96 protein-coding genes, 1 tRNA gene, 2 rRNA genes and 1 riboswitch (2 of these 100 only partly in view) are annotated in these 115,343 nt (G+C 73.4%); of the genes, 66 read left to right on the top strand and 33 right to left on the bottom strand.

The window, feature by feature from the left end; all coding sequences use genetic code 11:
• Nucleotides 1–1,378: the 5' portion of a serine/threonine-protein kinase gene (locus KSE_RS38250; protein WP_051055144.1), read on the bottom strand. 353 nt of this gene lie to the left of the window's left edge; only the first 1,378 of its 1,731 coding nucleotides appear in the window; it begins with the start codon at nucleotides 1,376–1,378; its stop codon lies beyond the left edge, outside the window.
• A 202-nt stretch (nucleotides 1,379–1,580) separates the two neighbouring features.
• Here KSE_RS38250 and KSE_RS08830 point away from each other — a divergent pair, with 202 nt between their 5' ends.
• Nucleotides 1,581–2,396 (top strand): UbiA family prenyltransferase, encoded by an 816-nt coding sequence (locus KSE_RS08830; RefSeq protein ID WP_033258006.1) that lies wholly within the window; start codon nucleotides 1,581–1,583, stop codon nucleotides 2,394–2,396.
• A 226-nt stretch (nucleotides 2,397–2,622) separates the two neighbouring features.
• A complete protein-coding gene (locus KSE_RS08825) occupies nucleotides 2,623–4,701 on the top strand; it encodes a PIG-L family deacetylase (RefSeq protein ID WP_014134939.1) in 2,079 nt (692 codons plus the stop codon).
• Nucleotides 4,702–4,856: 155 nt separating this feature from the next.
• Here the strand turns inward: KSE_RS08825 and hemC are convergent, their stop codons facing one another.
• On the bottom strand, nucleotides 4,857–5,771 hold the full coding sequence (gene hemC / locus KSE_RS08820; protein ID WP_014134938.1) for a hydroxymethylbilane synthase: 915 nt from the start codon (nucleotides 5,769–5,771) through the stop codon (nucleotides 4,857–4,859).
• A 38-nt stretch (nucleotides 5,772–5,809) separates the two neighbouring features.
• Nucleotides 5,810–7,114, bottom strand: a complete 1,305-nt coding sequence (locus KSE_RS08815; protein WP_014134937.1) for an MFS transporter — start codon at nucleotides 7,112–7,114, stop codon at nucleotides 5,810–5,812.
• A gap of 85 nt (nucleotides 7,115–7,199) precedes the next feature.
• Here KSE_RS08815 and KSE_RS08810 point away from each other — a divergent pair, with 85 nt between their 5' ends.
• Nucleotides 7,200–8,171 (top strand): ArsR/SmtB family transcription factor, encoded by a 972-nt coding sequence (locus KSE_RS08810; protein WP_014134936.1) that lies wholly within the window; start codon nucleotides 7,200–7,202, stop codon nucleotides 8,169–8,171.
• A 20-nt stretch (nucleotides 8,172–8,191) separates the two neighbouring features.
• Here KSE_RS08810 and KSE_RS08805 read toward each other — a convergent pair whose 3' ends face one another.
• Nucleotides 8,192–9,760, bottom strand: coding sequence for an alpha-amylase family glycosyl hydrolase (locus tag KSE_RS08805; protein WP_014134935.1), 1,569 nt, complete (start codon nucleotides 9,758–9,760; stop codon nucleotides 8,192–8,194).
• 260 nt (nucleotides 9,761–10,020) lie between these two features.
• Complete coding sequence (locus tag KSE_RS08800; protein ID WP_014134934.1) at nucleotides 10,021–10,377, bottom strand: hypothetical protein; 357 nt, start codon at nucleotides 10,375–10,377, stop codon at nucleotides 10,021–10,023.
• A gap of 422 nt (nucleotides 10,378–10,799) precedes the next feature.
• Between KSE_RS08800 and KSE_RS08795 the strand changes: the two genes are divergently transcribed.
• From KSE_RS08795 to ddaH, 15 genes are all read left to right on the top strand, one after another.
• Complete coding sequence (locus tag KSE_RS08795) at nucleotides 10,800–12,209, top strand: hypothetical protein (RefSeq protein WP_014134933.1); 1,410 nt, start codon at nucleotides 10,800–10,802, stop codon at nucleotides 12,207–12,209.
• 212 nt (nucleotides 12,210–12,421) lie between these two features.
• A complete protein-coding gene (locus tag KSE_RS08790; RefSeq protein WP_033258005.1) occupies nucleotides 12,422–13,702 on the top strand; it encodes a lysine N(6)-hydroxylase/L-ornithine N(5)-oxygenase family protein in 1,281 nt (426 codons plus the stop codon).
• On the top strand, nucleotides 13,702–15,249 hold the full coding sequence (locus tag KSE_RS08785; protein ID WP_014134931.1) for a class I tRNA ligase family protein: 1,548 nt from the start codon (nucleotides 13,702–13,704) through the stop codon (nucleotides 15,247–15,249). The genes KSE_RS08790 and KSE_RS08785 overlap by 1 nt, the downstream gene beginning before the upstream one ends.
• Nucleotides 15,246–16,313, top strand: a complete 1,068-nt coding sequence (locus KSE_RS08780; protein ID WP_014134930.1) for an NAD(P)/FAD-dependent oxidoreductase — start codon at nucleotides 15,246–15,248, stop codon at nucleotides 16,311–16,313. Before KSE_RS08785 ends, KSE_RS08780 begins: the two co-directional genes overlap by 4 nt.
• A complete protein-coding gene (locus tag KSE_RS08775; protein ID WP_014134929.1) occupies nucleotides 16,310–17,584 on the top strand; it encodes an MFS transporter in 1,275 nt (424 codons plus the stop codon). The genes KSE_RS08780 and KSE_RS08775 overlap by 4 nt, the downstream gene beginning before the upstream one ends.
• Entirely contained in the window at nucleotides 17,581–18,849 is a 1,269-nt protein-coding gene (locus KSE_RS08770; RefSeq protein ID WP_014134928.1) for an ATP-grasp domain-containing protein, read from the top strand. The genes KSE_RS08775 and KSE_RS08770 overlap by 4 nt, the downstream gene beginning before the upstream one ends.
• Nucleotides 18,846–20,162: an ATP-grasp domain-containing protein gene (locus KSE_RS45720; RefSeq protein WP_014134927.1), complete on the top strand. Its 1,317-nt coding sequence runs from the start codon at nucleotides 18,846–18,848 to the stop codon at nucleotides 20,160–20,162. The genes KSE_RS08770 and KSE_RS45720 overlap by 4 nt, the downstream gene beginning before the upstream one ends.
• The gene (locus KSE_RS08760; protein ID WP_014134926.1) at nucleotides 20,159–21,361 is read left to right on the top strand and encodes an acyl-CoA dehydrogenase family protein; all 1,203 of its coding nucleotides are present in this window, start codon (nucleotides 20,159–20,161) and stop codon (nucleotides 21,359–21,361) included. Before KSE_RS45720 ends, KSE_RS08760 begins: the two co-directional genes overlap by 4 nt.
• Before the next feature lie 74 nt (nucleotides 21,362–21,435).
• On the top strand, nucleotides 21,436–22,605 hold the full coding sequence (locus KSE_RS08755; RefSeq protein ID WP_033258004.1) for an acyl-CoA dehydrogenase family protein: 1,170 nt from the start codon (nucleotides 21,436–21,438) through the stop codon (nucleotides 22,603–22,605).
• A 36-nt stretch (nucleotides 22,606–22,641) separates the two neighbouring features.
• Entirely contained in the window at nucleotides 22,642–24,369 is a 1,728-nt protein-coding gene (gene tsrT / locus KSE_RS08750) for a tryptophan 2-C-methyltransferase (protein WP_014134924.1), read from the top strand.
• A 132-nt stretch (nucleotides 24,370–24,501) separates the two neighbouring features.
• The gene (locus KSE_RS08745; protein ID WP_014134923.1) at nucleotides 24,502–25,176 is read left to right on the top strand and encodes a response regulator; all 675 of its coding nucleotides are present in this window, start codon (nucleotides 24,502–24,504) and stop codon (nucleotides 25,174–25,176) included.
• A gap of 49 nt (nucleotides 25,177–25,225) precedes the next feature.
• Nucleotides 25,226–25,615, top strand: coding sequence for a cupin domain-containing protein (locus KSE_RS08740; RefSeq protein ID WP_014134922.1), 390 nt, complete (start codon nucleotides 25,226–25,228; stop codon nucleotides 25,613–25,615).
• Nucleotides 25,612–25,959 (top strand): hypothetical protein, encoded by a 348-nt coding sequence (locus KSE_RS08735; RefSeq protein WP_014134921.1) that lies wholly within the window; start codon nucleotides 25,612–25,614, stop codon nucleotides 25,957–25,959. The genes KSE_RS08740 and KSE_RS08735 overlap by 4 nt, the downstream gene beginning before the upstream one ends.
• Nucleotides 25,956–27,308, top strand: a complete 1,353-nt coding sequence (locus KSE_RS08730; RefSeq protein WP_014134920.1) for an FAD-binding oxidoreductase — start codon at nucleotides 25,956–25,958, stop codon at nucleotides 27,306–27,308. Before KSE_RS08735 ends, KSE_RS08730 begins: the two co-directional genes overlap by 4 nt.
• Before the next feature lie 77 nt (nucleotides 27,309–27,385).
• Nucleotides 27,386–28,195, top strand: a complete 810-nt coding sequence (gene ddaH / locus KSE_RS08725; protein WP_014134919.1) for a dimethylargininase — start codon at nucleotides 27,386–27,388, stop codon at nucleotides 28,193–28,195.
• Nucleotides 28,196–28,264: 69 nt separating this feature from the next.
• Here the strand turns inward: ddaH and katG are convergent, their stop codons facing one another.
• On the bottom strand, nucleotides 28,265–30,490 hold the full coding sequence (katG, locus tag KSE_RS08720) for a catalase/peroxidase HPI (RefSeq protein WP_014134918.1): 2,226 nt from the start codon (nucleotides 30,488–30,490) through the stop codon (nucleotides 28,265–28,267).
• Nucleotides 30,491–30,694: 204 nt separating this feature from the next.
• Between katG and KSE_RS08715 the strand changes: the two genes are divergently transcribed.
• Complete coding sequence (locus tag KSE_RS08715; RefSeq protein ID WP_014134917.1) at nucleotides 30,695–31,105, top strand: Fur family transcriptional regulator; 411 nt, start codon at nucleotides 30,695–30,697, stop codon at nucleotides 31,103–31,105.
• A gap of 78 nt (nucleotides 31,106–31,183) precedes the next feature.
• Here KSE_RS08715 and KSE_RS44425 read toward each other — a convergent pair whose 3' ends face one another.
• Together KSE_RS44425 and KSE_RS45715 are read right to left on the bottom strand one after the other, a co-directional pair.
• Entirely contained in the window at nucleotides 31,184–31,426 is a 243-nt protein-coding gene (locus KSE_RS44425; RefSeq protein WP_255519060.1) for a response regulator transcription factor, read from the bottom strand.
• Between the two features lie 131 nt (nucleotides 31,427–31,557).
• Complete coding sequence (locus KSE_RS45715; RefSeq protein WP_033258003.1) at nucleotides 31,558–32,304, bottom strand: tetratricopeptide repeat protein; 747 nt, start codon at nucleotides 32,302–32,304, stop codon at nucleotides 31,558–31,560.
• A gap of 1,462 nt (nucleotides 32,305–33,766) precedes the next feature.
• Here KSE_RS45715 and KSE_RS08700 point away from each other — a divergent pair.
• Nucleotides 33,767–34,726, top strand: coding sequence for an MFS transporter (locus KSE_RS08700; protein ID WP_014134914.1), 960 nt, complete (start codon nucleotides 33,767–33,769; stop codon nucleotides 34,724–34,726).
• Nucleotide 34,727: 1 nt separating this feature from the next.
• On the opposite strand, the gene KSE_RS08695 is transcribed toward KSE_RS08700, so the two are convergent.
• Nucleotides 34,728–34,815: transfer RNA gene (locus KSE_RS08695), tRNA-Leu, on the bottom strand.
• A gap of 464 nt (nucleotides 34,816–35,279) precedes the next feature.
• Here KSE_RS08695 and KSE_RS08690 point away from each other — a divergent pair.
• A complete protein-coding gene (locus tag KSE_RS08690; protein WP_014134913.1) occupies nucleotides 35,280–35,822 on the top strand; it encodes an ATP-binding protein in 543 nt (180 codons plus the stop codon).
• Nucleotides 35,823–36,133: 311 nt separating this feature from the next.
• Here the strand turns inward: KSE_RS08690 and idi are convergent, their stop codons facing one another.
• Nucleotides 36,134–36,757, bottom strand: a complete 624-nt coding sequence (idi, locus tag KSE_RS08685) for an isopentenyl-diphosphate Delta-isomerase (RefSeq protein ID WP_033258001.1) — start codon at nucleotides 36,755–36,757, stop codon at nucleotides 36,134–36,136.
• A gap of 541 nt (nucleotides 36,758–37,298) precedes the next feature.
• Between idi and KSE_RS08680 the strand changes: the two genes are divergently transcribed.
• From KSE_RS08680 to KSE_RS08610, 15 genes are all read left to right on the top strand, one after another.
• The gene (locus KSE_RS08680) at nucleotides 37,299–38,054 is read left to right on the top strand and encodes a phosphocholine cytidylyltransferase family protein (RefSeq protein ID WP_014134911.1); all 756 of its coding nucleotides are present in this window, start codon (nucleotides 37,299–37,301) and stop codon (nucleotides 38,052–38,054) included.
• Complete coding sequence (locus tag KSE_RS08675) at nucleotides 38,042–39,103, top strand: iron-containing alcohol dehydrogenase family protein (RefSeq protein WP_033258000.1); 1,062 nt, start codon at nucleotides 38,042–38,044, stop codon at nucleotides 39,101–39,103. Before KSE_RS08680 ends, KSE_RS08675 begins: the two co-directional genes overlap by 13 nt.
• On the top strand, nucleotides 39,081–39,911 hold the full coding sequence (locus KSE_RS08670; RefSeq protein WP_014134909.1) for a CDP-alcohol phosphatidyltransferase family protein: 831 nt from the start codon (nucleotides 39,081–39,083) through the stop codon (nucleotides 39,909–39,911). The genes KSE_RS08675 and KSE_RS08670 overlap by 23 nt, the downstream gene beginning before the upstream one ends.
• Before the next feature lie 35 nt (nucleotides 39,912–39,946).
• Entirely contained in the window at nucleotides 39,947–40,792 is an 846-nt protein-coding gene (locus KSE_RS08665; protein WP_033258021.1) for a glycosyltransferase family 2 protein, read from the top strand.
• 118 nt (nucleotides 40,793–40,910) lie between these two features.
• Entirely contained in the window at nucleotides 40,911–41,852 is a 942-nt protein-coding gene (locus KSE_RS08660) for an ABC transporter permease (protein WP_014134907.1), read from the top strand.
• Nucleotides 41,845–42,654 (top strand): ABC transporter ATP-binding protein, encoded by an 810-nt coding sequence (locus tag KSE_RS08655; RefSeq protein ID WP_014134906.1) that lies wholly within the window; start codon nucleotides 41,845–41,847, stop codon nucleotides 42,652–42,654. Before KSE_RS08660 ends, KSE_RS08655 begins: the two co-directional genes overlap by 8 nt.
• A 192-nt stretch (nucleotides 42,655–42,846) precedes the next feature.
• On the top strand, nucleotides 42,847–43,767 hold the full coding sequence (gene hpnC, locus KSE_RS08650; RefSeq protein ID WP_231873145.1) for a squalene synthase HpnC: 921 nt from the start codon (nucleotides 42,847–42,849) through the stop codon (nucleotides 43,765–43,767).
• Between the two features lie 41 nt (nucleotides 43,768–43,808).
• Nucleotides 43,809–44,666 (top strand): presqualene diphosphate synthase HpnD, encoded by an 858-nt coding sequence (gene hpnD, locus KSE_RS08645; protein WP_051055143.1) that lies wholly within the window; start codon nucleotides 43,809–43,811, stop codon nucleotides 44,664–44,666.
• A gap of 94 nt (nucleotides 44,667–44,760) precedes the next feature.
• Entirely contained in the window at nucleotides 44,761–46,158 is a 1,398-nt protein-coding gene (gene hpnE, locus KSE_RS08640; RefSeq protein WP_033257998.1) for a hydroxysqualene dehydroxylase HpnE, read from the top strand.
• A complete protein-coding gene (locus KSE_RS08635; protein ID WP_081539830.1) occupies nucleotides 46,155–47,318 on the top strand; it encodes a polyprenyl synthetase family protein in 1,164 nt (387 codons plus the stop codon). Before hpnE ends, KSE_RS08635 begins: the two co-directional genes overlap by 4 nt.
• A gap of 7 nt (nucleotides 47,319–47,325) precedes the next feature.
• Nucleotides 47,326–49,284 (top strand): squalene--hopene cyclase, encoded by a 1,959-nt coding sequence (shc, locus tag KSE_RS08630; protein WP_014134901.1) that lies wholly within the window; start codon nucleotides 47,326–47,328, stop codon nucleotides 49,282–49,284.
• The gene (locus KSE_RS08625) at nucleotides 49,281–49,949 is read left to right on the top strand and encodes a phosphorylase family protein (protein WP_014134900.1); all 669 of its coding nucleotides are present in this window, start codon (nucleotides 49,281–49,283) and stop codon (nucleotides 49,947–49,949) included. Before shc ends, KSE_RS08625 begins: the two co-directional genes overlap by 4 nt.
• Before the next feature lie 3 nt (nucleotides 49,950–49,952).
• Nucleotides 49,953–50,978 (top strand): adenosyl-hopene transferase HpnH, encoded by a 1,026-nt coding sequence (hpnH, locus tag KSE_RS08620; RefSeq protein ID WP_014134899.1) that lies wholly within the window; start codon nucleotides 49,953–49,955, stop codon nucleotides 50,976–50,978.
• Nucleotides 50,979–51,090: 112 nt separating this feature from the next.
• Complete coding sequence (gene dxs, locus KSE_RS08615; RefSeq protein WP_014134898.1) at nucleotides 51,091–53,016, top strand: 1-deoxy-D-xylulose-5-phosphate synthase; 1,926 nt, start codon at nucleotides 51,091–51,093, stop codon at nucleotides 53,014–53,016.
• 22 nt (nucleotides 53,017–53,038) lie between these two features.
• Nucleotides 53,039–54,430 carry an aspartate aminotransferase family protein gene (locus KSE_RS08610; RefSeq protein ID WP_014134897.1) on the top strand — a complete coding sequence of 464 codons (1,392 nt, stop codon included), beginning with the start codon at nucleotides 53,039–53,041 and terminating at the stop codon, nucleotides 54,428–54,430.
• A 10-nt stretch (nucleotides 54,431–54,440) separates the two neighbouring features.
• Here the strand turns inward: KSE_RS08610 and KSE_RS08605 are convergent, their stop codons facing one another.
• The 4 genes from KSE_RS08605 to fabG form a co-directional block, all read right to left on the bottom strand.
• The gene (locus KSE_RS08605; protein ID WP_407927469.1) at nucleotides 54,441–54,692 is read right to left on the bottom strand and encodes a DUF6343 family protein; all 252 of its coding nucleotides are present in this window, start codon (nucleotides 54,690–54,692) and stop codon (nucleotides 54,441–54,443) included.
• A 144-nt stretch (nucleotides 54,693–54,836) separates the two neighbouring features.
• Nucleotides 54,837–55,736 (bottom strand): phosphatase PAP2 family protein, encoded by a 900-nt coding sequence (locus KSE_RS08600; RefSeq protein ID WP_014134895.1) that lies wholly within the window; start codon nucleotides 55,734–55,736, stop codon nucleotides 54,837–54,839.
• 504 nt (nucleotides 55,737–56,240) lie between these two features.
• Nucleotides 56,241–56,432 carry a hypothetical protein gene (locus KSE_RS08595; RefSeq protein WP_014134894.1) on the bottom strand — a complete coding sequence of 64 codons (192 nt, stop codon included), beginning with the start codon at nucleotides 56,430–56,432 and terminating at the stop codon, nucleotides 56,241–56,243.
• Between the two features lie 179 nt (nucleotides 56,433–56,611).
• A complete protein-coding gene (gene fabG / locus KSE_RS08590; protein WP_051055141.1) occupies nucleotides 56,612–57,397 on the bottom strand; it encodes a 3-oxoacyl-ACP reductase FabG in 786 nt (261 codons plus the stop codon).
• Nucleotides 57,398–57,881: 484 nt separating this feature from the next.
• Between fabG and KSE_RS44415 the strand changes: the two genes are divergently transcribed.
• A complete protein-coding gene (locus KSE_RS44415) occupies nucleotides 57,882–58,706 on the top strand; it encodes a MarR family winged helix-turn-helix transcriptional regulator (protein WP_231873143.1) in 825 nt (274 codons plus the stop codon).
• A 245-nt stretch (nucleotides 58,707–58,951) separates the two neighbouring features.
• Here the strand turns inward: KSE_RS44415 and KSE_RS08580 are convergent, their stop codons facing one another.
• Nucleotides 58,952–59,827 carry an aldo/keto reductase gene (locus KSE_RS08580; protein ID WP_014134891.1) on the bottom strand — a complete coding sequence of 292 codons (876 nt, stop codon included), beginning with the start codon at nucleotides 59,825–59,827 and terminating at the stop codon, nucleotides 58,952–58,954.
• Between the two features lie 359 nt (nucleotides 59,828–60,186).
• Here KSE_RS08580 and KSE_RS08575 point away from each other — a divergent pair, with 359 nt between their 5' ends.
• Together KSE_RS08575 and KSE_RS08570 are read left to right on the top strand one after the other, a co-directional pair.
• The gene (locus KSE_RS08575) at nucleotides 60,187–62,148 is read left to right on the top strand and encodes an ABC transporter transmembrane domain-containing protein (RefSeq protein WP_014134890.1); all 1,962 of its coding nucleotides are present in this window, start codon (nucleotides 60,187–60,189) and stop codon (nucleotides 62,146–62,148) included.
• 115 nt (nucleotides 62,149–62,263) lie between these two features.
• Nucleotides 62,264–64,033, top strand: coding sequence for an ABC transporter ATP-binding protein (locus tag KSE_RS08570; protein WP_014134889.1), 1,770 nt, complete (start codon nucleotides 62,264–62,266; stop codon nucleotides 64,031–64,033).
• Nucleotides 64,034–64,130: 97 nt separating this feature from the next.
• On the opposite strand, the gene KSE_RS39795 is transcribed toward KSE_RS08570, so the two are convergent.
• Nucleotides 64,131–64,760: a YbhB/YbcL family Raf kinase inhibitor-like protein gene (locus tag KSE_RS39795; RefSeq protein ID WP_014134888.1), complete on the bottom strand. Its 630-nt coding sequence runs from the start codon at nucleotides 64,758–64,760 to the stop codon at nucleotides 64,131–64,133.
• A gap of 207 nt (nucleotides 64,761–64,967) precedes the next feature.
• Here KSE_RS39795 and KSE_RS43590 point away from each other — a divergent pair, with 207 nt between their 5' ends.
• The 6 genes from KSE_RS43590 (at nucleotide 64,968) to KSE_RS08535 (ending at nucleotide 69,280) form a co-directional block, all read left to right on the top strand.
• Entirely contained in the window at nucleotides 64,968–65,216 is a 249-nt protein-coding gene (locus tag KSE_RS43590) for a LapA family protein (RefSeq protein ID WP_014134887.1), read from the top strand.
• A gap of 80 nt (nucleotides 65,217–65,296) precedes the next feature.
• Entirely contained in the window at nucleotides 65,297–66,025 is a 729-nt protein-coding gene (locus tag KSE_RS08555; RefSeq protein ID WP_033260374.1) for an amino acid ABC transporter ATP-binding protein, read from the top strand.
• A gap of 11 nt (nucleotides 66,026–66,036) precedes the next feature.
• Nucleotides 66,037–66,948, top strand: a complete 912-nt coding sequence (locus tag KSE_RS08550; RefSeq protein ID WP_014134885.1) for a glutamate ABC transporter substrate-binding protein — start codon at nucleotides 66,037–66,039, stop codon at nucleotides 66,946–66,948.
• Nucleotides 66,949–66,962: 14 nt separating this feature from the next.
• On the top strand, nucleotides 66,963–67,607 hold the full coding sequence (locus KSE_RS08545; RefSeq protein WP_014134884.1) for an amino acid ABC transporter permease: 645 nt from the start codon (nucleotides 66,963–66,965) through the stop codon (nucleotides 67,605–67,607).
• Nucleotides 67,604–68,461 (top strand): amino acid ABC transporter permease, encoded by an 858-nt coding sequence (locus KSE_RS08540; protein ID WP_014134883.1) that lies wholly within the window; start codon nucleotides 67,604–67,606, stop codon nucleotides 68,459–68,461. The genes KSE_RS08545 and KSE_RS08540 overlap by 4 nt, the downstream gene beginning before the upstream one ends.
• Nucleotides 68,462–68,617: 156 nt before the next feature.
• Nucleotides 68,618–69,280 (top strand): spermidine synthase family protein, encoded by a 663-nt coding sequence (locus tag KSE_RS08535; RefSeq protein WP_014134882.1) that lies wholly within the window; start codon nucleotides 68,618–68,620, stop codon nucleotides 69,278–69,280.
• 9 nt (nucleotides 69,281–69,289) lie between these two features.
• Here KSE_RS08535 and KSE_RS08530 read toward each other — a convergent pair whose 3' ends face one another.
• A complete protein-coding gene (locus KSE_RS08530) occupies nucleotides 69,290–71,104 on the bottom strand; it encodes a glycosyl hydrolase family 18 protein (RefSeq protein ID WP_014134881.1) in 1,815 nt (604 codons plus the stop codon).
• A 395-nt stretch (nucleotides 71,105–71,499) separates the two neighbouring features.
• On the opposite strand from KSE_RS08530, the gene KSE_RS38240 reads away from it, so the two are divergent.
• A complete protein-coding gene (locus KSE_RS38240; protein WP_014134880.1) occupies nucleotides 71,500–71,826 on the top strand; it encodes a hypothetical protein in 327 nt (108 codons plus the stop codon).
• Nucleotides 71,827–71,898: 72 nt separating this feature from the next.
• Here the strand turns inward: KSE_RS38240 and KSE_RS08520 are convergent, their stop codons facing one another.
• The 5 genes from KSE_RS08520 to KSE_RS08500 form a co-directional block, all read right to left on the bottom strand.
• Entirely contained in the window at nucleotides 71,899–72,306 is a 408-nt protein-coding gene (locus KSE_RS08520) for a DUF4259 domain-containing protein (RefSeq protein WP_014134879.1), read from the bottom strand.
• 40 nt (nucleotides 72,307–72,346) lie between these two features.
• Complete coding sequence (locus KSE_RS08515; protein ID WP_014134878.1) at nucleotides 72,347–72,775, bottom strand: DUF4259 domain-containing protein; 429 nt, start codon at nucleotides 72,773–72,775, stop codon at nucleotides 72,347–72,349.
• Nucleotides 72,776–72,938: 163 nt separating this feature from the next.
• Nucleotides 72,939–75,254, bottom strand: coding sequence for a hypothetical protein (locus tag KSE_RS38235; RefSeq protein ID WP_014134877.1), 2,316 nt, complete (start codon nucleotides 75,252–75,254; stop codon nucleotides 72,939–72,941).
• Between the two features lie 153 nt (nucleotides 75,255–75,407).
• Entirely contained in the window at nucleotides 75,408–76,172 is a 765-nt protein-coding gene (locus KSE_RS08505; protein ID WP_014134876.1) for a TetR/AcrR family transcriptional regulator, read from the bottom strand.
• 119 nt (nucleotides 76,173–76,291) lie between these two features.
• On the bottom strand, nucleotides 76,292–76,852 hold the full coding sequence (locus KSE_RS08500) for an NUDIX hydrolase (RefSeq protein WP_014134875.1): 561 nt from the start codon (nucleotides 76,850–76,852) through the stop codon (nucleotides 76,292–76,294).
• A gap of 121 nt (nucleotides 76,853–76,973) precedes the next feature.
• On the opposite strand from KSE_RS08500, the gene KSE_RS08495 reads away from it, so the two are divergent.
• Both KSE_RS08495 and KSE_RS08490 read left to right on the top strand, forming a co-directional pair.
• Nucleotides 76,974–77,330 (top strand): hypothetical protein, encoded by a 357-nt coding sequence (locus KSE_RS08495; RefSeq protein ID WP_014134874.1) that lies wholly within the window; start codon nucleotides 76,974–76,976, stop codon nucleotides 77,328–77,330.
• Nucleotides 77,331–77,356: 26 nt separating this feature from the next.
• On the top strand, nucleotides 77,357–78,589 hold the full coding sequence (locus tag KSE_RS08490; RefSeq protein ID WP_014134873.1) for a serine hydrolase domain-containing protein: 1,233 nt from the start codon (nucleotides 77,357–77,359) through the stop codon (nucleotides 78,587–78,589).
• A 45-nt stretch (nucleotides 78,590–78,634) separates the two neighbouring features.
• Here the strand turns inward: KSE_RS08490 and KSE_RS08485 are convergent, their stop codons facing one another.
• A complete protein-coding gene (locus tag KSE_RS08485; RefSeq protein WP_014134872.1) occupies nucleotides 78,635–78,961 on the bottom strand; it encodes a hypothetical protein in 327 nt (108 codons plus the stop codon).
• A gap of 161 nt (nucleotides 78,962–79,122) precedes the next feature.
• Here KSE_RS08485 and KSE_RS08480 point away from each other — a divergent pair, with 161 nt between their 5' ends.
• A complete protein-coding gene (locus KSE_RS08480) occupies nucleotides 79,123–79,551 on the top strand; it encodes a DUF6325 family protein (RefSeq protein WP_033260104.1) in 429 nt (142 codons plus the stop codon).
• A gap of 85 nt (nucleotides 79,552–79,636) precedes the next feature.
• Nucleotides 79,637–79,936, top strand: coding sequence for an SHOCT domain-containing protein (locus KSE_RS08475; protein ID WP_051055137.1), 300 nt, complete (start codon nucleotides 79,637–79,639; stop codon nucleotides 79,934–79,936).
• 30 nt (nucleotides 79,937–79,966) lie between these two features.
• Here the strand turns inward: KSE_RS08475 and KSE_RS08470 are convergent, their stop codons facing one another.
• Nucleotides 79,967–80,947, bottom strand: a complete 981-nt coding sequence (locus tag KSE_RS08470) for a terpene synthase family protein (protein WP_014134869.1) — start codon at nucleotides 80,945–80,947, stop codon at nucleotides 79,967–79,969.
• A gap of 337 nt (nucleotides 80,948–81,284) precedes the next feature.
• Between KSE_RS08470 and KSE_RS45710 the strand changes: the two genes are divergently transcribed.
• The 7 genes from KSE_RS45710 to KSE_RS08435 all read left to right on the top strand — a co-directional run bounded on the left by KSE_RS45710 (nucleotide 81,285) and on the right by KSE_RS08435 (nucleotide 91,906).
• Nucleotides 81,285–84,242, top strand: a complete 2,958-nt coding sequence (locus tag KSE_RS45710; protein ID WP_014134868.1) for an ATP-binding protein — start codon at nucleotides 81,285–81,287, stop codon at nucleotides 84,240–84,242.
• Nucleotides 84,243–84,381: 139 nt separating this feature from the next.
• Nucleotides 84,382–85,452 carry an aldose epimerase family protein gene (locus tag KSE_RS08460; protein ID WP_014134867.1) on the top strand — a complete coding sequence of 357 codons (1,071 nt, stop codon included), beginning with the start codon at nucleotides 84,382–84,384 and terminating at the stop codon, nucleotides 85,450–85,452.
• A gap of 306 nt (nucleotides 85,453–85,758) precedes the next feature.
• Entirely contained in the window at nucleotides 85,759–87,042 is a 1,284-nt protein-coding gene (locus KSE_RS08455) for an extracellular solute-binding protein (RefSeq protein ID WP_033260102.1), read from the top strand.
• Between the two features lie 106 nt (nucleotides 87,043–87,148).
• Nucleotides 87,149–88,099 (top strand): carbohydrate ABC transporter permease, encoded by a 951-nt coding sequence (locus tag KSE_RS08450; RefSeq protein WP_014134865.1) that lies wholly within the window; start codon nucleotides 87,149–87,151, stop codon nucleotides 88,097–88,099.
• Between the two features lie 50 nt (nucleotides 88,100–88,149).
• Nucleotides 88,150–89,073 carry a sugar ABC transporter permease gene (locus KSE_RS08445; protein WP_014134864.1) on the top strand — a complete coding sequence of 308 codons (924 nt, stop codon included), beginning with the start codon at nucleotides 88,150–88,152 and terminating at the stop codon, nucleotides 89,071–89,073.
• 63 nt (nucleotides 89,074–89,136) lie between these two features.
• Complete coding sequence (locus KSE_RS08440) at nucleotides 89,137–90,855, top strand: glycoside hydrolase family 13 protein (protein ID WP_014134863.1); 1,719 nt, start codon at nucleotides 89,137–89,139, stop codon at nucleotides 90,853–90,855.
• Nucleotides 90,856–90,880: 25 nt separating this feature from the next.
• A complete protein-coding gene (locus KSE_RS08435; RefSeq protein WP_014134862.1) occupies nucleotides 90,881–91,906 on the top strand; it encodes a LacI family DNA-binding transcriptional regulator in 1,026 nt (341 codons plus the stop codon).
• Nucleotides 91,907–91,978: 72 nt separating this feature from the next.
• Here KSE_RS08435 and KSE_RS08430 read toward each other — a convergent pair whose 3' ends face one another.
• The 4 genes from KSE_RS08430 to KSE_RS08415 form a co-directional block, all read right to left on the bottom strand.
• Nucleotides 91,979–93,913 carry an AMP-dependent synthetase/ligase gene (locus tag KSE_RS08430; protein ID WP_014134861.1) on the bottom strand — a complete coding sequence of 645 codons (1,935 nt, stop codon included), beginning with the start codon at nucleotides 93,911–93,913 and terminating at the stop codon, nucleotides 91,979–91,981.
• A gap of 102 nt (nucleotides 93,914–94,015) precedes the next feature.
• Complete coding sequence (locus tag KSE_RS08425) at nucleotides 94,016–94,216, bottom strand: hypothetical protein (protein WP_033260100.1); 201 nt, start codon at nucleotides 94,214–94,216, stop codon at nucleotides 94,016–94,018.
• A 109-nt stretch (nucleotides 94,217–94,325) separates the two neighbouring features.
• Entirely contained in the window at nucleotides 94,326–95,660 is a 1,335-nt protein-coding gene (locus tag KSE_RS45705; protein ID WP_063747508.1) for a transglycosylase family protein, read from the bottom strand.
• A gap of 5 nt (nucleotides 95,661–95,665) precedes the next feature.
• A riboswitch (cyclic di-AMP (ydaO/yuaA leader) is annotated at nucleotides 95,666–95,835 on the bottom strand.
• 396 nt (nucleotides 95,836–96,231) lie between these two features.
• Nucleotides 96,232–97,008, bottom strand: a complete 777-nt coding sequence (locus KSE_RS08415) for a hypothetical protein (RefSeq protein WP_014134858.1) — start codon at nucleotides 97,006–97,008, stop codon at nucleotides 96,232–96,234.
• Between the two features lie 203 nt (nucleotides 97,009–97,211).
• Here KSE_RS08415 and KSE_RS08410 point away from each other — a divergent pair, with 203 nt between their 5' ends.
• Nucleotides 97,212–99,431 (top strand): G8 domain-containing protein, encoded by a 2,220-nt coding sequence (locus KSE_RS08410; RefSeq protein ID WP_014134857.1) that lies wholly within the window; start codon nucleotides 97,212–97,214, stop codon nucleotides 99,429–99,431.
• Between the two features lie 133 nt (nucleotides 99,432–99,564).
• Here KSE_RS08410 and KSE_RS08405 read toward each other — a convergent pair whose 3' ends face one another.
• Nucleotides 99,565–100,464, bottom strand: a complete 900-nt coding sequence (locus KSE_RS08405; protein ID WP_014134856.1) for a hypothetical protein — start codon at nucleotides 100,462–100,464, stop codon at nucleotides 99,565–99,567.
• A gap of 348 nt (nucleotides 100,465–100,812) precedes the next feature.
• Between KSE_RS08405 and KSE_RS08400 the strand changes: the two genes are divergently transcribed.
• Entirely contained in the window at nucleotides 100,813–101,055 is a 243-nt protein-coding gene (locus KSE_RS08400; protein WP_014134855.1) for a DUF397 domain-containing protein, read from the top strand.
• Between the two features lie 211 nt (nucleotides 101,056–101,266).
• On the opposite strand, the gene KSE_RS08395 is transcribed toward KSE_RS08400, so the two are convergent.
• Complete coding sequence (locus tag KSE_RS08395) at nucleotides 101,267–101,788, bottom strand: ATP-binding protein (RefSeq protein ID WP_051055136.1); 522 nt, start codon at nucleotides 101,786–101,788, stop codon at nucleotides 101,267–101,269.
• A 412-nt stretch (nucleotides 101,789–102,200) separates the two neighbouring features.
• Here KSE_RS08395 and KSE_RS08390 point away from each other — a divergent pair, with 412 nt between their 5' ends.
• Entirely contained in the window at nucleotides 102,201–103,067 is an 867-nt protein-coding gene (locus KSE_RS08390; protein WP_081539351.1) for a helix-turn-helix domain-containing protein, read from the top strand.
• Nucleotides 103,068–103,536: 469 nt separating this feature from the next.
• Here the strand turns inward: KSE_RS08390 and KSE_RS08385 are convergent, their stop codons facing one another.
• Complete coding sequence (locus KSE_RS08385) at nucleotides 103,537–105,105, bottom strand: MFS transporter (RefSeq protein WP_014134852.1); 1,569 nt, start codon at nucleotides 105,103–105,105, stop codon at nucleotides 103,537–103,539.
• An 88-nt stretch (nucleotides 105,106–105,193) separates the two neighbouring features.
• On the opposite strand from KSE_RS08385, the gene KSE_RS08380 reads away from it, so the two are divergent.
• A complete protein-coding gene (locus KSE_RS08380; RefSeq protein ID WP_014134851.1) occupies nucleotides 105,194–105,613 on the top strand; it encodes a MarR family winged helix-turn-helix transcriptional regulator in 420 nt (139 codons plus the stop codon).
• A 67-nt stretch (nucleotides 105,614–105,680) separates the two neighbouring features.
• On the opposite strand, the gene KSE_RS08375 is transcribed toward KSE_RS08380, so the two are convergent.
• Nucleotides 105,681–106,628, bottom strand: a complete 948-nt coding sequence (locus KSE_RS08375) for a M56 family metallopeptidase (RefSeq protein WP_014134850.1) — start codon at nucleotides 106,626–106,628, stop codon at nucleotides 105,681–105,683.
• Between the two features lie 192 nt (nucleotides 106,629–106,820).
• Entirely contained in the window at nucleotides 106,821–107,381 is a 561-nt protein-coding gene (locus tag KSE_RS08370) for a DUF5134 domain-containing protein (protein ID WP_014134849.1), read from the bottom strand.
• Between the two features lie 369 nt (nucleotides 107,382–107,750).
• On the opposite strand from KSE_RS08370, the gene KSE_RS08365 reads away from it, so the two are divergent.
• The 5 genes from KSE_RS08365 to KSE_RS08345 form a co-directional block, all read left to right on the top strand.
• Entirely contained in the window at nucleotides 107,751–109,175 is a 1,425-nt protein-coding gene (locus tag KSE_RS08365) for a DUF6421 family protein (protein WP_014134848.1), read from the top strand.
• A complete protein-coding gene (locus tag KSE_RS08360; protein ID WP_014134847.1) occupies nucleotides 109,172–109,942 on the top strand; it encodes an SDR family NAD(P)-dependent oxidoreductase in 771 nt (256 codons plus the stop codon). Before KSE_RS08365 ends, KSE_RS08360 begins: the two co-directional genes overlap by 4 nt.
• A complete protein-coding gene (locus tag KSE_RS08355) occupies nucleotides 109,939–111,033 on the top strand; it encodes a threonine aldolase family protein (protein WP_014134846.1) in 1,095 nt (364 codons plus the stop codon). Before KSE_RS08360 ends, KSE_RS08355 begins: the two co-directional genes overlap by 4 nt.
• Nucleotides 111,034–111,652: 619 nt before the next feature.
• Nucleotides 111,653–113,176: ribosomal RNA gene (locus KSE_RS08350) — 16S ribosomal RNA — on the top strand.
• 291 nt (nucleotides 113,177–113,467) lie between these two features.
• Nucleotides 113,468–115,343 (top strand): 23S ribosomal RNA (locus KSE_RS08345) (it continues 1,231 nt past the right edge of the window).
• Together the 16S and 23S rRNA genes form the textbook arrangement of a ribosomal RNA operon.

Raw genomic sequence — 115,343 nt, 5'->3', positions numbered from 1 at the left:
TGCCCGGGCCGGTGCCGGTCCGGGTCATCCGGGTGCCGTCGACCAGCGCGGCGATGCCGAAGTCCAGCAGCCGGGGCCCGGCCGAGGTCAGCATGATGTTGGCCGGCTTGAGGTCGCGGTGCACCAGCCCGATCCGGTGCACCCCCGCCAGCGCGACGGCCAGTGCCAGCGCGAGCGCCCGCAGCGCCTCCGGCGAGCGCAGCGGCCCGAGTTCGCGCAGGTGCGCGTGGAGCGGACGCCCGTCGAGCAGCTCCATCACCAGGAACGGCCGGTCCGCGTCCACGCCGGTGTCCAGCACCCGGGCGGTGTAGGCGCCCGGCACCATCGCCAGCACCTCCGCCTCCCGGCGGAAGCGGCGCAGCAGCTCCGGGTCGTCCAGCAGCTCCGGATTGATCGTCTTCAGCGCCACCTCGGTCGCCGCCCCCTCCCGGCGCGCCAGGTACACCGTGCCCATCCCGCCCGCGCCGATCCGGCCCAGCAGCAGGTAGCCGCCGATCCGGCGCGGCTCGTGCGGGTGCAGCGGCTGCTGCGGCGGCCGGGCGGCAGCGGGCTCGGGCGCCGGAGCGGGCGCCGGGGCGGGCGCGGGAGCCGGGTCGGGGGCGTACGCGGTGGCGGGTGCGGTGGGCGGCGCGGCGGCGGGCGCGGGGCCGCCGAGGAAGGGGGAGCGGACGGCGTCCGGCGCGACGGCGTACGGGTTGGCCCGGGCGGACCCGTCCCCCGCGGCGTGCTGCGGCCCGGTGGCGGTCGCCGCCGGGCCGGACGGCGCGGGCAGCCGGCGGACGGACAGCCGCGCGACCGCCTGGAACACCAGGCCCGCCACCAGCACGCCCATCGGCAGCACGGCCACCCCGAGGACGGCGAACAGCCAGATCCGGGCCAGGCCCCGCCCGCGCACCCCCGCGTCGGCGGCCGCCGACGCGGGCATCCCGGCGGAGAGCAGCGCGCGCCGCGCCAGGTGGGCGAGCAGCAGCCAGGCGGCCAGCAGCACCGCGCCCGCGCCCCACTGCCACAGCAGCGGATTGGAGTGCCGGACCCGGAAGGCCAGCGCGACGGTCCACTCGTCCGCGAACGCGACCGGATAGCGCAGGAGTTCGAAGCCGTCGTTGGGGACGGCGAGCATCACCGCTTCCAGCGCCACCGCGAACACCGCGCACAGCACCACCTCCGTCACCACCGGGAGACCGGCGGGGGCGCCGCCCACCGCCCGCTCCCGGACCGCCTGTTGGCAGTGGCGCAGCACCGGCAGCGCCAACAGCCGGGCCACCAGCGCGAGCAGCACGATCAGCGACAGGTCCACGGCGAGTTCGCCGTAGTCCGCCGACCAGCTCGAAGCCTCCGCCGCGAGCGGCTGGACAGCGCTGAGACCGAGGTGCGGCACCGTCGGCTCCTCCTTGCGTGGGCGGCCGGTGGACGGCCGGCGGACGGTCATGCGCGGCCGGTGGGCGGTGTGGCCGGGCCGGGGGAGTATACGGTCGGCCGGGGCACGCCGGACGGGTGAATTCCCGTTCCGGCTAAGGATCTTGACTATTCGTCCACGTGCCCGGCGGCGATCCGCCGCCCGTCCGCCTACCCTGACCGGCATGAGCAGCGCAACGGTGGTGCCCCGGGCCCGGATCGGCGTCCTGCTGCGGGCCTGCCACCCCGCGCCCGCCGCCGCCGTCACCGCGCTGACCGCCGCGATGGCCGCCACCGCCGGCCGGGGCCCGCTCGGCACCCTGCTCGGCACCGGGGCGGTCGCCGCCGGACAGCTCTCGATCGGCTGGAGCAACGACCTGCTCGACCGGCGGCGGGACGCGGCCGCCGGGCGGGCCGACAAGCCGCTGACCGAAAGCGAATTGACGACGCGTCAGGTCGCCGACGCGACCCGCTGGGCGGTGGCCTGCTGCGTCCTGCTGTCGGCGGCCTGCGGGGTCGCGGCGGCGACCGCGCACCTGGCGGCGGTCGGCGCGGGCTGGGCGTACAACCTGCGGCTGAAGGCCACCGCGTGGTCCTGGCTGCCGTACGCGGTGGCGTTCGCGCTGCTCCCCGCGTTCGTGACGCTGGCCCTGCCCGGCCGGCCCTGGCCCGCCCCGGACGTCCTCGCCGCGGGCGCGCTGCTCGGCGTCTCCGCGCACTTCGCGAACGTCCTGCCCGACCTGGCCGCGGACCGCGCCGCCGGCATCCGCGGCCTGCCCCAGCGCCTCGGCCGCCGCGCCTCGGCCGCCACCGCCGTCCTCGCCGCCGCGACCGCCGCCCTGCTGCTCGCCCCCGGCTGGCCCGTCCTCGCCGTCACCGCCCCGCCCGCCCTCGCCACCCTGCTCGCCCCGCCGCGCAGCCGCCTGCCCTTCCTCGCGGTCATCCTGGCCGCGGCGACCGCGCTGACCGTGCTGTTGGTGGGGGGCGGATTGCGGGGGTGAGGGTTCGCCTGCGGCGGGCTGTGGGGGTGGGGGTGAGGGTTCGGGCCCCACCGGGGCGGAGGGTCGCTAGGATCACCGTTCGGTCAGAGAGCATCGGCGCACAGCGCCGGTGTCCGCGGCCGGGCGGGGGGACGCGGGGGAGCCGCGACCATCCGGCCGTCGTCCGCCCGAACGCCCCTGACGGGTCGTCGGGCAGGGTGATCGAACATCGACAGGGGGAAGCCGGATGAAACGGCGGAGAGCCGCGGTCGCACTGCTGACCGCACTGATCACCACGGTCTCGGGCTGGTCGGCCCAGACCGCGCGGGCGGGCCAGAACGACGCCGCCAGCATCGTGCAGATCGTCGCCCACGAGGACGACGACCTGCTGTTCATGAACCCGGACGTCCGCAACAGCATCGCCACCGGCACCGCGCCGGTGTCGACGATCTACCTGACGGCCGGCGAGGCGAACGAGAGCGACCCGGTCGCGTACGCGGGGGAACGGCAGCTGGGCATCAGGCTCGCCTACGCGCAGATGGCCCAGGTGCCGTGCGGGGCCGACGGCGACTGCTGGGGCGCGGAGGAGCTCGCGATCAGCGGGCACGTGGTGGAGCACTTCTGGCTGCAGGGCTCCAGCGCCCCCGTCCACCTGTTCTTCCTCGACCTCCCCGACGGCGGCGACAACACGCCCCCCGTCCGGGCGCAGACGCTGCGTTCGCTCTGGAACGACCCGAACCTGGTCGCCGACACGCTGGACCTGGTGGGATCCGCCTCCTGGCCGCAGCGCTACGACAAGGGCGACGTGCAGGCGGTGCTGGGGGGCCTGCTGGCCGCCGTGGAGGCCACCCTCGTCCGGGTGCAGGACCCGGCGCCGGACCAGCGACTGCTGTCCGGCTACACGGGTGACATGCCGGAGCACGACAGTCCGGACCACATCACCGCCGCCTGGTTCGCGGACGCCGCGGTCGCGCAGTACGCCGCCTCCACCAGTCGGCGGGTCGTGCTGGAGCACTACCGCGACTACAACATCTCCGAGTCCCCGGCGAACCTGAGCTCCGCCGAGACCGCCGAGAAGACCGGGATCTTCGACACCTACAAGGCGCACGACGTATCCGTGCAGGGGGAATGGGCGCAGAGCCCGACCTGCAAGATCTCCGGACCCGCCATCTACCGCTGCTACCCCTCCCGGCAGTGGCTCCGCACCCCCCGCACCACGCAGTCCGTGATCGCTGACGGCACGGGGGCGCTGCACGCCTTCGTGGTGGAGAGCGGCAAGCTCTTCGAGTGGGCCGAGAACGGGAGCAAGGTCTGGCAGGGCCCGTACGCGCACGGGAACCCGGGCGGTCCGCTGGCGGCGGGAATCGCGGTCGGGCGCGACCAGGACGGCCGGATCGAGGTCTTCGGGCAGCGCGCCGACACCGGCGAGATCGTCTCCAGGTACCAGAGCGGTGGCGGCTGGAACTGGATCTCGCTCGGCAGCCCGTACCCGATCACCCCCAACACCAGCCCGCCGCAGAACAGTTCGCTGCAGCTCAGCGCCCCGGCGGTGGCGCCCAACGGGGACGGCCGGCTCCAGATCTTCGTCCGCAACGGCGGCGGCGGCATCAGCACCAAGTGGCAGGCCGCCCCGAACGGCGGCTGGAGCGGCTGGGCCGACATGGGCGGCAGCAACATCCAGGGCACGCCGGCGGCGATGACCAACCGCGACGGGCGGATCGAGCTCTTCGCCTGGTCCGCGTGGAACACCAGCGGTTCCGAGTGGAGCGCGGCCAACGGCCACAGCACCGTCCTGCACTGGTTCCAGACCGCGCCCAACCAGCCGTTCACGTCCAACCCGTACTTCCCGCAGGTCACGCCGAACAGCGACCTCGCCGTCGGCATGGACCTCGACGGCAGGCTTGAACTGCTCTACCGCCAGCTGGACAGCTGGGACCCGGCCGCGTCGACCGCGAAGTCGTACACGATGTCGCTCAACCAGACCTCCTCGAACGGCGTCTGGTCCGCGACCTCGGGCGCCCTGGGCGGCGGCCCGGACCAGGGCGGGACGGGCACGCCCGCGGTGGTCACCACCGGGGACGGGCGGATCCTCGCCGCGGTCCGCAACCGGGGCGGCGGAGTGAGCGTCAGCCGCCAGGGCGCGGCCAACAGCCCGTTCGGCGGCTGGACGGACCTCGGCGGGACGATCGTCGGCGTGCCCGCCGGCGGCGTCGACCGGGACGGACGTGCCGACCTGGTGGTGATCGGCACCAACGGCCGGCTGTACGACAACCGGCAGCGTGCGGACGGGTCGTTCGGCGGGTGGACGCCGATGGGCTCCTCCTGATCCCGACCCTGACCCGGGTCCGATTCCGACCCCGACCCTGGCCCTGGCCCTGACCCCGGCCCTGACCCGGGCCCACCCGGCGGCCCCGCCCTCCCGAGGGAGGTGCGGGGCCGCCGGGCCGTCGGGGGCGGTGGCCCGGCGGTGTTCCGGGCCGGTCAGTGTGCCTGGCCGCGCAGCAGGCACTCGGCGTCCTGGTCGAGGAGGAGTCCGGCGACGGCGCGGCCGAGCTTCTCGGGGGCGGCGGAGGTGCCGGAGAGGCGGGCCTCGATCTGCCGGGTGCCGCGCGGGGTGGTGACCTGGCCGTGCAGGGTGAGGATGCCGTCGGCGGTGGTGGCGTGGGCGCCGACCGGGACCGAGCAGCCGCCGTGCAGTTCGGCGAGCATCGCGCGTTCGGCGCGCACCTCGGCGTCGGTGACCGGGTCGCCGGTGCCGGCCAGCAGTTCGCGGGCCATGGCGTCGTCGGCGCGGACCTGGATGCCGAGCGCGCCCTGGCCGGGGCTGGGCGGGAACTGCGCCAGCGGCAGCAGTTCGGCGATCTCGCCGTCCCGGCCGAGCCGGTGCAGGCCGGCCGCGGCGAGGACCACCGCGTCCAGGGTGCGCAGCCGGGTCAGCCGGGTGGGCACGTTGCCGCGGATCCGCTCGGGGGCCAGGTCGGGCCGGACGTACAGGAGTTGGGCGATCCGGCGGGCGGCCGAGGTGCCGACCCGGGCGCCGGTGGGCAGTCCGGCGAGAGGTGCGCCGCAGAGCGCGTCGCGGACGTCGGCGCGCGGCGGGGAGGGGAGCAGCAGCAGGCCGTCGGGGTCGGCGGTGGGCAGGTCCTTCAGCGAGTGGACGACGACGTCGACCTCGCGGTCGAGCAGCGCGGCGGCCTGCCGCCCGGCGAACGCGGAGCCGCCGCCGCGCTCGGAGACCGCGCGCAGGTCGGACTTCCGGTCGAGGTCGCCGTCCTCCAGGATCACCCGGTGCCGGAAGGCGACCTCCGGGAAGCGGGCGCGCAGCGGGGCCAGGAACTCCTTCACCTGGGCGCGCGCCAGTTGGCTGGCACGCGACCCGACCACCAGTTCGATCACGGTCAACTCCCGTTCGGGCGACTCACTCTGACGGAATGTTAGCGCCGTGCGAGCGGGCCGGTTTCCGACGGAATGTCGGGAACGGCCGCGGACGGGCGTTCGAGCCGGAGCAGCCCGGGGACGGCGGCCAGCGAGGTGGTGAGCAGGAGCAGCCAGGGCCAGGCCGGGCCGTGCGCGAACAGCAGGGTGAGCAGGCCGGGGGCGAACGCCTGGCCGAGGTTCCAGGAGAGCTGGTTGACCGCCAGGTACCGGCCGCGCCGGGCCGGATGGGCCAGCGCCACGCTCAACTCCTCGCGGCCGGGCGTCGCGACGGTCTCCGCCAGGTTGTACACCAGCATCGCGACGACCAGCCCGGGCAGCAGCAGCCAGTCCGGACCGCCGGCCGGCAGCACCGCGAACAGCCCGAACGCCAGCGCGTTCAGCCCGGCCCCGGCCGCCGCCGTCCGGGTCGGACGGCGGCCCTCCAGCAGTCGGGAGACCGGGCCCTGGGTCAGCACCACCTGCACGCCGTTCAGCACCAGCAGCGCGCCGGCCAGCGCGGCGTCCAGGTGCAGCGCGGCCGTCACGTGCACGGCCAGCAGCACGCTCAGCACCATCGATGCCAGCACGAAGGACAGGTTCACCAGCACCATCAGCAGGTAGCGCCGGTCCGCCAGCACCGCCCGGTAGCCGTCGGCCGCGCCCGCCTCCCGCGCGGCGGGCGGCTCGGCCGCCGCCGCTGCCGCCGCTGCCGCCGCCGGGACGGGCCGCCAGCGGGCCAGCAGCACCGCCGCCGCCAGGTACGACGCCGCGTTCAGCGCCACCAGCACCCGCAGCCCGCCCGTCCCGCCGTCGCCGACCAGCAGCGCGCCGGCCGCGCCGCCCAGGCCGAGCCCGGCGTTGCGCAGGGTCTGCACCAGCGCGAACCAGCGGGTCCGCTCGCCGGGCGGGGAGGCCAGCACCACCAGCCCGGTGCTGGCGGTCCAGTACGCGGCCTGGCCGGCCTGGGCGAGCAGGCAGACCAGCACGACCGACCAGGCGCGGCCGGCGAACAGGAAACCCGCGTACGCCAGCGCCGAGAGCGCGTTGGCCCAGCCGGCGACCGCCCGGGCGCCGTACCGGTCGATCAGCGGGCCGACGGCGGGCGCGACCGGCAGCGCCAGCAGCCGGGCGGCGGAGACCGCCGCACCGACGGTGGTCAGCGGCAGCGCGGTGCCGCGGGCGAAGAACACCAGGGTGAAGGCGAGCACCAGGCCGGTGCCCAGGCTGTCGATCAGGTGCGCGCCGATCAGCGGGCGGTGGCGGCCGGCGGAGGCGGGCAGTCCGAGGCGGTCCCGGAGCGGGACGGGGGTGGCGGTGGTCATGGCACGAGGCTGCCTGCGATGATCGCCGGTGCCCACGGATTCGACACCGGTCGAATCCTTGCCGCTCCGACCGCCGGGGAGATCCGTGCTGACCTGGGAGTTCTCCGCGCAGGACCTGGCCCGCACCAGGTTCGCCCGCTCGCCGCTGTGCGAACTCACCACCAGCGTCGAGGTGCTGAAGGACCCGGGCCGGAGCGCCGTCCACCTGCCCTGGGCCCGCCGGGCCCGCCGCGAACTCGCGGGCGTGGAATGGCGGTTGCTCTCCCAGCTGGTGCGGCTGCCGACGCTCTACGTGCCGGACTTCCTCACCCCGGTGCCGGCCGTCGGCAGCCCCACCCTGGACGAACAGCTGGCCGAACTGACCGCGCTCGACCCGGCCGCCGTCCGCCGCGACCTGGACCGGATCGGCAGCGGACTCCCGCCGCTGGTCGCCGAGTTGCACGCCGACCCGGCCGCCGGGACGCGGCGGCTGGCGGCCGAGGCGCGGGCCTACTGGCAGGCCGCGATCGCCCCGCACTGGGGGCGGATCGAGCGGCTCGCCGAGGGCGAGATCCTCCGCCGGGCCCGGCAGTCGGCCGCCGACGGGCCGGCCGGACTCTTCACCGACCTGCACCCGTCGGTCGGCTGGGAGCACGACCTGCTGCGGATCGGCCACCGGCACGTCGAGGCGCACCGGCGGCTGGACGGCGCCCGCGGGCTCGTCCTGGTGCCCACCGTGTTCGCCTGGCCCGGCGTGTTCTCCCAGCTCAACCCGCCCTGGCAGCCCGGCCTGGTCTACCCGCCGCGCGGCGTCGCCACCCTCTGGGAGGCCGCCCCGCCCGCCCCCGCCGGCCTGGCCCGGGTGCTCGGCCGGGCCCGCGCCCGGCTGCTCGCCGAACTGGCCGCCCCCGCCACCACCACCGAACTCGCCGCCCGCACCGGCCTGTCCGCGCCCACCGTCTCGCACCACCTCGCCGCCCTGCACGACGCCGGCCTGGCCGCCCGCCACCGCACCGGCCGCAGCGTGCTCTACCTGCGCACGCCCGCCGCCGAACTGCTCTGCGCCGAAGGCGGATGAGCGCTCCTGGAACGAAGGGACTAGCGGACGAACACCGCCGCCGAGAACCCCTCCGCGCGCAGCACCGAGTGCGTCAGCGTCACGCCCCGCCCGTGCAACAGCCGCCCCGGCAGGTCGCGTTCGACCGGCAGCGAGGCGGGGGTGCGCCGCGGGTTGACGACCACCAGGTAGCGCTCGCCCCGCAGGTAGGCCAACGGGTAGCCGGTGTGCAGGAGTTCGACCGGCGCGTGCGGGCCCAGGCCGGGGTGCGCGCGGCGCAGCGCGATCAACTGCCGTACGTGGTGCAGCAGCGAGGACTCGTCGGCGCGCTGCGAGGCGACGTCCGGACGGTCGGGGTCGGGGTCGAGCGGCAGGTAGAAGTCGGCGGCCGGGGCGGTGGAGAAGCCGGCGTCCGCGGTCGCGTCCCACTGCATCGGGGTGCGGGAGCCGGCCCGGTTGTAGTGCGGGCCGAGCACGCTGCCCTCGGTGTCGGGCAGGCCGGGGACGAAGCGCATGCCGATCTCGTCGCCGTAGTAGATCGCCGGGACGGTCGGCCAGGTCAGCTGGAAGGTGAACGCGGCGGCCAGTTGCTCGCGGGTGCGCGGGCCGCAGGCCAGCCGGGAGAAGTCGTGGTTGGTGGTCGGCAGGGCGGCGAAGCCGTGGCCGGCGGCGGCCTTGGCGGTGCGCTCCCACTCGGCGAGGAAGGGCCGCATCGAGCCGCGCCCCTCGGCGTCGAAGTAGCAGGGCTCGGCGGGCCACTCCTCGTGCACGGTGCCCGCGCCGTTGTTCCACAGCGAGCGCAGCGCCGCGCCCTCGGTCGGGCCGCCGAACTGGAGGAAGAAGTCGCCGTGGAAGCCCATCGGCACCGAGCGGGCCGGGTCGCCCCACTCGGCGAGGATCACCCGGTCGGGGTGGTGCGCGTCCAGCCAGGCCCGGGTCTCGCGCCACAGCCGGCCGGTCTCGACGAAGCCGGGGTCGTCCTTGACCAGCGAGGACGCCATGTCGACCCGGAAGCCCGCGACGCCGAGGCCGAACCAGTGCGCCATGATCTCGCGCAGCGCCGCCCGGTTGGCCCGCGGGCCCTCGGCGTCGACCGGCTGCCGCCACGGCTCGGCCGGGTCGGTGCGGGCGTGGCCGAAGTTCAGCGCGGGCTGGAAGTCGAAGAAGTTCGGCTTGTACCAGCCGGGCCGGCTGCCCGGCGAGGCCACGTACCCGGGCGCCGGGCGGTCCGCCCACACGTACCGGTGGTCGTCCGGGTCGGCGGCGGAGCGGACGAACCACGGGTGCCGGTCCGAGGTGTGCCCGGCGACCAGGTCGAGCAGCACCCGGATGCCCTGGCGGCGGGCCGCGTCGGTGAACTTCGCCAGGTCCTCCGGCGTGCCGTAGCGGGGCGCGGTGGTCAGGAAGTCCGCCACGTCGTAGCCCGCGTCGCCGAACGGGGAGGCGAAGCACGGGTTCAGCCACACCGCGTCCACGCCCAGCCAGCGCAGGTACTCCAACCGCTCGGTCAGCCCGGCGAAGTCGCCGATCCCGTCGCCGTTCCCGTCCGCGAAGCTCTGCGGGTAGATCTGGTACAGCACCGCGTCGCTCGCCCACTCCGTACCCACCACGGCCCCTCTCGCCCTGCCCTGCCCGTCCCGCACACCGGTGTCCCCCAAGCCATGCCCCGTCCCGGCCCGGCGGAACCGACCGCCCGGGTGCACGGGGGCGTACGGGGGGTGGCATCATCGCCGGTTCGAGGCGCTTGGCGCGCGGGGAGCCGGCGGCGGTCGAGGGGACGCGGCTGGTGGCCGGGCTGTCCTACCGGCCGCCGGACGACGAACCGGACGCGATGCCGGCCGCCGCCGAGGCCGGGGCCCGGCCGCGGCGCTCAGAGCGACCGGCCGGGCCGCGACTGCTCCGGCCGGAACACGTGGTCCAGCGGGTACGGGCAGGGCCGCACGTCGTCCGTCCAGACGCAGGACACCTCGGTGCCGTCGGCCAGTTCGGCCAGCCGGTCGACCGACTCGACCCGGACCAGCGCGGTCCGGGCGGTGCCGCCCACCCCGTTCGGCTGGACCCGCTCCTCCGCGCGGGCGCGCAGCAGGGCCCGCCGCCAGGCGTCGTCGAAGTCGGCGGCGCGCAGCAGGTAGGTCGAGAGCATGTGCAGCAGCACGCCGTCCCCGCTCGCGTAGCACGCGAACCGGACGCGGCAGCTGAACCAGTCGAGTCGGGTCTCCGCGGTCACCCGCAGCAGGGTAGGGCGGCCCGGCCGGGGCGGCCAGGTTTTTTCGGCGACGGGTGCTTTTCGGCGGTCAGCGGTCCAAAACGTGACGTACCGTCATCGGCCGCCGTCCGAAAGGCGGGCAGGGGGCAGCGCGGGAGCGGCCGGGCCCGCTAGGGTACGTGGCATGACCCTGCTCGTGAGCCGCCGCCATGTCGACCATGGCCGTGCCACGACGACGGGTTGTCGCCGCGTCGGCTGACGCGGCCCCTCGCCCTCCCGTTCTCCCGACGAGGGCCGCTCACCTGCGTCTGTGCCGAGCGGCCCGGTGTCTTTCCCCACTTCTCCGGCTGCCGCTCGGCGTCCCTTCCTTCCGCTCCCGGCGGAAAGGACCCGCCCCGCCGCCGACCGCGGCGGGCCTCCGACTCCCGGAACAGGACCCCGCCTTGCCGCGCACCCGACTGCTCCTGCCCGCCCTCGCGCTGGCCGCCGCGCTCGCCGCCACCGCCTTCGGACCGCTGCCCCCGCAGAACCCGGCGACCGCCCCGAACGGCAACGCCGGCATGCACGGCGACTCCGCCTCCAGCGACACCACCCCGTACGCCGGGCCCGGCACCGGCGCCGTCAACTGGAGCCGCACCGCGCTCGCCTCGGCCTGCCCCACCGTCACCGTCGGCCGGGACGGCTACCCGGTCGCGCTGTGCACCACGATCTTCGGCCAGACCCCGACCGTGCACCTGCTCGACCCCGCCAACGGCAACGACCTGGCCTCGCTGGAGCTCCCCAAGGGCGCCCTGTTCGGCGGCGTCTACGCCTACCTCGACCAGGACGACCGGCTGGTCGGCGTCGACGGCAACGACAACCTGCTGCGGATCGGCCACCACCGCAACAGCGGCGGCTCCTGGCAGTTGACGATCGACCAGAGCACCCCGCTGGCCGCCGCGATACCGTCCGGCGACAACATCGTCGGCCTCAGCCCCGGCTGGGACGGCAAGGTCTGGTTCGCCACCGGCGGCGGCGTGATCGGCACCGCCGACACCGCCACCGGCACCGTCCGCACCCTGGCCACCGGCGAGGGCGTCGCCAACAGCATCTCCACCGTCCCCGGCCACACCGCCGTCGCCACCGACCACGCCCTCTACCTGCTCGGCCAGGCCGCCGACGGCACGCCCACCGTCCAGTGGCGCGCCCCGTACGACCGCGGCCCCGGCCGCAAGCCCGGCCAGCTCAGCTGGGGCACCGGCGCCACCCCCAGCTTCTTCGGCCCCGGCGACGGCACCGAGTACGTCACCATCACCGACAACGCCGCCCCGCACGAGAACCTGCTGGTCTACAAGGTCGACGCCGGGCCGACCCCGGTCTGCGCCACGCCCGTGCTCACCAAGTGGGCCGCCAGCGGCACCGAGGACGCGGTGATCGCCTCCGGCCGCAGCGTCTTCGTCACCAACACCTACGGCTACCCGTACCCGGCGCTGCCCGAGGGCGCGCCCGCCAGCGTCCCGTCCTCGGCGTCCTACCAGGGCGGCCTGGCCCGGATCGACCTGAACGCGACCGGCACCGGCTGCGCCACCGTCTGGGAGAGCGACGTCAAGTCCGCGGCGCTGCCCCGGCTCTCGCTCGGCGACAACCTGATCTACACCGTCACCGTCAGCGGCCCCACCGACTCGGTCGGCGCCCAGACCTTCGCCACCTACTCGCACGCCGTGATCGACCCGAACACCGGCGCCAAGGTCGGCGGCACCGCCTTCGGCATCGGGCTGCTCTACAACCCGCTGCAGATGACCGGCACCACCGCGCCCAACGGCACCCTCTACCAGGGCACCGAGACCGGCGTGCTGCGGATCACGAAGAAGTAGTACCGACCGGACCGGCCGCCCGCAGGGAGCGGGCCGGAACGGGCGGACGGCGGGAAGGGCCCCGGGGCGGAATCCCCGGGGCCCTTCGCGTTCCCGTCCGGAATTTCCCCCGCCACCGGGAAGGACGCCCTACCCGCCGGGAAACCCGGCTTCCTAGATTCCTCGTCGCGACAACCGGCCCTGGACGAAACCGAGTTCACGAGGGGGAAAGTGTGGCTGACCTAGAGGTGGGCGTACTGGCGATCGGCGCCGGCCCGGCGAACCTGGCCCTGGCCGCCGCGATCGAGGAGAGCGGCTCCGCCGAACTGGCGGACAGCACCCTGCTGTTGGAGCAGGCACCGGACATCAAGTGGCAGCGCGACCTGCTGATGCCCTGGGCCCGCAGCCAGGTGTCCTTCCTGAAGGACCTGGTGACGCTGCGCGACCCGCGCAGCCGCTTCTCGTTCCTCAACTTCCTGCACCAGCACGACCGGCTGGACCAGTTCATCAACCTGGGAACCTTCCACCCGCACCGCTGGGAGTTCTCCGACTACCTCCAGTGGGTCGCCCACTCGCTGGAGAAGGTGCGGATCCGCTACGACGCCAAGGTCGTCGCCACCGAGCCCCGGCACGACGCCGACGGCCGGCTGACCGGCTGGCAGGTCACCCTCGCCGACGGCGACACCATCCGCTGCCGCGACCTGGTGGTCGGCGCCGGCCGCGACATGCACATCCCGGCGGTCTTCGCCGACCTGCCCGCCGAGAAGGTGATCCACAGCGCCCGCTTCCGCGGCCGGATCAACGCCGTCGACAAGGACGCCCCGCTGCGCACCGTGGTGATCGGCGGCGCGCAGAGCGCCGCCGAGATGTTCATGGCGCTGTACGAGAACCTGCCGAACTCCACCGTCACCATGCTGGTCCGCTCGATCGGCCTGCAGAACTACCAGACCAGCAAGTTCGTCAACGAGCTGTTCTACCCGTCCTTCGTCGACGAGTTCTTCGACGCCCCCGCCGAGACCCGCGCCCAGCTCCTCGACGAGATGCGGTTCACCAACTACGCCGCGCTCGCCCCGCCGTTCCTCGACGAGCTGTACATGGTGCTCTACCGGGAGAAGATGATCGGCACCGGCCGGGCCGAGGTCCGCCCGATGACCGAGGTCGTCGCCGCCCGCGAGGAGGACGGCGAGGTCGTCCTCGACCTGCGCGACCGGCGCACCGGCAAGGTCACCGAGCACCGCTGCGACCTGGTCCTGCTCGGCACCGGCTACGACAGCCGGATGCCGTCGCTGGTCCGCGACCTGACCGGCAAGACCGGCCTGGACGAGGTCACCGTCAGCCGCGACTACCGGGTCGACCTCGGCGCCGGCACCGAGGCCGCGCTCTACCTCCAGGGCGTCAACGAGGCCACCCACGGCATCGCCGACTCGCTGATCAGCGTGCTCGCCCACCGCGCCCGCGACATCACCGGCGACCTGCTCGCCCGGCGCGGCCTCGCCCCGGCCGGTGCCCGCTGATGGGCGCGCTGCTGGTCGTCGCCCCCGGCCCCACCGCCAACGGTGACCTGCACCTGGGCCACCTGGCCGGCCCGTTCCTGTCCGCCGACGTGTGCGCCCGCTACGCCCGGGCCACCGGCCGCGACACCCTGTTCGGCACCGGCGTGCACTTCACCCAGAACTACATCGTCACCACCGCCCGCCGGCTCGGCGAACGCCCCGAGGAGCTGCGGCTGCGCGCCGCCGAACAGGTCGAGGCGACCCTCGCCGCGGCCGGCATCGTCCCCGACGGCTTCGTCCGGTTCGACGAGCGCTACCTCAAGACCGTCCGCACCTTCTTCGAACGGCTGCACGGCGAAGGGCACCTGAGGCTGCGCGAGGTCAGGTTCCCGTACCTGCCGGACACCGGCGAGTACCTCACCGACGCGTACGTCCGGGGCGGCTGCCCGGTCTGCCTGGCCGAGGGCTGCGCCGGGCTGTGCGAGAACTGCGGCCACTGGATCGCCTCCGGCGAGCTGCTCGACCCGCGCTCCACCCGGCACCCCGAACTCGCCGTCGAACTGCGCGAGAAGGAGGTCCTGGTCCTCCCGCTGGAGGAGCACCGGGCCGCGCTGGCCAGCTACTTCGCCCGGCTCGCCCCCACCATGCGGCCCCGGCTCGCCCAGCTCGTCGAGGAGCTGATGGCCCGCCGGCTGCCCGACTACCCGATCACGCTGCCGATCGACTGGGGCATCCCCGCCCCGTTCGCCGAGACCCCCGGCCAGGTCCTCTACTCCGACACCGAGACCGTCGCCTGGAGCCTGCACACCATCGCGCTGGCCGCCGAGTCCCGCGGCGAGGTCCCCGGCGACGAGGAACGGCACTGGGCGCTGGAGGCCGGACCGGAGATCGCCTACTTCTTCGGCTCCGACGCCAGCTTCGCCTTCGCGCTGGCCGGCACCGCCATGCTGCTCGCCCTCGGCGGACTCGCGCTGCCCGCGCACTTCGTCACCAACGAGTTCTACGAACTCGACAGCGACAAGTTCTCCACCAGCCGCGGCCACGTCGTCACCGGACGCCAGCTCACCGCCGAGGTCCCGCGCGACCTGGCCCGCTACTACCTGGCCGCCACCGGACCGGACTTCCAGCGCACCAACTTCACCCGCGCCGCCATGGACCGGGTCTGCGGACAGCGCCTGGTCGAACCCTGGAACCGGGTCGCCGCCAAGGCCGAGGCCCACCTCGACCGCGGCCCGCTCCCGGTCAGCGCCCGCTCCCGGCACGCCGCCGCCCTGCTCGCCGAACGCTTCGCGGCCGCCCTGAACCCGCGCCGCTTCAGCCTCAGCGCCGCCGCCTTCACCCTCACCGAACAGCTCGGCCGGCTCGACCGCTGGGAGGTCACCGACGCCGACGCCGGCGACTTCTGGCACGAACTCGACCTGTTCCTGCGCTGCGCCGCCCCGCTGCTCGTCGACCTCGCCGCCGAGGGCCTGCCCGACGCCGCGATCCCCGCCGAGCACACCGCCACCACCGTCCAGCCCCGCCCGCTGCCCAGGCTGGCCACCCGGGTCCGCGGCGGCGGGCGGTGAGCCGGAGCCCCACGGACAGCGCCGCCGCGCACGTGGTGGTGGTCGGCGCGGGCATCACCGGCCTGCTCACCGCCATCGCGTGCGCCCGGGCCGGCCACCGGGTCACCGTCCTCGAACGCGGCCCGCTGCCCAACCCCGACGCCACCTCGCACGACCAGCACCGCGCGATCCGCACCCTGCTGCCCGGCGACCCCGACGGCACCGCCCGCCGGATCGCCGCGCACCGGCACTGGGAAGAGCTGGAGACCCTGCTCGGCACCCCGCTCTACCGCCGGGTCGGCGTCCTCACCGCCCACCCCGCCGACCGCCTCGACGACCTGCTCGCCGAGGCCGACCAGGCCGGCGTCCCGGTCGACCTGCCGGACGGCCGCGACCTCCCGCCGCTGGGCCTGCCGCCCGGCACCGTCGGGGTCCGCGAACGCACCGGCGGCGTCCTGCTCGCCGACCGGGTGCTGCGCGCCGCCGTCCGCTGGCTCACCGCCCGGCCCGGCGTCGCGCTGCGCCCGCACAGCACCGTCCGCTCGGTGTTCACCGGCTCCGGCCGGATCGTGCTGGACGGCGGCGAGGTGCTCCGCGGCGACCTCGCGCTGCTGGCCGGCGGCCCCTGGACGCGGCGGCTCGCCGCCGCCCCCGTCACGCTGTACCGGCAGACCATGCTCTACCTCGGCCGCCCGCCCGGCGGCGACCGCTGGGACGGCGCGCCCACCGCGGGCGGCCTCGGCCGGGAGGGCCGCGGCTGGGTGCTGCCGCCCGGCGCCGGCACCCTGCTCAAACTCAGCTCCGACACGGTCTGCCGCCCCGTCGCGGACACCGACAGCACCGGCGAGGACCAGCGGCCCCACCTGGAGCGGCTGGCCGCCGAGGGCGTCCTGCCCGACCTGGAGCGCTACCCCGTGGCGGGCGTCCGGGTCTGCCACTACACCGCGGACGCCGCCACCGGCGGCCCGCTGCTCGCCCCGGTCACCCCGGGCCTGTGGACCCGCGCCGCCTGCGGCGGCAGCGGGTTCTCCACCGCTCCGCTGGTCGCGGAACGCATCACCGAAGCTGTGAAGGAGGCGGCATGACCGACGACGACGGACCCCCGATCGGCGTCCTCGACACGCTCAGGGCCACCCCGGCCACCGTCCGGTACCTGCTCGGCGGCGTACTGGTCAACCAGCTGGGCGCGTTCGTCCAGACCTTCCTGGTGCTCTACCTGACGCACCAGAACATGTCGGACGGCACCGCCGGCCTGGCGCTCGGCGCGTACAGCCTGGGCACCGCCGTCGGCACCGTGCTCGGCGGCGAGGCCACCCACCGGCTCGGCGCCCGCACCACCATCGTGGTCGCGATGGCCGGCTCCGCGCCGCTGGTCGCCATCCTGCCGCTGCTGGCCAGGCCCGGGCTGCTGGTGCCGCTGCTGCTCGCGGTGGCCGGCGCCGGGCTGTTCGCCCAGTCCTACCGGCCCGCCGCGTCGGTGCTGCTCAGCGACCTGATGCCGGACCGCCACCACGTGATGGCGTTCTCGATGATGCGGATCGCCCTCAACGTCGGCGCCGCGCTCGCCCCGCTGATCGCCGCCGCGGTCATCCTGCTCGACTGGGACCTGCTGTTCTGGATCGACGGCGCCACCACGCTGGTCTACGCCGCCCTCGCCTACCGGCTGCTGCCCCGGCACGCGGTGCCCGAACCGGCCGCCGTCACCACCACCGAGCGCCGGGCCACCGGCCGGGCCGTGTACGCGGCGATGCTGCGCGACCGGGCCTACCTGGCCTACCTGGTGGCGATCACCCTCGGCACCGTCACCTACGTGCAGTCCTCGGTGTCGCTGCCGCTGGAGATCGTCCACGACGGCTACCCGACCTGGCTGTACAGCGCGGTGCTGGCCACCTCCTCGGTCGTCCTGATCACCTGCGAACTGAAGATCACCTCGTACATCACCCGGATCCCCACCTACCTGGCGGTCGGCGTCGGCCACGGGCTGAACGCGCTCGGCCTGGCGCTGTACGGGCTGGCCGCGCACGCCGGGGTGTTCGTGATCCTCGGCATGCTGGTCTACGTCTCCGGGCTGATGACCGCCGCGCCCAGCATGTTCGCCCACCCGGCGACCTTCCCGGCCGCGCTGAAGGCCCGCTACCTGGCCGCCATGCACGCCGTCACCGGCCTGGCCGGGGCGGTCGCCCCGCTGTTCGGCGTCTACCTGTGGCAGCGCTTCGGCCAGGGCTTCTGGGCGCTGGCCGGGCTGACCGCCGCGCTGGCCGGCGCGTTCGCGGTGTACGGCATCAAGCGGGACGCCGACCGGCGGGCCGCCGAGGCCGCCACCGAGCTCGCCGAACCGGTCGGGGGTGCGGCATGAGCACCCGTCCCGTCCTGGTGGTCGGCTACGTCGCCTTCGCGGTGGCCGCGCTGGCCGCCTTCCAGGGCACCGACTCGGTGGTCTACGTCGAGGAGCCGGACGTCGCCCGCAAGCGGCACCTCGCCGAGGCGGTCGAACGGATCGACTACGCCCGCGAGTTGATCGAGTGGGAGTACCACCTGCCGGGCCGGGCGGACGCCTTCTTCGCCGCCCACCCCGGGCTCGACCCGGTCGCCGTGATCCCCGCCGTCGAGTACGCGGTGCCGTTCGCGGCCCGGCTCGCCGAGCGCTACGGACTGCCGGGCGCGAGCCTGGGCGCGGCCCAACTGCTGCGCGACAAGCACCAGTTGCGGGTGGTCGCGGCCGCCGCCGGAATCGCCAACCCGGCCTCCGAGCCGGTCGCGAACGCCGCCGAACTGGCCGGCTTCCTGGCCCGGCACCCCGGCCCGGCGGTGCTCAAGCCCGCCAACCGGCAGGCCTCGGTCGGCACCCTGGTGGTCCGCGACGCCGCCGAGGCCGAGGCCGCCTGGGCGTTCGGACAGGCCCAGGACGAGGGCGTGTTCGTCCCCGACCGGCCGATCACGCCCGTCATGCTGGCCGAACAGTACGTCGCCGGGCCGGAGTTCAGTGTCGAGATGCTGGTCGCCGACGGCCGCCCGGTGTTCGCCAACACCACCGGCAAACTGCTCTACCCCGGGCCGTACCCGATCGAGTCCGGGCACACCGTCCCGGCCGAACTCCCGGTCGAGACGCAGGAGTCGCTGGCCGCCGAGACCGAACGGCTGGCCGCCGCGGTCGGCTTCGGCACCGGCGTGCTGCACTGCGAGTGGATCCTCGCCGACGGCGTCCCGGTGCTGGTCGAGTGCGCCGGACGGCTGCCCGGCGACTCCATCACCGACCTGATCGAGGCCGCCTACCCGGTCGACCTCACCCGCGCCTACTACGCCCTGATGCGCGGCGAGGACCCGGGCCCGCTGCCCGTCAAGGCCGAACGCGCCACCGCCGCCGCCTTCCTGGCCCCCGACCGGCCCGGCACCGTCACCGCCGTGCACGGCCTGGAGGCCGCCGGCGCCGCCGAGGGCGTGCGGCTCGCCGTCGTCGGCATCGTCCCCGGCCACCGCGCCGCCGGACTGCGCAGCTCCTGGGACCGGGTCGGCATCGTCACCACCCTCGCCGACACCCCGGCCGAGGCCCGCCGGCTCGCCGACGCCGCCGCCGCGCTGGTCCGGTTCGACATCGACGCCCACGCAGAGGAGGAATCATGACCGAACAGCGGGAAGCAGCCCCGGGCACGCTGCTGGTGATCGGCAGCGGACTCAAGGAGTACCGCGAGTACCTGGTCGGCCCGATGAGCCGCCGGGCCCGCGCCGCCGGGCTGGAACTGCTGCTGGTCAACAACCTGCGGCCGACCTGGCAGCGCGAGTACTTCGACGAGATCGTGGTCGCCGACGTCTTCGACACCGCCACCATGAACGCCACCGTCCGGGAGATCGCCGCCCGCCGCAACGTCGTCGGCCTGCTCTGCTGGGACGAACCGCTGGTGCTCGACGCCGGCCTGCTGGCCGCCGAACTCGGCGTCCCCGGCCTGTCCGAGCGCGGCGTGCGCGGCGTCCGCGACAAGGAGCGCACCCGCACCGTGCTGACCGCCGCCGGCCTGCGCCAGCCCGGCTTCGCGCTCACCACCGACCTGGACGAGGCCCGCGCGGCCGCCGCCCGGATCGGCTACCCCGTGGTGCTCAAGCCGCGCGCCATGGGCGCCAGCATCGGCGTGGTCTTCGCCGCCGACGAGCACCAGCTCGACGCTGCCTTCGAGACCGCGCTGTCCGCCAGCCGGGTCGACCCCGGCCCCTACCGGGCCAGCGTGATCGTCGAGGAGTACGCCGGCGGCCCCGAGATCAGCGTCGACGGCGCCGTCCACAAGGGCGAGTACCTGCCGCTGTTCCTGGCCCGCAAGTACAGCAGCGACGAACCGTACTTCGAGGAGGTCGGCCACATCGTCGACGCCGCCGACCCGCTGCTCGCCGACCCCGCCCTGCTCGCCCACCTCGCCGACGCGCACCGGGCGCTCGGCGTCGAGGACGGCATCACCCACACCGAGCTGCGGCTCACCCCGCGCGGCCCGCTGATCGTCGAGGTCAACGGCCGGCTCGGCGGCGACCTGATCCCGCTGCTCGGCCGGATCGCCACCGGCATCGAGCCCGGCGAGGTGCTGTTCGACGTCGCCACCGGCCGCCGCCCGGAGATCGCCCCGACCCGCACCGCGGTGGCCGGGATCAGCTTCGGCTGCCCCGAACGGGACTGCCGGCTCGACGGGCTGACCCTCCCCGAGCCCGGCGACGCGCCCGGCCTGCTGCACGCCGCCCCGATGGCCCCGATCGGCACCGTGCTGCGGCTGCCGCCCGGCGGCTACCTGGCCCGGCACTCCTTCGTGGTCTGCGAGGCCGACACCGTCACCGCCTGCGAACAGCGCCTGGCCGCCGCCGCCGCGCTGGTCCGCACCACCACCTCCGAGGTCGGCCCCGCCGACCCGGACGCCCCCTTCGCCATGCCCGCCGGACTCCTGGATGTGGACCGATGAACACTGACACCCAGCACGACGCCCCGCTCGACGGCGCCGAGATCCTGCGCCGCGCCCGCGCGCTGGCGCCCGTCCTGCGCGAGCGGGGCGCCGAGATCGAGGCCAACCGCACGCTGCCCGCCGACGTCGTCGAGCTGCTGCGCGCCACCGGCGTGTTCCGGATCGGCCACGGCCCCGCGACCGGCGGCCCGGGCCTGACCTCGCCGGAGCAGCTGGAGGTGATCGAGGCCATCTCCTACGGCGACTCCTCGGCCGGCTGGTGCGCCGGGATCGGTGCGATGGGCGGCGCGATCACCAACTTCCTCACCCCGGAGGCGACCCGGGCGCTGTACACCGGCCCCGACCTGATCACCGCGGGCTCGCTGGTGCCGGCCGGCCGGGCCGAGCGCGTCCCCGGCGGCTACCTGCTCAGCGGGCACTGGCCGTTCGGCTCCGGCGTCCGGCACGCCGACCTGCTGACCTCCGGCGCGTTCGTCTACCAGGACGGCGAGCCCTGGGCCGCCCCCGACAGCCCGCACGACCACGACTCGATGCAGTTCGTGGTCCGGGGCTCCGCCGCCGAGCCGGTCGACAACTGGGACACCACCGGCCTGTGCGGCACCGGCAGCAGCGACTACGTCCTGAACGACGTGTTCGTCCCGGAGGGCCACACCTTCTCCTTCTTCGAACCGCGGGTCGCGCCCAACCCGATGGCCTGGTCCGACTCCTTCATGCGCGCCCTGCCCGGCGTCCCGCTCGGCATCACCCGGGCCGCGCTCGACCACGCCCGCGAGGTGGCGAGCACCCGCTACGACGGGATGGCCGGCCGCAGTTGGGCCGACAGCTGGCGGGTGCAGACCGAACTCGCGCGCTGCGAGGCCGAGTTCAACGCCGCCCGGAAGGGCGTGTACGCCGCGACCCGCCGCCAGTGGGAGGTGCTGTCGGCCGGCGGCGTGCTGGACGACCTCAGCCTGACCGAGCGCGGCGCCGTCCCGCTGTCCGGCCTGCACGCCGTGCACGTGGCCCGCTCGGTGGTGAACCGGCTCTACGACCTGCTGCAGACCTGGTCGATCAACCACGACTCCCCGATGGACCGCTGGCTGCGCGACACCGCCGTGCTGAGCCAGGGCCAGATCGGCCACGACGTCGTCCTGGAGTCGGTCGGCGCGTACCTGCTCGGCCAGCCGCCGAAGGTCCGGATCGGCCTCGGCATCCACTGAGCGCCGCCGACGCGCCGCCGACACGCCGCCGACCACCCGCCCAACCATCCGACGCAGAAGGAGAAGTGACCAGCATGACCACCGAGATCCTGCGCCGCGCCCGCGAGTTGGCGCCGGTGCTGCGGGAGAAGGCCGCCGAGATCGAGGCCAACCGCACCCTGCCCGCCGACGTCCTCGAACTGCTGCGCGCCACCGGCGTGTTCGGCATGTGCTACGGCCCCGAGTGGGGCGGGCCCGGCCTGACCTCGATGGAGCAGACCGAGGTGGTCGAGGCCCTCGCGTACGGCGACGCCTCGGCCGCCTGGTGCGCCGTGATCGGCGCCAACACCGGCATCTACGCCCAGTTCCTGGACCAGACCGTGGCCAAGGAGGTCTTCCCGCGCCTCGACCTGGTGGTGGCCGGCCTGCTCCAGCCCTCCGGCCGGGCCGAGAAGGTCCCCGGCGGCTTCCGGCTGAGCGGCCGCTGGGCGTTCGGCTCCGGGATCAAGCACGCCGACTGGGTGACCTCCGGCGCGTTCATCTACCAGGACGGCGAGCCCTGGGCCGCGCCCGGCAGCAAGCACCGGCACGACTCCCGGCAGTTCCTGGTGCGCCGCGAGCAGGTCGAGGTGATCGACGACTGGAACACCACCGGCCTGCGCGGCAGCGGCAGTTGCGACTACACGATGGACGGGGTGTTCGTCCCCGAGGAGCACACCTACACCTTCGCCACCCCGCAGGGCCGCCCCGGCCCGCTCACCCAGCCGGACTCCTTCACCCGGGCGATGTGCGGCGTCCCGCTCGGCGTGGCCCGGGCCGCGCTCGACCACGTCCGCGAGGTGGCGAGCACCCGCTACGACCGGATGGCCGGCCGGGGCTGGTCCGAGAGCTGGCGGGTGCAGACCGAGATCTCCCGGCTGGAGGGCCTGTTCAACGCCACCCGGGAGGGCGTCTACGGCGCGATGCGCCGCCAGTGGGAGGTGCTCGCGGCCGGCGGCACCCTGGACGACCTCGCCCCGGTCGAGCGCGCCGCCTCCCCGCTGTCCTGGCTGTACGCCTTCCGCAGCGCCCGGGAGATCGTCTCCCGCTGCTACGACCTGCTGCAGACCTGGTCGATCTACCGCAGCTCGCCGATGGACCGCTGGCTGCGCGACACCGCCGTGCTCGCCCAGCACCTGGTCGCCCAGGACCGCATCCTGCAGTCCGCCGGCGCCTACCTGCTGGGCTCCGAGCCCGAGTTCGGCATCAGCCTCGGCCTGGTCTGACCCGAGAAACCCGAAACCCCAAGGGAGGCAACCCCGATGAGCAGACTCGTCCTGCTGGTCAACCCGAACAAGGTGCATCCGCCGATCGCGCCGTACGCCCTCGACGTGCTCACCACCGCGCTGGAGGACGAGGGCTTCGAGGTGGAGGTGCTCGACCTGACCTTCCGCCGCGACGACTGGAAGACCTGCCTGCACGAGTACTTCGCCGAGCGCTCCCCGATGCTGGTCGGGGTGACCGTCCGCAACACCGACACCGTGTACGCCTTCGAGCAGCGCCCGTTCGTCGGCGAGCACCGGGAGATCATCACCGAGATCCGCCGGCTCACCGACGCGCCGGTGGTCGGCGGCGGGATCGGCTTCTCCACCATGCCGTTCGCGCTGGTCGAGTACTTCGGCATCGAGTACGGCGTGAAGGGCCCCGGCGAGAAGATCCTCTGCGAGCTGGCCACCGCGATCTCCGAGGGCCGCGACACCGCGGGCATCCCCGGGCTGATCCGCAACACCGAGCGCGGCGCCGTCCGGGTCCCGCCCGCGGTGCTGACCGTCCGCCACGGAAAGACCCAACCCGCCGAGCCCACCGGCCAGTTCGAGCCCCGGGTGTGGCAGGTCGACCAGCTCTCGGTGTACCGGCGGCGCTCCGGCGTGCCGCGCAAGGTGGACAACCTGGAGTACTACCGGCGCGGCGGCCTCGGCTCCATCCTGACCAAGAACGGCTGCGCCTACCGCTGCTCGCACTGCGTCGAGCCGGACGCCAAGGGCACCCGCTACGGCCAGCGCGAACTCGCCTCCGTGGTCGACGAGATGGAGTCGCTGGCGGCCCAGGGCATCCTGGACCAGCACACCACCGACAGCGAGTTCAACCTCTCCATCGCGCACGCCAAGAACCTGCTGCGCGAGATCGTCCGCCGCCGGCACGCCGACCCGGACAACCCGCTGAACCGACTGCGGCTCTGGGTCTACTGCCAACCCAGCCCGTTCGACGAGGAGTTCGCCGACCTGCTGGCCGCGGCCGGCTGCCGCGGCGTCAACGTCGGCAGCGACCACATCCGCCCGGAGCTGCTCAGCGGCTGGAAGGTCACCGAGAAGGGCGGCACCTACTACACCTTCGAGGACACCGAGCGGCTGGTCCGGCTCTGCCGCGAACGAGGCATCCTCACCATGGTCGAGGCGCTGTTCGGCATGCCGGGGGAGACCCCCGAGACGGTCCGCGCCTGCGTGGACGCCTTCATGGCGCTGGACGCCACCGTCACCGGCTTCTCGCTCGGCCTGCGGCTGTTCCCGTACACCCCGATGGGCATCGAGATCGCCGAGCAGTGCGCGGGCGTGCGCACCGCCCCCGGCCTGCAGTCCAACACCGCCGACGGCCCGATCGTCCTCAAGCCGCTGCGGATGTGCGCCTCGCCGGCCGAGTACGAGCGGCAGTTCATGTTCGACGAGCACGGCAACTTCCGGCTGGTCTGCTACTTCTCGCCCGGCCTGCTGCCCGACCCGGCCCGGGCCGCCGACCCCGAGGAGCGCTGGCACGGCGCGGTCGCCGACCTGTGGGCGCTGATCGACCCGGCCGACCACCACCGGGTGATGCTGCCGACCGTCGAGGGCATGAGCGAGCACGACAACAACTACGCCGACAACCCGTTCCTGACCAGCCTCGGCGGCCTCGGCTACACCGGCGCGTTCTGGTCGCACTGGCGCGGCCGCGAGGAGATCATGCGCAAGGCCCGGGAGGCGGCCGCCCAATCCTCACATCTGCCAACTCCTGTATGACATTCCGCACTTGAGGTGGACATTTGATCAGATCATCATAAGGTCACGGAACAGTCACTACCGATGATCACTCCGTAGCCGCACCGCACACCGCGTACCAACCGCCGCACCACCAGACGCCGCGAGGGGACGATGAACCAGCACGCGACCCACACGCCGCTGACCGTGCTGCTCGCCGACGTCCAGCCCGCCATCCGGCAGGGCGTCCGCTCCATGGTGGAGGACGCCGGCGGCGCGGTCGTGGTCGGCGAGGCCGGCACCAGCGGCGAAGCGCTCGCCGCCGCCTCCCGGCACCGGCCCGACGTGCTGGTCCTCGACCCGCAGATGGACGACGGCACCGGCCTGCGGACGATCAGCCAGGTCCTGCGCCTCACGCCCGAGACCGGCGTCCTGGTGTTCAGCACCCTCGACGACGACAAGGCCGTCGCCGCCGCCTTCCGCGCCGGAGCCCGCGGCTACCTGGTCAAACGCGCCACCGCCGACCAGATCGTCCGCGGCATCCACGCCGTCGGCGCCGGCGAGGCCATCCTCGACCGCACCATCGCCGCCCGCCTCGGCACCCTGATGGGCACCGGCAGCCGCCCGCGCAGCTACCCGTTCCCGCAGCTCAGCGACCGCGAACGGGAAGTCCTCGAACACCTCGCCGCCGGCCGCTCCAACACCGTCATCGCCCGGGAACTCGCCCTCGCCTCCAAGACCGTCAGCAACCGGGTCTCCGGCATCCTCGGCAAACTCGGCGTCGCCGACCGCGCCCAGGCCCTGGTCCTCGCCCGCGACGCCGGCCTCGGCCACGTCGCCGCCCGCTGACCCCGCCCCTCCTCTTCCTCCCCGTCCGTCCCACGAACGGAGCCCCGCCATGCCCGGAACCGACCTGCCGCCCGGCCTGCCGCCAGAGCCGTCGCCCGGCCCACCGCCCGGCCTGGTCATCCGCCGCCAGGAACCCGACCACCTCGAACGCGCCCACGGCCTCGACCTCCGCCTGCTGCACCCCTGGGGCGACCTCACCACCCCCTTCCACGGCGCCTGGTGCGTCCTGCGCCCCGGCGACCTCACCGACACCCACCAGCACACCGAACGCGAACTCTTCATCTGCCTCAGCGGCCGCGGCGAGGTCCGCACCCCCGACGGCCACCGCCACCCGATCGCCGCCGGCGACCTCGTGCTGCTTCCCGCCGACACCGACCACGCCGTCGCCAACCCGCACGACACCGACTTCGCCTACTACGCCATCTGGTGGCAGGCATGACCCCGCCGAACCTGCGCCGGCTCGACTACGAGGGCCGCCGCTTCCACGCCCCCGACGGCGACCACCGCACCGTCGCCGTCTACCACCAGCAGGGCGACCTCGTCTGGGGCGAGGTCGCCGGCGGCACCATCCAGCGCGGCTGGACCGCCGGCACCCGCCAGCCCGACGGCACCCTCGCCATGGGCTACACCTTCGTCCTCACCGACGGCCAGGTCGTCTGCGGCCGCACCCACAACACCCCCACCCTCACCCCCGACGGCCGCATCCGCCTCCACGAGACCTGGGAACGCTACGGCCCCCACCCCACCACCGGCACCTCCACCATCGAAGAGGTCACCCCGTGACCCCCGACTGGGCGCTGCTCGACAAGCACACCGCCGGCCCGCTGCTGCGCCCCGGCGACGGCGCGTTCCACGAGTCCTCCGCCGCGTTCAACGAGCGCTGGGCCGACCGCGCCCCCGCCGCCGTGCTGCGGGCGGCCGGCCCGGACGACGTGCTGCGGGCGATCGACTGGGCCCGCGAGCAGGCGGTGCCGATCGTCCCGCGCGGCGGCGGCCACTCGTACGCCGGGCACTCGGTCAACTCCGGCCTGGTGGTGGACCTCCGGTCCCTGGACGCGATCGACGTCGACCCCGGGACGGGCCGGGTGACGGTCGGCGGCGGGGTGCTCTCCGGCGCGCTGTACGCCGCGCTGCGCCCGCACGGCCTCGCGCTGCCGCTCGGCAACGGCGCGGGCGTCGGCATCGCCGGCCTGGCGCTCGGCGGCGGCTCCGCCGCGACCTCGCGGCGCTTCGGGCTGACCGCCGACACGCTGCGCGCCACCACGCTGGCCACCGCCGCCGGCACCGTGCTGAGCTGCGACGCCGAGCGGAACGCAGACCTGTACTGGGCCTGCCGGGGCGGCGGCGGCGGCAACTTCGGCATCAACCTCGACCTGACCTTCCAGGCCGTCGAGGCCCCCGCCGCGGCCACCTGCCTGCTGCTCTGGGAGGCCGCCCACGCCCCCGAAGTCCTGTTCGCCGTCCAGGAGTTGATGCGCACCGCGCCCGAGGAGACCTCGCTGCGGCTGGGCGTCGCGACCTCCGGCGGCCGCACCCTGGTCTCCACCGTCGGCCTGCACCTGGGCAGCGCCGCCGAGCTGCGCGAGCTGCTCGCGCCCGCGTTCGCCGCCGCCCCGCCGCTGCGCGCCGAACTCGCCGACCGGGACTTCTGGGACGCGATGGACTACCTGCAGCACGAGACCAGCGGCGGCGCGTTCGCCGTCCGCACCCACTTCGCCAGCCGCCCGCTGCCGCCCGAGGCGCTCGCCGCCGCGCTGGCGCAGCTGGCCGCCGCGCCGCCCAGCGGCAACAGCGACGGCTGCGGCCTGGCCCTGTTCGGCTGGGGCGGCGCGATCAACCGGGTCGACCCGGCGGCCACCGCCTTCGTCCACCGGGACGCCCAGTACCTGGTCAGCCTGGACACCTCCTGGCTGCCCGGCGAGGACCCGGCGCCGCAACTCGACTGGCTGGCCGGACTCGATCACCTGATCGCCCCGCACGCGACCGGTGGCGCCTACCTGAACTTCACCGACCCGGACCTGCGGGAATGGCGCACGGCCTACTACGGTGCCAACTACCCGAGGCTGGTCGCCACCAAGCGCCGGCACGACCCGGACGGACTGTTCGCCTTCCCCCAGTCCATCGGCAGCTGAACACCCCACGCACCCGCGCGCGGAACGGAACTGACCGACCGTCAGTCGCTCCGCCCTGCCCGGAAGGAGACACCACCGTGTCGCCGCGAACCGCCACCCCGCGCCACTACCTGATGTGCCGGCCCGCCCACTTCACCGTCGACTACTCGATCAACCCGTGGATGGACCCGGCCAAGCCCACCGACACCGGCACCGCCCTCGCCCAGTGGGACCAGCTCCACGCCCTGTTCCAACGCCTCGGCCACACCGTCGAGTTGATCGAACCGCTGCCCGGCCTGCCGGACATGGTGTTCGCCGCCAACGGCGCCACCACGGTGGACGGCCGGGTGCTCGGCGCCCGCTTCCGCCACCCCGAGCGCGCCGCCGAGGGCCCCGCGTACGCCGACTGGTTCCGCGAGCGCGGCTGGCGGGTGCGGGACGCCGAGCGGGTCAACGAGGGCGAGGGCGACCTGCTGGTGGCCGGCGAGCGGATCCTGGCCGGCACCGGCTTCCGCACCGAGACCGCCGCGCACGCCGAGGCGGCGGAGTTCCTCGGCCGCGAGGTGGTCACCCTGCGGCTGGTCGACCCGCGCTACTACCACCTGGACACCGCGCTCGCCGTGCTGAGCGACACCGAGATCATGTACCACCCGCCGGCCTTCGACGACGCCTCCCGCGCGGTGCTGGAGCGGCTCTACCCGGACGCGCTGCTCGCCGACGCCGACGACGCCCGGGTGTTCGGCCTGAACGCGGTCTCCGACGGCGCCAACGTCGTCCTCCCGGAGGCCGCCGTCCACCTCGCCGAGCGGCTGCGCGAACGCGGCTTCACCCCGATCGGCGTCGACCTGACCGAACTGCTCCGGGCCGGCGGCGCCGTCAAGTGCTGCACCCTGGAACTGCGCCGCTGACCCGGCGCGGACGCACGGGGGCCCGGACCGCACCAGCGGCCCGGGCCCCCTCGCGTCACGCCCTCACGCTCACGCCAGGTCGAAGCGGTCCAGCTCCATCACCTTGGTCCAGGCGGCGGCGAAGTCCCTGACGAACTTCTCCTTGGCGTCGTCCGAGGCGTACACCTCGGCCAGCGCGCGCAGCTCCGAGTTGGAGCCGAACACCAGGTCGGCCCGGGTGCCGGTCCACTTGACCGCGCCGGAGGCGTCCCGGCCCTCGTACACCGTGTTGTCGGAGGCGACCGGGGCCCAGCTGACGCCCAGGTCCAGCAGGTTGACGAAGAAGTCGTTGGACAGCGTGCCCGGACGCTCGGTGAACACGCCGTGCTGCGAGCCGCCGGTGTTCGCGCCCAGCACCCGCAGGCCGCCGACCAGCACGGTCAGCTCGGGGGCGGACAGGTTCAGCAGGTTCGCCCGGTCCACCAGCAGGTACTCGGCCGGGAGCCGGGTGCCCTTGCCCTGGTAGTTGCGGAACCCGTCGGCCTGCGGCTCCAGCGCGGCGAACGACTCGACGTCGGTCTTCTCCTGGGTGGCGTCCACCCGGCCCGGACGGAAGCCGACCTCGACCTCCACGCCGGCCTCCTGCGCCGCCCGCTCGACCGCGGCGGTGCCGCCCAGCACGATCAGGTCGGCCAGCGAGACCTGCTTGCCGCCCCGCGCGTTGAACTCGTCCCGGACGCCCTCCAGCACCCGCAGCGACTGCGCCAGCTGCTCCGGGTCGTTGACCTCCCAGCCGCGCTGCGGCTCCAGCCGGACCCGGGCGCCGTTCGCGCCGCCGCGCAGGTCGCTGCCGCGGAAGGACGCCGCCGAGGCCCACGCGGTGGACACCAGCTGGGCGGTGGTCAGGCCGGAGTCGAGCAGCTTCGCCTTGAGCGCCGCGACGTCCGCCGCGTCGACCGGCTCGCCCTCGGCGGCCGGCAGCGGGTCCTGCCAGATCAGCTCCTCGGACGGCACCTCGGGGCCGAGGTAGCGGACGACCGGGCCCATGTCGCGGTGGGTCAGCTTGAACCAGGCGCGGGCGAACGCGTCGGCGAACGCCGCCGGGTCGTTCAGGAAGCGGCGCGAGATCTGCTCGTACACCGGGTCGAAGCGCAGCGACAGGTCGGTGGTGAGCATCTGCGGGGCGTGCTTCTTCGCCGGGTCGAAGGCGTCCGGCACGGTGCCCTCGCCGGCGCCGTCCTTCGGCTTCCACTGGTGCGCGCCGGCCGGGGACTTGGTCAGCTCCCACTCGTGGCCGAACAGGATCTCGAAGAAGGAGTTGTCCCAGGCGGTCGGCGTGCTCGTCCAGGTGACCTCCAGGCCGGAGGTGATCGTGTCGGCGCCCTTGCCGGTGCCGTACGCGTTCTTCCAGCCCAGGCCCTGCGCCTCCAGCGGCGCGCCCTCGGGGTCGTCGCCGACGTTGTCCGCCGGGCCCGCGCCGTGCGCCTTGCCGAAGGTGTGGCCGCCGGCGATCAGCGCGACGGTCTCCTCGTCGTCCATCGCCATCCGGCGGAAGGTCTCGCGGATGTCGCGGGCCGCCGCGATCGGGTCCGGGTTGCCGTTGGGGCCCTCCGGGTTGACGTAGATCAGGCCCATCTGGACGGCGCCGAGCGGCTCCTCCAGGTTCCGGTCGCCGCTGTAGCGCTCGTCGCCCAGCCAGGTGGTCTCCGGGCCCCAGTACACGTCCTCGTCGGCCTCCCAGACGTCCGCCCGGCCGCCGCCGAAGCCGAAGGTCTGGAAGCCCATCGACTCCAGCGCCACGTTGCCCGACAGGATCAGCAGGTCGGCCCAGGACAGCGCCTGGCCGTACTTCTGCTTCACCGGCCACAGCAGGCGGCGGGCCTTGTCCAGGTTGGCGTTGTCCGGCCAGGAGTTGAGCGGGGCGAAGCGCTGCTGGCCGGCGCCCGCGCCGCCGCGGCCGTCCGAGATCCGGTAGGTGCCGGCGCTGTGCCAGGCCATCCGGATGATCAGCGGGCCGTAGTGCCCGAAGTCGGCCGGCCACCAGTCCTGCGAGGTGGTCAACACGGTCTCGATGTCGCGCTTGACGGCCGGGAGGTCGAGCGTGGCGAACGCCGCCGGGTAGTCGAAGTCCGCGCCCAGCGGGTTCGCCACGGCCGGGTTCTTCGCCAGGATCTTCAGGTTCAGCCGCTCCGGCCACCACTGCCGGTTGCCGCTGCCGCCCTGGGTCGGGTGGGTCGCCCGGCCGTGCGCGACCGGGCAGCCGCCCGCACCCTCGGTCTTGGGGTCGGTCACGATGGCGTCGTCGTTCTCAGGCATGGCTGGAGTCCCTCCGGGGTCGGGCGGAAGCGGGCGGATGGGGTGTTGCGACGTACCTCTTGGCTCTTCTTCGGAGCCGATCCTAAGATAGACCCAGTCTAAGTCAAGAAGAGGGTCAAACGGGTGATGATCCCGCTCGAATCGGGAGCGGCAGCGACGCCGCTGTACAGTTCGGGCGAATATTGAGCTGAATGGGTGAACAAGATGAGTGACCTGTTGGAACGACTGCGGGCCCGCGGCTGGCGACTCACCTCGCAGCGCCGGGTGGTCGCCGAGGTGCTCGACGGCGACCACGTCCACCTCACCGCGGACGAGGTCCACGCGCGCGCCGCCGACCGCCTCCCGGAGATCTCCCGCGCCACCGTCTACAACACCCTGGGCGAACTCGTCACCCTCGGCGAGGTCCTGGAGGTCGCCACCGACGGCCGCGCCAAGCGCTACGACCCCAACGCCCACCACCCGCACCAGCACCTGGTCTGCTCCGCCTGCGGCACCATCCGCGACGTCCACCCCGACCGCGACCCGCTCGCCGCCCTCCCCGCCGCCGAACGCTTCGGCTTCGCCGTCGCCACCGCCGAGGTCACCTACCGCGGCCTCTGCCCCGACTGCGCCTGACCCCGGCCGCGCGACCGTAAAAGACGTTCCGGCTTCGACCGCAGCCGGCGGCATGCCCGGTCCCACCGGCCGGAACGGCTACGCCCGGTCCACGGCGGAGCTCCCGACCCGGGGCCGGTCCGCGGCCACCGGGTCGCCCCCCAGCCGTTCGCGCGTGATCATCGCCGAGACCGCCGCCCGGTTGGCCACGCCCAGCTTCGCGAAGACGTTCGACAGGTGCGTCCCCACGGTCTTCTCGGAGATGTGCAGGCACTTGGCGATCCGGCGGTTGGTCAGCCCCTCGCCGAGCAGTGCGGCGATCCGCCGCTCCCGGCCGGTCAGCGCGGTGACCGGCCGCTCCGAGTCGCCCGGCCCGGTCCGGGGCGCTCCGGCGGCCAGCCGGCGGCGCTCCGAACGGGCGACCCGGGCCAGGGCCGGGGCGCCGAGCCCGGTCAGCGCGGACTCGGCCGACTTCAGCTCCCGCCCGGCCTCCTCGGGCCGGCCCTGCTGCCACAGCGCCGCCCCAGCACCACCCGGGCCCGCAGCGCGTCCAGCGACCGGCCGGCCGGCTCCAGGCCCTGCACGGCCTGCTGCGCGGTGGGCACCACGTCCTCCCGCCGACCGGCCGACAGCACCTGTGCGCGGGCGAGTTCGGCCAGCGCGTAGCGGCCGGGCCCGCCCAGCCGGGCCGCCGCCGCCTCGAACTGCCCCAGGGCCAGTGCGGCCCGGGTCAGCAGCTCGTACCAGGCGACCCGGCTGCCCGCGCCGGCCTGCGGCAGGTCGGGCCCGCCGGCCTCCGCGACCAGCGCCAGGCAGCCCTCGGCGTCGCCGTCGAGCAGCTTCGCCCCGGACAGCGCCCGCAGCGCCATCATCCGCTTCCACCCGCCCGCCGACCGGGGCGGCTCCACGACGGCCTTCCGGGCACTGGCCAGCGCCTCCGGCCGGCGGCCCCGCGCGATGTCCACGTACGCGAGGACGGCGTACGTGTGGACCAGCGCCTCCGGGCTGCCGGACAGCTCGGCCAGGTACACCGCGTGCTCCGCCGCGGAGCGGGCCTCGGCCAGCCGGGCCCGCTCGCACAGCACGTACGCCTGCCCGGCGAGCAGGTGCGGCAGGAACAGCCGCGAACCGGACCGGGCGGCGAACTCGGCGCCCTTGTGGAAGTGCCGCAGCGCGTCGTCCCAGCGTTCCAGCAGGACGCCGCTCCAGCCGATCCACACGGTGGCGTCCAGGCTCTGCGCCAGTGTTCGCCGTCCAGCATGCCGTCCGGCATCGCGGTGGCGCTCGCGTGGTGGTCCAGGGCCGGAGCGGGCCGCCCGCTCGCGCTGGCGGCCATCGCCGTCACCTCCAGCGCGGAGGCGTGCAGCGGCCGGTCGAGGAGCCGGGCGGCGACGCCCAGCACCTCTTCGGCGGCCCGGTAGGCGCCGTCCGGGTCGCCGCGGTGCGGCAGCCCGGTGGACACCTCGAACGTGAGCATCGCGCAGGCCGGGGTGACCTCCTCGCCGAGGGCCTCCGGCTCGCGGTGCAGGAGCGCGGCGGTCTCCTCCGGGCGGCCCAGCAGCCGCTGCACCTTGGCCAGCGAGGCGACCGCGACGGCGTGCTCGGCGCGGTCCTCGGCGGGGAGCAGCTCCAAGGTCCGGTGCATCAGGTGGCGGGAGTCCGGCAGCCGCCCGGACAGGGCCTGCGCCTCGGCCGGCCGCAGCATCAGCCGGCCCCGCCGCGGGTCGTGCGCGGCCCCCTGGGGCAGCGCGTGCAACGCCGTGCCGAGCCAGGAGCAGTCGGCGTTCGGGTCGTCCAGCGAGACGGCCCGCGCGGCGCTCTCCAACAGCCCGATCGCCTCCTGGTCGCCGTGGGCGGCGCACTGCTCGACGTGCGGGGCCCGCTCCGGCGCGGACGCCCCGCCGGCCCAGCTCGCCGCTGTGGTGGACCGCGCGGCGGACCACCGGGTGCCGGAAGGCGAAGTACCGGCCGGGCACGACCGGCCGGATCAGGTCGCGCCGGCTCAGCACGCCGATCGCCCCCAGCACCGTCGCCGGTGGCAGGCCGAGCAGTTCGGCGACCAGGCCCACCTCGGACTCGTCGCCCAGGACCGCGGCGGCCTCCGCCACGCCGCGGGTCTCCGGGGCCGGCGGGGCGAGCTCCTTGTCGAAGGCCGCGTAGCAGTCCGAGCGGGACGGCCGCGGGACGGGACCGCCGTTCAGCGGGGCCGTCGAGAGGCTCTGCTCCGCCGACAGCACCCGCAGGTACTCGGGGTTGCCGCCGCTCTCGCGGTGCAGCCGGCGGCGGGTGACCGCGGTGGCCGCTCCGGCCAGCAGCTCGTCGTAGTCCTGCTCCAGCAGCGGTTCCAGGTGGAGGTGCTCGACCGGCATCTCCACGGCCCGCCCGCCCAGGGCCCGCAGCAGCGCGCCGGTGTTCTGCCGGTCGCGGTACCCGAGCACGAACAGCGTCGACGGCCGGGGCGGGTGCCGTAACAGGTCCGCCAGGGTCTCGACGGACAGCGGGTCGGCCGTGTGCAGGTCGTCCACCACCAGGACCAGCGGCCCCGGCGGGTAGGAGTCCAGCGGCACCCCCGAACGCCTCTCGGCGGTACGGAAACCGAGCACCGCGGCCTCCGCGGTCCGAGCGGTCCGGGAGAACTCCGCCAGCACCGCGCTCCGCCCCACCCCGGCATCGCCGGTCACCTTGACCAGCGCCGTTCCCCCCGTCGGCGTCGGCCTGCTCACCCTGGGCGTCACCGAGGGCGCGACCTGGGGCTGGCTGACCGCCAAGACGCTGCTGGTGCCGGCCGCCGGCCTGGTCGGCCTCGCCCTGGCGCTGTTCCGCTCCACCACCCACCCGGTGCCGGCCATCGAGACCCGGCTGTTCCGCAACCGGGGCTTCGCGGCCACCAACGTGGTCTCGCTGCTCTACGGCATGGCCCAGTACCGGTGGCTGCTGGTCGGCGTCCTCTACATCACCGACCTGTGGCACTACTCCGAGACGGAGGCCGGCCTGGCGATGATCCCCGGCGCCGTCTTCGCCTCCGTCGCGGCCCTCGCCATGGGCAAGATCGCCCCGAGGATCGGCGGTCCGCGTGGCGTCACCCTGCTCGGCCTGGTGGCGATCCTGGCCTGCGGCTTCCTGATGGTCTTCGGCCTCACCAGCCACGCGGCCTTCCTCGCGCTCTGGCTGCCGGCCGGCTCCATCGTCGGCATCGGCATGGGCGCCACCACCATGGGCACCTCCAGCGCCGCCGCGTTCTCCGCCCCGCCGACCAAGTTCGCGGTCGGCAGCGGCGTCAACACCACCTCCCGGCAGTTCGGCGGCGCCCTCGGCATCGCTGCCCTCGCCGTCATCATGCAGAACAGCGGCACCGCTGACGGCGGCCACACCCTGGATTCCTACCGAAACGTCTACATCTTCTGCACCGTCGCGGTCGCCCTGGCCCTGGCAGTCGGCTTCATCCGGCTGAAACCGACCCCTCCGGCCGCCCCGGCCGCGGCGCCCCGCCGGGCCTTTCGCACCGAGGACGGCCCCCACTCCGGTGAACCACCGGCTGGGGCCCGAGCCGGAACGATCATTCCGGTGGGTCACGCGGTTGGTCACGCAACCCCGGCACCGAGCACGAAAAACAGAAAAACCCCAGATCAACTGGGGTCTTAGCTGGTGTCCGAGGGGGGACTTGAACCCCCACGCCCGATAAAGGGCACTAGCACCTCAAGCTAGCGCGTCTGCCATTCCGCCACCCGGACCGGGTGTTCACCTCAGGGCTTCCTTTCGGCTGCCCCCTGGCGACAGAGAGAACACTACCAGGCCCGGGGAGTGCTTCTCACCTGCGTTTTCGGCGGCCGGACCGCCGACCGCCGAAGAACCGGGCATAGCCGGACAACCTGCCCGTCCGGACGGCCCCGGGGTGGTGATTCCGCTGGTGGCGAGGGGTCGGCGGGGGGTGGGCGGGATTTCGGACGGGCGTTCTGGCGGCAACAGTGGGCCCACGGCGCTACGCGACCGGCCAGGACGGTTCACGACACGCACCGAATCGGTCGGGAACCTTCACGACACGCGTAGTTCCAGTCCCGGTGCGGGTCATCGGCGGGTGCTCTCCTAGCCTCTGTGCACCAGGGAGCCTTGAGCGGAACGCCCGATTCCCGACAGCCGCCGCCGGCCGGAACCCGGCGCGGGAGCCTCCCGTTCACCGCGTGAAGGGCGGCGTGCAGTGGAACAGCAGACGGACAAGGCGGACCCCGACGCCGCGAGCTGGTGGCCCCCCGGCCGCGAACCCGCCCCGGGCCCGGAGGCCGGCCTGTGGCGCTTCGCGGCGGTCTCCCAGGAGGCGTCGGTGCCGCGCACCAGGCACGCCGTGCGGGACCGGCTGCTGGCCCAGGGGATGGCGGGGGAGCGCTACCAGGAACTGGTCGACGACCTGTTGCTGATCGTCTCCGAGCTGGTCTCCAACGCCGTCACGCACGCGGCGGTGCTCTCCCCGGAGGTGGTCTGCGAACTCGCCATCACCTCCGACCGGGTCCGCGTCTCGGTCGTCGACGGCCACCCCTACCGCCCCAAGGCCCAGCAGAACGACCCCGCCCGCCCCGGCGGCCGCGGCCTGCTGCTCGTCAAGAGCATCACCCTGCAGGCCGGCGGCGAGTGCGACGTCGAGCGCACCGAGGAGGGCGGCAAGGTGATCTGGGCCAGCCTTCCGCTCCCCACCCGGGCCACCGCCGGCCCGGGGGCCGATCCCGACGACGACCCCGACTGCTGAGGCCGGCCGCCGGGGCTGGGGCTGGGGCTGGGCCCACGACGGAGGCCGACCGGACCGGCTGGCCCGTGTCGCGACACGGATGTCACGTCATCGATGTCGCGTCACCCGTGTCGGGTCATCCATGTCAGGTCATCCGTGTCGCGACATCATGTGTCGCATCATCGATGACGCGACATCCATGCCAGCTCATCGATGCCGCGACACAGATGCCGCGACACAGATGTCATGGCACCCATGTCACGACACCCATGTCGCGACACCCGATGTCACCACATCGACCCGCCGGGCCCGTCGACCTCATCGGCCACACGTCACCAGTCGCGCCCGGCGATCTCCCGGATCCCCGGCAGCGCCGCCTCGAAGACGGTCTCGAACCACACCGAGAACGGCTTCTCGGCCCGCAGCTCGCGCAGTTCCGCCGCCGTCACGAAGCGGGTGTCCTCGACCTCCTCCGGGTCGGGGTCCGGCTCGGCGGTGATCAGGCCGACGAACAGGTGGTTCCACTCCCGCTCGATCAGGCCGGACGCCTCGTCCGGCAGGTCGTAGCGGACGGTGCCGGCCTCGCAGAGCAGGGCGGGGGCGACGCCCAGCTCCTCCGCGGTGCGGCGGGCGGCGGCGGTGAAGGGCTGCTCGCCGGGGTAGGGGTGGCCGCAGCAGGTGTTCGACCAGACGCCGGGGGAGTGGTACTTGCCGAGGGCCCGGCGCTGCAGCAGCATCCGGCCCTGGCGGTCGAAGAGGAAGACCGAGAACGCCCGGTGCAGCCGTCCCGGCTGCTGGTGGGCCCAGTGCTTCTCGCCGGTCCCGATGGTCACGCCGTCGTCGTCGACCAGTTCCAGCAGGATCTCGCCGGGTGCGGGCGCGCTCCCGGCGGTGGAGGCGGAGGCCAGCTCGGGCGAGAGGGCTTCGGTCGGGCTGACAGCAGGGCTCATGGGCACAATGCCCCTTTCGGCACGCGGACCAGGTGCCGCCTCACCCGGTCGTGGTCTCCGGGCCGCCGGCCCCGGTCCTTGGGGTGGCTGTGCGCGCGTCGGCCCGGACCGGCCGGTCCGCCGACGGCGTCGGGGCCCAAGTCTGCCGTATGGCCCACCCGCCGTGGGCCCGCGACGCACAGCCCGGGGGTCGGGGAGGACGCCATCGGCAGGAACGTTCGATTGGCGGTCGAGCTTGATCATCAAATGTTCATCACCCCGCAGCAAATGATCACAAGAACGATCAAGGGGGCGATCACCGGAACGACCGCCCGGCCACCGCCCCGCGCGACCCCGCCCCGCCCGCCGACACGACCGCCGCGACGACCGCGAACCGCTCGGGGCCGCGTTCTGGCAGGTCGCCGGGGTCGCCTACCATCAGTGGCACCGGGCGGCCCGCAGCGGCCGCCCACTCGGCGCGCCGCAGCCGCGGCCGCACCAGGCCGTGCTGCGGTACGACCGACCCGGGTCGGCGCCGCGCGGCACCCGAGAGACCCTGGAGTCCCGAATGATCGGCCTCGTCCTGGCCGCCGGCGCCGGCCGCCGGCTCCGTCCGTACACCGACACCCTGCCCAAGGCGCTGGTGCCGGTCGACGGGGAGCGGACGGTGCTCGACCTGACCCTCGGGAACTTCGCCGAGGTCGGCCTGCGGGAGGCCGCGATCGTGGTCGGCTACCGCAAGGAGGCCGTGTACGAGCGCCGGGAGGCGCTGGAGCGGCAGTACGGCGTGAAGCTCACCCTGGTCGAGAACGACAAGGCCGAGGAGTGGAACAACGCCTACTCGCTGTGGTGCGCCCGCGAGCTGTTCGCCGAGGGCCTGCTGCTCGCCAACGGCGACACCGTGCACCCGGCCTCGGTGCAGCGCACCATGCTGGACGGCAACGACCGCCGGATCAAGGAGGGCCGCGCCCCCGGCATCCTGCTGGCGCTGGACACCGTGAAGAAGCTCGCCGACGAGGAGATGAAGGTCGTCGTCGACCCCGAGCTGGGCGTCCGCCGGATCACCAAGCTGATGGACCCGGCGGAGGCCACCGGCGAGTACATCGGCGTCACCGTGATCAACCCGTCCGCCGCCGACGCCCTCACCGACGCGCTGAAGGCCGTGTACGAGCGGGACCCGCAGCTGTACTACGAGGACGGCTATCAGGAGATGGTCGACCGCGGTCTGACCATCGACGTGCAGCCGATCGGCGAGGTCTCCTGGGTCGAGGTCGACAACCACGAGGACCTCGCCAAGGCCCGGGGGATCGCGTGCCAGTACTGACCCGCCTGGTGCCCTCGCCGGTCTTCGTGGAGATCCGCGCGGGCGCCCTGGACTCGCTGGGCGGCATCCTCGCCGACCGGCGGCTGTCGGCCGGCGGCCGGATCGCGGTGGCGATCAGCGGCGGCTCCGGCGCGCTGCTGCGCGAGCGCCTGGAGCCCGCGCTGCCCCGCGCGGACTGGTACCGGGTGGCCGACGGCACCCTGGACGGCGCGGTCCGGCTGGCGGACGAGATGCGGCGCGGCCACTACGACGCCCTGGTGGCGCTCGGCGGCGGCAAGATCATCGACGCGGCGAAGTACGCCGCGGCGCGGGTCGGCCTGCCGGTGGTCGCGGTGGCCACCAACCTCGCGCACGACGGCCTGTGCTCCCCGGTCTCGATCCTCGACAACGACGCCGGCCGCGGCTCGTACGGGGTGCCCAGCCCGATCGGCATCATCGTCGACCTGGACGTGATCGCGAAGGCCCCGAAGCGGTTCGTGGCCTCCGGGATCGGCGACGCGATCTCCAACATCTCGGCCTGCGCGGACTGGGAGCTCTCGCACGCGGTGACCGGCGAGCCGGTCGACGGCCTGGCCGTCGCGATGGCCCGCTCGGCGGGCGAGAACATGCTCCGGCACCCGGGCACCCTGGATGACCCGGACCTCCTGACCACGCTGACGGAAGCCCTGGTACTCTCCGGCATCGCGATGAACATCGCGGGCAGCACCCGGCCCAGCTCGGGCGCCTGCCACGAGATCTCGCACGCCCTGGTCGAGCTGCACCCCAAGCGGCCCGGCCAGCACGGTGAGCAGGTCGGCCTCGGCGCCGCCTTCGCCTGCCACCTGCGGGGCGAGCGGGAACTGTCCGGGCTGATCGTGGAGCGCCTGCGCTTCCACGGGCTGCCGGTGACCGCCGATCAGCTCGGCTTCACCGACGCGGAGTTCACCGAAGCGGTGCACTACGCTCCGAACACCAGACCGGGGCGCTTCACCATCCTCGAACACCTCGACCTCTCCGCCACAGACATCAGGGACGCGTACGCCGACTATGTCCAAGCCCTCAACAGCTGAACGCCCGCCGGTCGACCTCACCCGGCGCCCGTCGATCGAGGAACTGCGGGCGGTGATCCACCCGGAGGGCATGCTCCAGCGCCGCAGCGCCGAGCACTGGGCCGGCCGCCTCTACATGCGGCGGATCTCGCTGCGGATCACCCGGGTGCTGTCGACCGTCACGGTGATCACGCCCAACGGCCTGACCTACCTGATGATGCTCACCGGCGTGCTGGCCGGCGTCGCCCTGGTGGTGCCCGGCCTGACCGGCGCGGTGCTCGGCGCCCTGCTGATCCAGGTCTACCTGCTGCTGGACTGCGTGGACGGCGAGGTGGCCCGCTGGCGCCGGCAGACCTCGCTGACCGGCGTCTACCTGGACCGGGTCGGCCACTACGTGTCCGAGGCCGCGCTGCTGACCGGCCTGGGCCTGCGGGCCGCCGACCTGTTCCACCGGGAGGGCACGCACGCCGCCTGGCAGTGGGCCTTCCTGGGCACGCTGGCCGCGCTCGGCGCGATCCTGATCAAGTCCGAGACCGACCTGGTCGACGTCGCCCGGGCCCGCTCCGGCCTGACCGCCGTCGAGGACAGCGCCTCGGTGCCGCGCTCGACCGCGGTGGCCAAGGCCCGCCGGGCCGCCTCGCTGCTGAAGTTCCACCGGCTGGTCGGCGCGGTGGAGGCGTCGCTGTTCATCCTGGCCGCCGGCATCGCCGACGCGGTCCGCGGCGACCTGTTCTTCACCCGGCTCGCGGTCGTGGTGCTGGCCGCCATCGCGGTGCTGCAGACCGTCCTGCACCTGCTGTCCATCGTGCTGTCCAGCAGGCTGCGGTGAGCGACGGCTTCCGGCTCGGCGCGGTCATCATCACGATGGGCAACCGCCCGGCCGAACTGAACGCGCTGATCGAGTCGGTCCGGGCCCAGCAGGGCCCGCCGGTCGAGCTCGCGGTGGTCGGCAACGGCGCCCCGCTGCCGGCCCTGCCGGAGGGCGTGCGCAGCGTCGAGCTGCCGGAGAACCTGGGCATCCCGGGCGGCCGCAACGTCGGCATCGAGCTGTTCGGCCCGGACGGCCGGGACGTCGACGCGGTGCTGTTCCTGGACGACGACGGCCTGCTGCCGCGGACCGACTCGGCCGAGCTGCTGCGCGCGGCGTTCACCGCCGACCCGGAGCTGGGCATCGTCTCGTTCCGGATCGCCGACCCGGAGACCGGCACCACCCAGCGGCGGCACGTGCCCCGGCTGCGCGCCAGCGACCCGCTGCACGGCTCCCGGGTCACCACCTTCCTGGGCGGTGCCAGCGCGGTGCGCAGCGCGGTGTTCCCGCGGGCGGGGCAGCTGCCCGCGGAGTTCTTCTACGCGCACGAGGAGACCGACCTGGCCTGGCGCGCGCTGGACGCCGGCTGGTCGATCGACTACCGCCCGGACGTGGTGCTGCACCACCCGGCGACCTCGCCCGCCCGGCACGCCGCGTACTTCCACAACGTGGCCCGCAACCGGGTCTGGCTGGCCAGGCGGAACCTTCCGGTCCCGTTGGTGCCTCTCTATCTGGGAACCTGGTTCCTGCTGACCGTGCTCAGGCGCCCCTCCGGGGCCGCGCTGAAGGCGTGGCTCGGCGGGTTCCGGGCCGGCTGGAGCGAGCCCTGCGGTCCGCGTCGGCCGATGAAGTGGTCCACCGTCTGGCGCTTGACCAGGCTCGGCAGACCGCCAATCATCTGATCGCAACCGGTCGGCTCGCCCCCGAGCCGGCCGCGAGCAGACCAGAGCTCCCGTGGTACGCCCCGGTCCCCTGTCCCGTCCCCCCGGGCAGGGGATTCCGACCCCCTGAAGGACGAATGTGTCGACACTGAGTGACCCGGTCAACCTCTCCGCACCAAGGGGTTCCGACGCGGGCCTGACCCCGAAGCAGCTCGCGGACAAGTACGGGTTGTCCGTCAGCGGCAAGCGGCCGAGTCTGCCGCAGTACATCCGCCAGCTCTGGGCGCGGCGCAGCTTCATCACCGCCTTCGCGACCGCCCGCCTGGTCGCGCAGTACACCACGGCGAAGCTCGGCCAGCTCTGGCAGGTGCTCACCCCGCTGCTGAACTGCGCGGTGTTCTACCTGGTCTTCGGTGTGATCATGAAGAGCCGGGACTCGGTCCCGGTCTACATCGCCTGGCTGTGCGTCGGCGTCTTCGTCTTCCAGTTCTCGCAGAGCGCGATCCAGGCCGGCACCCGGTCGATCTCCGACAACCTCGGCCTGATCCGGGCGCTGCACTTCCCGCGCGCCTGCCTGCCGATCGCCTTCACCGTGATCCAGCTCCAGCAGCTGCTGATCTCGATGGTGGTGCTGGTCGCCATCGTGCTGGTCAACAACGTCACGCCGACGATGACCTGGCTGCTGATCATCCCGACGCTGCTGCTGCAGTCGATGTTCAACACCGGCCTGGCCATGGTGATGGCCCGGGTCGGCGCCAAGACCTCGGACATCTCGCAGCTGATGCCGTTCCTGCTGCGCACCTGGATGTACGTCTCCGGCGTGATGTACAGCGTCTCCGGCTACATCAAGACCTGGCCGGAGGTCTGGCAGACGGTCTACTCGTGGAACCCGGCGACGGTCTACATGGACCTGATGCGCTACGCGTTCATGCCGGAGAGCTTCGACAAGAAGATCTACGGGGACAAGGCGCTGATCCTGCCGCACCACATCTGGATCATGGCCGGTACCTGGGCGGTCGTCGCCTTCGTGATCGGCTTCGTGTTCTTCTGGAAGTCCGAGGAGGAGTACGGCCGTGGCTGACGCAGCTCTCGACACCGTCAAGGAGGCCACCGCGGTGGACAAGGCCCAGGTCCCCACCGTGGTGGTGGACGACGTGCACATCATCTACAAGGTGCACGGCGCCGGCTCCGGCAAGGGCAGCGCCACCTCGGCGCTGAGCCGGATCATCACCCGGAAGAAGGCGCCCGCGATCCGCGAGGTGCACGCGGTGCGCGGCATCAGCTTCACCGCGTACAAGGGCGAGGCGGTCGGCCTGATCGGCTCGAACGGCTCCGGCAAGTCGACGATGCTGGCGGCCATCGCGGGCCTGCTGCCGACCGCGAGGGGCGGCATCTACACCCAGGGCCAGCCCTCGCTGCTGGGCGTCAACGCGGCGCTGATGAACGACCTGACCGGCGAGCGCAACGTGGTGCTGGGCTGCCTGGCGATGGGCATGTCCCCGGCCCAGGTGCGCGAGCGCTACCAGAGCATCGTCGACTTCTCGGGCATCAACGAGAAGGGCGACTTCATCTCGCTGCCGATGCGCACCTACTCCTCCGGCATGGGCGCCCGCCTGCGGTTCTCCATCGCGGCGGCGAAGACCCACGACGTGCTGCTGATCGACGAGGCGCTCGCCACCGGCGACCAGGGCTTCCAGAAGCGCTCCAAGGCCCGGATCAACGAGCTGCGCAAGGAGGCCGGCACGGTCTTCCTGGTCAGCCACGACAACAACGCGATCCGCGAGACCTGCGAGCGGACGATCTGGATCGAGCACGGCGAGCTGATCATGGACGGGCACACCGACGAGGTGGTCCGCCGCTACGAGAAGGGCGACCGCCCCTGAGCGGGAGCGGGTCGCGGGTCGCAGGGCCGGTGCCCGGGGAGCGGATCCCCGGGCACCGGCCCTGCGCCGTGCGGCGGGTGAAGGCGCGGCGACGGAAGCGTGTCCGTGGCGCGGTGGTGGTACGGCCCGGTGTAGAACGGGGGAGTGACGGCAGTGTCGGATTCAATTAAGTCAGATAACCAGACAGCGGCGGTGACGCTGGACAAGGCCGACCTGGAGAACTTCCCGGTCGCCCCCGGCTTCCTCCCCGCGGCCTGGCGCGGCGACCTGATGGCGGTCTACGGCTTCGCCCGCCTGGTCGACGACGCCGGCGACGGCGACCTCGCCGACCCGGCCGCCGTCGCCCGGCTGCTGGACGTCCCCGGCGACGCGGCCGACGACGGCTTCCGGCTCGCCCTGCTGGACGGCCTGGAGCGCGACCTCGACCGCGCCTTCGCCACCGCCCTCGGCGACGACCCGGCCCCGCACGGCACCGTCCTGGGCGCCGACCCCGGCGAGCCCCGGCACCCGCTGCTGCGCGGCCTCGTCCCGCTGATCGAGCGGCACGCCGTCACCCCCGAGCCGTTCCGCCGCCTGATCCAGGCCAACCGGGTGGACCAGACCACCTCCCGCTACGCCACCTACGCCGACCTGCGCCACTACTGCACCCTCTCCGCCGACCCGGTCGGCCGGCTGGTGCTCGCGCTGGCCGGCCGGGCCACCCCGGAGCGGATCGAGCTGTCCGACGCGATCTGCACCGCGCTGCAGATCGTCGAGCACCTCCAGGACGTCGCCGAGGACCTCGCCCGCGGCCGGATCTACCTCCCGCAGGAGGACCTCGCCGCCTTCGGCGTCACCGAGCGCGACCTCGCCGCCGACACCGCCACCCGCGGCGTCCGCCAGCTGGTCGCCTGGGAGGCGAGCCGGGCCCGGACCCTGCTCGACCGCGGCGCACCGCTGGTGGGTACGGTTCACGGAAGGCTCCGACTGCTGCTGGCGGGATTCACCGCCGGCGGGTACGCGGCCCTGGACGCCATCGAGGCGGTCAGGTTCGACGTGCTCGCGCACCGGGCGAAGCCCGACAAGCGCCGCCTGGCCGGCCGGGCGGCGGCACTCTTCGTGAAGGGAAGGTGAGCGCCCGCGTGGGGGCATCACCACTGGCGTCCGCGCCGGTCATGGCGGCCTACCGGTACTGCGAGGCGGTCACCGCCCTCCAGGCCCGCAACTTCAGCTACGGCATCCGGCTGCTGCCCGAGGCCAAGCGGCTGGCGATGTCGGCGCTCTACGCGCTGGCCCGCCGGGTCGACGACATCGGCGACGGCGAGCTGCCCGCCGAGCAGAAGGCCGAGGCGCTGGCCCGCACCCGCGTCCTGCTGGACGAGGTCCGGGCCGGCGAGGTCGGCGAGGAGGACACCGACCCGATCAAGGTCGCGCTGGCCGACGCCGCCCGCCGCTTCCCGATCCCGCTCGGCGGCTTCGACGAACTGGTCGACGGCGTCGAGATGGACCTCAAGGGCGTCGAGTACACCAACTACGACGAGCTCAAGGTCTACTGCCGCTGTGTGGCCGGCTCGGTCGGCCGGCTCTCGCTCGGCGTCTACGGCTGCGAGGACTGGGAGCGCGGCGCCGAGTACGCCGACACCCTGGGCCTGGCCCTGCAGCTCACCAACATCCTGCGCGACCTGCGCGAGGACGCCCTGAACGGCCGCACCTACCTCCCCACCGAGGACCTGGTCAGGTTCGGCTGCCAGCAGGGCTTCGCCCTCCCCGCCCTCCCGGTCGGCGCCGACTTCACCGGCCTGGTCGCCTTCGAGGCCGAACGCGCCCAGGCCGCCTTCGAGGAGGGCCTGCGGCTGCTCCCGATGCTCGACCGCCGCAGCCGCGCCGCCACCGCCGCGATGGCCGGCATCTACCACCGCCTGCTCGGCCGGATCGCCGCCGACCCGCACGCGGTGCTCCGCGGCCGGGTCTCGCTGCCCGGCTGGGAGAAGGCGTACGTGGCACTGTCCGGGCTCGCCGGAGGGCGTTCTTGATTCTCGCGCCAGTTATGTCACGCTGTGTCAACGGGGAATCACGACGCACGCGCACGTTGTTGTGCCCAGAGTCCACCGCCGAACAGGAGGGCCGATGAGCACGCCGACAGCGCGGCGCGAACGCACGGCCGTGGTGGTCGGCGGCGGCCTGGCCGGCATCACCGCCGCCCTGCGGCTGGCCGACGCCGGAGTCCGCACCACCCTGCTGGAGGCCCGGCCCCGGCTCGGCGGCCTGGCCTTCTCCTTCAAGCGCGGCGACCTGACCGTCGACAACGGCCAGCACGTCTACCTGCGCTGCTGCACCGCCTACCGGGGCCTGGTCGACCGGCTCGGCGCCGACGGCCTGGTCGACCTCCAGCCCCGGCTGGACGTACCGGTCCTCGCCCTCGCGCCGGACGGCACCCGCAGCCTCGGCCGGCTCCGCCGCGCCGAGCTGCCCGTCCCGCTGCACCTGGCCGGCAGCCTCGCCACCTACCGCCACCTCGGCCCCGCCGACCGGCTGCGGGTGGTGCGCGGCGCGCTCGCCCTGAAGAAGCTCGACCCCGCCGACCCGGCGCTGGACGACCTCTCCTTCGGCGAGTGGCTGCGCCGGCACGGCCAGACCCCCGCCACCGTCGAGGCCGTCTGGGACCTCGTCGGCGTCGCCACCCTGAACGCCACCGCCGACCGCACCTCGCTGGCGCTGGCCGCCAAGGTCTTCAAGACCGGCCTGCTCTCCGACCCCGGCGCCGCCGACATCGGCACCGCCGCCGTCCCGCTCGGCGAGATCCACCACGACCGGGCGCTGGCCGAGCTGGAGCGGGCCGGCGTCCGGGTGCTGCTGCGCACCCGGGCCGCCGAACTGAAGGCCGCCGAGCAGAACACCGTCCGGCTGGAGGGCGGCGAACTGCTCACCGCCGACACCGTCGTGCTGGCCGGCGCCCAGGACACCGCGGCCGCGCTGCTGCCCGACGGCGCCGTCCCCGACCAGCACCGGCTGGCCGGCTTCGGCACCGCCCCGATCCTCAACGTGCACGCCGTCTACGACCGGCGGCTGATCCGCCGCCCGTTCTTCGCCGCGCTCGGCTCCCCGGTCCAGTTCGTCTTCGACCGCACCCGGCACTCCGGGCTGGACGTCCCCGGCGCCCAGTACCTGGCGGTCTCGCAGTCCGCCGCCGAGGACGAGATCGACCTGCCGGTCGCCGAGCTGCGCGCCCGCTACCTGCCGGAGCTGGAACGCCTGCTGCCCGCCGCCCGCGGCGCCCGGGTGCTCGACTTCTTCGTCACCCGCGAGCGCACCGCCACGTTCGACCCGGCGCCCGGCACCGCCCGACTGCGCCCCGGCGCGCGCACCGACGTCCCCGGCGTGCTGCTCGCCGGGTCCTGGACGGCCACCGGATGGCCAGCGACCATGGAAGGCGCGGTGCGCAGCGGCCACACGGCCGCCGACGCCGCGCTGGCCGGCCACGGCCGGCTCCCGGTCGACCGGGGGGACGGACGGTGGCCCCGATGACGCCGCCCGCCCACCCGCCGACCACCGACACCACACCCCGCCGACCGCGCACCGCGGCCGGGCGGACGCACCGAGAGGGAACCCACGTGGAGGCACGCACCGGCTCGACGGTCGAGGACACCCCGACCGTCCTCGACCTGCTGGCGCGCGGACGCACGCTCTGCACGCCGCCGATGCGCGCGGCCGTCGCCCGTTTGGCCGCACCGATGGACTCCGTCGCCGCCTACCACTTCGGCTGGATCGACCGGGACGGCAACCCCGCCGCCGGCGACGGCGGCAAGGCCGTGCGCCCGGCGCTGGCCCTGCTCTCCGCCGAGGCGGTGGGCGCGAACGCGCAGGTGGGCGTACCCGGCGGCGTGTCGGTCGAGCTGGTGCACAACTTCTCCCTCCTCCATGATGACCTGATGGACGGTGACGAGACGCGCAGGCACCGGGCCACCGCCTGGACGGTGTTCGGCCCGGCGCAGGCCGTGCTGGCCGGCGACGCGCTGGCCACCCTCGGCACCGAGGTCCTGCTGGACGCCGCGGTGACCGGCGGGGCCGACCCGGTCGACGCGGCCCGCGCCGTCCGGCTGATCACCACCGCCACCCGGCGGCTGATCGACGGGCAGGCGCTCGACGTCTCCTTCGAACAGCGCGACGCGGTGACGGTCGAGGAGTGCCTGGCCATGGAGGGCGGCAAGACCGGCGCCCTGCTGGCCGCCTCGGCGGCGATCGGCGCGGTGCTGGCCGGCGCCGACGACCGGGTGTCCGACGCGCTCCAGCGGTACGGCTACCACCTCGGGCTCGCGTTCCAGGCGGTGGACGACCTGCTGGGCATCTGGGGCGCCACCGAAGTGACCGGCAAGCCGCACTGGAGCGACCTCCAGTCGCGGAAGAAGTCGCTGCCGGTGTGCGCCGCGCTGGCCGAGGGGGGCACCGCCTCCCGCGAGCTGGCCGCACAGCTGGCCGACCCGACCGGTCGCGGCGAGGAGGACGAGCACGTGCTCGCCGCCCGCGCCGCGCTGATCGAGCGGGCCGGCGGCCGGGCCTGGACCCAGGAAGAGGCCCGCCGCCAGTACGACACCGCCCTCGCCGCCCTCGGCGAGGTGCCGATGGCCGACGAGGTGCGCGAGCACTTCGTCGCACTCGCCGAATTCGTGGTGGTCAGAGAGAGGTGACGTAAGAGTGACAGCAACCGCGGGTGGAAGGCTCGGACCCCAAACCTCAGTTGCCCCAGCACGATCTGACGATTCCTCACCAGCGGCGGCGCTCAGCCGCGCCACCGCGCACCTGCTGTCACTCCAGCACGCCGACGGCTGGTGGAAGGGCGACCTGGAGACCAACGTCACCATGGACGCCGAAGACCTGCTGCTCAGGGAGTTCCTGGGCATCCGCACCGAGGAGCAGACCCGGGCCACCGCGGCCTGGATCCGCTCCCGGCAGCGGGAGGACGGCACCTGGGCCACCTTCCACGGCGGCCCGCCCGAACTCTCCACCACCGTCGAGGCGTACGTGGCCCTCCGGCTCGCCGGGGACGCCCCGGACGCCCCGCACATGCGGGCCGCCGCCGCCTTCGTCCGCGAACGCGGCGGCCTCGCCGCAGCCCGGGTGTTCACCCGGATCTGGCTCGCCCTGTTCGGCTGGTGGCCCTGGGAGAAGCTCCCCGAACTGCCGCCCGAGATCCTGTTCCTGCCCAACTGGGCGCCGCTGAACATCTACTCCTTCGGCCAGTGGGCCCGGCAGACCATCGTCCCGCTCACCGTGGTCTCCGCGCACCGCCCGGTCCGCCCCGCCCCGTTCGGCCTCGCCGAACTGCACGCCGACCCCGCCGACCCGTACCCCGACCGGCCGCTCGCCCCCGCGCACAGCTGGGACGGCCTGTTCCAGCGGCTCGACCAGCTGATGCACCGCTACCACCGGCACGCCATCAAACCGGTCCGCCGCCTCGCGCTGCGGCAGGCCGCCGCCTGGATCATCGAACGGCAGGAGGCCGACGGCTGCTGGGGCGGCATCCAGCCGCCCGCCGTCTACTCGCTGATCGCCCTGCGGCTGATGGGCTACCGGCTCGACCACCCGGTGATGAAGGCCGGACTCGCCGCCTTCGACTCCTTCACCGTCCACACCGACGACGGCAAGCGCTGGATGGAAGCCTGCCAGTCCCCGGTCTGGGACACCTGCCTGGCCGCCATCGCGCTGCGCGACGCCGGACTGCCCGGCGACCACCCCGCGCTGGTCCGGGCCGGCGACTGGATGCTCGGCGAGGAGATCACCACCCGCGGCGACTGGGCCGTCAAACGGCCCCGGCTGGCCCCCGGCGGCTGGGCCTTCGAGTTCCAGAACGACACCTACCCGGACGTCGACGACACCGCCGAGGTCGTCCTCGCGCTGCGCCGGATCGACCACCCCGACACCGCCCGGCTGGCCGGCGCCGTCGAACGGGCCGTCGACTGGAACCTCGGCATGCAGTCCAAGGACGGCGCCTGGGGCGCCTTCGACGCCGACAACACCAGCACGCTCCCCAACAAGCTGCCGTTCTGCGACTTCGGCGAGGTCATCGACCCGCCCTCGGCCGACGTCACCGCGCACGTGGTCGAGATGCTCGCCGAGACCGGCCGCACCCGCGACCCGCGCACCCGGCGCGGCGTCGCCTGGCTGCTGCGCCACCAGGAGGCCGACGGCTCCTGGTTCGGCCGCTGGGGCACCAACTACATCTACGGCACCGGCTCGGTGCTGCCCGCCCTGATCGCCGCCGGGATCACCCCCGGCCACCCCGCCGTCCGGCGCGCCGTCGCCTGGCTGGCCGACCGGCAGAACCCGGACGGCGGCTGGGGCGAGGACATGCGCTCCTACGAGGACCCGGCCACCTGGGCCGGCCGCGGCGAGTCGACCGCCTCGCAGACCGCCTGGGCGCTGATGGCGCTGCTGGCCGCCGGCGAGCGCGAGTCGGAGCAGGTCGAGCGCGGCGTCGCCTGGCTGACCACCACCCAGCGCCCCGACGGGACGTGGGACGAACCCCAGTTCACCGGCACCGGGTTCCCCTGGGACTTCTCCATCAACTACCACCTGTACCGCCTGGTCTTCCCGGTCACCGCGCTCGGCCGCTACCTGCACGACGCCCCGCTCGGCCGGGGCGGTGGGAAGTGAGCGGGCCGCTGCTGGTGCTCTGCGCGCTCGGGCCGGAGGCCTGGGCGCTGCGCGGCGGGGACTGGTCCGGCGCGGCCGGCGGGCCGCCGGTGCTGGCCAGGACCGGGATGGGCCGCCGGGCCGCCGGGCGGAAGGCCGCCGCGCTGCTCGACGCGGGCGGCTACGGGGCGCTGGTGGTCGCCGGGTTCGGCGCCGCGCTCGGCCCCGGGACGCGGCCCGGCGAGGTGATCGTCGCCGACCGGGTCACCGACGCCGAGGGCGCCGCCCACCCGCTGGCCTCCGCGCCCGCGCTGGCCACCGCGCTGGAGGAGGCCGGCCTGCGGGTCCACCTCGGCACCCACCGCACCGCCGACCGCGTGGTGCGCGGCGCCGAACGGGCCCGGCTGCACCGCGAGGGCGCGCTCGCCGTCGACATGGAGGCCGCCGCCGTCCTCGCCGCCCGCGCCGCCCACGCCCCCGAACTGCCCGCGGCCGTGCTGCGGGTGGTGGTCGACACCCCCGAGCGGGAACTCGTCCGCCCCGGCACCCTGCCGGCCGGGGTGCGCGCCTGGCGGTCCCTGCGGGCCGCCGTACCCGCCCTCACCGCGTGGCACCGGCAGGAGGTCGCCACGCCCGCACAGCTGACGAACCCACAGCCCTCGACGCTCCCCCAGGAGGCGAGCTAAGCCATGGCCATGCCGCTGCGTCAGACCATCCGCGTGTCCACCTACCTCATGCAGCAGAAGATCAGGCGCCGGGACAAGTTCCCGCTCATCGTCGAGTTGGAGCCGCTGTTCGCCTGCAACCTCAAGTGCGAGGGCTGCGGCAAGATCCAGCACCCGGCGGGCGTCCTCAAGCAGCGGATGCCGGTCGCCCAGGCGGTCGGCGCGGTCCTGGAGTGCGGGGCGCCGATGGTCTCCATCGCCGGCGGCGAGCCGCTGATGCACCCGCAGATCGACGAGATCGTCCGCCAGCTGGTCGAGCGCCGCAAGTACGTCTTCCTGTGCACCAACGCCCTGCTGCTGCGCAAGAAGCTCGACAAGTTCACCCCTTCGCCGTACTTCACCTTCGCCGTCCACATCGACGGCCTGGAGGAGCGGCACGACGCCTCGGTGGCCAAGGAGGGCACCTTCGCGGAGGCCGTCGAGGCGATCAAGGAGGCCAAGCGGCGGGGCTTCCGGGTCACCACCAACTCGACCTTCTTCAACACCGACACCGCGCAGACCGTCGTCGAGGTGCTGGACTTCCTCAACGACGACCTCAAGGTCGACGAGATGATGATCTCCCCGGCCTACGCGTACGAGAAGGCCCCCGACCAGGAGCACTTCCTCGGCGTCGAGCAGACCCGCGAACTCTTCCGGAAAGCCTTCTCCGGCGGGAACCGGCGGCGCTGGCGGCTCAACCACAGCCCGCTCTTCCTGGACTTCCTGGAGGGCAAGGTCGACTTCGAGTGCACCGCCTGGGGCATCCCCAACTACTCGCTGTTCGGCTGGCAGCGCCCCTGCTACCTGATGTCCGACGGGTACGTCCCCACCTACCGGGAGCTGATCGAGAAGACCGACTGGGACAAGTACGGCCGCGGCCGCGACCCGCGCTGCGACAACTGCATGGCCCACTGCGGGTACGAACCGACCGCCGTGCTCGCCACCATGGGCTCGCTCAAGGAGTCGATCCGCGCCGCCCGCGAGACCCTCGCCTCGCCCAAGGCGGTCTGACCGGCCGTCACGGCCCGGCGCGGGCGGACCACGCCGACAGGCGACCGCGCCCGCCGGGCCGCAGGCTGGACCAGACAGCCACGTACGACGAACCGGCCGTGAGGGGTACGACATGCCACTGCTGAGCCAGATCACCGGGCCCGCCGACCTCAGACGACTGCACCCCGAGCAGCTGCCGCTGCTCGCCGACGAGATCCGCGACTTCCTGATCGACGCCGTCACCCGCACCGGCGGCCACCTCGGCCCCAACCTCGGCGTGGTCGAGCTCAGCATCGCCCTACACCGGGTCTTCGACTCCCCGCGCGACCGCGTCCTGTGGGACACCGGCCACCAGGCCTACGTGCACAAGCTGCTCACCGGCCGGCAGGACTTCAGCCGGCTGCGCGCCAAGGACGGCCTCTCCGGCTACCCCTCGCGCGCCGAGTCCGAACACGACCTGATCGAGAACTCGCACGCCTCCACCGCGCTCGGCTACGCCGACGGCATCGCCAAGGCCAACCAACTGCTCGGCGCCGACCGGCACACCGTCGCCGTGATCGGCGACGGCGCGCTCACCGGCGGCATGGCCTGGGAGGCGCTCAACAACATCGCCGAGGCCGAGGACCGCCCGCTGGTCATCGTCGTCAACGACAACGAGCGCTCCTACGCGCCCACCATCGGCGGCCTCGCCCACCACCTCGCCACCCTGCGCACCACCCGCGGCTACGAGCGCTTCCTCGCCTGGGGCAAGGACGCCCTGCAGCGCACCCCCGTGGTCGGGCCGCCGCTGTTCGACGCGCTGCACGGCGCCAAGAAGGGCTTCAAGGACGCCTTCGCCCCGCAGGGCATGTTCGAGGACCTCGGTCTGAAGTACCTCGGCCCGATCGACGGCCACGACATCGCCGCCGTCGAACAGGCGCTGCGCCAGGCCCGGAACTTCGGCGGGCCCGTCATCGTGCACTGCCTGACCGTCAAGGGCCGCGGCTACCGGCCCGCCGAGCAGGACGAGGCCGACCGCTTCCACGCCGTCGGCCCGATCGACCCGTACACCTGCCTGCCGATCTCGCCGTCCGCCGGGGCCTCCTGGACTTCGGTGTTCAGCCAGGAGATGCTCGCCCTCGGCGCCGAGCGGCCCGACCTGGTCGCCGTCACCGCCGCGATGCTGCACCCCGTCGGGCTCGGCCCGTTCGCCGCCGCGCACCCCGGGCGGACCTACGACGTCGGGATCGCCGAGCAGCACGCCGTCGCCTCCGCCGCCGGCCTGGCCACCGGGGGGCTGCACCCCGTCGTCGCGGTGTACGCGACCTTCCTGAACCGGGCCTTCGACCAGGTGCTGATGGACGTCGCGCTGCACAAGCTGGGCGTCACCTTCGTGCTCGACCGGGCCGGGGTCACCGGCAACGACGGGGCCTCGCACAACGGCATGTGGGACATGTCGATCCTGCAGGTCGTGCCCGGGCTGCGGCTGGCCGCGCCGCGCGACGCCGACCGGCTGCGCGAACAGCTCCGGGAGGCCGTCGCGGTCGAGGACGCGCCCACCGTGGTGCGCTTCCCCAAGGGCGACCTCGGCCCCGAGATCCCGGCGGTCGAGCGGATCGGCGGCGTCGACGTGCTGGCCCGCACCGGCCCCAGCCCCGACGTGCTGCTGGTCGCCGTCGGCTCGATGGCCCCCGCCTGCCTGGACGCCGCCGCGCTGCTCGCCGCCGAGGGCATCACCGCCACCGTCGTCGACCCGCGCTGGGTCAAGCCCGTCGACCCCGCCCTCGTCGCGCTGGCCGCCGCGCACCGGATGGTGGTCACCGTCGAGGACAACGGGCGGGCCGGCGGCGTCGGCGCCGCCGTCGCCCAGGCGATGCGGGACGCCGAGGTCGACACCCCGCTGCGCGACCTCGGCGTCCCGCAGGAGTTCCTGGCGCACGCCTCGCGCGGTGAGATCCTGGAGGAGATCGGACTCACCGGCACCGGCGTCGCCGCCCAGACCGCCGCCTACGCCCGCCGCCTGCTGCCCGGCACCCGGAGCGGCGCCCAGGAGTACCGGCCCCGGGTGCCGCGCAAGTAGCCACCGATCGGAGAGAACCAGCGTGACCCAGGCCGAACCGTTCGACCTCGCCGCCCTGCTCGACGCCCGGGGCGGCGAGCGCTACGAGCTGCACGCCCGCTACCTCAACCCGCAGCTGCCCCGGATGCTGCACACCATCGGCTTCGACCGGTACTACGAACGCGCCAAGGGCCCGTACTTCTACGACGCCGAGGGCAACGAGTACCTCGACATGCTCGCCGGGTTCGGCATCTTCGCGCTCGGCCGGCACCACCCCGCCGTCCGGGCCGCGATCGAGCAGGCGATGGAGCTGGAGACGGCCGACCTGACCCGCTTCGACTGCTCCCCGCTGCCCGGCCTGCTCGCCGAGCAGCTGATCGCCCACGCCCCCGGCCTGGACCGGGTGTTCTTCGGCAACAGCGGCACCGAGGCGGTCGAGACCGCGCTCAAGTTCGCCCGCTACGCCACCGGCAGGCGCCGCGTCCTGTACGCCGACCACGCCTTCCACGGCCTCACCGCCGGCTCGCTCTCGGTCAACGGCGAGGCCGGCTTCCGCAAGGGCTTCGACCCGCTGCTGCCCGACACCCCGATCCCGCTCGGCGACCTGGACGCGCTGCGCAAGGAGCTGAAGAAGGGCGACGTCGCGGCGCTGATCGTCGAACCGATCCAGGGCAAGGGCGTGCTCGCCCCGCCGCCCGGCTGGCTGGCCGCCGCCCAGGAACTGCTGCACGCCCACAAGGCGCTGCTGATCTGCGACGAGGTGCAGACCGGCGTCGGCCGCACCGGCACCTTCTTCGCCTACCAGGCCGAGGAGGGCGTCCGCCCCGACCTGGTGTGCGCCGCCAAGGCGCTCTCCGGCGGCTACGTGCCGATCGGCGCCACCCTCGGCAAGTCGTGGATCTTCGAGAAGGTGTACTCCTCGATGGACCGGGTGCTGGTCCACTCCGCCAGCTTCGGCTCCAACGCCCAGGCGATGGCCGCCGGCCTGGCCACCCTGCACGTGATGCGGCAGGAGGGCGTGGTGGAGAACGCCGCCCGGGTCGGCGAACTGCTCCGGAGCCGGCTGGCCGCGCTCACCGAGCGGTACGAGCTGCTCGCCGAGGTGCGCGGGCGCGGACTGATGATCGGCATCGAGTTCGGCCGGCCCAAGTCGCTCAAGCTGCGCACCGGCTGGACGGCGCTGCAGGCCGCCCGCAAGGGGCTGTTCGCGCAGATGGTGGTGGTGCCGCTGCTGCAGCGGCACCGGATCCTCACCCAGGTCTCCGGCGACCACCTGGAGGTGATCAAGCTGATCCCGCCGCTGATCGTCACCGAGAAGGAGGTCGACCGCTTCGTCGACGCCTTCACCGAGGTGATGGACGACGCGCACCGCGGCAGCGGCCTGATGTGGGACTTCGGGCGGACCCTGGTCAAGCAGGCGGTCGGCTCGCGCTGAACCGCCCCGCTCACAGCTCGGTGCGGCGGCGGCGGACCACCACCCAGAGGTCCGCCGCCGCGACCAGGGTCAGCACCCCGCAGACCACCGCGAACACGGTCAGCGTGCCGCTGCCCGGCACGCCGTGCGGGGAGGCCAGCGACGCCCACACCGCGAAGCCCGCCGTGCACAGCGCGAAGAACGGCAGGAACAGCACCGACAGCAGGAACCGCAGCTTCAGGTCACTGCGCGCGGTGGCCGGCTCCGTCCCGCTCAACCACACCTTCGGCGTCCTGGCGCGCCGCATACGCAACCGCCTCCCTCGTACCCTTTCCAGCCTAGGGCTGTCAGGGCCGGTTCGGATGCGGGGAGGCGGAGCGATGGACGGGGCGACGACGGACGGGACGACGACGGACGGGACGGGCGACTACCCGGGGCTGCCGGTGGAGCGGGCCCGGGAGCTGGCCGCCGAGCGGGGCTGGCGCACGGTGCGGGCGGTGGCGCCGGACGGGCCGCTGACCATGGAGTACCGCTCGGACCGGCTCAACCTGGCGGTGCGGGACGGCGTGGTGGAGCGGGCCTGGACCGGCTGAGGCCGGGGCGGCCAGGCCGGGCGGGGGGCCGCCGCCGGGTACGGGCGGGTGGCCGGGGCGGCCGGGCGGGCGAACCGGCCGTCCCGGTGCCAGGCCGCCAGCACCCACCGGTCCAGCGCGGCCAGCGCGGGCTCGGCCGGCGGCAGCGCCAGCAGCACCAGGGCGCCGGCCGCCCAGCCGGCGAAGACGTCCGAGATCCAGTGGGTGCCCAGGTAGACGGTGGTCAGCCCGATCGAGGCGGCGGTGAGTGCGGCCAGCGCGGCGCCGGTCCGCCGCCAGCGGACGGCCAGGTAGGCCAGCACGCCCCAGGTGACCACGGCGTTCGCGGTGTGCCCGGAGGGGAAGATGCTGCCGCCGGAGAACAGCTCGGGCGAGCCCACGTAGTGCGCGTAGTGCGGGCCCAGCCGGCCGGTGAGGATCTTCACGCCGCCGACCGTGAGGTTCAGCAGCAGCAGCGCCGTGCCCATCACCAGCAGCGGCCGGGCCGAGTGCGAGCGGTAGCAGCGCCAGCCCAGCCAGAGGCAGGCCGCGATCGCGGTCGGGCCGCGCTGCCCGGCGACCACCCAGATGTCCAGGTAGGGCAGCGCCCCGGGCCACTGCTTGTACGGGCGCAGCTGCTGCAGGTGCCAGTCCAGGTCGACCAGCGGCGAGTCGTACAGGATGGCCACCACCACCGCCAGGTAGAGCAGTCCGACCAGGCCGAAGAGCAGGCCGTGCCGCCGGCTGATCGACACGGGACCGGATTCGTTCGTTCCGGTGGCTGATTCGCGTCCGGATCGGACCGGAACCGGGCGTGGAGCGGTCGATATCTGATGCTCGGGGTATTCGGGTTCGGCTGGCACGGCTTCGACATTACCGGTCGGCCCCGGGCGGTCCGGTGGATTCGCCGGATCTGTCACCCGGTGGCGCCGTGTCGTCCGGACATCCGCCATAGCGGCAGTTCAGGGTCGGGGCGGCCGGGCGGAAAAGCGGCGGGGCGTGGGGGAAATCACGCTCTCCGGCGCTTCGTGTCTCCGTATTCCGCTGGTTTCAGCGGAATTTCACCGGGTAGTGCGAGAACGAATGAGGCGGCCGATTTCCGGTGACGCCGGTCACTTCCGGGTCGTGCGCGGAAATCGGCCGCCGTTGCGAACGGGCGACGCCAGGGGTGCCGCCCGGGTGCCGCCGGGCGGGTCGCCGGAGCGTCGCCGGGCGGGTCGCCGGGGTGCCGCCGGGCGGGTCGCCGGGGGCGGCGGACCTCAGGGGAGCAGGCGCTCGACGGCCGCCGGGCCGTTCTCCTCCAGGTCCTTCCTGGCCTTCTCGACCAGCTCCGGGGTGGGCGTCCGCCCCGAGGCCATCACCAGGTCCTCGGGGTCGACCGGGTTCTCCGCCCCGGTGTGCAGCAGGTAGTCCGGGGTCGGCTCGGACTCGCTGTCCGTGGAATCGGTCATCAAGATCCTCCGTCGGTGGAGCGCCGCGGGGCCCGCTCCGGCCCCCGCGGCGGGGCGCGCCCGCCGCCGGGGGCCGGCGGCGGGAGGTCTGCCATCGAGTCTGGACCCGCGCCCCGGGCCGCGCACCACGAGCGCCCGGCCGGTCGGACCGGCCGGGCGCTCGCGAGGGAGAGGGACGGTCAGTCGAGCGGGCCGCCCGCGACGTAGATGACCTGGCCGGAGACGAAGCCCGCGCCCTCGGAGGCCAGGAAGGAGATGGTGTGCGCGATGTCGTCCGGCGTGCCGACCCGCTGGACCGGGATGGCGGAGGCGGCCGCCTGCTTGAACGCCTCGAACTCCATGCCGACCCGGGCGGCGGTGGCCGCGGTCATGTCGGTGGCGATGAAGCCCGGGGCGACCGCGTTGGCGGTGATGCCGAACTTGCCGAGCTCGATCGCCAGGGTCTTGGTGAAGCCCTGCAGACCGGCCTTGGCGGCCGAGTAGTTGGCCTGGCCGCGGTTGCCCTGGGCGGAGGAGGAGGACAGGTTGACGATCCGTCCGAAACCGGCCGCCACCATGTGCTTCTGCACCGCGCGGGTCATCAGGAAGGCGCCCTTGAGGTGCACGTTCATCACGGTGTCCCAGTCGGACTCGGACATCTTGAACAGCAGGTTGTCGCGGAGCACGCCGGCGTTGTTCACCAGCACCACCGGGGTGCCGAGCTCGGCGGCGATCCGGTCCACCGCGGCCTGCACCTGCTCGGCGTCCGACACGTCCGCGCCGACCGCCAGCGCGCGGCCGCCCGCGGCCTCGATCGCCTCGGCGGTGCCCTTGGCGGTCGACTCCTCCAGGTCGACCACGGCGACGGCGTAACCGTCCGCCGCCAGCCGGAGCGCGGTGGCCGCGCCGATCCCACGGGCCGCACCCGTCACCACCGCCACCCGGGCCGGGGCGTCGGCGGTCACGGACGTGCTCTGCTCGGTCATCTTCGTACTCGTCTCTCTCGAAGTCGGACGACGGGAGCGGCACGGGCCGACGATCCGTCGATGAGAAATAAATGAGTTGCGCGAGGGCGCAGGCAGCCAACCCTACCGATGAGTAGGGTTTCCCGACAGGGGCAGCGCCGCAGGTGACAGAGGGTGAGGGCGAAAAGCGGCCAGGCGGGTGAACCGGGTTGGGCGTGGTCCCGACATACGGGGGAAATATGCCAACTTCGCCGATCCTGCGACTACTCTGCGCCCCTACCTGCCAGTCCAGGCCGACCGTTTGTATAGTGTGCGCCAGCAGCCACCGGCTGCACGGCCGACGCGTCCTCACTCACAGCGGGATGCTCACTCGCCGTTACTGCCCCGCTCGGGTGTCCCACACACACCCGAGCGTGACACCGGGACGGATTTCATGGTGCTGGGGGAGATCCCGACAACCCGCGTGCCCGGCCGACTGCAGCAGTCGCCCGGTCACCTCATCCGCGTGGCCCAGCAGGTGCACACCCGCTTGTGGTCCGAATACGTCGGTACCGAGCTGACGGCTCCGCAGTTCGCGGTGCTGCTGGTACTGGCACTCGAGCCCGGAGCCGACCAGCGCACGGTCGGCGAACGGGCCTCGCTCGACAAGGCGACGATGGCCGAGATGGTCGCCCGGCTGGTCCGGCGCGGCCTGGTGCTGCGCCGCCGCGACCCGGCCGACGGCCGGCGCAAGCTGCTGGCCCTCTCGCAGAGCGGCGCTCAGGCCGTGCGCGAGGCGACCGGCGGCGTGGTCCGGGTCCAGCGGACCCTGTTCGAGCCGCTGAGCCCGGACGAGCAGCTGGAAATCGTCCAGATCATGGCCCGGATAGCCCGGCTGGAGCCGGGTGCCGTCGCCGTGATGGCGGACGCCCGACCGACGCTGGACGCCCAGCGGGCCATCGGCTACCTGATCCGGGTCGCCCAGCAGGTGCACACCAAGCTCTGGTCGGAGAAGGTCGGCACCGAGCTGACCGCTCCGCAGTACGCGGTGCTGGACGCGCTGGAGACCGAGCCGGGCGCCGACCAGCGCACGGTCGGCGAGCTGGCGTCGCTCGACAAGGCGACGATGGCCGAGATGGTCAGCCGGCTGGTCCGGCGCGGCCTGGTGCTGCGCCGGCGCGACCCCTCGGACGGGCGCCGCAACCTGCTCTCGCTCTCCCCGACCGGCCAGGAGCTGCTGCACCGCTCCACCGCCGGGGTCCGCGAGGTCCAGGAGGCGCTGCTCGCCCCGCTGGAGCCGCACGAGCACGCGCAGGCGCTGGCGCTGCTCGGCAAGGCGGCTCGGCTGTAACGATTCTGCAAAGCGCTGCCCGGTGATCCCCCTGGTCCCGCGGGCGGCGATCACGCTCCGGCCGGTAACGCGGCACCGCCGGGGCGGGCCGGGAAGGGGCCGACACCAGCTGGTGTCGGCCCCTTCCGGGTTTCCGCTGGGCCCGCCTCGCTGACGGTATGTCAGCGACGTCCTGTTGGTGATGGTCCGTCAGTCGCGGTGCGTTGGTGACGGCCCGTCAGTGGGAGGTCGGCGGCGGTGGGCGGTCAGTTCCAGTCGAAACCGGCCGGGTCCGGGCCGATCCGCTGCTCGGTGGCCAGGCCGGCGATCGCCGCGAGGTCCTCGGCGTCCAGCTCGAAGCCCGTGACGTCCAGGTTCTCCCGGATCCGGGCCGGGGTGACCGACTTCGGGATGGCGATCACGCCGGACTGCAGGTGCCAGCGCAGCACCACCTGGGCCGCGGTGCGGCCGTGCTTGGCGGCGACGGCCAGCAGGGCGGGCTCGGCCAGCAGGTCCTTGCCCTGGCCCAGCGGGCTCCACGCCTCGGTGGCGATGCCGTGCTCGGCGTGCAGCGCGCGCAGCTCGGCCTGCGGGAAGTACGGGTGCAGCTCGATCTGGTTGAGGACCGGCTTCACCTCGGCCTCCTTGAGCAGGAGCTGGAGGTCCGGCACCCGGAAGTTGGAGACGCCGATCGCGCGGACCCGGCCCTCGGCGTGCAACTGCTCGAAGGCGCGCCAGATGTTCAGGAAGGTGTTGCCGTGCATCGGACGCGGCCAGTGGATCAGGTACAGGTCCAGCACGTCCAGCCGGAGGCGGTCGAGCGAGGCGTCGAAGGCGCGCAGCACCCGGTCGCGGCCCTGCTCGCCGGACCAGTCGACGGTGCCCGAGTTCCACAGCTTGGTGGTCACGAACAGCTCGTCCCGGGCGATGCCGGACTCCAGGACGGCCTGGCCGGTGCCCGTCTCGTTCTCGTAGATCTCGGCGGTGTCGATCGAGCGGTAGCCCGCTTCGAGCGCGGCGCGCACGGCCGGGACGGCCTCCGCGTCCGGCACCTGCCAGACGCCGAAGCCGAGCTGCGGGATCCGCACGCCGTTGTTCAGCGTGATCGCGGGGATCTGGGGTACTGCGGGAGTGCTGGTCACGAGAAGGGGTGCCCTTCGGTTGCGCTTCTGCTTCCGAGAGGGTGGCAACGACAACTAACAGCGGTCTATTCCCGGGACCGGGGAGTTCCCCGGAACGGATGAAAGCGGGCGGGGCCGGCGGCCGGATCAGGCCGATCCGCCGGAAAACCTGTTGCGTGCCTCACGCGGCGGCGGACAGGCTCACCGCATGTGACGAGCTGAACACGCCCTTCCGCCGCGCGCCTTCGACGTGCCGCGCCGTGCCGCATTGCTGCCGCTACCGCTGCTCCTGCCGCTGCCGCTGCCGCTGCCCGGCTCCGGCGGGCCGTCCCGTCCTGTTCCGTCCCGTGCTGTCCCACCCCCCTCGTAATGGAGCGACCATGCCGCTCGTCTCCCTGCCGCTGTCCGATCCGGGCCGCCCCGACCTGAGTTCACCACTCGCCTTGCTGCGCTGGCTCGGCCGCGCCCAGCGCCGCGGCCAGCTCCTCGCCACCCTGTGGAGCACGCTGGAGCTCGGCGCGATGGCCGCGCTGCCGGTCGCGGTCGGCCTCGGCGTCCAGGCCGTCATCGACCGGGACGCCCGGGCGCTGCTGACGGCGGGTCTGCTCGCCCTGCTGCTGTCCGGCGTCCAGACCGCGATGACGGTGCTGCTGCACCGCCAGGTGGTGTGGAACTGGATCCACGCGGCCGCCCAGGTCCGCCAACTGCTGGCCCGGCAGGCCTCCGCCCTGGGCGGCGGGCTGAACCGGCGGATCTCCACCGGCGAGATCGTCGCCGTCTCCAGCGGCGACGTCGAGAAGATCGGCTGGTACGTCGAACTCACCGCCCGGCTGTACGGCGCGGTGCTGGCCTGGCTCGGGGTCAGCGCGGTGGTGCTGTGGCGGCAGCCCGCCCTCGGGCTGGCCGTGCTGCTCGGGGTGCCGGTGCTGGCCGTCGTGGTCTGGCCGCTGCTCGCGCCGTTCGAACGGCGCTACACCGAGCAGCGGGCGCTCGGCGGCAGGGCCTCCGCGCTGGCCGCCGACACGGTGGCCGGGCTGCGGGTGCTGCGCGGCATCGGCGGCGAGGAGCTGTTCCTGCGCCGGTACCGCGCCGCTTCGCAGCGGGTCCGGGCCGCGGCCGTGCGGACCGCCCGCTCCTGGGCGGTGCTGCAGGCCCAGGAGGTGCTGCTGCCCGGCCTGTTCGTCATCGGCGTCACCTGGTACGGCGCCCGGCTGGTCCGTGACGGGTCGATCGGCGTCGGCGAGCTGATCGCCGTCTACGGCGCCACCGCCTTCCTCGCCGCCCCGCTACGGGTCATCGGCGAGGCCGCCCGGGCCTGGGGCGTCGCCCGGGTCTCCGCCGAGCGGGTGGTGAAGGTGCTCTCGCTGACCAGGGAGGGGGTGGGGGTGGCTGAAAGCGTTGGTAACGGAGCGTCAGATTCTTTGGAAGGCAAGGTAGTTGCTGGGGCTGAGGGGAGCGGTGGCTCGGCGGATTCGGCGGAGCTGGTGCGGCGGGCCGCCCGGTCGGACCTGCACGACCCGGTCAGCGGGCTGACCGCCCGGGCCGGCCGGCTGACCGCCGTGGTCTGCGGCGACCCGGACCTGGCGGGCGAGTTGGCGGCCCGGCTGGGCGGGCGGCCCGCGCTCGCCGAGGACGAGCGGCCCAAGCCCTCCGTCCGGCTCGGCGGCGTCGAGTTGGACGGGGTGCTGCTGGCCGACGCCCGGGCCGCGGTGCTGGTCCACGACAAGGAACCGGTGCTGCTCTCCGGCACGCTGGCCGACCTGCTCGACGTCCCCCGCTCCGGCCGGGTCGACCCCGCCGCCGCGCTGGCCGCCGCCCGTGCTCAGGACGCGCTGGACGCGCTGGTCGACGGCTCGCCCGAGTGCGCGGGCGACCCGATGGCGGCCCGGATCACCGAGCGCGGCCGCTCGCTCTCCGGCGGCCAGCGCCAGCGCCTCGCGCTGGCCCGCTCGCTGGTCGCCGACCCACCGGTGCTGGTGCTGGACGAACCGACCAGCGCGGTCGACGCCCACACCGAGTCGCGGATCGCCGCCGGCCTGCGCGAGCTGCGGGCCGGGCGGACCACGGTGGTCTTCGCCACCAGCCCGCTGCTGCTCGACCAGGCCGACACCGTCCTGCTGCTGCGGCAGGGCCGGGTCGCCGCCACCGGCACCCATCGCGAGCTGATGGCGGGCGACCCGCGCTACCGCACCGTCGTCACCCGGGACGAGAACGCCCCCGGCGAGCCGTCGGCCGCGGTCGGGGGCGTGCCGGCGGCTGCGACGGCTGCGGTTGTGGCGTCGGCTGCGGTTTCCGGTGGGGAGGCCGAGGGCGGTGCCGGGCCGGCGGGGGGTGGCGGGTGACCGGTCCCCGGCCGCACGTTCGGCCTCCGTACGTCCACCTGTACCTCCCCTACCTCTACCTCCACTACCTCCACGTCCACTGCCCGGAGGGGCGGCGAAGTCGAAGGAGCACGTCGTGAAGTCCCCGGAGATCCACGAGCAGGAGCTGACCGCCACGCTGCCGGTCGGGTCCACCAAGGCGGTGCGGGCGTACGGGCGGATGCTGCTGCGGCGCCACCGAGGCGGGTTGGCGGGGGTGGTGGCTCTGCACGGGACGGCGACGGTGGCGGGGCTGGTCGGGCCCGCGGTGCTCGGGGCGCTGGTGGAGTCGTTGTCGGTCCGGGGCGGTGGGCGGATCGCCGCCGCGATCGGCTGGTACCTGACGGCGCTGGTGGTGCAGTCGGTGTTCACCGGGCTGTCGCTGCTGCGCGGCAGCGTGCTCGGCGAGGAGGTGCTGGCCGACCTGCGGGAGGACTTCCTGGTCCGCTCGGTGGGGCTGCCGCTCGGCGTGCTGGAGCGGGCCGGTACCGGCGACCTGGTCTCCCGGGGCACCACCGACATCGACCGGCTGGCCCGCTCGGTCCGCGACGCGGTGCCCGAACTGGTGGTCGCCGTGGTCTCGGTGGCGCTGGTGCTCGGCGCGCTGCTGGTGACCTCGCCGCTGCTGGCCGCCACCGCGCTGCTCGGCCTGCCGCTGCTGGTCTGCACCTCCCGCTGGTACTTCAAGCGGGCCCCGCAGTCCTACCGCCACGAGTCCGCCGGGTACGCGGCGGTCAACACCGTGCTCGCCGAGACGGTCGACGCCGGGCGGACGGTCGAGGCGCTGCAGCTCGGCGAGCGCCGGGTCGAGCTGACCGACCGGAAGATCCGGGACTGGGTGGCCTGGGAACGGTACACGCTCTGGCTGCGCAGCGTCTGGTTCCCCACCGTGGACGGCACCTACGCGCTGGCCGTGCTCGGCACCCTGGTGCTGGGCGGGCTGTTCGCGCTGCACGGCTGGGTCAGCCCGGGCCGGCTGACCGCCGGCGTGCTGTACGCCCAGGCGCTGGTGCATCCGGTCTCCCGGATCCTGCGCTGGTACGACGAGCTGCAGATCGGGCAGACCTCGCTGGCCCGGCTGGTCGGCGTCCGCGAGGTCGCCGAGCCGGAGACCGACGAGGAGCTCCGCCCGGACGGCCGCCGGGTCGAGGCCGAGCGGGTCAGCTTCGGCTACCGCGAGGGGACGGACGTGCTGCGCGACATCACGCTGGACGTCGCGCCGGGCAGCCGGGTCGCGCTGGTCGGGCCGTCGGGGGCGGGCAAGTCGACGCTCGGCCGGCTGCTGGCGGGCATCTACGCGCCGGGCCGCGGCCGGGTCACGCTCGGCGGGGCGCCGCTGTCGCGGATGCCGGCCGAGCGGGTCCGCACCGAGGTCGCGCTGGTCAACCAGGAGCACCACGTCTTCGTCGGCACCCTGCGGGACAACCTGCACCTGGCCCGGGCCGGGGCCGACGACACCGAGCTGCGGGCGGCGCTCGCCGCCGTCGACGCGGAGGGCTGGGTGGACGCGCTGCCCGACGGGCTGGACACCGAGGTCGGTTCCGGCGGCACCGCGCTGACGCCCGCGCAGGCCCAGCAACTGGCGCTGGCCCGGCTGGTGCTCGCCGACCCGCACACCCTGGTGCTGGACGAGGCGACCTCGCTGCTCGATCCGCGGGCGGCCCGGCACCTGGAACGCTCGCTCTCCCGGGTGCTGGCCGGGCGCACCGTGGTGGCGATCGCCCACCGGCTGCACACCGCGCACGACGCCGACGTGATCGCGGTGGTCGAGCAGGGCCGGATCACCGAGTACGGCTCGCACCCCGAGCTGGTGGCCTCGGGCGGTCCGTACGCGGCGCTCTGGAAGTCCTGGCGGGACGAGAAGTAGGGGCAGGGGGTAGGGGGGAAGGGGAGGAGCGCGAGGGGCGGCCGACCGGCCGGGGGGAGGAGGCGGTGGGCGTGGCGGTCCCGGCCGGTCGGGTGGGTCAGGGCCGGCGGAAGGTGCCGATGATGCTGGTGGCTCCGAGCACGTAGGGCTGGATGTCGGCGGTGACCTCTTCGTAGGTCAGCCCCGCGCTGGGCAGGGACGGGGTGGCGAGGGCGTAGAGGGTGAAGACGTAGTGGTGCGGCTGGCCGGTGGCGGGCGGGCAGGGGCCGCCCCAGCCGACCACCTCCGGCATGCCGTTGGTGTCGAAGCTGTTGGCGCCCTGGGTGTACTGGAGGGTGCCGTGGCCGTCGATCCGGCGGGCGTCGCCGGGGATGTCGTAGAGCACCCAGTGGTGCCAGCCACCGGCCAGGGGGGCGTCCGGGTCGTTCACCAGCAGGGCGTAGCCGAGCGTTCCGGCCGGGGCGTTGCGCCAGTCCAGCTGCGGCGCGAGGTTCTTGCCCTGGCAGGGGGCGCCCTCGGAGCCGGGGCCGCCGAACTCCGTCCAGCTCGGGAGCTTGCCGCCGTCGCGGAAGTCCGGGCTGGTGAGAGTGAAGGGCTTGAGGCGGGCGGCCCCCGAGGAGGCGTCCGCGGTGGCCGCCGGAGCGGCGGCGGCCAGGAGCGTGCCGCTGACGGCCAGGGCGGCGGCGACGGCGGCCGCGCGGCGTCCGGGTCGGCGAGAGTTGATCAACGTGTCCCCCGTGCAGATGAGTTGATGCTCCGTCATGGTGACGGCGGCGCCAGCCAAGCGGTGTTGCGGCGGGAGGTCAAGGGGGCGGGCGGGGCGGCTTCGGCGGGGGCGGGGGTAGCCCGGACGGGCGCGGCGGACGGGTGAATGGGCGGGGGCGGCGGGGTGGCGCGCCGTCCCGGGGGCGGGGGGCGGGCGCAGACTGCGGGGGTGACCAAGACATCAGGTGGTTCTCCGTCGGGCACCCAGCGCAACGAGATCGCGGGCATCCCGACCCGGTACATCGGCATCGGCGTCATCGTGGTGCTGGCGGTCTGGTTCCTGTTCGCCAACCTGGACAAGGTGAAGATCCAGTTCTGGGTGTTCACCGTCACCTGCCCGCTGTGGATCGCGCTGCTGGCGACGCTGCTCGCCGGGACGGCGCTGGGCTGGCTACTGAAGGGGCGGCGCAGCAGGTGACGGATGCCGGGGCGGGAGCGTCCGGCCTGCCGGGCGGTCCGCCGGGCGGGGGGTCGGAGGGGCGTCCGGAGGGGGCGCCGCTGATCGAACTGCGCGGGGTGAACAAGCACTTCGGGCAGCTGCACGTGCTGCGGGACATCGACCTGGCGGTGGGCCGGGGCGAGGTCGTGGTGGTGATCGGCCCGTCCGGGTCGGGCAAGTCGACGCTGTGCCGGGCGATCAACCGGCTGGAGACGGTGGAGAGCGGCAGCATCCTGATCGAGGGGCGGCCGCTGCCCGCGGAGGGCAAGGGCCTGGCGCGGCTGCGGGCCGAGGTCGGGATGGTGTTCCAGTCCTTCAACCTGTTCGCGCACAAGACCGTGCTGCAGAACGTCACGCTCGCCCCGGTCAAGGTCCGCAAGCGCGGGAAGGCCGCGGCGGAGGCCACCGGCCGGCAGCTGCTGGAGCGGGTCGGGCTGGCGGCGCACGCGGACAAGTACCCGGCGCAGCTCTCCGGCGGGCAGCAGCAGCGGGTGGCGATCGCCCGGGCGCTGGCGATGGACCCGAAGGCGCTGCTGTTCGACGAGCCGACCTCCGCGCTCGACCCCGAGATGATCAACGAGGTGCTGGAGGTCATGCGCGCGCTGGCCGCCGAGGGCATGACCATGGTGGTGGTCACCCACGAGATGGGCTTCGCCCGGTCGGCCGCCAACCGCGTGGTGTTCATGGCGGACGGGCGGATCGTCGAGGACCGCGCCCCCGAGGAGTTCTTCGCGGACCCGCGCAGCGAGCGGGCCCGCGACTTCCTCTCCAAGATCCTGAAGCACTGAGGGGGCCGGGGATGAGGCGACGCGTCGGAGCGCTGCTGCTCGCGCTGCTGACCGGGGCCGGAGCCGGGGGAGTGGCGGGCTGCGGCAAGGAGGGCACGCCGCCGCCGAAGGGGCCGCAGGCCGGTGCGCTGCCGAGCTACCAGGTGCGCGGCGGCGACGCCGTGACCGGCTCGCCGACCCTGGACGCGGCCCGCGCGCGCGGCCACCTGGTGGTCGGCGCGAAGGAGGACCAGCCGTACCTGGGGCAGAAGAACCCGGCCACCGGCGAGTACTCCGGCTTCGACATCGAGATCGCCCGGATGGTCGGCGCCGACCTGGGCTTCGCCCCCGAGCGGATCGAGTTCCGCACCATCGCCTCCGCCAACCGCGAGACGGCGCTGCAGAACGGTCAGGTCGACTACTACGTGGGCACCTACACCATCAACGACAACCGCAAGAAGCTGGTCGGCTTCGCCGGCCCGTACTTCGTCGCCGGCCAGTCGCTGCTGGTCCGGAAGAACGAGACGAAGATCGACGGGCCGCAGGACCTGGCCGGGCGGAAGGTCTGCTCGGCGGCCGGGTCGACCCCGTACCAGCGGATCCAGAAGAACTACCCGCAGGCGAAGCTGATCGGCTACGACACCTACTCGGCCTGCGTGGACAACCTGATCACCGGCCAGGTCGACGCGGTGACCACCGACAACGCGATCCTGCAGGGCTACGCGGCGAAGGTCCCGGACGAGCTGCGGATCGCCGGGCAGCCGTTCTCCGAGGAGCCGTACGGCATCGGCGTGCCGAAGGGCGACACCGCGCTGCGGCTGGCGCTGGACGACGCGCTGGAGCGGCACGAGCGCGACGGGGACTGGAAGAAGGCGTACGACGCGACGCTCGGCCTGTCCGGGGTGCCCGCGCCCGAGCCGCCGGCCGTCGACCGCTACCGATAGGAGGGAGGAGGACGGTGCGCGTCCTGACCGACAACTGGTCGACGTACTGGCACGGGTTCCTCGGCACGCTGTGGCTGACCCTGGTGAGCGCGGTGCTGGCGCTGGTGCTCGGGGCGGTGGTCGCGGGCTTCCGGGTGTCGCCGGTGAAGCCGCTGCGGGTGTTCGGCACCGGGTGGGTGACGGTGCTGCGGAACACGCCGCTGACGCTGCTGTTCTTCATCGTGGTGCTGGGGCTGCCCCGGTTCGACATCACGCTGCCGTTCTTCACCTTCGCGGTGCTCGCGCTGGGCTGCTACACCTCGGCGTTCGTCTGCGAGACGCTGCGCTCCGGGGTGAACACGGTGCCGACCGGGCAGGGCGAGGCGGCGCGCAGCCTGGGGCTGACGTTCGGCCAGACGCTGCGCCTGGTGGTCCTGCCGCAGGCGTACCGCTCGGTGGTCGCCCCGCTGGGCAGCGTGATGATCGCGCTGGCGAAGAACACCGCGATCGCCGGCTCGTTCAGCGTGGTCGAACTGCTCGGCACCTACCGGACGATCAACGAGCTGGGCTACGACATCGTCTGGACCTTCGTCTGGATCGCGGCCGGCTACCTGGTCCTGACGCTGGCGATCAGCGCGCTGTTCAACCTGCTGGAGCGACGGGTGGCGGTGTCCCGATGACGGTGGAGTCCTCCGCGCTGTACGACGTGCCCGGTCCGAAGGCGCTGGCCCGGCACCGGCTGTACGGGTGGCTGGCGCTGCTGGCGATCGCCGCGGTGCTCGGCTGGGTGGTCTACATGCTGTTCCACACCGAGCAGTTCACCTACCAGAAGTGGATGCCCTTCGAGTACAAGGGCGTCCAGGAGCTGCTGCTGCGCGGCCTGGGCAACACCCTGCGGGCCTTCGGCTGGACGGTGCTGTTCGCGCTGCCGTTCGGCGCGCTGTTCGCCGCGGGCCGGCTCTCCGAGCACCGGGCGGTGCGCTGGGTGTCCACCGTGGTGGTGGAGTTCTTCCGGGCGATGCCGCTGCTGGTGATGATCTTCTTCATCTTCGTCGCCCTCAAGGCCCCGCCGATGTGGGCGCTGGTGGCCGGGCTGGCGCTGTACAACGGGTCGGTGCTGGCCGAGGTGTTCCGGGCCGGGGTGCTCGCGGTGCCCAGGGGGCAGAAGGAGGCGGCGTACGCGCTGGGGCTGCGCAAGACCCAGGTGATGGCGTACGTGCTGGTGCCGCAGGCGAACCGGGCGATGCTGCCGGCCATCGTCAGCCAGCTGGTGGTGGCGCTGAAGGACACCTCGCTCGGGTTCCTGATCACCTACGAGGAGTTCCTGCACGCGGGCAAGCTGATCGCCACCAACCTGGACTACGACCTGCCGTTCATCCCGGTGGTGATGGTGATCGCCCCGGTCTACATCGGCATGTGCCTGCTGCTCTCCTGGTTCGCCAAGTGGCTGGAGCGGCGCGGGCGGCGCGACCCGAAGGTGAGGGGCGGCGCGCCGGTCGCGCCGACCGGGCTCACGCCCGACCCGCAGGGGTAGCGGACGGTGACCGGGCGGGTCGGTTAGGGTCAGGAGGTCGACGATCGGTGCCGATCTCCGAGGAGCTGCCGCGTGTCCGTACTGTTCGAGGGGCCGGTGGGAACAGGGCCGGCGGAGGCGGGGCCGGCGGGGGCGGGGCTGCCCAGTCGGCGGGGGATGGACGAGGCCGAGGTGCTCGACCGGCGGCGGAGCGCGAGCGGCGAGGTGGTGCTGCGGCGGCGCGGCGGGCACTGCGAGGTCATCGTGAACGGCTGCTTCCTGATGGACACCGTCGACGGTCGCTCCGAACGGCTGCTGGTGGCGGCCGCGGCGGCGGAACTCGCGGGCGTGCGGCGGCCCAGCGTGCTGATCGGCGGGCTGGGCGTCGGCTTCTCGCTGGCGCACGCCGCCGCCGAGCCGCGCTGGGGGCGGATCGCCGTGGTCGAGCGGGAGGAGGCGGTCATCGACTGGCACCGCACCGGCCCGCTCGGCGCGTTCTCCGCCGGGGCGCTGGACGACCCCCGGGTGGAGGTGCTGCACACCGACCTGGTGGCCTACCTGGCGGCGGCGGGCGAGCGCTACGACGCGCTCTGCCTCGACATCGACAACGGGCCGGACTGGACGGTCGGGGCCGAGAACGACCGGCTGTACGGGCCGGTCGGGCTGGCCGCCGCCGCGGCCCGGCTCAACTCCGGCGGGGTGCTGGCGATCTGGAGCGCGCAGCCGTCCGCCGCGTTCGAACGGGCGCTGCGGGCAGCCGGGTTCACCGGTGTCCGGAGCGAGGAGATCGCGGTCGAGCGCGGCGTGCCGGATGTCGTCCACCTGGCACGCCGCGCCTGAACTGACCTTTCACTTCAGTCCGTTGGCGAGCGCCGTCATCAACTCGCCGTTGGCGGTGTCGCCGTCGAAGGACCAGATCATCGCCCCGGCGAGGCCCTGCTCCTTGATCCAGGCGGCCTTCCGGCTGATCTCGGTCGGGTCGTCGTAGGTGTAGAGCACGGTGCCGTCGTAGAGGTAGGCGTGCCCGGCCACCGGATCCCGGTAGAGGGTGTAACCGCCGCTCGCCAGCTTCTCCTTGAGCTTGTGGTAGTCCTCGAAGCCGTTCTCGTAGCTGCCCGGCGCGGGGCCGGTCGCGGGCTGGAACAGGCCGTTGGTGCTGCCGCGCGGCACGCCCGTCCAGCCGCGGCCGTAGAACGGGACGCCGAGGGTCAGCTTGGACTTCGGGGCGCCGCCGTCGAGGTACGCCTGGACGGCGATCTCCGAGCTGAACCGCCGGTCCGGGGCGGACGGGTCGTCGGCGGCGACCTTCAGCGCGGACTGCTGGTTGGTGGTCGTCTCCCAGGCGCCGTGGTAGTCGTAGCCCTGGACGGTGGCGAAGTCGAACGCGGCGAACAGGCCCGGGACGTCGATGCCCGCGATGATCTTCGCCGGGTCGGCGGGGAGGAACGCGCTCAGCGTGTAGTGCTTGCCGGTGGTGGCGCCGAGGGTGTCCAGCCGGCGGCGGAACTCCTGGGCCAGCAGGGTGTAGTTGGCCTTGTCGGCCGGGCGGATCACGTTGCCGAGGTGGCCCTCGGAGTTCGGCCACTCCCAGTCCAGGTCGATGCCGTCGAAGATGCCCGCCGCCGAGCCGGCACCGCCGCGGCCGTCGATCACCGGCAGGTTGCCCTTGATGTACAGGTCGACGCAGGAGGAGACCAGCGCCTTGCGGGAGGCGTCGGTGGCCGCCGCGTCGGAGAACCACTTGCTGTAGGACCAACCGCCCAGCGAGATCTGCACCTTGAGGTTCGGGTACTTGGCCTTCAGCTGCTTCAGCTGGTTGAAGTTGCCCGCCAGCTTCTGGTCCCAGGTGTCGGTCGTCCCCGCCACCGAGGTGCCGGAGTCCCAGCCGCGCCCGAAGTCCGCCCAGGCGTCGCCCGCGCCGTCGTCCGCGTTCGGGTCGGAGTCGTTGCCCGCCGCCTTGTCGGTGAGGAAGCACTGCTTGGTGGACGGGTGGATGTTGGCGAACGCGTAGTTCAGGTAGTCCAGCTTCGCGGCGCTGCCCGAGGTGTCCAGCCGCTTCACGCTGTAGCCGCGGGCGTACACCGACCACTGGGTGAAGTAGCCGATGGTCAGGCCGGTCCGGGGGTTGACCCGGCCGGTGCGCGCCGTCACCGGGCTGGAGGCCGGCGAGGTGTTGCCCGCCGCGTCCCGGGCCCGCACGGTGAAGGTGTACGGGGTGTCCGGGGACAGGCCGGAGACCGTCGCCGAGGTGGCGGGCGCCGCCACGGAGAGGGCCGGCGTCCCGCCGTTGTACACGTCGTACGCCGTCACGCCGACGTTGTCGGTCGCCGCGCCCCAGGCCAGGCCGATCGTGGTGGTGCCCGCCGAGGTGCCGATCGGGGTGCCCGGGGCGGACGGCGGCTCGAAGTCCGGCGGGGGCGGGACGATGTCCACCGTCACCGGGGCGGAGGCCGCCGAGCGGTTGGCCGAGGTGTCGAACGGGACCACGGTGAAGGTGTGCCGGCCTTCGGCCAGGCCGCCGATCGTCACCGCCGTGTCGTCGCCCGTCACGGTGGACACCTTGGCTGCGCCCGCGTACACGTCGTACCCGGCGACCCGGACGTTGTCGCTGGAAGCCGTCCAGGACACCGAGGCCCGGCCCGCGCCGGACTGCGACGCGACCACGTCGGCCGGTGGGGAGGCGGTACCGACGTCTGCGCATGAAGGGCTCCTGTGTCCGGGAGCGGCGCCCGCGCCGCCGCCAGGCGCACGCGGGGGGCTCCACTGCCTGTGGGGGAGGAGGTGTGCGGGTGCGGGCGGAGCGCAGGCCGCGGCCCGGCGGTGCCGGTGCGGGCATGCGGGCGGCGGGACTCCTGGGCCGTCGGGGAGCTGCGGAGGTCCTGTGCCACGGGATGGTAGGAATCAGGTAATGGAATGGCAATGGGTCTGGACCATTTCCGGGCTTTCGCAATGAGCCGGTAATGGACGGTTCGGGCGGTCCGTCCGGTGGGGGGAGCCGTGAGGGTGATGTGTGCGACACGCGTTCCCAACCGCCCCCGCGGTACGGCATGATCACTGGCATGCTCGAACGTGAGATCGAACTGCTGGGTCAGCTCCTGGAGGAGTTCGGCGACCTGCGGTTCCCCCCGGGCTGGTACGACCGGGAACCCGGAGGCATCAGCCTCGTCACCCTGGCCACCACGCTCGCCGGCTGCACCGCCGCCACCCTCGACGGCCCGCTCGACGACCGCCACCGCGAACACCTCCGGCAGCGCCGCGTCCTCCTCGCCGACCTGCTGCCCGAGGTCGCCGCCGACCCGTACGCCACCCGGTACTTCATCACGCTGTACCGGATGGCCGTCCTCGCCGAGGAGGTCGACGACGGGCGGGCCGGGGTGAGCGGCTAGCGGGGGCCCGGACCGGTCGGACGGGAGGGGCGGTCGGACGGGAGGGGGCGGTCGGACGGGGATCGGGGCTGGTCAGACGGGGAGCAGGGTGGTGCGCAGGGCCGTGACGGCGGCGCGCCAGTCGGCGGAGAGTTCGGTCTCGTCCCAGAGTTCGGCCAGTTCGGACTCCTCGGCCAGGACGCGCTCCACCGCGGCGAAGGCCAGCGGGCGGAGGTCGGCGAGCGGGGGAAGCGGCTGCTGGGGGCCGTAGGCCGTGGTGACGGGGGTGCCGCCGGGGCAGTGTGACGCGACCAGGGCGGCGGCCGCGAGGGCCGTGCAGGCCACGTCGGAGTCGAGGTAGTCGTCCGCCGCCACCGCCGCGGCCTCGGCGAGGGTTTCGCGGAGCAGCGCCGCGCGCTCCTCCGGGGCGGTGTCGTCGAGGGTGCCGCTGAAGTCGGCGGCGGTGTCGTTGTCGAAGTGGCCGGTGTCCCAGGCGCCCATGGCGGTTCTCCTGATGGTGGGTCGGGGAAGGGGGAACGGCTCAGAACAGGGTGGCTTGGGTGGGGGGCGGTGGGTCGCGGAGGACGGTCTGCAGGTGCTCCAGCTCGTTGCGCCAGGTCTGGTAGGCGGCGAACGCGTACCAGCCCTCGGTGAGTTCGGAATCCGGGCCGAGGGCGCGCGCGACCGCACGCGCGGCGAGCGGGCGGAGGTCGGCGAGCGGGGGGAGCGGTTGCCGGGGGCCGTGGGCGGTGGTGACGGGGGTGCCGCCGGGGCAGTGCGACGCGACCAGGGCGGCCGCCGCGACGGCGCGCAGGCCGTCGCCGTGCTCCAGGCAGTCGGACTTCCGCAGGGCGCGTGTCAGGGCGGCCCGGACCAGCGCCGCGCGGCGTTCGGGAGCGGCCTCGTCCAGCTCGTCGCCCAAGTCGGCCGCGTCGTCGTTGTCGAACGGGCCGGTGTCCCAGCTGCCCATGGCGACCTCCTGCGGTGGTGGTGAGTGGAGCTTCGCAGGGGGTGCTGACAAGCGGGGTGGCGGGTGGAACCGGCCGTCCCCCGGGACCCTGGACGGGGCCCGGGGGACGGGTGCTGGGAAACGGGTGCTGGGAAACGGGTGCTGGGGAACCGTCAGACAAGCCCTAGCCGAAGGGGTTGTGCTGGGGCGGGGCCTGGGGGGCGGCGGGGGCCGGTGCGGGGGTGGCCGGGGGCGGGGTGGTCTGGGCGAAGGGGTTGAAGTCGGGCGGGGGGACCTTGACCAGGCGGCCCTTGGTCGGGTCGGCCTCTTCGGGGGCCTCGGCGGGGGTGGTGGTGCTGGGGGCCGGGGGCGCGAAGGGGTTGAAGTCCGGCGGCGGGACCTTGACCAGGCGGCCCTTGGTCGGGTCGGCCTCCTCCGGCGCCTCGGCGGCAGCCGGGGGCGGGACCAGCGGCGGGGCGCTCGGGCGGGGCGGGATGGCGCTGGGGGCCGCGCCCGCGGACGGGGAGGTCACGGTGCCGAACGGGTCGGCGGGCTCGGAGGAGAGCGTCGTCCCGAACGGGTCGGCGGCCGCCGGGCTCGGCGCGGCCGCGAGGGTGGGCGCGGGGGCCTGGGGGGCGGCGGGGGCCGGTGCGGGGGTGGCCGGGGGCGGGGTGGTCTGGGCGAAGGGGTTGAAGTCGGGCGGGGGGACCTTGACCAGGCGGCCCTTGGTCGGGTCGGCCTCTTCGGGGGCCTCGGCGGGGGTGGTGGTGCTGGGGGCCGGGGGTGCGAAGGGGTTGAAGTCCGGCGGCGGGACCTTGACCAGGCGGCCCTTGGTCGGGTCGGCCTCTTCGCGGGCCTCGGCGACGGGTGCGGGCGCGGGCGTGACGGGCGCGGCCGGGGTCGGGGCGGCGAAGGGGTCGGGGGTGGCGAACGGGTCGCTGCCGCCGAACGGGTCCGCCGCGGCGGCGACCGGTGCGGGGGCCGGTGCGGGGGTGGCCGGGGGCGGGGTGGTCTGGGCGAAGGGGTTGAAGTCCGGCGGGGGGACCTTGACCAGGCGGCCCTTGGCCGGGTCGGCCTCCTCCGGCGCCTCGGCGACGGGCGCGGGCGCGACGGGTTCAGGCGCGGGGGCGGTAGGCGTCGGTGCGGGTTCCGGCGCGGGCGCGGGCGCGGCCGGGGCGGCGAACGCGTCCGCCGAGGCGAGCACCGGGGAGGCGGTCGCCTGCGCGGGCAGGTCGCCCGGGCCCGGCGTGCCGAACGGGTTGAAGTCGGACGGCGGCACCCGTACGGCCGTGCCCGACGGGCTGTCGGCCGGCTCGGGCGCGGCGGCCACCGGCAGTTGGGCCGGCGGGGCGGGCGGCGCGGTGGGGGCGGTCTGGGCGGGCACCGGGAGCGGTGCCGGTGCGGAGACCGGCGGCGCGGCCGGGAAGGCGCGGCCGACCGGGACCGGGGCCGGGGCGACCGAGACGCCGTCCCAGGCGAGTTGGACGGTGCAGAGCAGGTCCGCGAAGACCGAGGTGTACACCGTCCAGTCCTCGGAGTCCGAGGTGGAGAGCTGGACGGTCAGCACGGTGGCGCCGTCCGGCATCGGGACGAACGCCTCGACCACGGTGCTCCGCACGTGGCCGTTCGGGTTCTCGTCCCGCAGTTCCTTCAGGGTCGGGACCACCCGGGTCTCCACCAGCAGCGCCGCCGGGCCGGCCGGCAGCAGCACCGTCCACACCTCGGCGTACGGGCGCTCGGTCGACAGGTCGACCGCCAGGTCCTGGATCGGCTGGGAGCACTGGACGGTCGACACCAGCAGCGACACCCGGGAGCGCCGGCCGTCCATCAGCAGCGCGCCGATGCCCGCGTAGGCGACGTCCGCCGCCGCGAACTGCTCGGCGAGCAGCGCCGCCACCACCGCGAAGTCGTTGCGCTCGGCCGGCGAACCGCCCGAGAACACCTCCTCGGCGGTCTCCGCCAGGTGCGCGGACAGCGCGTTGCCCGAACCGCGGACGGTCAGGGTGTGGAACAGCGGCGGCACCACCAGCCGGGCCTCCACCCCCGAGCCGGTCGACAGCTCGTCGGGCGCCACGGTCACCCGCGGCTCGGCGAGCGCGGCCAGCGCCGGGGTGAACCCGGCCAGGCCGTCGCCCTCCAGCCCGGTCGGCTCGGCGTGCAGGCGCAGCGCGGCGGCCGACGGCAGATCGCCCAGGCCCAGCGCGGAGGCGCCGAAACGGTTGGTCAGCACCGGGACGGCCTCGCGGCCGGCGGCGGCGTTCGGGCGGCGGAGGCTGGACACCTCGACGACGGTGCCGAGCTTCGGCACGGCCAGCAGACCGGGGCCGATCTGGCTGATCCGCAGGCCGAACAGGGCCTTGGCGGCCGGGTGTTCGGACTGGCGGAACGCGGTCAGCGCGGCGGCCTGGTAGTGGGTGGCGCGGCTGCCGAGAAGTGCGGCGCACGCCGCGTCCAGCGTGGCCGTGATCCGGTCTGCGGCGGCGAAGCCGTCCTGCGTCATTCGCCGAGCCCCCCTCGTTCTCGGGTGTGGACAGTTCAGCCACTTTTTATCAGACCCGGGCGGTGGGGGCGGCGGGTTGACCGGGGGGACGGTCCGCGGGGGGAGCGCTTGTCCGGGGTTATCCGGGTTGGGGGTCTTCCCGGGCCGTCCGGGTCATCGGGTCAGGCGGAGCAGCGGGGCGGCGAGTTCGGGGGCGGTGAAGGTGGCGAGCAGGTCGCGGAGCAGCAGGGCGGTCGGCCCGTCCGGCTCCTCGGTGGCGAAGAAACCGCCGAGCAGGGCGGCGAGTTCGGGGTCGCGGGTGGCGGCGACGGCCAGCGCGGCGACCAGCTCCTGGACCAGCTGGAGCTGCAGGGTCTCCACCGGGACGGGCTTGTCGGCGAGCCAGTCCAGCGAACTGATCTCGGCGTTGGCGATCCAGGCGCGGACGGTCCGGCGCAGCGACGGACTCGGGTCGGGGACGCCCAGGTGCAGCAGGATCTGCTGCTGCGCGGCGCGCCGGACCTGGTCGATGACGGCGTCCGCGTCCGGGCTCGCGGTGACCGAACCGCCGCGCAGCAGGGCGGTGAAACCGGCCGCGTGCGACTCCACGAAGTCCAGGTAGCGGCCCATCACCCGGAGCAGCCGCTCGGAGAGCGGCCCCTCGCCCGGCTCCTCGAACCGCCCGGCCAGCTCGCGCCCGGCCCGGCGCAGCGCCTCCTCGTACAGCGCCTGCTTCCCCGGGAAGTAGTGGTACACCAGCGGACGGGACGCCCCCGCGGCGGCGGCGATGTCGTCGATCGAGACGTCCTCGGGGGCGCGGTCCGAGAAGAGCTGCAGCGCGACGGCGATCAGCTGTTCGCGGCGCTCGTCGACGCTCAGCCGGCGGCGGGGCGCGCGTTCCGCTGCGCGGGGGGTGGCGGACGGCGTACGGGAAGCCATGCGGGCCACCCTAGTTCTTCGGGCCGGTGGCCGGGGCGAGCCGGGTGGCCGGGGCGAGCCGGGTGGCCGGGGCGAGCCGGGTGGCCGGGGCGAGCCGGGTGGGTGAGGGCCCGGGGGTGTCAGTCGGCGGGGCGCAGGGCGAGGTAGCGGCGGTACGCCTCGCGGCCGTCGGGGACGAACTCCCAGGTGGCGAGGCGGTCGGCGAGTTCGTCCTCGGTGAGCCAGTCGTACCAGGCGACTTCGGAGCGCTGGGGGTCGACCGGGCCGTCCCAGACGGCCTCGTGGATGTCGGACCACCAGCTGTAGCGGTCGCCGTCGCTGTAGAGGAAGCGGAACAGCGGGCGGGTGCGGACGCCGCTGACGCCGAGCTCCTCCTCGGCCTCGCGGACGGCTGCCTCGGCGTAGCTCTCGCCGGCGCCGACCACGCCGCCGACGAAGCAGTCGTGGGCGCCCGGGGCGAAAGCCTTGGTGTCGGTGCGGCGGTGGGTGAAGATCCGGCCGCGCGGGTCGCGGACCAGCACGAAGACGCAGCGGTGGATCAGGCCGTCGCGGTAGACCTCGGAGCGCGGGGCGGTGCGCAGCACGCGGTCGTGCTCGTCGACCACGTCGAGGATCTCGTCGAGGTCGGTGGCGGGGGCGTCGGGGAGCGCGGGGTTCTCGGGGTTCTCCATGTCGGCCATTGTGGGGGCCGCGGTGCGGCGGGCGGCGTGGGGGCGGCGTCACCCGAAAGAGTTGGTATACGCAGGGATTGGTCCGGGAATGACCCGGACGGATCGTCAGTCCCCTTTCCGAGGAGCAGAGTTGAAGAACCGCGCCGCCGTCCTCTCCGTCGCCGCCGCCCTGGTCGCGCTCGCCACCGCGCTGCCCGCCTCGGCGGCCCCCGCGCCCGGGTCCGGGTCCGCGTCCGCCGGCAGGTCCGTCCGCTCGGGCCTGGACTGCACCACCTGGATCCACAACAACGACCCGCTGTACGGAGGTGTCGACTGTACGAACAACACCGGCTCCCCGGTCACCTTCCACGCCGACATCGTCTGCGGCTGGGCGCCGGACGTCACCGGCAACTCGGTGACCGCCTACCCCGGCCAGACCCAGGAGTCCTCCGGCCACTGCGCGATCTACTCGTCGGGCATCGGCCACATCGGGTGGACGGTGGAGTGACGATCGGGCCTGTCTAGGCTGGCGGGGTGGAGAACCAGCAGCAGATCCAGGGGTACGTGGCGGACGGCTTCGAGCCGGTCCGGGAGGCGTTCGCGGGCAACTTCCGGCTGTACGGGGAGTTGGGCGCGGCCTTCGCGCTGTACCTGGACGGGCGGCCGGTGGTCGACCTGTGGGGCGGGGACGCCCGGCCGGAGGTCGGCGCCCGGCCCGCCCCCGCCGTCGGCTGGGAGGAGGGGACGGCGCAGGTGCTGCGCTCCGTCACCAAGGGCCTGACCGCCGCCGCCGCGCTGCACCTCGCGCAGCGCGGGCTGCTCGACCTGGACGCGCCGGTCGCCTCCTACTGGCCCGAGTTCGCCCGGGCCGGGAAGGAGCGCGTCCCGGTGCGCTGGCTGCTCTCGCACCAGGCCGGCCTGCCCGCGCTGGACGTGCCGCTGCGGATCGAGGACGTGCTCGCCTGGGAGCCCGCCGCCGCAGCCGTCGCCGCCCAGGCCCCCGCCTGGGAACCCGGCACCGCGCACGGCTACCACCCGCTGACCTTCGGCTGGCTGGTCGGCGAGGTGGTCCGGCGGGCCGGGGGCCGCAGCGTCGGGCGGTACTTCGCGGAGGAGATCGCCGACCCGCTCGGCCTCGACCTGTGGATCGGCCTGCCCGCCGCCGCGTCCGGCCGGGTCGGCCGGCTCGTCGACCTGCCCGCCCCCGAGGCCGCGAAGCTCGCGCCGGGCGGGATGCGGATGCGCCCCAAGCAGTCCGTGCTGGACGCCTACCGGGACCCGCGCTCGCTGACCGCCCGCTCGTTCGGCGCGGTGCGCAGCAGCGTCGACCTGAACGACCCGGCGGTGCAGGCCGTCGAGGTGCCCGGCGCGGGCGGCATCGGCACCGCCCGCTCGCTGGCCCGGTTCTACGCGGCGCTGATCGGCGCCGCGGACCGGGCCGACGCGCCCGGGCAGCGACTGCCCGCGCTGTTCGCGCCCGAGACGCTGGCCGAGGCGGCCGGCCCCTCGGTGCAGGGCCCGGACCGGGTGCTGATCGTCAACACCGCCTTCGGCCAGGGTTTCTTCCGGCACGGCGGCACCTCCCCGATGGCCTCCCCGGCCAGCTTCGGCCACCCCGGCCGGGGCGGCTCGCTCGGCTTCGCCGACCCGGAACTCGGCCTCGGCTTCGGCTACGTCACCAACGGCATGCAGCCCGGCGTCACCGGGGACATCCGCTCCCGGGCGCTGATCGCCGCGGTGCGGCAGTGCTTGGCGGCGCGGGGCTGAAGCGGCGCGGGGCCGAGGAGGCGGAGAGGGCGGGGCCGGCGGGGGTCAGGCCTGGCCGGTTTCGAAGTGGCTCACTCGGCCGTCCGGGGTGACGGTGAAGCGCCAGGCGGTGCGCATCTCGCCCCAGGTGTCGTTGCGGTAGTCGGCGACCAGGGCGCGGCCGCCGGACTTCTCGGTCTGGACCTCGATGTGGCCGTGCGAGGAGAAGATCTCGCGGTCGACCCAGTCGGCGAGGTCGCGGGCGGAGCCGTCGTCGGACATGGTGGCGTCCTCGGTGAGGGCGGCGAAGAAGGCGTCGCGGTCACCGGCGTTGACGGCGCCGAGCAGGCGGCGGACGGCGGGGTCGGAGAGTTTGTCGACGGCGATGGTCATGGCGGTGGGGCTCCTTCGGGTGCCGGGTGGCCGGATGGTGTCTCGACGGGACCACGGGCCGCCGTCGGCCGCCACCCGGGCCGGTCCGCTGCCCGGGCCGTCAGATGAATCGTGTGATTTGATCCCGGTATGAGGGATTTGTGCACGGAAGGGAGCCGCTGATGGGGCCGGCCGAACTGCTCGTCCTGACCTTTCCCGAGGCGACCATCAGCACCGAGGCGGCCACCGCGCTGGTCCGGCTGCGGGACGCCGCCGGGGTCCGGGTGATCGACTCGCTGGCGGTGGTGCGGGACGCGGAGGGCGACGCGACGTACGCGGAGCTCGCCGACTTCGACCACCTGCGGGGCGTCGAGGGCCTGGACGCCGAGGAGTTGCCGCTGATCGGGCCGGAGGACGCCCAGGAGGTGGCCGAGTTGCTGGAGCCCGGCAGCGCGGCGCTGATCGTGCTGATCGAGCACCTGTGGGCGGAGGAGGCGGCGGCGGCGCTGCGCGCGGTCGGTGGGCGGATCGCCTCCGGGGTGCGCATTCCGCCGGAGAACATCGAAGAGGCCGTCCGCGCCGCCGAGGCGCGCGTCGCGGCGGGAGAGTGAGGGCGTCGTGTTCCGACCGATGAGGCCGATCCGGCCGGTCCGGGTGGTTCGCCCAGTGGGGCGTCCGCTCGCTCGGGGACTGCTGGTGGGCGGTGCCGCGTACGCCGCGGGGCGGGCGGGGGCGCGCCGGGCCGCGAACGAGCAGGGTCAGGACGAGGCGATCGCCGAGCTCCAGGCCGAGCAGCAGCAACAGGCCGTCCAGCAGCAACAGCAGGCGTACGCGCCGCCGCCGCAGCCCGTCGCACCGCAGCCCGTCGCGCCGGTGGCTTCCGGCGGGGGCGGGGAGGACGTGGCGAGCAAGTTGAACCAGTTGGCGCAGTTGGTGCAGCAGGGGCTGCTCACCCCGGAGGAGTTCGCCGCCGCGAAGGCCAGGCTGCTGTCCTGAGCGGCCGGGGCGGGCCCGGGCGGCCGGGCGTCACCACAGCTGGTCCCACCACCAGGCGATCTCGGGGTAGGGCGGCGGGGTGAGCCGGCCGTCGGCGGGCCGTTCGGCGCGGACGGCGACGGGGAGGCCGCCGGGCGGGCGCTCGGTGTAGCGGGCGGAGGTGAAGCCCCACTCCAGGTTGCCGCTCACCAGGTTGGACAACTGGTTGATGTAGCGCCGCAGTTCGGCTCCGGCGCGGCGGGAGGTGCGGTCCGCGAGGCGGAGGAACAGGCACATGGTGCGGTCGTGCAGGGCGGCGGCCTCCTGGAGGGCCCGTTCCTGGTCGCAGCCGAGGTGGCGCTGGAGGGCGTCGACGATGTTGCTCTCCAGCGCGCCGTGGTCGTCCTCGCGGCGGAAGGAGTAGACGTCGGCCGCGACCAGGACCAGGAACTTGGCGGCCTCGGTGAGCGCGTGCACCCGGGGCGAGTCCAGCTGGGACTGCGGGATGGCGGTGCGCTCGCAGACCTCGATGATCTCGATGCAGGAGCGGCTGCCGCGGTCCAGCGGGCCGATGGTGAGGTACTCGGAGAGCGTCATCGGCCGCCGCTCGGTGCGGTAGGCCACGATCGTGGCGGCGCCCATGAAGGACTCCAGCTGGCTGTCGGCCCAGCGCTTCACCGAGAGCGCGGGGGCCCAGGAGCGGGCCCGGTCGAACACGTCGCGGACCGAGGCGACGTAGAGGTCGGTCTCGCCCGGGTGGGACTGGGTGGAATTGATAACAGCGAGTAGCGTGGCTGCTATCGTCAGTACCCGGGACGGGTCCCGGCTGAGTCCGCCGGTGTCCCACTCGTCGTCCAGGGTGAGCATGCTGCACAGCCACTGGGAGGCGAGCTCCAGGCCGGTCGTTCCGTCGGCGTCCTTGGCGATCCGGCAGACGAATTCGTGCGCGCCGATGGCGAGGAGACGCTGTCGGCGTTCCGCGTCCGCCGCGAATCCCATTGTTTCGAGCCAGAGTTCGGTGCTCTTTCCCACGGCTTCGTGTGCGGGGTGCAGGCCGGACGGAATCGGGCAGAAGAGCGGGGGTATTGCAGCCAACGTGTCTCCAGAGCAGCCTGTTGCCGGTGGGGCGCGAATGGGGGTGCGCAACCCGCGCGTTGGCCTTCCCCCCTGAAGATCGACTACACCTTCGTGGCCTGAAAGTTATCCGATCGGATCGTCAGATGTCCTGGCTGGTAAGGCATTTGCCCGAGGCAAAGCCTTCTAACCCTGCGTCACGCACCCCTGCCTGCACGAACGCCGCCCGCGCGGCCCGCGACGGCGCTAAGGTCGGGAGCGGAGAGCCGGACGGTGAGGCGGAGGGACGACGGACGTGGCCGAAGAGCAGAACGGGCCGCAGGGGCGGGAAGCCGGCGCGGATGAGGTCGGCCATCGGCTGTGGGAACGCGAACAGGAACTGCGTTCCGTCGAGCAGGCGGTGGAGAAACTGTGCCGGGAATTCGCCGCGGGCGGACTGAAGATCGGCGAACTGCTGGTCTTCTCCGGTTCCCCGGGCATCGGCAAGACCTCCATGCTGGAACAGGTCCGCCGGATCGCCGGCGCCCGCCAGGACTCCACCGTGCTGTTCGCCCGGGGCAGCGAGCGCCAGCGCAAGGAGCCGTTCCGGGTGCTGCGGCAACTGCTCCTGCCGGTGCTCAGCGACCTCGACGAGGCCGAGCACAAGGAGGTGTTCGGCAGCTGGGAGAACATCGTCGCGCCCGCCGTCGGCCTGGCCCCGCCGTCCGACGAGGTCGAGCGGATGCTCGACCCGCAGAGCGTCCGCGACGGCCTGGACTTCGTCATCACCCAGCTCGCGCCCCGGCGCGCCCCGCTGGTGGTGATCGTCGACGACCTGCACGCCGTCGACCAGGAGTCGCTGACCTGGCTGGCCTCCTTCGCGGTGCGCGCCCGCGAACTGCCGGTGCTGCTGGTCTTCGCCTACCGGCACGAGTTCGAGGAGGAGGCCAGGCCGCTCGCCGCGCAGATCGCCGAGCGGGCCGCCCGCAAGCACGAACTGCTGCCGCTCAACCCGGTGTCGGTGGCCGCCATCGTGCACGGCGAGTTCGCCGAGGCCGACGACGCGTTCTGCCGCCAGGTCTGGGCGGTCACCGCCGGCGCCCCGTACGACACCGTCGCGCTGCTGCGCGAGGTCCGCGACCAGAACCTCGAACCGGTCGAGGAGAACTCGCCCCGGCTGCGCGACCTGGCCGCGGCCGCCCGCGGGCAGGGCCGCGACTACTGGCTGGACAAGCTCGGCATCACCGTCATCCGGTTCGCCTGGGCGGCCGCGCTGCTCGGCACCGAGATCCGCGAGGACGTGGCCGCCGCGATCTGCGCCCAGGGCCCCGCGCAGGCCGACGAGTCGGTCCGGGTGCTGCGCCGGATGCGGGTGCTCACCAGCCAGCCCGACGGCAGGCTGGAGTTCGTCCACCCGCTGATCGCCACCTCGATCTACCAGTCGATCCCGCCCAGCACCCGCACCGGCATGCACGGCATGGCCGCCACCGTGATCGAGAACAGCGGCGGCTCGCTGCTGACCGCCTCCCGCCACCTGCTGGAGACCCACCCCGGCGAGGGCGACGACGCGATGGTGCGCAAGCTGCGCCGGGCCGCCGCCGAGAACCTCGCGATCGGCGCGCCGGAAGCCGCCCGCCGCTGTCTGGAGCGCGCCCTCAACGAGCCGCCGGACGAGGAGGACCAGGCCGAGGTGCTGTTCGAACTCGCCTGCGCCAGCCTGCTCACCGACCCCGGCGCCACCGCCAACCAGCTGCGCCGCGCCATCGACATGGAACCCGGACTCAGCCCCGACCTGCGGGTCGAGGCGGTGTTCCGGCTCTCCGAGGTGATCGCCCACAGCGGCGACCTGAGCACCGCCGCCGCGCTCTGCCTGGACGAGTCCGAGCGCGCCCCCGCCGGCCCCGGCCGGGTCCGGCTGCTGGTCGCCCACCTGCTGTACACCGCCCTCCAGCGGGACGAGGAGAACGGCCCCGAGCGCGCCGCCCGGGTCCGCCGGCTGGTCGAGGAGGTCGACCCCGACAGCGAGGCCGCCCGACCCGTCCGCGCCCTCTACGCCTGGGACCTCACCCTGCAGGGCGGCAGCAGCACCGAGGCGCTGCGGGCCGCCGACGCCGCGCTGGTCGACGGCCGGCTGCCGCGCAGCCTCGGCTGGACCAACACCACCTGGAACTTCGAACTGCCCGCGCTGCTCGGCCTCTGCTTCGCCTACAACGACGAACTCGGCCGCGCCGAGAAGCTGTTCAGCTCCGCCATCCTGGAGTTCGAGATCGCGGGCTGGAGCGGCGGCCACCGCGGCTTCGCCTACTTCCTGATGGGCTACGCCCGGCTGCGCCGCGGCTTCCTCCCGGAGGCCGAGGACTTCCTGCGCCGCGGCCTGCGGATCGCCGACCGGATGGGCACCGGCCTGCCGCTGACCTGGAACCTGGCCGGCGCGCTGATCGACACCCTGCTCTCCCGCGGCCGCGACCACGAGGCGTGGGAGGTCGCGGTCAAGTACCGCTTCCTGCCGCCGTACCACCAGACCGCGCTGCTGCTGCCGGACGTCGCCACCATCTACGGCAAGCTGCTGATCTCGCGCGGCGACCACGCGATGGCGGTCGAGGTGCTGGCCGAGACCGGCACCCGGCTGGACAAGCGCGGCTGGCGCTCGACCGTGCACGCCCCGTGGGCCGGCTACCTGGCGGTCGCGATGGCCGGGCTCGACCTGCCGTCGGCCCGGAAGAACGGCGACGACGCGGTGGCCCGGGCCCGGGAGTCCGGCTCGCCGTCGGCGATCGGCACCGCGCTGCGGCTGGCCGCCAGCGTCTGGGAGGGCGCCCACGCCGTCGAGTTGCTGCAGGAGTCGGTCGGCTGGCTGGGCCGCTCCCCGGCCAGCTACGAGCACGCGCACGCGCTGATCGACCTGGGCGCCGCGCTGGTGCAGGTCGGCCGCAGCCTGGAGGCCGAGGAACACCTGTACCAGGGCATGGAGTTGGCCAAGCACTGCGGCGCCGACGGCCTGGAGGTGCGGGCCCGCAACGTGCTCGCCTCGGCCGGGCTGCGGCCCAGCCGCCCGCAGTCCCCGGCCAAGGACACCCTCAACCCGCAGGAGCTCGCGGTCGCCCGGCTCGCGGTGCGGGCGCTGCCGCCGCAGCGGATCGCCGAGGAGCTGCAACTCCCGCTGGGCGTCGTCAAGCAGCGGCTGGCCGCCGTCCACCGCAAGCTCGGCACCGGTCCCGAGGGGCTGGCGGACGCGCTCGGGTTCCCGGCCGACGGTCCGGGGCAGGGCGGCTGACGGTGCGCGGGCCCGGCGGCCGGCGGTGCGGGGGAGCGGCCCGCCGCGCGGGGAGGGCGCGCGGGGCGGGTCGCCGGTCCGCGCGCCCGGTCGGGCTACGCTGACCGGACAGGGTGATCACGAACCGAGGAGCAGCCCCATGACCGCGCCGGCCGAGTCCACCGAGGTGCGCCGGGCACCGTACGACCACTCCGGGGCCGGGATGGGCCTGGAGCGCTGGACGCTGCGGTCCGGCCCGATCGAGGCCAGCGTGATCACGCTGGGCGCCGCGCTGCACACCCTGACCGCGCCGGACCGGCACGGCACCCCCGCCCAACTGCTGCTGACCAGCGAGGACGTGGGCACCCTGCTCGGCCCGGCCAAGCACTACGGGGTCACCGTCGGCCGGTACGCCAACCGGATCGCGGGCAGCCGGATCACCGTCGACGGCGTGGACCACCCGCTGCTGCCCACCGGCCACGGCGTCACCCTGCACGGCGGCCCCGACTCCTTCTCGCACCGGGTCTGGGACGCCGAGGAGATCCCCGGCGGCGTCCGGATGCACCTGCACTCGCCCGACGGCGACCAGGGCTTCCCGGGGGCGCTGGACGTCTGGGTCGAGTTCACCCTCACCGGCTCCGACCTGGCCGTCTCCTACCGGGCGGTGACCAGCAAGCCGACCGTGCTGAACCTGACCAACCACGCCTACTTCAACCTGGCCGGCGAGGGCCGCGGCGACGTCCTCGGCCACCTGCTGACCGTCGACGCGGACGCCTACACCCCGGTCGACGACCGGCAGGTCCCGTACGGCCCGTACGAGCCGGTGGCGGACACCCCGTTCGACTTCACCACCGCCCGGGCGATCGGCGAGCGCATCCGGGACGGGCACCCGCAGCTGAAACTTTCCCGCGGCTACGACCACAACTGGGTGCTGCGCGAGCGCCCCGCGGACGGGCCGCCGGTGCGGGCCGCGCTGCTGGCTGACCCGGGCAGCGGGCGGACGCTGGAGGTGCTGACCACCGAGCCCGGCCTCCAGGTGTACACCGCGAACGGCTTCGACGGCGCGGTCACCGGCCCGTCCGGCACGGCCTACGGCCCGTACGCCGGGGTGGCGCTGGAGACCCAGCACCACCCGGACTCGCCGCACCAGCCGTCGTACCCGTCGACCGAGCTGCGGCCGGGGCAGGAGTTCCGCTCCACCACCGTGCTGCGGCTGGGCACCGCCGGCTAGCCCCGCCCCGTCCGTCCGGAGGCCCCCGGGAGCGCTGCTCCCGGGGGCCTCTTTCGCGCGCGCCGATTGCAAGGAGTTTCCGAAAGGCGACGGATGGTCAAGACGCGCGGCGGCAACTCTAAGGACACGTGGGCGTAACGATCCCCGTCATCTTGCGGAAACTTGCTGCAAGACCTTTCAGCAACGCTTGCCGCGCTGTTACGTTCCTGCTCAAGCCCGGCGGCCGAAACGTGCGGTCGGCTTCGGACAGCCATTATGCGCCGTCCTCCTCCATCTCGGGCACCCCCACCTTTCCTAGGAGTTTCCATGCGGCGTGGCATCGCGGCCTCCGCTCTCGTTGCGGCTCTGGCGGTCACCATGGCGGCTTGCGGCAGCAGCGGCTCCGGCTCGGACGCCAAGGGCGACGGCGGACCGGTCACCATCACCTACTGGGACACCTCGAACGCCACCAACGAGGCTCCGAACTACCAGGAGCTGGTCAAGAAGTTCGAGGCCGCGAACCCGAACATCAAGGTCAACTTCGTCAACGTGCCGTTCGACACGGCGCAGAACAAGCTGCAGACCGCGATGGGCGCCAAGGGCGCGCCGGACGTCTTCCGCTCCGAGGTCGGCTGGACCTCCGCCTTCGCCAAGGCCAGCTACCTGGAGCCGCTGGACGGCACCCCGGCGCTGACCGACGCCGCCGCCTTCCAGCCCTCGCTGATCCAGCAGGCCAAGTACGCGGGCAAGACCTACGGCGTCCCGCTGGTCACCGACACCCTCGCCCTGATGTACAACAAGGACCTCTTCGCCAAGGCCGGCATCACCGCGCCCCCCACCACCTGGGACGAGCTCAAGGCCGACGCCGCGCAGCTGAAGGAGAAGGCCGGCGTCGACGGCTTCTGGCTGAAGGCCGCAGACGGCTACTACGCGATGCCGTTCCTGTACGGCGAGGGCAGCAACATGGTGGACGCCGCCGGCAAGAAGATCACCGTCAACTCGCCCGAGGCCGCCAAGGCGATCGACACCTACAAGTCGATGTTCACCTCGCCCGGCACCGTGAAGGCCGACGTCACCACCGACGCCTACGCGCACATGATGGACGCCTTCAACAGCGGCAAGGTCGCCGCGATCATCCAGGGTCCCTGGGAGGTCACCAACGTCTACAAGGGCGCCGCCTTCGCCGACAAGAAGAACCTCGGCATCGCGGCCGTCCCGAACGGCTCCGCGGGCAAGGGCGGCGCCCCGACCGGCGGCCACAACATCTCGGTCTACGCCGGCTCCGACAAGGCCCACAAGGCCGCCGCCGAGAAGCTCGCCGGGTTCCTGACCTCCGCCGAGAGCCAGACCTTCCTCGCGCTGAAGAACGGCACCCTGCCCACCCGCGCCGACGCCTACACCGCCGAGGTCAAGGCCAACCCCGGCATCGCCGACTTCCAGGCCGTGCTGAGCTCCGCCCAGCCGCGCCCCGAACTGCCCGAGTACGCCTCGCTGTTCGGCTCCTTCGGGACCAACCTCGGCAAGATCGTCCAGGACCAGTCGGACGTCAAGGCCGGCCTCGACGCCACCGCCACCGACTACGCGAAGCTCCTCCCGGACTTCACCAAGTAAGCGGACCGGCCGCCCGGCCCACACCTGACGGTGGGCCGGGCGGACCCGTCAGACCCCCAGCAGTCGCCGAGGCAGGCGGCGGACCTCCCGGAGAAGGTGTCAACCCATGGCAGTTGCGGTCGCACAGCGCATCAGGCTGTCGTACTCGAAGTACTGGTACGCGTACGCGATGATCGCGCCGGTCGTGATCGTCCTCGGGGTGCTGGTCGGGTACCCGCTGGTGCGCGGCGTCTACCTGACCCTGACCAACGCCACCAGCCTGAACGTCGGCCGGCAGATCGGCGTCAACCACATCCCCGACAGCTTCGACTTCGTCGGGCTGGACAACTACGCGGACGTGCTGTGGGGGCCGACCGCCTACGACCGGTTCTGGTCGCACTTCATCTGGACCGTCGCCTGGACCGCGATCTGCGTCGTCCTGCACTACGGCATCGGCCTCGGCCTGGCGCTGCTGCTCAACCGCAAGATGCGCGGCCGCGGCCTGTACCGGCTGGTGCTGATCCTGCCCTGGGCGGTGCCGACCTTCGTCACCGTCTTCTCCTGGCGGCTGATGCTCGCCGACGGCGGCGCCGTCAACGGCCTGCTCGGCCTGCTGCACCTGCCCGAACCCGGCTGGCTCTCCGACCCGCTGGCGCAGAAGGCCGCCGCGATCCTGGTCAACACCTGGGTCGGCGTGCCGTTCATGATGATCTCGCTGCTCGGCGGACTCCAGTCGATCCCGCAGGAGCTGTACGAGGCCGCCGAGATGGACGGCGCCAGCGCCTGGCAGCGGTTCCGCCACGTCACCATGCCCGGCCTGCGGACCGTCTCCTCCACCGTCGTGCTGCTCGGCGTGATCTGGACGTTCAACCAGTTCGCCGTCATCTTCCTGCTGTTCGGCTCCGGCGCCCCCGACGCGCAGATCCTGGTCACCTGGGCCTACCGCCTCGGCTTCGGGCAGCAGCCCTCCGACTACGCGCAGTCCGCGACCTACGGGATCCTGCTGCTGTCGATCCTGATCGTCTTCACCGGCTTCTACCGCCGCTGGCTGGCCCGGAACGAGAAGGCCAACGGATGAGCGCCGAGACCGTCCCCCAGACCGAGGAACCCGACCAGGCAGGCAGCCCCATGACACTCACCGCCGACCGCCCCGCCGACCGTCCCGCCGACCGCCCGGCCGCCGGAGCGGCCACCGCCGGACGCCCCGCCAAGGTCCGCCGGCGCGGCCGGTCCTCCCCGCTGGCGTCCGTGCTCGCGCACGGCACGCTGATCGCCGCCAGCCTGGTCGCGCTGTTCCCGGTGCTGTACATCGCGTACATCTCGCTCGGCCCGGACGACAACGACTACCTGCACCCGGCGAAGATCTTCGACAAGATGACCTTCGCCAACTACGGCAAGGTGATGGGCGACACCGGGTTCTTCACCTGGTTCGGCAACTCGGCGATCGTGGCCGGCGGCACCACCCTGGTCGGCGTGCTGATCGCCGCCTCCACCGGCTACGCGGTCTCCCGGATGCGCTTCCCCGGCTACCGCCAGCTGATGTGGACCCTGCTGGTCACCCAGATGTTCCCGATCGCGGTGCTGATCGTGCCGATGTACTACATCCTGTCCAACCTCGGCCTGCTGGACAGCTACAGCGGCCTGATCATGGTCTACTCGGCCACCACGGTGCCGTACTGCGCCTGGCTGCTGAAGGGCTACTTCGACACCATCCCGATGGAGATCGACGAGGCCGGCCGGGTCGACGGGCTCTCCCCGATCGGCACCTTCTGGCGGCTGATCCTGCCGCTGGCCCGCCCGGGCCTCGCGGTGGCCGCGTTCTACTCCTTCCTCACCGCCTGGGGCGAGGTCGCCTACGCCTCGACCTTCATGCTCTCGTCCGACAAGTACACGCTGGCCGTGGGCCTGTCCTCGTTCGTCAGCGAGCACGACCACCAGTGGCAGCTGATGGCCGCCACCTCGGTGCTGATCGCCATCCCCGCCGCGGTCGTCTTCTACCTCGTGCAGCGGCACCTGGTCACCGGCCTGACGGCCGGCGCCGCGAAGTCCTGACCGGCCCCGCCCCGCGCCACCTCCCACACGTCACTTCCACAGCCTCCGAGGGATGACCGTCCAATGACCCAGAACCTGGCCGACGCCTCCCGGCCCGCCGCCGTTCCCGCCGCTCGGACCGCCGCGACCGCCGGGGCCTCCAGAGGCGGCTGGTGGCGGGACGCGGTCATCTACCAGGTGTACCCGCGCAGCTTCGCCGACGGCAACGGCGACGGCATGGGCGACCTGCCCGGCATCCGGAGCCGGCTGCCCTACCTGCGCGACCTGGGCGTGGACGCGGTCTGGCTCTCGCCGTTCTACGCCTCCCCGCAGGCCGACGCCGGCTACGACGTGGCCGACTACCGGGCCGTCGACCCGATGTTCGGCACCCTGCTGGACGCCGACGGGCTGATCCGCGACGCCCACGCGCTGGGCCTGCGGATCATCGTCGACCTGGTCCCCAACCACTCCTCCGACCGGCACGAGTGGTTCCAGCGCGCGCTGCGCGAGGGCCCCGGCTCCCCGCTGCGCGAGCGCTACCACTTCCGCCCCGGCAAGGGCGAGGACGGCGAACTGCCGCCCAACGACTGGGAGTCCATCTTCGGCGGCCCGGCCTGGACCCGCACCACCGACCCCGACGGCACCCCCGGCGACTGGTACCTGCACCTGTTCGCCCCCGAGCAGCCCGACTTCAACTGGGACAACCCGGCCGTCGCCGACGAGTTCCGCTCCATCCTGCGGTTCTGGCTCGACATGGGCGTCGACGGCTTCCGGATCGACGTCGCCCACGGCCTGGTCAAGGCCCCCGGCCTGCCCGACCTCGGCGGCCACGACCAGCTCAAGCTGCTCGGCAACGACGTCATGCCGTTCTTCGACCAGGACGGCGTGCACGCCATCTACCGCAGCTGGCGGCAGATCCTCGACGAGTACCCCGGCGACCGGATCGGCGTCGCCGAGGCGTGGACCCCGACCGTCCAGCGCACCGCCAACTACGTCCGCCCCGACGAACTCCACCAGGCGTTCAACTTCCAGTACCTGGGCACCGGTTGGGACGCCGACGCGCTGCGCGAGGTGATCGACGCCTCGCTCGACTCGATGCGCCCGGTGCAGGCCCCCACCACCTGGGTGCTCTCCAACCACGACGTCACCCGGCACGCCACCCGGTTCGCCAACCCGCCCGGCCTCGGCACCCAGATCCGCACCCCCGGCGACCGCGCCCTCGGCCTGCGCCGGGCCCGCGCCGCCAGCCTGCTGATGCTCGCGCTGCCCGGCTCCGCCTACCTCTACCAGGGCGAGGAGCTCGGCCTGCCGGACGTCACCGACCTGCCCGACGAGGTCCGCCAGGACCCGTCCTTCTTCCGGCAGGCCGGGCAGGACGGCTACCGCGACGGCTGCCGGGTCCCGATCCCGTGGTCCGGCACCGCCGCGCCCTACGGCTTCGGCCCGCGCGAGGGCGGCCCCAGCTGGCTGCCGCAGCCCGCCGAATGGGCCGGGCTCTCGGTGGAGGTCCAGACCGGTGACCCGACCTCGACGCTGGAGCTCTACCGCTCCGCGCTCGCCGTCCGCCGCGCCCAGCCCGCGCTCGGCGCCGGCACCGACGTCGAGTGGCTGCCCGCCCCCGCGGGCGTGCTGGCCTTCCGCCGCGAGGCCGCCGAAGGATCGTTCGTGTGCACCGTCAACACCACCGGCCGGCCGGTCCGGATCCCCGCCCCCGGCCGACTGCTGCTCGCCTCCACCGAGACGGCCGGCACGGCGGGCGACGTCGAAATCCCCGCCGACAGCACCGCATGGTGGGCGGTCTGACGTGGTTGCAATAGGCTCTGGGATCGTGACTACGGCGCGACTCTCCGACATCGCGGCGCAGGCGGGGGTCAGCGAAGCCACCGTCAGCCGCGTCCTCAACGGCAAGGCGGGCGTCTCCGCGACCACCCGGCAGACCGTCCTGGCCGCACTCGACGTGCTCGGGTACGAACGGCCCACCCGGCTGCGCCAGCGCAGCGCCGGGCTGATCGGCCTGATCACCCCGGAACTCAGCAACCCGATCTTCCCCGCGCTGGCCCAGGTCATCGAACAGGTGCTCAGCCGGCACGGCTACACCCCGGTGCTCTGCACCCAGACCCCCGGCGGCTCCACCGAGGACGAACTGGTGGAGATGCTGGTCGAACGCGGCGTCGCCGGCATCGTGTTCGTCTCCGGACTGCACGCCGACACCACCGCCGACCACGACCGGTACGCCAAACTCACCGGCCGGCAGGTGCCGTTCGTGCTGATCAACGGCTACAGCGAGAAGATCGCCGCGCCGTTCATCTCCCCGGACGACCGGGCCGCCATGCGGATGGCCGTCCAGCACCTGGTCGAACTCGGCCACGAGACGATCGGCCTCGCGGTCGGCCAGAAGCGGTACGTCCCGGTGCTGCGCAAGATCGAGGGCTTCACCGCCGCGCTGCGCCAGCTCACCGGGCGCACCGCCGAGCAGGCCGAGGAACTCGTCCACCACACCCTGTTCAGCGTGGAGGGCGGGCACGCCGCCGCGCAGGCGCTGCTCGACAAGGGCTGCACGGCGATCGTCTGCGGCTCCGACATGATGGCGCTCGGCGCGATCCGGGCCGTCCGGCAGCGCGGGCTCTCGGTGCCGCAGGACGTCTCGGTGGTCGGGTTCGGCGACTCGCCGTTGATAGCGTTCACCGAACCCCCGCTGACCACCGTCCGGCAGCCGGTCGAGGCGATGGCCACCGCCGCCGTCGACGCCCTGCTGGAGGAGGTCGGCGGGAACCCGGCGCAGCGCTCCGAGTTCATGTTCCAGCCCGAGCTGGTGATGCGCGGCTCGACCGGGTCCGGTCCGCGCAACGGCTGAGGCGTGCGGTTCGGCCCCGGTCTGGCCTCGGTCCGGCCCCGGGAGGCGCGTCCTCCCGGGGCCGGGCCGTTGTCACGCGTAGAGCTGTTCGATGTCGCGGCGGTAGGCGGTGCCGACGGCCTGCCGGCGGACCTTCAGCGAGGGCGTCAGCAGGCCGCGCTCCTCGGTGAAGTCGCCCGCCACCACCCGGATCCGGCGGATCGACTCGGCCCGGGAGACCGTCGAGTTGACGGCCCGGACGGCCTCGGCCAGCGCGGTCAGCACCGCGTGGTGCACCGGGACGGCACTGCCGATGTCGACGCTGCCGCCACCGGGCTGTTCGGCCGGGCCGGTTCGCGGCCGCAGTTCGAGGAAGTGCTCGACCGCCTCCGGGTCCAGGGTGAGCAGCGCGGCCACGTACGGGCGGCCGTTGCCGACCACCAGGGCCTGGCTGATCAGCGGGTGGGCGCGCAGCCGGTCCTCCAGTGGGCCGGGCGAGACGTTCTTGCCGCCGGAGGTCACCAGGATCTCCTTCTTCCGGCCGGTGATGGTCAGGTAGCCGTCCTCGTCCAGCCGGCCCAGGTCGCCGGTCGCGAACCACTCCGGACCCGGCCGGGGCCGCCGGGGCGCTCCCGGTTCGTGGTAGCCGTCGAAGACCTGGCCGCCGCTCAGGAACACCTCGCCGTCCGCCGCGATCCGCACCGCGCCGCCCGGCACCGGCGGCCCCACCGTGCCCGGGCGCGGCCGCAGCGGCGGGTTCACCGTGGACGGGCCGCTGCTCTCGGTCAGCCCGTAGCCCTCGTACACCAGCACCCCGGCGCCCGCGAAGAACAGCAGCAGCTCCGGGTCGATCGAGGAGCCGCCGCTGATCGCGTACCGCACCCGGCCGCCCATCGCCGCCCGCACCCGCCGGTACACCAGCGCGTCGTACAGGCGGTGCGCCAGCCGCAGCGCCGGCGGCGCGGGCCGGCCCTCGCCCGCGAGCGCCGCCAGCTCGGCCCGGGCGTAGCGCACCGCGACCGCCGCCGCCCGGTCGAAGACCCGCACCGCGCCCTTCGCCTGCGCCTCGGCCCGCCCCAGCTGGTGGATCTTCTCGAACAGGTACGGCACCCCGACCAGGAAGGTCGCGCCGAACGAGGCCAGGTCGGGCCGGAGTTCGGCCGGCTTCAGGGACGGGCTGTGGCCGATCCGGATCCGGCCGTACACGCAGGTCACCTGGATCATCCGGCCCAGCACGTGCGCCAGCGGCAGGAACAGCAGGGTGCGCGGCGGCTCGCCGGTCACCTCGGCGAAGACCGGCTCCAGCAGGGCGTGGCAGTTCGCCGCCTCGGTGAGGAAGTTGCCGTGGGTGAGCCGGCAGCCCTTGGGGCGGCCGGTGGTGCCCGAGGTGTAGATCAGCGTCGCCTCGTCGTCCGGGCCGAGGGCCGCCCGGCGGCGCACCAGCTCCTCGGCGGGGACGGCCGCGCCGAGCCCGGCCAGCCGGTCGAGCGCGTCCTCGTCCAGCCGCCACAGCGGCACCCGGCCGCCGGTCCGGGCGATCGCCACGGCCAGCGCCTCGGCGGTGCCGGCGTCCTCCGCGACCGCCAGCACCGGGGCGGAGTCCCGGACGATCCACTCCGCCTGCTCGACCGAGGAGGTCGGGTACACCGGCACCACGCAGGCGCCGGCCGCCCAGGCGGCGAAGTCCAGCAGCGTCCACTCGTACCTGGTCCGCGCCATCAGGACGAGCCGGGCGCCCGGGCGGACCCCGACCGCGATCAGGCCGCGGGCCAGCGCGGCGACCCGGTCGGCGAACGCGCGGGCCGTCACGTCCCGCCAGGATCCGTCGCCTTGACGGATCGTCAGGACGACGGCGTCCGGCGCCTGCTCGGCGTTGCGGAACGGCAGGTCGGCGAGGCTGCCGCGGTCGGGCGGCGGCACCAGGTGCGCCGCCCGGGCCTCGACGACCCGGCCGCCGGCCCGGCGCACCTCGACGGGCGGGGGCGCCAGGCGGCCGCTGCGCGCGGCACGGGCGAGGGGGTGTGCCATGAGCGAACTCCCTTGGGTGGGATGGGGGTTCGCCCAGGGTAGGTACTCGCCGGTAAACTTACTAGAGAGTAAGTTGCTTGGGTGGGACGGGGGTTGCCGGGATCAGCCCTCCTGGGCGGGCGGCGCCGGGGCCTGCAGGCGGTCCGCGTCGCGCGGGCCGCCGGTGCGGGCCTCGGTGCGGCGGTCGGTCGCCAGGTAGTCGCGCACGATCAGCTCCACCGCGTCCTGCGGATTGGTCGCGCCGAGGCGCAGCATCGCCTCCAGCGCCAGGTCCGCGTCCAGCGTGACGGTCACTTTCGCCATGGTTCCGGCTCCCGGGTTCGTCCAGTCGATCGGTCCCGGCCGAGAATAGGCCGCTGCCCCCGGAGCCGACCAGGGTCTCCGGGGGCAGCGGTGCTCCACCGCTCGCGGATCAGACGCGGCCCGCGAAGTCCGGGGCCCAGTTCGCGACGGTCTCGGTGCGGACGCCGGAGCGCGGGTTCGCGGCCTCGACGTACTTGCCGTCGCCCACGTACAGCGCGACGTGGTAGACGCCCGAGTTGGCGCCGTTGCTCGACCAGAACAGCAGGTCGCCCGGCTGCAGGCTGTCCAGCGACACCCGGGTCGCGTAGTCGGCCTGGTCGGCGGCGACCCGCGGCAGGCTGATGCCCGCCTGGCGGAACGCGGCCTGGGTCAGGCCCGAGCAGTCCCAGCCGCCGTTGCCGGTGCCGCCGTAGACGTACGCCTGGCCGAGCTTGGACAGCGCGAAGTCGATCGCCGCGGCCTTGGAACCGGTCGCCTTGACGGCGGTGGTGGCGGTGGCGGTCTTGGCCTCGGTGGTGGCGGTGGTGGCGGTGCCGGTGGCGCTCTTGGCCGCGGTGGTCGCCGTGGAGGCGCCGGCCTTGCCGCCGGTGCGGCCGCTCTTCCAGGACGAGCCCTGGTAGGAGGAGCCGTTCGACGACTTGGTGGCCGGGGCGGACTGCTGCGGCTGCGCGGTCGCGGTCGCGGTGCCGCCCAGGGCGAGCTGCTGACCCGGGTAGATCATGTCCGGGCCCTCGGTGAGGACCGAGCGGTTCAGGTCGTACAGCTTCTGCCAGCCGCCGTCCACGTGCTGGCTCTGCGCGATCGCGGACAGCCAGTCGCCCGCCACCACGGTGTAGGTGCCGGCCGACTGGTCGGTCGCGGCCGGGGTGCTCTGCTCGGCCTGGGGCTGCGCCTGGGCCTGGGGCTGGGACTGGTTCTGGTGGCGGGACTGCGACCAGGAGTGCTGGGACTTGTCCGTGCCGCCGGACTGCGACTGCGACGGCGACGGCGACTGGGTGGAGCCGGTCGAGTTCGAGGACGACGACGAGGACGAGGACGACGAGTTGCCGGACGAGCCGGAGGTGTCGACCTGGGGGGCCGCGCCGCCCTTGGTCAGGCCGGCCTGGACGGAGCAGACGGGCCAGGCGCCGGGGCCCTGGACGGCCAGCACCTTCTCGGCGGTGGCGATCTGCTGCTCCTTGGTGGCGAGGTCGGCGCGCGAGGCGTACGCGGTGCCGCCGAACTCGGCCCAGGTGGAGGCGGTGAACTGCAGGCCGCCGTAGAAGCCGTTGCCGGTGTTGATCGACCAGTTGCCGCTGGACTCGCACTGGGCGACCTTGTCCCAGGTGGCGACGGTGGCCGCGGAGGCGGAACCGGCGGTCAGGCAGGGAATCGTGAGGCCGATGCCGACGACGCCGGTGGTGGCGATCAGGCGGCGGGCGTTCTTGGAGCTGATGGGCAGCATGAAGGAGCGTTCCTCTCCCACGCCTGCGAGGTGAGCTGTCGGATTCGGGCCGGAGTCGCCCGGCCGAGCACACCTCGCGGTGCGCCCGGCTTCACCCCAAGCCCCGTGCGGTCCTGCGACCGCCCGGGGCGACTTACCTGGTTCCCCCGCCCCTGCCGTGGTGCGTTGTGCATGAGCCGACCCACCCGGCGGCAGGACTCGGCGTTCCGGGTGGGCTGGGTCCGTGTGTCCACGAACGTGGGCAGGAGATTAAGCGGACTCAAGGGCGAATGGCAAATATCCGGGAAAGGTTTTCCGGGCCCCGGAAAAGGTGATCAAGAATTCCGGGCGGAACTCCGTTGCCGCTGGCGGGGGCTGCGGGAGCGTCAGGAAAAGGTGGATCTTGTGACCGTTTTGGGTGTTAAAGGGCTTTGGTTGCCATATGAGTCGTTGATGCCCCTCTGGTCGGACGGCACGCCGGTGAATTGTCCATTTGATGGCGTTATTTCCAGGGGGGCCGGAGCGGAGTCGACCCCGGGGCGGGGCGGCGGGTTCTCGCGGTCCGGCCGAATTCCTTTTTCCGGACGGGCCGTCAGAATTCCGGTCGGGAAGCGTCCTTCCGCGACCGCGCCGCGCTCAGCCACTCGCCCCCGGCCGCGGACCGGGCCTCCCGGGCGGCGTACCGCAGGCTGAGCGCCGCCAGCGGCCCGCGCAGGCCGGGCGGGAGGTCGGCGGGCGCGTGCAGCCGGTGGCAGGTGTCCGTGATGGCCTCGATCCGCGCCCACGGGCCCGGCGGCTCCGCGTCCAGGTGGGCGAAGCCGCTCCCCTCGGCGGGCAGCGGCAGGCCCCGGCGGGCCAGCCGGTACACCTCCGCCATGCCGGCCGCGGCGACGGCGTGCAGGGTGCGCAGCGGCCGGAGCGGGACGGGGAACAGGGCGCGCCGACCGGAGTCGAGCGCGGCGGCGCCCGCCCGCCGGAGCACCTCCAGCTCCCGCACGGCCGCCGACTCGGCCGCCCCGCCCCGCCCGGGCGGCGGGAGCTCCGCGGTGGGCGGCCAGCCGTAGTCGGTGGCGCAGGAGGAGAGCCAGCACCGGCCCAGCGGGCCCGCGTGCCGCCAGGCGAAGCGCTCCGGCAGGGTGGGCGGCCAGTCGCGCCGGTGCGCCGAGGCGAGGGTGAGCAGGTGGTGCGTCTCGGCGATCTCGGCGATCGCCTCCACCGCCGTGCCGAAGCCGGGCGGGCGGCCGTAGTCGGCGGCCAGGACCGGGTCCACGCCGAACCGGGCCAGCGAGCGGATCGCGGTGAAGCCGCCCTGCTGCGCACGCGTCGAGGCGAACCGGTGGCGCTCCTCGGGGGTGGGCGTCTTCGCCATGGCCGGTCCGTTCCTCTGCGGGGAAGGTGAGTTGACGGTCAATCAGGTGATACGCCCGGGCGGAATCGAACGTTCCCGAACGGGCGTCCGGAGGTGCTACGCCAGGATGCTTACCCCGTCCGGAACATGACGTGTCCGGGTGGCGGCCGTGCCTAAGCTGCCCCCGACGACTCAGGGTTGCGGGCCCCGGGAGGGCGGCCGAGGTGGAAGAGCAGCGGAACAGCGAGCAGACCCCGGCCGTCCGGCACCGGCACCGGCGGCCGCTGGTGGGGCGGCGCAGGATGCTGACCTGGCTGGCGGTCGGGACGGTGGCGGCGCTCGGCGGGGGAGTGGTGCTGCGGCAGTCGCTGGCGGGCGCGGACGAGACCTCGGCCCGGCCGGCCCCGCCCGGCGGCAGCACGCCCGCGGGCGGGCACCAGCACGGCACCGGCGGCCCGCCGCCCGCCTCGGCGAGCCCCGACCCGTCCGCGCCGCAGCCGCCGCCGGTCGACCGGAGCGGCCGGAACTGGTCGGACGCCAAGGGCTGGGGCGGCAAGGTGCCCGGGCCCGGCAGCGCGGTGCGGATCGCCGACAAGGTGGTGCTGGACGCCGACGCGCAGGTCGGCTCGCTGCTGGTGGAGAAGACCGGCTCGCTGGTGTTCGCCGCCGACCGGTCGCTGACCCTGGCCAGCGCCGGCAACGTCGAGGTGCGCGGCACGCTGGCGCTCGCCCCCGACGGCGCGCACACCCACACGCTGCGCTTCCCGAACGTCGACGAGCGGCGCTACGCGGGCGGCGGGATGGGCCTGGTCGACACCGACACCGGCCTGTGGGTCACCGGCCAGGGCTACCTGCGGCTGGACGGCGCCCCCCGCACCGCCTGGACCCGCGCCGCCGACGCGCTGAAGCCCGGCGACAGCACGATCAGGCTGGCCACCGCCCCCACCGGCTGGCAGCCCGGCGACGAGCTGGCCGTCACCCCCACCGCGCCGCCCGACCGGGACGACTTCTCGACCTCGTACGACCTGGTCACCGTCAAGCAGGTGGACGGCGCCACCGTCACGCTCACCGGCCCGCTGAAGAACGCCCACCCGAGGGTGGCGACCGGCGGCGGGGCGACCTTCGGCGCGGAGGTGCTCAACCTCAGCCGCAACGTCCGGATCGAGGGCACCGAGCAGGGCCGGGCGCACGTCCACCTCACCTCCAGCCGGCCCGCCGACGTCCGGCACGCCGCGCTGCGCTGGCTCGGGCCGCGCACCGACGGGAAGGACAGCTGGAACGGCAAACCGGTCACCGAGCCGGTGCTCGGCCGGTACGGGCTGCACTTCCACATGCTGCTGGACACCTCGCGCGGCACCGTCGTCGAGGGCGTGGTGGTCCGCGACACCGGCAGCCACGCGTTCGTGCCGCACGCCAGCCACGGCATCACCTTCCGCGGCTGCATCGCCCACAACACCTGGGAGGACGCGTACTGGTGGGACGGGCCGCTCGACACCCGCACCCCGCAGGGCCCGTCCGACGACATCGCCTACGAGGGCTGCGTCGCCTCCCGCACCGTCTACGAGCCCAACCCGCGCGGCTACCGGCTCACCGGCTTCAGCCTCGGCGCCGGGACGGGCTCCTCGGCCCGGGACTGCGTGGCCGTCGGCGTCCAGGGCGCCACCGGCGCGTCCGGCTACGAGTGGCCGGAGACCAGCGAGGGCGTCTGGACCTTCGAACGCTGCCTGGCGCACAACAACCTGGAGAACGGGATCTTCGTCTGGCTCAACGCCGAGCACCACCACACCGTCACCCAGTTCGCGGCCTACCACAACGGCGGCTGGGGCATCGAGCACGGCGCCTACCTGAACGACTTCGACTACACCGCCTCGGTGCTGTACGGGAACGCGTCCGGCGGCATCGCCGTGCACGCGCTCGGCCGCGACAAGGGCACCGTCTTCGACGGGCTGCTGATCGACGCCGCCGGGCAGTCCGACTACGCGGTGGCCACCCTCAAGCACCAGCTGGCCGGCGAGTCCGTCACGCTCAGCCGCAGCCGGCTGACCGGCTACCGCAAGGCCGGCGTGGCGTTCCGGGCCACCGGCGACGGCAAGCCCGACGACATCGCGGTGCTGGACTGCGAGTTCGGCGGCGCCAAGGGCAGCGAACTGTGGCTCGACCCGGAGGCGCCCGAACCCGAGCGGATCCTCTACCGGCCCGCCGGGCAGGCGCAGGCCGTCACGCTCGGCAAGAGCGGGAGCGGCGGTGGTGGCGGGGGCGGCGGTGGTGGCGGGGGCGGCGGGGGCGGCGGGGGCGGCGGGAGCGGCGGTGGTGGCGGGGGCGGCGCGGGCCAGGGGCTGGCGGCCACCGGGCCGGTCGACGCGCCCACCCCGCCGCGGGCGGTCGCGCTGCCCTCGCTCGCCTTCACCGACAGCGCGCCGAAGACCGGGCGGGTCGGGGTCTGAGGGGCTGAGGCGCTGAGGGCCTGAGGCGGGCGCGGGGTCCGAAGCGGGGCCGCGCTCCCGTCCGGGCGGCACAGCACGACGGGCGGGAGCGCGTCGATTCGCTGCTCCCGCCCGTCGCGGTCCCTGGTCGGCGTCAGCGCGCCGCGTGCGCCCCCGAACCGGTGCGCTGCTCGGCGGCGGCCGCCTCGGCGGCCTCCAGCTGCTCCTGGGTCGGCTCGGGGAGCGCGGCCAGGTAGGCGGAGGCGATCAGCTGACCCACGGTCGGGTACGCGCCGATCGGGGCGGCGCTCGCGCAGCCGGTCTCCTCGGCGGCGGTGGCCAGCAGCTCGGTGTCGGCCTCCGGGCCGATCACCAGCGGGGCCAGCGCGGGGCGCTCGGAGCCGGTGGCCCGCAGGTGCGCCACGGCCGCGGCGACCGAGCCCGGCACGTCCAGCGCGGCCGGGACGACCGGCACGGCCAGCCGGGAGGCCAGCAGGACGCCGGTGATGCCGGCCGAGGCGGCGGCCTCCTCGCCGCCGACCGTGGTCAGCACCACGCCGTCCGCGGCGGTGGCGATGGCGAACAGCCGGGCCCGGTCGGCCCGGGCCAGCCCGGCCTCGGACAGCCGCACGTGCACGGCCTCGGCCAGCAGCGGGTGCGGGCCCAGCGGGTCCAGCACCTGCGCGCCGGACTCGGCGGCGAGCTTGTGCAGCTCGGGCAGGAAGTCGTGCGGTCCGGGCACCAGCGGGACGACCACCGGCGCGGGCAGGCCCGCCTCGGCCGCCGCCGCCAGCAGGTCGGCCACGGTGGGCGCGTCCTCCCCGCCCAGGTAGGCCGCCGTCACCTCGATGCCGGCCTGCTCGGTGCGGACGATGGACAGCAGCTCCTCGACGACCGGACGGCTCTCCGGCCCGGCGACGGCCGGGACCGCCAGCACCAGGGCAGGCGAACCGGCCGCGATCTCGGGGCGCTCGGGACGGCGGTGGCGCCCCCGCGCACGGGAGCCTGGCGTACGGACGGGCAGTGGCGCGCCCGGGATGGCTGCGGTGCTCATGGGCCAGATCGTAGGACATGTCTCCACGCGCGTTGCAGTCGGATGCCGACAGCGGGCGGCTTTCGGACGGGAAGTGACAGTGATCACAGTGCGAATCGTGACTGCCTGTGAACCGCGTTGTAGGTGGTGATGATCGACAACGCGCTGACGGCTGTGTGCGGACGGTCATGGAGTGGCTGACGTTTCGCCCGGGTGTGTCCGCTTACGCACCGTCAATTACGGTGCTGTGAAGGCTTGGTGTCGGCATCGGCACGTTCCTCTGCACAGGAAATTTCCCATGCTGATGCACGTGCAGGCGGGCTATCATCACGTCAAGTGAGGCATTCGCCGGGCTTAGGGGAGAAAACAATGAATGAGGCGTACAACGGCATGCCGGCGACCGAGCTGGACGGGGTGGTCTGGCAGAAGAGCCGTCACAGCAACTCGAAGGGCAACTGCGTGGAGTTCGCCGCGCTGCCGAACGGCGACGTGGCGATGCGCAACTCGCGCTTCCCGCAGGGTCCGGCGCTGGTCTACACCCGGGCGGAGATCGACGCGCTGCTGCTCGGCGTGAAGGACGGGGAGTTCGACCACCTGGCCGCAACGCCCTGACGGAGCGTCAAGGACCGTACACCCGGGCCGTCGTGGGGATCTCCCGCGACGGCCTTCGTGTTCGGCGGTGGCTGACGTCGTGTCAGGCGTGGCTTTTCGGGAGTGGGTCGGGCCCTGCGAACCCGGAGCGGGCTCGGGGCTCGGTTCGGGATTCGGTGCGGGGCCGGCTCCCGGCTGGTGCGGGAGGCGGCCCCGGGGTGGTTCGGGCGGTTCAGGCGGAGCGGCGGTGCCGGCCGGGGTTCGGGAGCGGCTCCGGGTCCGGGGCGCTCTCGCGGGCGTCGAACACCGCCCAGACCACCTTGCCGGCGCCGGCCAGCGGGTGCCAGCCCCAGGAGCGGGAGAAGGAGTCCACCAGGTGCAGGCCGCGGCCGGACTCGGCCACGAAGTCGGCCTCCCGGGCGATCGGGCCCGCGCTGGACGGGTCGCTGACCGCGCAGACCACCTGCGGGGTCCGGTGCACCAGGCTGATCCGGATCGGCAGCGCTCCGGCGGCCGGCGCCGGGACGGCCTGGGCGGGCACCCGGGACGGCTCGTGCTGGCCGAGCGCGTGCCGCAGCGCGTTGGTCACCAACTCGGAGGCCACCAGGGCCACGTCGTCGAAGATCTCCCCGAGCCCCCAGGCGTCCAGCGAGCGCCGGGTGAACTCCCGCGCGGTGCGTACGGCTTCGAAGCGGGGAGCGAGGGTGCAGCTGACCACATGAGGGTCGGTCGCCAGGACCGTACCGGTGCTCATGAAGAGCTCCTCCCATAAGGGGGCGGACACGGCGGGACCCACCGGGGTCATGCCGGTCACCTCCGACTCGCTCGGCCGCCGGGCCGCCGGGCCGACCGGTCCGCACACACAAGTACCCAGCGACGCGCGGGCGTTGCCGGGAGGGTGTGCGGATTCGCGCATGGGGTCGACGCGGAGCCCGCGGGATTGCCAGGGCGTGCAAGTGCACGTGCACCATGGTCCTCTGCGCTCCCGGCAGATGCAAGAGTCGATTCACGTGCAGTCGTGCGATTGGCATATGCATGCTCCGGATGCACGTGCAAGATGGACCCGAAGTGGCCGAAGCGTAGCCCGCCCCGCCACTACCGGCACTCACTGCGTCCAAGTGATGGCAGACTGTGCAACTGGTCCGTCCAAGTGGAGGTTTGGTCCGATGACCACAGTTCAGCCCGGCGGGGGCTCGATGGTGCGCCGCATCCTCCTCGGCTCCCAGCTCCGCCGGCTCCGCGAAGGATGCGCCATCACCCGTGAGGACGCCGGCTACGCGATCCGCGCCTCGGAGTCCAAGATCAGCCGGATGGAACTGGGCCGGGTCTCCTTCAAGGAGCGCGACGTCGCCGACCTGCTCAGCCTCTACGGGCTCGCCGCGGGCCCCGACCGGGAGGCCCTGCTGGCGCTCGTCCGCGAGGCCAACAAGTCGGGCTGGTGGCACAGTTACAACGACGTGCTGCCCAACTGGTTCCAGACCTACATCGGCCTGGAGGAGGCCGCCGCGCTGATCCGCACCTACGAGGTGCAGTTCATCCCCGGCCTGCTCCAGGGCGAGGAGTACGCCCGGGCGATCTTCGCGCAGAACCGGCCCGCCCTCGACGAGGCGGAGATCGCCCGCCGGGTCACCCTGCGCACCCGCCGGCAGAAGCTGCTCACCGAGGGCCTCGGCCCCAAGCTCTGGGCCGTCATCGACGAGGCCGCGCTGCGCCGCCCGGTCGGCGGCCCCGAGGTGATGCGGGCCCAGCTGGAGCACCTGGTCGAGCTGGCCCAACTGCCCAGCGTGGTCGTCCAGGTGATGCCGTTCCGGTTCGGCGCGCACGCCGGGGAGAGCGGCGCCTTCTCGGTGCTGCGGTTCCCCGAGCAGGACCTGCCCGACGTGGTCTACCTGGAGCAGCTCACCAGCGCGCTCTACCTGGACAAGCGCGACGACGTCGACGAGTACCTGCAGGTGATGGAGCGGCTGTGCGTCGACAGCCTGACCCCGCAGCAGACCCTCGACCTGCTGCAGACGATCCTCAAGAGCCAGTAGTGACAGGGGCGGTGGCGGTCCGGCCGGGAGCGGCGGGGCCGACAGGGGGCGGGCCGGCACGGGTAGGGCCGGCGGGGGCGGGGCGATAGGGGCGGGGCCGGCAGGTGTGGGGTGGTGCGGCCGCGGGGGGCGGCTGTCGCTCCGGGCCCGGGCCCGGGCGTGCGCCGGTGTCCGCGAGGCGTGCGGGCGGCGTGCGCGGGGTGGGGTGGCGGCGCGGGCCCCGGTGTCATCCTCCCTGTGGTGGGCGACGGTTGGGTCTCGGGCCGGTCCGGTGGATTGACCGTGGCCCGGTGAACTGCCATGGTGTCTGCTCCGAAGTCCGCACCGCCGGTTTCCCGGCCTGGCGCGGACGGCGCACCGGCTCCACCAACACGGGGGTTTGGTGGAGCCGGGTCCTCCGACACGTCGTCGGGGCGCCTCGGGAACGTCTCGGGCGGCGAGGGGTCGACCGCCCGGGCCGGGCTCGGTGTCAGCGCTCCGACAGCACCTCCTCCTCGGTCACCGTCTTCGCCGTGCTCCGCGCGGCCGGTGAGTTCGCGGCCGGGTAGCTGTAGTCCGGCACCGGGGCCGGGGCGGCCGCTGCCTTGCGGCCGCCGGAGCGGAGCGCGCCGGTCAGGGCGATCAGCAGGCCGAGCGCGGTGGTGCCCGTCACCAGCAGCAACGCCGGTCGGTACCCGGCCAGTTGGGCGTGCGCGTCGGTGCCGCCGCCGTTGCCCGCGGTGAGCACCGCCGTGGTCACGGCCAGCACGATCGCGCCGCCGACCTGGAGCGCGGTGTTCACCAGGCCGGAGGCCAGGCCCTGCTCGTCGTCGGACACGCCGGAGGTCGCCGCCACGTTGATCGAGGGGAAGGCCAGCGCGAAGCCCGCACCGATCAGCAGCATGCTCGGCAGCACCAGGCCGACGAAGCCGCTGTGCTCGTCCAGCCGGAGGAACAGCGCGTAGCCGAGGACCATCGAGGCCACGCCGACCGGCAGGACGCGGGCCGCGCCGAAGCGGTCCAGCAGCCGGCCGACCGCGCCGGCCGAGAGGGCCACCAGCGCGCCGCCGGGCAGCAGCCCGAGCGCCGTCTCCAGCGCCGACCAGCCGAGCAGCCGCTGCAGGTAGAGCGTGGCGACGAACTGGAAGCCCGCGTAACTGCCCATCAGGGTCAGCGCGGTGAGGTTCGCCCGGCGGACCCCGGCGTCCCGGAAGATGCCGAGCCGGACCAGCGGGTGGGCGGTGCGGGCCTCGATCAGCAGGAAGGCCGCGGCCAGCGCCGCCGCCAGCAGCAGCGACCCGATGGTGCGTAGCGACAGCCAGCCCGCGCCCTGGGCCTCCGTCACCGTGAACACCAGCAGCAGCACCGCCGCGGTGCCGGTGATCGCGCCCGCCACGTCGTACCCGCCGGAGGCCGGGCGCTCCTCGGTGCGGCGGGGGAGCAGCTTGACACCGGCCAGCAGCGCGATCAGCGCGACCGGGACGGGCATCAGGAAGGTCAGCCGCCAGCCGGCCGAGGTCAGCAGGCCGCTGATCACCAGGCCGAGCGAGAAGCCGGCGGCCGAGCAGGTGGTGTAGATGGACAGCGCCCGGTTCCGGGCCGGGCCCTCCGGGAACGTGGTCGTGATGATGGACAGGCCGGCCGGGGCGGTGAACGCGGCGCTGACGCCCTTCAGGAAGCGGGCGCCGATCAGCAGCGGCCCGCTGTCGACCAGCCCGCCGAGCAGCGAGGCGCCGGCGAACACGGCCAGCGCGACCAGGAACACCCGGCGCCGGCCGAGCAGGTCGGCCGCGCGGCCGCCGAGCAGCAGCAGGCCGCCGTAGCCCAGCACGTAGCCGCTGACCACCCACTGCAGGGCGGAGTCGGACAGGTGCAGGTCGGCGCCGATGGAGGGGAGGGCGACGCCGACCATCGAGACGTCGAGCGCGTCCAGGAACATCGCGGCGCACAGGACCACCAGGGCGCCCCAGACGCGGGGGCTCCAACGGGTGTCGGTCACGGGCGGGTCGGCGGCTGGCGTGTGGGTCACCGTCTGGTCGGTCACCGTCGTGTCGGTCATGGCACGGAACGCTACATGCATGTGCATGGGATGCAAGCGCATTTAATGTGGATGCAACAGATGCGTGCGCATGTGCTACCTTGGCGGCGTGACCGACTTCGACCCAGACCGCGATCCCGCCGCGGAGACGGCGCTCAGCGAGCAGTGGCGCGCCCTGCTGGCCCGCCACGCGGCCACCGCCTGCGCCATCGACCGCGAGCTGGGCGAGGCGTACGGGCTCGGCGTCAGCGAGTTCGAACTGCTCGAGCGGCTGAGGGAGTTCGAGCAGCAGAACCCCGACCTCGGCGAGCGCGCGCAGACCCTGGCGGCCACCGTCCACCTCAGCCAGAGCGCGTTCTCCCGGCTGGTCGCCCGGCTGGAGAAGGCCGGCCTGGTCGAGCGCACGCACTGCGTCGACGACCGGCGCGGCATCTTCATCACGCTCACCGACGAGGGCCGCGAGCGCTACCTCAGGGCCCGCCCGGTGCACCGCCGGATCCTCGCCGAGACGCTCGGCCCGGAGGGCTGAGGGGCAGGAGGCGGAGGGGGCAGAGGGGGCAGGGCGAGGCTTGAGCCGGTCCCGCGCGGGGCCGGGTTCAGAGCAGTGCCGAGAGCCCCGGCGCCAGCGCCAGCAGGGCCGCGCCCAGCGGGGCGGCCAGCGCGGCCAGCGTCCAGCCCAGCCGGGAGGGGACGGGCAGCCGGGGCTCGCCGAGCAGCAGCCGGTCCACCCGGGCGGGGGACTGCGCGAGCTGGGCCGGCGGGCAGGAGGCGAACACCCCGCTGTTCAGCTCGGCCAGCGCCAGCGCCGTGGTGACCCGCCCGTGCCGCCGGGCCGCCCGGTCGTCCGCCGCCAGCTCGACCAGCACCGCCACCTGGTCCCGGAACGCGGAGAACACCCCCACTCCCGGGAACCCGGTCGCCAGGGCCTGCGCGCACTGCCCCAGCCAGTGGTGCCGGTGCCGGACGTGCCCGCGCTCGTGGCTCAGCACCGCCGCCAGCTCCCGGTCCGAGAGCTGCTGCAGCGCCCCCGTGGTCACCACCAGCCGGGCCCGCGGCCCGGGCAGCGACCACGCCTGCGGCCGGACGTTCTCCAGCACCACCAGCGGCTCCCGCACCCGGCGTCGGCGCGGCAGCAGCGAGCTCGGCAACTCCGGCGCCCGGCGCACCAGTTGGGCGTGCCGGTGGCCGCGCTCCGCGCGCGCCGAACGGATCTCCCGGGCCAGCGACACCGCCGTCCACAGCCCGCCCGCCGCCAGCACCGCCGCCGACAGCCGGCCCCAGCCCTCGCGCCCCACCAGCCCGTACGCGTCCTCGACCCCGGCCGGGGCGCCCGCGAACACCGCGTCCCGCCAGACCGGCAGCGCGGCCGCCGAGGCCAGCAGCAGGCTCAGCACGCAGCACAGCAGCACCGCGACCACCAGCATCTGCCACACCAACAGGGCCAGCACGGGTTCGCGCTCCGGCCAGCGGGCCCGGGCCAGGCGGCTCGGCGCCACGGTGGCGAGCAGCAGTCCGAGCAGTAGCAGGCTCAGCAGTGCCGTCATGGCAGGCTCCCCGTGGGAGGGGTGGGGGGCGCGGCGGTGCGCCGTCACCAACCTATGCCGCCACACGCCCGGGCGGAACGGCCGGGTGGGTCCAGTGACCAAGGCCACGCCCGACCCGCCGTCGCCGCCCCGCCGGACGCCCCGTCAGGTGCCCGCCGGGCGCACGCCCGAGCCGCTGTCGAACGTCCGCGCTCAGGTCCAGAGCAGCATCGCGAACATCCCGATCCCCATCGCCGCCCGGCACGCCCGCGGCAGCGGCGCCACCGCCGGGCCGCCCACCGCCAGCACCCGGCTGCCCTCCCAGAGCGCGTACGCCCCGAAGTACACCAGCAGCGCCCCGGTCAGCAGCGGGAGCCCGCCCGGCTGCCCGTGGTGCCCCGGGTGCCCGCCCGCCGCGGACCCGCCGCCGCCCGCCATCGCCAGCGCCATGTACGCCATCGCCAGCGCGCCGATCGCGTGGTGCAGCCGGTGCGCCCGCAGCCCCGCCGCCCCGCGGCCGGCCAGTGCGGCGACCAGCAGCACCGCCGCCAGCAGCGCGTACGGCCAGCCCCAGAAGACGCCCGGCAGCAGCGCCATCCCGGCCATGCCCAGGCCCATCGCCGCCTCCAGGACGTCCGACTCCCGGCGGGTCCGGTGGTGGTGGCCGCCGCAGGCCGGGTCGGCGGTCCCGCGGCGCACCCGCCAGCCGCAGTAGCCGCCGCTGCCCGCGGCCAGCGCCGCCAGCAGCCAGCTCACCAGCACCGGACCGTGCATCGCGTCCCCCTCCGTCCCGTCCACCCCTCGGCCCTCGGCCCTCGGTGCCGGACGGCGCGCCTCCTCCACGATCACCGACCGGGTCCGGGCGCAGCAGGGCGTGAACGGGGGCGCACCGAGGCGTGACCGGTGCCGCACCCAGCGTGGGCGCCCCGGTGGCGGGGCGGGGGCGAGCGGGGGATGGTCGGGGCAGACCGGCCGCTCCGGGCGGCCGGGCGTCGGATCTGTCCGTTTTCATCCACCGCGGCGGGAACAGACCGAGCCGGTACTACGAACTGGAGCGTTCACCGTCAAAGTGGCCTTGAGCCGGAGAACCTTTCGCATTTAACGTGGTCCTGTCGAAATAACTCCTGTCGAAGTGAGCCTGTGATGCAGAATCTTTCGCCGATGCTCGCGATCGCGGGCGACGCCCCCACCACGACTCCGCTCGCGACCCCCGCCGCGCGCCCCGTCGACCACCCGGCCTGGCCGCGCCTCAAGGACGCCGTCGAGGCGCTCCGGCCGCTGCAGTCCAAGGACGGCTCGATCGACCTCGCCGCCGTCCCGCGCGCCACCGTCGACCCGCTGGTCGCCACCGTCCGGGACGCCGTCGCCGAGCTCGCCCCGCTCTTCCCGCACGACGCCGCCTACCTGGACGCCGTCCGCGCCGACCTCGCCAAGTGGGCCGACACCGGCTACCGCCAGCCCGACTTCCTCGACTCGCTGCTGGCCTTCCGCCCGAACGAGCAGCGCGTCGACGGCACCGGCCACCTGGTCGTCTTCCCGATGTACACCCAGAACGGGAACCCCGACCGGAACCTGGAAGCCGTCCTGCTCAAGGTCGTCTGGCCGGACTGGATCGCCGAGCTGGAGCGCACCCGCTTCGACAACCCCGGCTACCTCGGCATCGCCTTCGAGGACTTCACCGCCGGCTACGACACCAACTCCGCGGTGCTCTTCCCCGAGACCGTCGCCGTCCGCGAAGCGCCGGAACGTTTCACCTGGGGCGGCATCTTCTGCGACCGCGAGGCCGCCCGCTTCCGCGCCGTCACCACCAGCGCCGTCCGCCAGCTCGGCCTCGACATCCCCGCCGACGCCGCCGGACTGCTCGGCGACCAGGACCGCACCCAGCAGACCTTCGTCCTGTGGGACCTCGTCCACGACCGCACCCACAGCCACGGCGACCTGCCCTTCGACCCCTTCATGATCAAGCAGCGCAGCCCGTTCTGGATGTACGGCCTCGAAGAGCTCCGCTGCGACCTGAACACCTTCAAGGAGTCGGTCGCCCTGGAGGCCGAGGGCACCCCGCAGGGCCGCGACGTCCAGTACGCGATCCTCTTCGACCGCCTGTTCCGCTTCCCGGTCAGCGGCGACCGGGTCCGCAACTACGACGGCATGGGCGGCCAACTGCTCTTCGCCTACCTGCACAAGCACGACGCCCTGCGCTGGCGCGACAACCGCCTCACCATCGACTGGGACCGTGTCGCCGAGGTCACCAACGGGCTCTGCGCCGAGATCGAGACGCTCTACCGGGACGGCATCGACCGCCCCAAGACCGCCCACTGGATCGCCGCCTACCAGCTGGTCTCCCGCTACCTCACCCCGCACCCCGCCTCCACCTGGGCCAAGGGCCCCGAGGCGCTGCCGCTCGACCTCGCCGACGACCGGGCCCTGCGCAAGGCGCTCTGCGACGCCGTCCACCCCGACGAGTTCCCGCTCAGCATGTTCTACGAAGCCCTGTCGAAGAAGCTCCGCCGCGTCATCGCCGGCACCAAGGGCATCACCGGCACCCACACCCCGGAGGTCGCCGCGTGAGCACCCCCCGTCCCCACGCCCCCCTCGCCCCCCTCGCCGGCAAGGTGATCGCCGTCGCCGGAGCCAGCGGCCCGGCCGGCCAGGCCACCCTGCGCCGCCTCGCCGCCGACGGCGCCACCGTCATCGGCGCCGACATCGACCAGCGCCGCCTCGACACCGTGCTCGCCGCCGTCCGCACCGCCGTCCCCGACGCCCGGATCAGCGGCCAGGTCATCGACCTCCTCGACCCCCAGGAGGTCCACGACTGGGCCGACCACCTGGAGGCCGAGCACGGCCACGTCGACGGCCTCCTCCACCTGGTCGGCGGCTGGCGCGGCAGCAAGACCTTCTTCGACTCCCGGATCGACGACTGGGACTTCCTGCACGACACCGTCGTCCGCACCCTCCAGCACACCTCGCTGGCCTTCCAGCCCGCGCTGCGCCGCAGCACCGCCGGCCGGTACGCCATGGTCTCCGCCGCCGCCGCGCACAAGCCCACCGCGGGCGGCGCCGCGTACGCCGCCGCCAAGGCCGCCACCGAGGCCTGGACGCTGGCGATGGCCGACTCCTTCCGCAAGGAGACCACCGCCCCCGACGGCCTCCCCACCGCGGCCGCCGTCATCCTGGTCATCAAGGCCCTGGTCAGCCCCGAGATGCGGGCCGAGAAGCCGGACGCCAAGTTCCCCGGCTTCACCGACACCGCCGACCTGGCCACCACCCTGGCGTCCCTCTGGGACCGCCCCGCAGCAGAACTGAACGGACAGCACCTGTGGCTGACAGCCCGATGACCCCCGCCGCCTCCCCTTCCCTCGGTACGACCGACGCGGTCCGGCACCACGACCCCGCCGTCCGCGGCTTCGCCAGCGACAACTACGCCGGCGTCCACCCCGAGGTGCTCGCCGCGATCGCCCTCGCCAACGACGGCCACCAGGTCTCCTACGGCGAGGACGCCTACACCGAGCACCTGCAGACGGTCTTCCGCCGCCACTTCGGCGACCGCGCCGAGGCGTACCCCGTCTTCAACGGCACCGGCGCCAACGTCGTCGCCCTCCAGGCGCTGCTCCCGCGCTGGGGCGCGGTCGTCGCCGCCGAGAGCGCCCACATCAACGTCGACGAGTGCGGCGCCCCCGAGAAGCTCGCCGGCATCAAGATCCACACCGTCCCCACCCCCGACGGCAAGCTCACCCCCGCCCTGATCGACCAGCAGGCCTGGGGCTGGGGCGACGAGCACCGCGCCCAGCCGCTCGCCGTCTCGATCACCCAGTCCACCGAACTCGGCACCCTCTACACGGTCGACGAGGTCCGGGCGATCTGCGAGCACGCCCACGAACGCGGCATGCTCGTCCACATGGACGGCTCCCGGCTCGCCAACGCCGCCGCCTCGCTCGGCGTCCCGTTCCGCGAGTTCACCACGGACGCCGGCGTCGACGTCCTCTCCTTCGGCGGCACCAAGAACGGCCTGCTGCTCGGCGAGGTCGTCGTCGTGCTCGACCCCGAGCGGGTCAGCAACCTCAAGTACCTCCGCAAGATGTCGATGCAGCTCGCCTCGAAGATGCGCTTCGTCTCCGTCCAGTTCGAAGCCCTCCTCACCGGCGACCTCTGGCTCCGCAACGCCGGCCACGCCAACGCGATGGCCCGCCGCCTCGAAGCCGCCGTCCGCGACATCCCCGGCGTCACCGTCGTCCGCCCCGTCCAGGCCAACGCCGTCTTCGCCCTCCTCCCGCGCGAGGTCAGCGAGCGCCTGCAGAAGCGCTACCGCTTCTACTTCTGGGACGAGCACACCGGCGAGGTCCGCTGGATGGCCGCCTTCGACACCACCGAACAGGACATCGACGCCTTCGCCGCCGCGATCACCGAGGAGATGGCCCGCCAGCTCTGAGCCACGCCCCGACCCGCGGCGGCCGGCCCCGGAGACACCTCCCGGGGCCGGCCGCCGCGGCGGTTGTTTGCACGGGGCGCGGATCCGGCGTAGTGTTCACTGGTCGCTCGACAGGGAGCACCGGACACGCGGTCTGCGTGGACGGTCCCGGGGTGGCCAATCCCTGAGAAACCAGTTCGATGATCCGTGGCGGGTCGGCGTGTCTTTCGCGTCCCCGTTCGTATTTCGGCGTGCTCGTTTTCGGAGATTGCGGCCGATTCGCTTTTCGGAGCGGGGATCGGCTAGAGTTCGAAACGTCGGACGGGCCGTCAGGTCGCGGAAGACGAAAGCGGATCGGATCGAATGAAACTCCGGAAAACGGAGCGGAAAACATCTGCTAAGCTGGAAACACGGAAGAACGAAGCGCCCGGAGATGCGGTCGGAAGGCCGGTCGAAGGAAGCGTCCGTTCCTTGAGAACTCAACAGCGTGCCAAAAGTCAACGCCAGATATGTTGACATCCCCGGCCGGCCGACTCGTTCGGTTGGTTGGAGATTCCTTTATGAAGTAACACTAGCGAGGACGCAGTGCGCGGGGCCGCCTTATTCCGGTTGGTCGCCGTGCCGCTCTTTGTGAGAAGCATTCACGGAGAGTTTGATCCTGGCTCAGGACGAACGCTGGCGGCGTGCTTAACACATGCAAGTCGAACGGTGAAGCCCTTCGGGGTGGATCAGTGGCGAACGGGTGAGTAACACGTGGGGAATCTGCCCTGAACTCTGGGACAAGCCTTGGAAACGAGGTCTAATACCGGATACGACCGCTTCCCGCATGGGGGGTGGTGGAAAGCTCCGGCGGTTCAGGATGATCCCGCGGCCTATCAGCTTGTTGGTGGGGTAACGGCCCACCAAGGCGACGACGGGTAGCCGGCCTGAGAGGGCGACCGGCCACACTGGGACTGAGACACGGCCCAGACTCCTACGGGAGGCAGCAGTGGGGAATATTGCACAATGGGCGAAAGCCTGATGCAGCGACGCCGCGTGAGGGATGACGGCCTTCGGGTTGTAAACCTCTTTCAGCAGGGAAGAAGCGCAAGTGACGGTACCTGCAGAAGAAGCACCGGCTAACTACGTGCCAGCAGCCGCGGTAATACGTAGGGTGCGAGCGTTGTCCGGAATTATTGGGCGTAAAGAGCTCGTAGGCGGCCTGTCGCGTCGGATGTGAAAGCCCGGGGCTTAACCCCGGGTCTGCATTCGATACGGGCAGGCTAGAGTGTGGTAGGGGAGATCGGAATTCCTGGTGTAGCGGTGAAATGCGCAGATATCAGGAGGAACACCGGTGGCGAAGGCGGATCTCTGGGCCATTACTGACGCTGAGGAGCGAAAGCGTGGGGAGCGAACAGGATTAGATACCCTGGTAGTCCACGCCGTAAACGTTGGGAACTAGGTGTTGGCGACATTCCACGTCGTCGGTGCCGCAGCTAACGCATTAAGTTCCCCGCCTGGGGAGTACGGCCGCAAGGCTAAAACTCAAAGGAATTGACGGGGGCCCGCACAAGCAGCGGAGCATGTGGCTTAATTCGACGCAACGCGAAGAACCTTACCAAGGCTTGACATACACCGGAAACTGGTAGAGATATCAGCCCCCTTGTGGTCGGTGTACAGGTGGTGCATGGTTGTCGTCAGCTCGTGTCGTGAGATGTTGGGTTAAGTCCCGCAACGAGCGCAACCCTTGTTCTGTGTTGCCAGCATGCCTTTCGGGGTGATGGGGACTCACAGGAGACTGCCGGGGTCAACTCGGAGGAAGGTGGGGACGACGTCAAATCATCATGCCCCTTATGTCTTGGGCTGCACACGTGCTACAATGGCCGGTACAAAGGGCTGCGATGCCGCGAGGCGGAGCGAATCCCAAAAAGCCGGTCTCAGTTCGGATTGGGGTCTGCAACTCGACCCCATGAAGTTGGAGTTGCTAGTAATCGCAGATCAGCATGCTGCGGTGAATACGTTCCCGGGCCTTGTACACACCGCCCGTCACGTCACGAAAGTCGGTAACACCCGAAGCCGGTGGCCTAACCCGTAAGGGGAGGAGCCGTCGAAGGTGGGACCAGCGATTGGGACGAAGTCGTAACAAGGTAGCCGTACCGGAAGGTGCGGCTGGATCACCTCCTTTCTAAGGAGCACACGGCAGCTTCGGGCGAATGTCCCGGAGTGCTAGCTCATGGGTGGAACGTTGACTATTCGGCACACACGGTGATGGAGATCGCGAGTACTGCCCTTCCGGGGCGTGGAAAGCGGTGTTCCGGAGGCGGGTGTGTCGGGCACGTTGTTGGGTCCTGAGGGAACGGCCAGTGGTCGTTGTCTTCAGGTTGCCGGCCTCATGCCGGGCGTCCCTGTCTTGGGGGTGTCGGGTTTGGGTGTCTGGTCGTTGTTTGAGAACTGCACAGTGGACGCGAGCATCTGTGGCCAAGTTTTTAAGGGCGCACGGTGGATGCCTTGGCACCAGGAACCGATGAAGGACGTGGGAGGCCGCGATAGGCCCCGGGGAGCTGTCAACCGAGCTTTGATCCGGGGGTGTCCGAATGGGGAAACCCGGCAGTCGTCATGGGCTGTCACCCATACCTGAACACATAGGGTATGTGGAGGGAACGCGGGGAAGTGAAACATCTCAGTACCCGCAGGAAGAGAAAACAACCGTGATTCCGGGAGTAGTGGCGAGCGAAACCGGATGAGGCCAAACCTTGAGCGTGTGAGACCCGGCAGGGGTTGCGCTCAAGGGGTTGTGGGAAAGTTCTTCAGTCGTCTGCCGGCGGCTGGGCGAGTCAGAAACCGTATGGGTAGTCGAAGGACATGCGAAAGGTCCGGCGTAGAGGGTAAGACCCCCGTAGACGAAATCCGTACGGCTCGCTTGAGCTTCTCCCAAGTAGCACGGGGCCCGAGAAATCCCGTGTGAATCTGGCGGGACCACCCGCTAAGCCTAAATATTCCCTGGTGACCGATAGCGGATAGTACCGTGAGGGAATGGTGAAAAGTACCGCGGGAGCGGAGTGAAATAGTACCTGAAACCGTGTGCCTACAAGCCGTGGGGGCAGCCTTCGGGCTGTGACTGCGTGCCTTTTGAAGAATGAGCCTGCGAGTTTGCGGTGTGTAGCGAGGTTAACCCGTGTGGGGTAGCCGTAGCGAAAGCGAGTCCGAATAGGGCGTTCGAGTTGCATGCCCAAGACCCGAAGCGGAGTGATCTAGCCATGGGCAGGTTGAAGCGCGGGTAAGACCGTGTGGAGGACCGAACCCACCAGGGTTGAAAACCTGGGGGATGACCTGTGGTTAGGGGTGAAAGGCCAATCAAACTCCGTGATAGCTGGTTCTCCCCGAAATGCATTTAGGTGCAGCGTCGCGTGTTTCTTGCCGGAGGTAGAGCACTGGATAGGCGATGGGCCTCACCGGGTTACTGACCTTAGCCAAACTCCGAATGCCGGTAAGTGAGAGCGCGGCAGTGAGACTGTGGGGGATAAGCTCCATGGTCGAGAGGGAAACAGCCCAGAACACCGACTAAGGTCCCTAAGCGTGTGCTAAGTGGGAAAGGATGTGGAGTCGCAGAGACAACCAGGAGGTTGGCTTAGAAGCAGCCACCCTTGAAAGAGTGCGTAATAGCTCACTGGTCAAGTGATTCCGCGCCGACAATGTAGCGGGGCTCAAGCACACCACCGAAGTCGTGTCATTGCAGCAATACTCCCAACGGAGGCTGTGATGGGTAGGGGAGCGTCGTGTGCCGGGTGAAGCAGCCGAGGAATCGAGTTGTGGACGGTTCACGAGTGAGAATGCAGGCATGAGTAGCGATACAAGAGTGGGAAACTCTTGCGCCGATTGACCAAGGGTTCCTGGGTCAAGCTGATCTGCCCAGGGTAAGTCGGGACCTAAGGCGAGGCCGACAGGCGTAGTCGATGGACAACGGGTTGATATTCCCGTACCCGCTTTGAAGCGCCAACGTCGAACCAGGTGATGCTAAGGCCGTGAAGCCGGCCCGGAGTCTTCGGACGATGGGACGTGGTGGAGCCGCCGGTCCAAGCCTGTAGTAGGTGAGCGATGGGGTGACGCAGGAAGGTAGTCCAGCCCGGGCGGTGGTAGTCCCGGGGTAAGGGTGTAGGACGTTGCGTAGGCAAATCCGCGCAACACGTAGTCTGAGACCTGATGCCGAGCCGATTGTGGTGAAGTGGATGATCCTATGCTGTCGAGAAAAGCCTCTAGCGAGTTTCATGGCGGCCCGTACCCCAAACCGACTCAGGTGGTCAGGTAGAGAATACCGAGGCGTTCGGGTGAACTGTGGTTAAGGAACTCGGCAA

The organism is Kitasatospora setae KM-6054 (assembly GCF_000269985.1).
Lineage (GTDB): Bacteria > Actinomycetota > Actinomycetes > Streptomycetales > Streptomycetaceae > Kitasatospora > Kitasatospora setae.
This window is presented reverse-complemented; position numbering and strand designations above follow the sequence as displayed.

Excerpts from the sequence above, each read along its gene's own strand:
- KSE_RS08830 (WP_033258006.1), top strand. The coding sequence starts at position 1,581 with ATGAGCAGCGCAACGGTGGTGCCCCGGGCCCGGATCGGCGTCCTGCTG.
- KSE_RS08825 (WP_014134939.1), top strand. The coding sequence starts at position 2,623 with ATGAAACGGCGGAGAGCCGCGGTCGCACTGCTGACCGCACTGATCACC.
- KSE_RS08815 (WP_014134937.1), bottom strand. The coding sequence starts at position 7,114 with ATGACCACCGCCACCCCCGTCCCGCTCCGGGACCGCCTCGGACTGCCC.
- KSE_RS08785 (WP_014134931.1), top strand. The coding sequence starts at position 13,702 with ATGGGCGCGCTGCTGGTCGTCGCCCCCGGCCCCACCGCCAACGGTGAC.
- KSE_RS08775 (WP_014134929.1), top strand. The coding sequence starts at position 16,310 with ATGACCGACGACGACGGACCCCCGATCGGCGTCCTCGACACGCTCAGG.
- KSE_RS08770 (WP_014134928.1), top strand. The coding sequence starts at position 17,581 with ATGAGCACCCGTCCCGTCCTGGTGGTCGGCTACGTCGCCTTCGCGGTG.
- KSE_RS45720 (WP_014134927.1), top strand. The coding sequence starts at position 18,846 with ATGACCGAACAGCGGGAAGCAGCCCCGGGCACGCTGCTGGTGATCGGC.
- KSE_RS08760 (WP_014134926.1), top strand. The coding sequence starts at position 20,159 with ATGAACACTGACACCCAGCACGACGCCCCGCTCGACGGCGCCGAGATC.
- KSE_RS08755 (WP_033258004.1), top strand. The coding sequence starts at position 21,436 with ATGACCACCGAGATCCTGCGCCGCGCCCGCGAGTTGGCGCCGGTGCTG.
- tsrT (WP_014134924.1), top strand. The coding sequence starts at position 22,642 with ATGAGCAGACTCGTCCTGCTGGTCAACCCGAACAAGGTGCATCCGCCG.
- KSE_RS08745 (WP_014134923.1), top strand. The coding sequence starts at position 24,502 with ATGAACCAGCACGCGACCCACACGCCGCTGACCGTGCTGCTCGCCGAC.
- KSE_RS08740 (WP_014134922.1), top strand. The coding sequence starts at position 25,226 with ATGCCCGGAACCGACCTGCCGCCCGGCCTGCCGCCAGAGCCGTCGCCC.
- KSE_RS08735 (WP_014134921.1), top strand. The coding sequence starts at position 25,612 with ATGACCCCGCCGAACCTGCGCCGGCTCGACTACGAGGGCCGCCGCTTC.
- katG (WP_014134918.1), bottom strand. The coding sequence starts at position 30,490 with ATGCCTGAGAACGACGACGCCATCGTGACCGACCCCAAGACCGAGGGT.
- KSE_RS08715 (WP_014134917.1), top strand. The coding sequence starts at position 30,695 with ATGAGTGACCTGTTGGAACGACTGCGGGCCCGCGGCTGGCGACTCACC.
- KSE_RS08680 (WP_014134911.1), top strand. The coding sequence starts at position 37,299 with ATGATCGGCCTCGTCCTGGCCGCCGGCGCCGGCCGCCGGCTCCGTCCG.
- KSE_RS08670 (WP_014134909.1), top strand. The coding sequence starts at position 39,081 with ATGTCCAAGCCCTCAACAGCTGAACGCCCGCCGGTCGACCTCACCCGG.
- KSE_RS08665 (WP_033258021.1), top strand. The coding sequence starts at position 39,947 with ATGGGCAACCGCCCGGCCGAACTGAACGCGCTGATCGAGTCGGTCCGG.
- hpnD (WP_051055143.1), top strand. The coding sequence starts at position 43,809 with ATGGCGGCCTACCGGTACTGCGAGGCGGTCACCGCCCTCCAGGCCCGC.
- hpnE (WP_033257998.1), top strand. The coding sequence starts at position 44,761 with ATGAGCACGCCGACAGCGCGGCGCGAACGCACGGCCGTGGTGGTCGGC.
- KSE_RS08635 (WP_081539830.1), top strand. The coding sequence starts at position 46,155 with ATGACGCCGCCCGCCCACCCGCCGACCACCGACACCACACCCCGCCGA.
- hpnH (WP_014134899.1), top strand. The coding sequence starts at position 49,953 with ATGGCCATGCCGCTGCGTCAGACCATCCGCGTGTCCACCTACCTCATG.
- dxs (WP_014134898.1), top strand. The coding sequence starts at position 51,091 with ATGCCACTGCTGAGCCAGATCACCGGGCCCGCCGACCTCAGACGACTG.
- KSE_RS08595 (WP_014134894.1), bottom strand. The coding sequence starts at position 56,432 with ATGACCGATTCCACGGACAGCGAGTCCGAGCCGACCCCGGACTACCTG.
- fabG (WP_051055141.1), bottom strand. The coding sequence starts at position 57,397 with ATGACCGAGCAGAGCACGTCCGTGACCGCCGACGCCCCGGCCCGGGTG.
- KSE_RS08575 (WP_014134890.1), top strand. The coding sequence starts at position 60,187 with ATGCCGCTCGTCTCCCTGCCGCTGTCCGATCCGGGCCGCCCCGACCTG.
- KSE_RS08550 (WP_014134885.1), top strand. The coding sequence starts at position 66,037 with ATGAGGCGACGCGTCGGAGCGCTGCTGCTCGCGCTGCTGACCGGGGCC.
- KSE_RS08540 (WP_014134883.1), top strand. The coding sequence starts at position 67,604 with ATGACGGTGGAGTCCTCCGCGCTGTACGACGTGCCCGGTCCGAAGGCG.
- KSE_RS08535 (WP_014134882.1), top strand. The coding sequence starts at position 68,618 with ATGGACGAGGCCGAGGTGCTCGACCGGCGGCGGAGCGCGAGCGGCGAG.
- KSE_RS38240 (WP_014134880.1), top strand. The coding sequence starts at position 71,500 with ATGCTCGAACGTGAGATCGAACTGCTGGGTCAGCTCCTGGAGGAGTTC.
- KSE_RS08520 (WP_014134879.1), bottom strand. The coding sequence starts at position 72,306 with ATGGGCGCCTGGGACACCGGCCACTTCGACAACGACACCGCCGCCGAC.
- KSE_RS08515 (WP_014134878.1), bottom strand. The coding sequence starts at position 72,775 with ATGGGCAGCTGGGACACCGGCCCGTTCGACAACGACGACGCGGCCGAC.
- KSE_RS38235 (WP_014134877.1), bottom strand. The coding sequence starts at position 75,254 with ATGACGCAGGACGGCTTCGCCGCCGCAGACCGGATCACGGCCACGCTG.
- KSE_RS08505 (WP_014134876.1), bottom strand. The coding sequence starts at position 76,172 with ATGGCTTCCCGTACGCCGTCCGCCACCCCCCGCGCAGCGGAACGCGCG.
- KSE_RS08500 (WP_014134875.1), bottom strand. The coding sequence starts at position 76,852 with ATGGCCGACATGGAGAACCCCGAGAACCCCGCGCTCCCCGACGCCCCC.
- KSE_RS08485 (WP_014134872.1), bottom strand. The coding sequence starts at position 78,961 with ATGACCATCGCCGTCGACAAACTCTCCGACCCCGCCGTCCGCCGCCTG.
- KSE_RS08480 (WP_033260104.1), top strand. The coding sequence starts at position 79,123 with ATGGGGCCGGCCGAACTGCTCGTCCTGACCTTTCCCGAGGCGACCATC.
- KSE_RS08460 (WP_014134867.1), top strand. The coding sequence starts at position 84,382 with ATGACCGCGCCGGCCGAGTCCACCGAGGTGCGCCGGGCACCGTACGAC.
- KSE_RS08455 (WP_033260102.1), top strand. The coding sequence starts at position 85,759 with ATGCGGCGTGGCATCGCGGCCTCCGCTCTCGTTGCGGCTCTGGCGGTC.
- KSE_RS08450 (WP_014134865.1), top strand. The coding sequence starts at position 87,149 with ATGGCAGTTGCGGTCGCACAGCGCATCAGGCTGTCGTACTCGAAGTAC.
- KSE_RS08445 (WP_014134864.1), top strand. The coding sequence starts at position 88,150 with ATGACACTCACCGCCGACCGCCCCGCCGACCGTCCCGCCGACCGCCCG.
- KSE_RS08440 (WP_014134863.1), top strand. The coding sequence starts at position 89,137 with ATGACCCAGAACCTGGCCGACGCCTCCCGGCCCGCCGCCGTTCCCGCC.
- KSE_RS08430 (WP_014134861.1), bottom strand. The coding sequence starts at position 93,913 with ATGGCACACCCCCTCGCCCGTGCCGCGCGCAGCGGCCGCCTGGCGCCC.
- KSE_RS08425 (WP_033260100.1), bottom strand. The coding sequence starts at position 94,216 with ATGGCGAAAGTGACCGTCACGCTGGACGCGGACCTGGCGCTGGAGGCG.
- KSE_RS45705 (WP_063747508.1), bottom strand. The coding sequence starts at position 95,660 with ATGCTGCCCATCAGCTCCAAGAACGCCCGCCGCCTGATCGCCACCACC.
- KSE_RS08415 (WP_014134858.1), bottom strand. The coding sequence starts at position 97,008 with ATGGCGAAGACGCCCACCCCCGAGGAGCGCCACCGGTTCGCCTCGACG.
- KSE_RS08405 (WP_014134856.1), bottom strand. The coding sequence starts at position 100,464 with ATGAGCACCGCAGCCATCCCGGGCGCGCCACTGCCCGTCCGTACGCCA.
- KSE_RS08400 (WP_014134855.1), top strand. The coding sequence starts at position 100,813 with ATGAATGAGGCGTACAACGGCATGCCGGCGACCGAGCTGGACGGGGTG.
- KSE_RS08395 (WP_051055136.1), bottom strand. The coding sequence starts at position 101,788 with ATGAGCACCGGTACGGTCCTGGCGACCGACCCTCATGTGGTCAGCTGC.
- KSE_RS08390 (WP_081539351.1), top strand. The coding sequence starts at position 102,201 with ATGACCACAGTTCAGCCCGGCGGGGGCTCGATGGTGCGCCGCATCCTC.
- KSE_RS08385 (WP_014134852.1), bottom strand. The coding sequence starts at position 105,105 with ATGACCGACACGACGGTGACCGACCAGACGGTGACCCACACGCCAGCC.
- KSE_RS08375 (WP_014134850.1), bottom strand. The coding sequence starts at position 106,628 with ATGACGGCACTGCTGAGCCTGCTACTGCTCGGACTGCTGCTCGCCACC.
- KSE_RS08370 (WP_014134849.1), bottom strand. The coding sequence starts at position 107,381 with ATGCACGGTCCGGTGCTGGTGAGCTGGCTGCTGGCGGCGCTGGCCGCG.
- KSE_RS08365 (WP_014134848.1), top strand. The coding sequence starts at position 107,751 with ATGCAGAATCTTTCGCCGATGCTCGCGATCGCGGGCGACGCCCCCACC.
- KSE_RS08355 (WP_014134846.1), top strand. The coding sequence starts at position 109,939 with ATGACCCCCGCCGCCTCCCCTTCCCTCGGTACGACCGACGCGGTCCGG.